The sequence below is a fragment of the Fibrella aquatica genome, assembly GCF_041321135.1.
Classification (GTDB): domain Bacteria; phylum Bacteroidota; class Bacteroidia; order Cytophagales; family Spirosomataceae; genus Fibrella; species Fibrella aquatica.
Map to the genome: position 1 here is coordinate 1 of NZ_JBGGWF010000013.1, position 115343 is coordinate 115343.

At 52.1% G+C, this 115343-nt stretch carries 103 protein-coding genes (1 of these 103 running past the window's edge); 41 read left to right on the forward strand and 62 right to left on the reverse strand.

What is annotated here, in order from left to right; all coding sequences use genetic code 11:
- Positions 1–117: 117 nt before the first annotated feature.
- Positions 118–663: a dTDP-4-dehydrorhamnose 3,5-epimerase gene (rfbC, locus tag ACAW87_RS21855; protein WP_370725777.1), complete on the reverse strand. Its 546-nt coding sequence runs from the start codon at positions 661–663 to the stop codon at positions 118–120.
- Positions 664–758: 95 nt separating this feature from the next.
- Here rfbC and pyrF point away from each other — a divergent pair, with 95 nt between their 5' ends.
- Positions 759–1580: an orotidine-5'-phosphate decarboxylase gene (gene pyrF, locus ACAW87_RS21860; RefSeq protein ID WP_370725778.1), complete on the forward strand. Its 822-nt coding sequence runs from the start codon at positions 759–761 to the stop codon at positions 1578–1580.
- Between the two features lie 98 nt (positions 1581–1678).
- Here pyrF and ACAW87_RS21865 read toward each other — a convergent pair whose 3' ends face one another.
- From ACAW87_RS21865 to ACAW87_RS21880, 4 genes are read right to left on the reverse strand one after another with little or no spacing between them, the layout of a single operon-like run.
- A complete protein-coding gene (locus ACAW87_RS21865) occupies positions 1679–2578 on the reverse strand; it encodes a hypothetical protein (RefSeq protein WP_370725779.1) in 900 nt (299 codons plus the stop codon).
- Between the two features lie 41 nt (positions 2579–2619).
- Complete coding sequence (locus tag ACAW87_RS21870; RefSeq protein WP_370725780.1) at positions 2620–4005, reverse strand: hypothetical protein; 1386 nt, start codon at positions 4003–4005, stop codon at positions 2620–2622.
- Positions 3989–4576 (reverse strand): RNA polymerase sigma factor, encoded by a 588-nt coding sequence (locus tag ACAW87_RS21875; RefSeq protein WP_370725781.1) that lies wholly within the window; start codon positions 4574–4576, stop codon positions 3989–3991. The genes ACAW87_RS21870 and ACAW87_RS21875 overlap by 17 nt, the downstream gene beginning before the upstream one ends.
- A 34-nt stretch (positions 4577–4610) precedes the next feature.
- Entirely contained in the window at positions 4611–5549 is a 939-nt protein-coding gene (locus ACAW87_RS21880) for a hypothetical protein (RefSeq protein WP_370725782.1), read from the reverse strand.
- Between the two features lie 342 nt (positions 5550–5891).
- On the opposite strand from ACAW87_RS21880, the gene ACAW87_RS21885 reads away from it, so the two are divergent.
- Positions 5892–7946 (forward strand): OPT family oligopeptide transporter, encoded by a 2055-nt coding sequence (locus tag ACAW87_RS21885; RefSeq protein WP_370725783.1) that lies wholly within the window; start codon positions 5892–5894, stop codon positions 7944–7946.
- A gap of 118 nt (positions 7947–8064) precedes the next feature.
- On the opposite strand, the gene ACAW87_RS21890 is transcribed toward ACAW87_RS21885, so the two are convergent.
- Positions 8065–8721, reverse strand: a complete 657-nt coding sequence (locus tag ACAW87_RS21890) for a methyltransferase domain-containing protein (RefSeq protein ID WP_370725784.1) — start codon at positions 8719–8721, stop codon at positions 8065–8067.
- Between the two features lie 197 nt (positions 8722–8918).
- Here ACAW87_RS21890 and ACAW87_RS21895 point away from each other — a divergent pair, with 197 nt between their 5' ends.
- From ACAW87_RS21895 to ACAW87_RS21905, 3 genes are all read left to right on the forward strand, one after another.
- Positions 8919–14621, forward strand: a complete 5703-nt coding sequence (locus ACAW87_RS21895) for a fibronectin type III domain-containing protein (RefSeq protein ID WP_370725785.1) — start codon at positions 8919–8921, stop codon at positions 14619–14621.
- 58 nt (positions 14622–14679) lie between these two features.
- Complete coding sequence (gene murQ / locus ACAW87_RS21900; protein ID WP_370725786.1) at positions 14680–15477, forward strand: N-acetylmuramic acid 6-phosphate etherase; 798 nt, start codon at positions 14680–14682, stop codon at positions 15475–15477.
- A 105-nt stretch (positions 15478–15582) separates the two neighbouring features.
- Positions 15583–16617, forward strand: coding sequence for a zinc-binding dehydrogenase (locus ACAW87_RS21905; RefSeq protein ID WP_370725787.1), 1035 nt, complete (start codon positions 15583–15585; stop codon positions 16615–16617).
- Between the two features lie 76 nt (positions 16618–16693).
- On the opposite strand, the gene ACAW87_RS21910 is transcribed toward ACAW87_RS21905, so the two are convergent.
- The 3 genes from ACAW87_RS21910 to ACAW87_RS21920 form a co-directional block, all read right to left on the reverse strand.
- Positions 16694–18118: an APC family permease gene (locus tag ACAW87_RS21910; protein WP_370725788.1), complete on the reverse strand. Its 1425-nt coding sequence runs from the start codon at positions 18116–18118 to the stop codon at positions 16694–16696.
- A gap of 133 nt (positions 18119–18251) precedes the next feature.
- Positions 18252–19316 carry an SDR family NAD(P)-dependent oxidoreductase gene (locus ACAW87_RS21915; protein ID WP_370725789.1) on the reverse strand — a complete coding sequence of 355 codons (1065 nt, stop codon included), beginning with the start codon at positions 19314–19316 and terminating at the stop codon, positions 18252–18254.
- A gap of 190 nt (positions 19317–19506) precedes the next feature.
- Positions 19507–19908 (reverse strand): HIT family protein, encoded by a 402-nt coding sequence (locus ACAW87_RS21920; RefSeq protein ID WP_370725790.1) that lies wholly within the window; start codon positions 19906–19908, stop codon positions 19507–19509.
- 152 nt (positions 19909–20060) lie between these two features.
- Here ACAW87_RS21920 and ACAW87_RS21925 point away from each other — a divergent pair, with 152 nt between their 5' ends.
- The gene (locus ACAW87_RS21925; protein ID WP_370725791.1) at positions 20061–20723 is read left to right on the forward strand and encodes a phosphatidylserine decarboxylase family protein; all 663 of its coding nucleotides are present in this window, start codon (positions 20061–20063) and stop codon (positions 20721–20723) included.
- 106 nt (positions 20724–20829) lie between these two features.
- On the opposite strand, the gene ACAW87_RS21930 is transcribed toward ACAW87_RS21925, so the two are convergent.
- The 14 genes from ACAW87_RS21930 to ACAW87_RS21995 all read right to left on the reverse strand — a co-directional run bounded on the left by ACAW87_RS21930 (position 20830) and on the right by ACAW87_RS21995 (position 33730).
- Positions 20830–22368 carry a S41 family peptidase gene (locus ACAW87_RS21930; protein WP_370725792.1) on the reverse strand — a complete coding sequence of 513 codons (1539 nt, stop codon included), beginning with the start codon at positions 22366–22368 and terminating at the stop codon, positions 20830–20832.
- Positions 22369–22419: 51 nt separating this feature from the next.
- Positions 22420–23568, reverse strand: a complete 1149-nt coding sequence (locus ACAW87_RS21935) for a helix-turn-helix transcriptional regulator (RefSeq protein ID WP_370725793.1) — start codon at positions 23566–23568, stop codon at positions 22420–22422.
- Between the two features lie 55 nt (positions 23569–23623).
- Positions 23624–24763, reverse strand: a complete 1140-nt coding sequence (locus tag ACAW87_RS21940; RefSeq protein WP_370725794.1) for a 5-(carboxyamino)imidazole ribonucleotide synthase — start codon at positions 24761–24763, stop codon at positions 23624–23626.
- A gap of 152 nt (positions 24764–24915) precedes the next feature.
- A complete protein-coding gene (gene nadB / locus ACAW87_RS21945) occupies positions 24916–26499 on the reverse strand; it encodes an L-aspartate oxidase (RefSeq protein WP_370725795.1) in 1584 nt (527 codons plus the stop codon).
- Positions 26500–26505: 6 nt separating this feature from the next.
- Entirely contained in the window at positions 26506–26835 is a 330-nt protein-coding gene (locus tag ACAW87_RS21950; protein ID WP_370725796.1) for a hypothetical protein, read from the reverse strand.
- Positions 26825–27049, reverse strand: coding sequence for a hypothetical protein (locus ACAW87_RS21955; protein ID WP_370725797.1), 225 nt, complete (start codon positions 27047–27049; stop codon positions 26825–26827). The genes ACAW87_RS21950 and ACAW87_RS21955 overlap by 11 nt, the downstream gene beginning before the upstream one ends.
- Positions 27050–27082: 33 nt before the next feature.
- Positions 27083–27295: a DUF2281 domain-containing protein gene (locus tag ACAW87_RS21960; protein WP_370725798.1), complete on the reverse strand. Its 213-nt coding sequence runs from the start codon at positions 27293–27295 to the stop codon at positions 27083–27085.
- Positions 27296–27317: 22 nt separating this feature from the next.
- Positions 27318–28319, reverse strand: a complete 1002-nt coding sequence (nadA, locus tag ACAW87_RS21965) for a quinolinate synthase NadA (RefSeq protein ID WP_370725799.1) — start codon at positions 28317–28319, stop codon at positions 27318–27320.
- A gap of 70 nt (positions 28320–28389) precedes the next feature.
- A complete protein-coding gene (locus tag ACAW87_RS21970; protein ID WP_370725800.1) occupies positions 28390–29049 on the reverse strand; it encodes a Uma2 family endonuclease in 660 nt (219 codons plus the stop codon).
- A 122-nt stretch (positions 29050–29171) separates the two neighbouring features.
- Complete coding sequence (nadC, locus tag ACAW87_RS21975) at positions 29172–30005, reverse strand: carboxylating nicotinate-nucleotide diphosphorylase (RefSeq protein WP_370725801.1); 834 nt, start codon at positions 30003–30005, stop codon at positions 29172–29174.
- Positions 30006–30128: 123 nt separating this feature from the next.
- Positions 30129–31160, reverse strand: a complete 1032-nt coding sequence (locus ACAW87_RS21980; protein ID WP_370725802.1) for a galactitol-1-phosphate 5-dehydrogenase — start codon at positions 31158–31160, stop codon at positions 30129–30131.
- Between the two features lie 231 nt (positions 31161–31391).
- Positions 31392–32984, reverse strand: coding sequence for an McrB family protein (locus ACAW87_RS21985; RefSeq protein ID WP_370725803.1), 1593 nt, complete (start codon positions 32982–32984; stop codon positions 31392–31394).
- 69 nt (positions 32985–33053) lie between these two features.
- Positions 33054–33263, reverse strand: coding sequence for a hypothetical protein (locus tag ACAW87_RS21990; RefSeq protein WP_370725804.1), 210 nt, complete (start codon positions 33261–33263; stop codon positions 33054–33056).
- 254 nt (positions 33264–33517) lie between these two features.
- The gene (locus ACAW87_RS21995; protein ID WP_370725805.1) at positions 33518–33730 is read right to left on the reverse strand and encodes a hypothetical protein; all 213 of its coding nucleotides are present in this window, start codon (positions 33728–33730) and stop codon (positions 33518–33520) included.
- A 156-nt stretch (positions 33731–33886) separates the two neighbouring features.
- Here ACAW87_RS21995 and ACAW87_RS22000 point away from each other — a divergent pair, with 156 nt between their 5' ends.
- The 3 genes from ACAW87_RS22000 (at position 33887) to ACAW87_RS22010 (ending at position 37735) form a co-directional block, all read left to right on the forward strand.
- Positions 33887–35443: a capsule assembly Wzi family protein gene (locus ACAW87_RS22000; RefSeq protein ID WP_370725806.1), complete on the forward strand. Its 1557-nt coding sequence runs from the start codon at positions 33887–33889 to the stop codon at positions 35441–35443.
- Between the two features lie 186 nt (positions 35444–35629).
- Positions 35630–37192, forward strand: coding sequence for a DUF4394 domain-containing protein (locus ACAW87_RS22005; protein ID WP_370725807.1), 1563 nt, complete (start codon positions 35630–35632; stop codon positions 37190–37192).
- Between the two features lie 315 nt (positions 37193–37507).
- A complete protein-coding gene (locus tag ACAW87_RS22010; RefSeq protein WP_370725808.1) occupies positions 37508–37735 on the forward strand; it encodes a hypothetical protein in 228 nt (75 codons plus the stop codon).
- A 58-nt stretch (positions 37736–37793) separates the two neighbouring features.
- On the opposite strand, the gene ACAW87_RS22015 is transcribed toward ACAW87_RS22010, so the two are convergent.
- Positions 37794–40271, reverse strand: coding sequence for a heavy metal translocating P-type ATPase (locus tag ACAW87_RS22015; protein WP_370725809.1), 2478 nt, complete (start codon positions 40269–40271; stop codon positions 37794–37796).
- 137 nt (positions 40272–40408) lie between these two features.
- Between ACAW87_RS22015 and hemN the strand changes: the two genes are divergently transcribed.
- Complete coding sequence (gene hemN, locus ACAW87_RS22020) at positions 40409–41773, forward strand: oxygen-independent coproporphyrinogen III oxidase (protein WP_370725810.1); 1365 nt, start codon at positions 40409–40411, stop codon at positions 41771–41773.
- A 20-nt stretch (positions 41774–41793) separates the two neighbouring features.
- Positions 41794–42324, forward strand: coding sequence for a CopD family protein (locus ACAW87_RS22025; RefSeq protein ID WP_370725811.1), 531 nt, complete (start codon positions 41794–41796; stop codon positions 42322–42324).
- 58 nt (positions 42325–42382) lie between these two features.
- On the opposite strand, the gene ACAW87_RS22030 is transcribed toward ACAW87_RS22025, so the two are convergent.
- Positions 42383–43204, reverse strand: a complete 822-nt coding sequence (locus ACAW87_RS22030; RefSeq protein ID WP_370725812.1) for a universal stress protein — start codon at positions 43202–43204, stop codon at positions 42383–42385.
- A gap of 266 nt (positions 43205–43470) precedes the next feature.
- On the opposite strand from ACAW87_RS22030, the gene ACAW87_RS22035 reads away from it, so the two are divergent.
- Both ACAW87_RS22035 and ACAW87_RS22040 read left to right on the forward strand, forming a co-directional pair.
- Positions 43471–44220, forward strand: coding sequence for a dioxygenase family protein (locus ACAW87_RS22035; RefSeq protein WP_370725813.1), 750 nt, complete (start codon positions 43471–43473; stop codon positions 44218–44220).
- Positions 44221–44229: 9 nt separating this feature from the next.
- Positions 44230–44961 carry a pirin gene (locus ACAW87_RS22040; RefSeq protein WP_370725814.1) on the forward strand — a complete coding sequence of 244 codons (732 nt, stop codon included), beginning with the start codon at positions 44230–44232 and terminating at the stop codon, positions 44959–44961.
- 8 nt (positions 44962–44969) lie between these two features.
- On the opposite strand, the gene ACAW87_RS22045 is transcribed toward ACAW87_RS22040, so the two are convergent.
- Complete coding sequence (locus ACAW87_RS22045; RefSeq protein WP_370725815.1) at positions 44970–46211, reverse strand: ABC transporter permease; 1242 nt, start codon at positions 46209–46211, stop codon at positions 44970–44972.
- A 222-nt stretch (positions 46212–46433) separates the two neighbouring features.
- Between ACAW87_RS22045 and ggt the strand changes: the two genes are divergently transcribed.
- The 4 genes from ggt (at position 46434) to ACAW87_RS22065 (ending at position 49848) form a co-directional block, all read left to right on the forward strand.
- Positions 46434–48239, forward strand: coding sequence for a gamma-glutamyltransferase (ggt, locus tag ACAW87_RS22050; protein WP_370725816.1), 1806 nt, complete (start codon positions 46434–46436; stop codon positions 48237–48239).
- A 228-nt stretch (positions 48240–48467) separates the two neighbouring features.
- Positions 48468–48929 carry an IS200/IS605 family transposase gene (gene tnpA, locus ACAW87_RS22055; RefSeq protein ID WP_370725817.1) on the forward strand — a complete coding sequence of 154 codons (462 nt, stop codon included), beginning with the start codon at positions 48468–48470 and terminating at the stop codon, positions 48927–48929.
- Positions 48926–49096, forward strand: a complete 171-nt coding sequence (locus ACAW87_RS22060; RefSeq protein WP_370725818.1) for a hypothetical protein — start codon at positions 48926–48928, stop codon at positions 49094–49096. Before tnpA ends, ACAW87_RS22060 begins: the two co-directional genes overlap by 4 nt.
- A 332-nt stretch (positions 49097–49428) precedes the next feature.
- Positions 49429–49848: a nucleoside-diphosphate kinase gene (locus ACAW87_RS22065; protein ID WP_370725819.1), complete on the forward strand. Its 420-nt coding sequence runs from the start codon at positions 49429–49431 to the stop codon at positions 49846–49848.
- Positions 49849–49918: 70 nt separating this feature from the next.
- Here the strand turns inward: ACAW87_RS22065 and nth are convergent, their stop codons facing one another.
- Positions 49919–50560 carry an endonuclease III gene (gene nth, locus ACAW87_RS22070; RefSeq protein ID WP_370725820.1) on the reverse strand — a complete coding sequence of 214 codons (642 nt, stop codon included), beginning with the start codon at positions 50558–50560 and terminating at the stop codon, positions 49919–49921.
- Positions 50561–50576: 16 nt separating this feature from the next.
- On the reverse strand, positions 50577–53696 hold the full coding sequence (locus tag ACAW87_RS22075; RefSeq protein WP_370725821.1) for a serine hydrolase domain-containing protein: 3120 nt from the start codon (positions 53694–53696) through the stop codon (positions 50577–50579).
- A 219-nt stretch (positions 53697–53915) separates the two neighbouring features.
- On the opposite strand from ACAW87_RS22075, the gene ACAW87_RS22080 reads away from it, so the two are divergent.
- Positions 53916–54428, forward strand: coding sequence for a rhodanese-like domain-containing protein (locus tag ACAW87_RS22080; protein ID WP_370725822.1), 513 nt, complete (start codon positions 53916–53918; stop codon positions 54426–54428).
- Here ACAW87_RS22080 and ACAW87_RS22085 read toward each other — a convergent pair.
- Complete coding sequence (locus ACAW87_RS22085) at positions 54374–54598, reverse strand: hypothetical protein (RefSeq protein WP_370725823.1); 225 nt, start codon at positions 54596–54598, stop codon at positions 54374–54376. The two genes, ACAW87_RS22080 and ACAW87_RS22085, sit on opposite strands and share 55 nt — an antisense overlap.
- A gap of 331 nt (positions 54599–54929) precedes the next feature.
- Here ACAW87_RS22085 and carB point away from each other — a divergent pair, with 331 nt between their 5' ends.
- Positions 54930–57803, forward strand: coding sequence for a carbamoyl-phosphate synthase large subunit (gene carB, locus ACAW87_RS22090; RefSeq protein ID WP_370725824.1), 2874 nt, complete (start codon positions 54930–54932; stop codon positions 57801–57803).
- Positions 57804–57918: 115 nt separating this feature from the next.
- Here the strand turns inward: carB and ACAW87_RS22095 are convergent, their stop codons facing one another.
- On the reverse strand, positions 57919–58392 hold the full coding sequence (locus ACAW87_RS22095) for a hypothetical protein (protein ID WP_370725825.1): 474 nt from the start codon (positions 58390–58392) through the stop codon (positions 57919–57921).
- A 426-nt stretch (positions 58393–58818) separates the two neighbouring features.
- Here ACAW87_RS22095 and ACAW87_RS22100 point away from each other — a divergent pair, with 426 nt between their 5' ends.
- The 4 genes from ACAW87_RS22100 to ACAW87_RS22115 all read left to right on the forward strand — a co-directional run bounded on the left by ACAW87_RS22100 (position 58819) and on the right by ACAW87_RS22115 (position 61016).
- Positions 58819–58998, forward strand: a complete 180-nt coding sequence (locus ACAW87_RS22100) for a hypothetical protein (protein ID WP_370725826.1) — start codon at positions 58819–58821, stop codon at positions 58996–58998.
- Positions 58985–59506 carry a DUF6169 family protein gene (locus tag ACAW87_RS22105; RefSeq protein ID WP_370725827.1) on the forward strand — a complete coding sequence of 174 codons (522 nt, stop codon included), beginning with the start codon at positions 58985–58987 and terminating at the stop codon, positions 59504–59506. Before ACAW87_RS22100 ends, ACAW87_RS22105 begins: the two co-directional genes overlap by 14 nt.
- A gap of 825 nt (positions 59507–60331) precedes the next feature.
- Positions 60332–60532 (forward strand): hypothetical protein, encoded by a 201-nt coding sequence (locus ACAW87_RS22110; protein WP_370725828.1) that lies wholly within the window; start codon positions 60332–60334, stop codon positions 60530–60532.
- A complete protein-coding gene (locus tag ACAW87_RS22115; protein WP_370725829.1) occupies positions 60498–61016 on the forward strand; it encodes a DUF6169 family protein in 519 nt (172 codons plus the stop codon). Before ACAW87_RS22110 ends, ACAW87_RS22115 begins: the two co-directional genes overlap by 35 nt.
- Positions 61017–61164: 148 nt before the next feature.
- On the opposite strand, the gene ACAW87_RS22120 is transcribed toward ACAW87_RS22115, so the two are convergent.
- From ACAW87_RS22120 to ACAW87_RS22145, 6 genes are all read right to left on the reverse strand, one after another.
- On the reverse strand, positions 61165–61548 hold the full coding sequence (locus ACAW87_RS22120; RefSeq protein WP_370725830.1) for a hypothetical protein: 384 nt from the start codon (positions 61546–61548) through the stop codon (positions 61165–61167).
- 98 nt (positions 61549–61646) lie between these two features.
- Positions 61647–62408, reverse strand: a complete 762-nt coding sequence (locus tag ACAW87_RS22125; protein WP_370725831.1) for a DUF4145 domain-containing protein — start codon at positions 62406–62408, stop codon at positions 61647–61649.
- A gap of 184 nt (positions 62409–62592) precedes the next feature.
- Positions 62593–63591, reverse strand: coding sequence for an NADP-dependent oxidoreductase (locus tag ACAW87_RS22130; protein ID WP_370725832.1), 999 nt, complete (start codon positions 63589–63591; stop codon positions 62593–62595).
- Entirely contained in the window at positions 63588–64031 is a 444-nt protein-coding gene (locus ACAW87_RS22135) for an organic hydroperoxide resistance protein (RefSeq protein WP_370725833.1), read from the reverse strand. The genes ACAW87_RS22130 and ACAW87_RS22135 overlap by 4 nt, the downstream gene beginning before the upstream one ends.
- A gap of 4 nt (positions 64032–64035) precedes the next feature.
- The gene (locus ACAW87_RS22140; protein WP_370725834.1) at positions 64036–64473 is read right to left on the reverse strand and encodes a MarR family winged helix-turn-helix transcriptional regulator; all 438 of its coding nucleotides are present in this window, start codon (positions 64471–64473) and stop codon (positions 64036–64038) included.
- 135 nt (positions 64474–64608) lie between these two features.
- The gene (locus ACAW87_RS22145; RefSeq protein WP_370725835.1) at positions 64609–64956 is read right to left on the reverse strand and encodes an ArsC family reductase; all 348 of its coding nucleotides are present in this window, start codon (positions 64954–64956) and stop codon (positions 64609–64611) included.
- Positions 64957–65086: 130 nt separating this feature from the next.
- Between ACAW87_RS22145 and ACAW87_RS22150 the strand changes: the two genes are divergently transcribed.
- Together ACAW87_RS22150 and ACAW87_RS22155 are read left to right on the forward strand one after the other, a co-directional pair.
- On the forward strand, positions 65087–66808 hold the full coding sequence (locus ACAW87_RS22150) for a GH39 family glycosyl hydrolase (RefSeq protein ID WP_370725836.1): 1722 nt from the start codon (positions 65087–65089) through the stop codon (positions 66806–66808).
- Between the two features lie 114 nt (positions 66809–66922).
- Positions 66923–68011, forward strand: a complete 1089-nt coding sequence (locus ACAW87_RS22155) for a Fic family protein (protein WP_370725837.1) — start codon at positions 66923–66925, stop codon at positions 68009–68011.
- Positions 68012–68015: 4 nt separating this feature from the next.
- Here ACAW87_RS22155 and ACAW87_RS22160 read toward each other — a convergent pair whose 3' ends face one another.
- From ACAW87_RS22160 to ACAW87_RS22175, 4 genes are all read right to left on the reverse strand, one after another.
- Entirely contained in the window at positions 68016–68936 is a 921-nt protein-coding gene (locus ACAW87_RS22160; protein WP_370725838.1) for a helix-turn-helix domain-containing protein, read from the reverse strand.
- Between the two features lie 5 nt (positions 68937–68941).
- The gene (locus ACAW87_RS22165; RefSeq protein ID WP_370725839.1) at positions 68942–69952 is read right to left on the reverse strand and encodes an aldo/keto reductase; all 1011 of its coding nucleotides are present in this window, start codon (positions 69950–69952) and stop codon (positions 68942–68944) included.
- 263 nt (positions 69953–70215) lie between these two features.
- Complete coding sequence (locus tag ACAW87_RS22170) at positions 70216–70965, reverse strand: acyl-CoA desaturase (protein ID WP_370725840.1); 750 nt, start codon at positions 70963–70965, stop codon at positions 70216–70218.
- A 20-nt stretch (positions 70966–70985) separates the two neighbouring features.
- Positions 70986–71435, reverse strand: a complete 450-nt coding sequence (locus tag ACAW87_RS22175) for a hypothetical protein (RefSeq protein ID WP_370725841.1) — start codon at positions 71433–71435, stop codon at positions 70986–70988.
- A gap of 174 nt (positions 71436–71609) precedes the next feature.
- Here ACAW87_RS22175 and ccoS point away from each other — a divergent pair, with 174 nt between their 5' ends.
- The 7 genes from ccoS to ACAW87_RS22210 all read left to right on the forward strand — a co-directional run bounded on the left by ccoS (position 71610) and on the right by ACAW87_RS22210 (position 78050).
- The gene (ccoS, locus tag ACAW87_RS22180) at positions 71610–71852 is read left to right on the forward strand and encodes a cbb3-type cytochrome oxidase assembly protein CcoS (RefSeq protein WP_370725842.1); all 243 of its coding nucleotides are present in this window, start codon (positions 71610–71612) and stop codon (positions 71850–71852) included.
- 30 nt (positions 71853–71882) lie between these two features.
- Complete coding sequence (ccoN, locus tag ACAW87_RS22185) at positions 71883–74111, forward strand: cytochrome-c oxidase, cbb3-type subunit I (RefSeq protein ID WP_370725843.1); 2229 nt, start codon at positions 71883–71885, stop codon at positions 74109–74111.
- 113 nt (positions 74112–74224) lie between these two features.
- Complete coding sequence (locus tag ACAW87_RS22190) at positions 74225–74395, forward strand: hypothetical protein (protein WP_370725844.1); 171 nt, start codon at positions 74225–74227, stop codon at positions 74393–74395.
- Between the two features lie 7 nt (positions 74396–74402).
- Positions 74403–75242, forward strand: a complete 840-nt coding sequence (locus ACAW87_RS22195) for a cbb3-type cytochrome c oxidase N-terminal domain-containing protein (RefSeq protein ID WP_370725845.1) — start codon at positions 74403–74405, stop codon at positions 75240–75242.
- 99 nt (positions 75243–75341) lie between these two features.
- Positions 75342–76808 (forward strand): cytochrome c oxidase accessory protein CcoG, encoded by a 1467-nt coding sequence (gene ccoG / locus ACAW87_RS22200; RefSeq protein WP_370725846.1) that lies wholly within the window; start codon positions 75342–75344, stop codon positions 76806–76808.
- A gap of 118 nt (positions 76809–76926) precedes the next feature.
- Entirely contained in the window at positions 76927–77349 is a 423-nt protein-coding gene (locus tag ACAW87_RS22205; protein WP_370725847.1) for a FixH family protein, read from the forward strand.
- Positions 77346–78050, forward strand: coding sequence for a sulfite exporter TauE/SafE family protein (locus ACAW87_RS22210; protein ID WP_370725848.1), 705 nt, complete (start codon positions 77346–77348; stop codon positions 78048–78050). The genes ACAW87_RS22205 and ACAW87_RS22210 overlap by 4 nt, the downstream gene beginning before the upstream one ends.
- Before the next feature lie 418 nt (positions 78051–78468).
- Here the strand turns inward: ACAW87_RS22210 and ACAW87_RS22215 are convergent, their stop codons facing one another.
- Entirely contained in the window at positions 78469–81711 is a 3243-nt protein-coding gene (locus ACAW87_RS22215) for a WD40/YVTN/BNR-like repeat-containing protein (RefSeq protein WP_370725849.1), read from the reverse strand.
- Positions 81712–81779: 68 nt separating this feature from the next.
- Positions 81780–82274 (reverse strand): heme-degrading domain-containing protein, encoded by a 495-nt coding sequence (locus tag ACAW87_RS22220; protein WP_370725850.1) that lies wholly within the window; start codon positions 82272–82274, stop codon positions 81780–81782.
- Between the two features lie 159 nt (positions 82275–82433).
- Between ACAW87_RS22220 and ACAW87_RS22225 the strand changes: the two genes are divergently transcribed.
- Together ACAW87_RS22225 and ACAW87_RS22230 are read left to right on the forward strand one after the other, a co-directional pair.
- Complete coding sequence (locus ACAW87_RS22225) at positions 82434–82664, forward strand: hypothetical protein (RefSeq protein WP_370725851.1); 231 nt, start codon at positions 82434–82436, stop codon at positions 82662–82664.
- A gap of 150 nt (positions 82665–82814) precedes the next feature.
- Complete coding sequence (locus ACAW87_RS22230; RefSeq protein ID WP_370725852.1) at positions 82815–83099, forward strand: PIN domain-containing protein; 285 nt, start codon at positions 82815–82817, stop codon at positions 83097–83099.
- Positions 83100–83208: 109 nt separating this feature from the next.
- Here the strand turns inward: ACAW87_RS22230 and ACAW87_RS22235 are convergent, their stop codons facing one another.
- On the reverse strand, positions 83209–83730 hold the full coding sequence (locus ACAW87_RS22235) for a heme-degrading domain-containing protein (RefSeq protein ID WP_370725853.1): 522 nt from the start codon (positions 83728–83730) through the stop codon (positions 83209–83211).
- 497 nt (positions 83731–84227) lie between these two features.
- Here ACAW87_RS22235 and ACAW87_RS22240 point away from each other — a divergent pair, with 497 nt between their 5' ends.
- From ACAW87_RS22240 to ACAW87_RS22250, 3 genes are all read left to right on the forward strand, one after another.
- On the forward strand, positions 84228–85634 hold the full coding sequence (locus ACAW87_RS22240) for a SulP family inorganic anion transporter (RefSeq protein ID WP_370725854.1): 1407 nt from the start codon (positions 84228–84230) through the stop codon (positions 85632–85634).
- A gap of 178 nt (positions 85635–85812) precedes the next feature.
- A complete protein-coding gene (locus tag ACAW87_RS22245) occupies positions 85813–86790 on the forward strand; it encodes a YHYH protein (RefSeq protein WP_370725855.1) in 978 nt (325 codons plus the stop codon).
- A 68-nt stretch (positions 86791–86858) separates the two neighbouring features.
- The gene (locus ACAW87_RS22250) at positions 86859–87482 is read left to right on the forward strand and encodes a hypothetical protein (RefSeq protein WP_370725856.1); all 624 of its coding nucleotides are present in this window, start codon (positions 86859–86861) and stop codon (positions 87480–87482) included.
- Positions 87483–87581: 99 nt separating this feature from the next.
- On the opposite strand, the gene ACAW87_RS22255 is transcribed toward ACAW87_RS22250, so the two are convergent.
- Complete coding sequence (locus ACAW87_RS22255; protein WP_370725857.1) at positions 87582–88355, reverse strand: sterol desaturase family protein; 774 nt, start codon at positions 88353–88355, stop codon at positions 87582–87584.
- 13 nt (positions 88356–88368) lie between these two features.
- Positions 88369–89079 carry a hypothetical protein gene (locus tag ACAW87_RS22260; RefSeq protein ID WP_370725858.1) on the reverse strand — a complete coding sequence of 237 codons (711 nt, stop codon included), beginning with the start codon at positions 89077–89079 and terminating at the stop codon, positions 88369–88371.
- A gap of 290 nt (positions 89080–89369) precedes the next feature.
- On the opposite strand from ACAW87_RS22260, the gene ACAW87_RS22265 reads away from it, so the two are divergent.
- Complete coding sequence (locus ACAW87_RS22265) at positions 89370–90353, forward strand: hypothetical protein (RefSeq protein WP_370725859.1); 984 nt, start codon at positions 89370–89372, stop codon at positions 90351–90353.
- A 306-nt stretch (positions 90354–90659) separates the two neighbouring features.
- On the forward strand, positions 90660–90998 hold the full coding sequence (locus tag ACAW87_RS22270) for an EVE domain-containing protein (protein WP_370725860.1): 339 nt from the start codon (positions 90660–90662) through the stop codon (positions 90996–90998).
- 527 nt (positions 90999–91525) lie between these two features.
- Here the strand turns inward: ACAW87_RS22270 and ACAW87_RS22275 are convergent.
- The 17 genes from ACAW87_RS22275 to ACAW87_RS22355 form a co-directional block, all read right to left on the reverse strand.
- Complete coding sequence (locus tag ACAW87_RS22275) at positions 91526–92290, reverse strand: LytR/AlgR family response regulator transcription factor (protein WP_370725861.1); 765 nt, start codon at positions 92288–92290, stop codon at positions 91526–91528.
- A complete protein-coding gene (locus ACAW87_RS22280) occupies positions 92287–93297 on the reverse strand; it encodes a sensor histidine kinase (RefSeq protein WP_370725862.1) in 1011 nt (336 codons plus the stop codon). Before ACAW87_RS22280 ends, ACAW87_RS22275 begins: the two co-directional genes overlap by 4 nt.
- Before the next feature lie 157 nt (positions 93298–93454).
- Entirely contained in the window at positions 93455–94567 is a 1113-nt protein-coding gene (locus ACAW87_RS22285; protein WP_370725863.1) for a glycoside hydrolase family 88/105 protein, read from the reverse strand.
- Between the two features lie 484 nt (positions 94568–95051).
- Positions 95052–96023 (reverse strand): glycoside hydrolase family 43 protein, encoded by a 972-nt coding sequence (locus tag ACAW87_RS22290; RefSeq protein ID WP_370725864.1) that lies wholly within the window; start codon positions 96021–96023, stop codon positions 95052–95054.
- 96 nt (positions 96024–96119) lie between these two features.
- Positions 96120–96938, reverse strand: coding sequence for a glycoside hydrolase family 16 protein (locus ACAW87_RS22295; protein ID WP_370725865.1), 819 nt, complete (start codon positions 96936–96938; stop codon positions 96120–96122).
- 221 nt (positions 96939–97159) lie between these two features.
- The gene (locus ACAW87_RS22300; RefSeq protein WP_370725866.1) at positions 97160–98878 is read right to left on the reverse strand and encodes a RagB/SusD family nutrient uptake outer membrane protein; all 1719 of its coding nucleotides are present in this window, start codon (positions 98876–98878) and stop codon (positions 97160–97162) included.
- A 131-nt stretch (positions 98879–99009) separates the two neighbouring features.
- On the reverse strand, positions 99010–102126 hold the full coding sequence (locus ACAW87_RS22305) for a SusC/RagA family TonB-linked outer membrane protein (protein WP_370725867.1): 3117 nt from the start codon (positions 102124–102126) through the stop codon (positions 99010–99012).
- A 47-nt stretch (positions 102127–102173) separates the two neighbouring features.
- Positions 102174–103868, reverse strand: coding sequence for a RagB/SusD family nutrient uptake outer membrane protein (locus ACAW87_RS22310; protein WP_370725868.1), 1695 nt, complete (start codon positions 103866–103868; stop codon positions 102174–102176).
- A 27-nt stretch (positions 103869–103895) separates the two neighbouring features.
- Entirely contained in the window at positions 103896–106934 is a 3039-nt protein-coding gene (locus ACAW87_RS22315; RefSeq protein WP_370725869.1) for a SusC/RagA family TonB-linked outer membrane protein, read from the reverse strand.
- Between the two features lie 477 nt (positions 106935–107411).
- Positions 107412–108224 carry an inositol monophosphatase family protein gene (locus tag ACAW87_RS22320; RefSeq protein ID WP_370725870.1) on the reverse strand — a complete coding sequence of 271 codons (813 nt, stop codon included), beginning with the start codon at positions 108222–108224 and terminating at the stop codon, positions 107412–107414.
- A 265-nt stretch (positions 108225–108489) separates the two neighbouring features.
- Entirely contained in the window at positions 108490–109608 is a 1119-nt protein-coding gene (locus ACAW87_RS22325) for a lipoprotein N-acyltransferase Lnb domain-containing protein (RefSeq protein ID WP_370725871.1), read from the reverse strand.
- Positions 109609–109825: 217 nt separating this feature from the next.
- Entirely contained in the window at positions 109826–110575 is a 750-nt protein-coding gene (rsmI, locus tag ACAW87_RS22330; protein WP_370725872.1) for a 16S rRNA (cytidine(1402)-2'-O)-methyltransferase, read from the reverse strand.
- A 34-nt stretch (positions 110576–110609) separates the two neighbouring features.
- Positions 110610–110837 carry a 4a-hydroxytetrahydrobiopterin dehydratase gene (locus ACAW87_RS22335; RefSeq protein WP_370725873.1) on the reverse strand — a complete coding sequence of 76 codons (228 nt, stop codon included), beginning with the start codon at positions 110835–110837 and terminating at the stop codon, positions 110610–110612.
- Between the two features lie 181 nt (positions 110838–111018).
- Complete coding sequence (locus tag ACAW87_RS22340; protein WP_370725874.1) at positions 111019–112347, reverse strand: ABC transporter permease; 1329 nt, start codon at positions 112345–112347, stop codon at positions 111019–111021.
- Entirely contained in the window at positions 112344–113255 is a 912-nt protein-coding gene (locus ACAW87_RS22345; protein ID WP_370725875.1) for an ABC transporter ATP-binding protein, read from the reverse strand. Before ACAW87_RS22345 ends, ACAW87_RS22340 begins: the two co-directional genes overlap by 4 nt.
- Positions 113256–113425: 170 nt before the next feature.
- On the reverse strand, positions 113426–113842 hold the full coding sequence (locus tag ACAW87_RS22350) for an RDD family protein (protein WP_370725876.1): 417 nt from the start codon (positions 113840–113842) through the stop codon (positions 113426–113428).
- Between the two features lie 89 nt (positions 113843–113931).
- Positions 113932–114369 (reverse strand): SRPBCC family protein, encoded by a 438-nt coding sequence (locus ACAW87_RS22355; RefSeq protein ID WP_370725877.1) that lies wholly within the window; start codon positions 114367–114369, stop codon positions 113932–113934.
- A 112-nt stretch (positions 114370–114481) separates the two neighbouring features.
- Between ACAW87_RS22355 and ACAW87_RS22360 the strand changes: the two genes are divergently transcribed.
- On the forward strand, positions 114482–114931 hold the full coding sequence (locus ACAW87_RS22360) for a DUF2147 domain-containing protein (protein WP_370725878.1): 450 nt from the start codon (positions 114482–114484) through the stop codon (positions 114929–114931).
- A 231-nt stretch (positions 114932–115162) separates the two neighbouring features.
- On the forward strand, positions 115163–115343 hold the 5' end (the start) of the coding sequence (gene treF, locus ACAW87_RS22365) for an alpha,alpha-trehalase TreF (protein WP_370725879.1). The gene runs 1322 nt beyond the window's last position; only the first 181 of its 1503 coding nucleotides appear in the window; its start codon is at positions 115163–115165; its stop codon lies off the right edge, out of view.

The following is a 115343-nucleotide window of genomic DNA, read 5'->3' on the forward strand; positions in this document are numbered from 1 at the left end:
GAAGGGGAAGAAAGGGAGGAAAGGGATTGCTTACGCAGGAGCAGTTAAGCGTGCGTAAGCAATCCCTTTCCTCCCTTTCTTCCCCTTCCGCCCTTTCCTCCTTTATTCCCTTCCTCTTTAAATAATCACATGAGGAAAAATAGCCCGGAATGTGGGGAGGATCTGATCTTTCTCTGAGACGTTCGGGTCGGTGATGCCCCAGTTGATATTCAGGTCGGGGTCGTCCCAGCGAATACCGCCTTCGGCCTGTTTGTTATAGACATTGGTGCATTTGTAGCTGAAAATGCTGTCTTCCAGCGCTACAAATCCATGGGCGAATCCTTCTGGAATCCAGGCCATGTTGGCTAGTTTAGCGTCGAGCAGGAAAGTTTCGTACTTCCCGAACGTAGGTGACTCAGGACGGCAGTCAACAGCTATGTCGAGCACCTGACCGGTAATAACCCGAACCAGTTTTCCCTGGGCAAATGGCTCATTCTGAAAGTGCAATCCGCGCAGGACTCCTTTTGTCGAGAACGACTGATTATCCTGCACGAAGTCGAATGGTAAACCCAGCGACGCAAACAGTGGCTTGTTATACGATTCGAAAAAGTGACCGCGCTCATCTTCGAACACGCGGGGGATTAACTCGATCAGGCCATCGATGGCCGTTTGGCGTACTTGCATATTACAATTTCAGGTAGACAGTGCAAAAATAGACTTCTCTACGCTACGTTCGTACTTTTGGGCGGTTCCAATTTAGGTACTGGACATAAACGAACATGAACTATCAGGCTCTGTCGGCGCAAATCCGGCATAAACAATCGTACCTCTGCGTAGGGTTAGACACCGACCTTCAGAAACTGCCGCCCCATTTGGCCAACGTACCTGACCCGGTCTTTGCATTCAATAAAGCCATCATCGACGCTACTTCACCGTATGCCGTGGCGTATAAGCCCAATATTGCTTTCTACGAAGCGCAGGGGCCACGCGGCTGGGAGAGTCTGCAAAAAACGCTGGAATACATTCCGAAAGATTGTTTCACCATTGCCGATGCAAAGCGCGGCGATATTGGCAACACGTCGGGCCTCTATGCCCGTGCCTTTTTCGACCCTGCTGCTGCCGGCCTCGACTTCGATGCCATTACGGTAGCGCCCTACATGGGCCACGATTCAGTATTGCCTTTCCTCGATTATCCCGGCAAATGGGTGATTTTGCTGGCTTTGACCAGTAACCCCGGCAGCGCCGATTTTCAACGGCAGCATGTTGACAATGAGACGCAGGAACTGTTTGAAACGGTAATTCAGAAAGCCCAAACCTGGGCTAGCCACGAGCAATTGATGTTTGTGGTTGGCGCTACCCAAGCCGATCAGATCGCCCGTATTCGAGAACTGGCTCCCGATAATTTTCTGTTGGTGCCGGGCGTTGGGGCGCAGGGTGGCTCACTGGCCGATGTGTCGAAAAATGGCCTTACGAAAGATGGAGGCCTACTGGTCAACGCCTCGCGGAGCATTCTGTATGCCTCGTCGGGAACAGACTTTGCCGAAGCCGCCGCTGCCGAAGCCAAAGCCATTCAGCAGGAAATGGCAACGTACCTGAACTAATGCTCTTTCAAGCCGTATACGTACCAGGCCGCTACTACAGTCTGACTGTTCTGAGAGCGGCTGGTACGTAGGCTGCTGTTGACGCAGGTATAATCAATTTACCTGACCTGCCTATAGCTGATCGTGTAATAAAATGTACCCATCGGCCCGGATGGACAGCTTCGCTGGATTGGGAAGCCGAACTCGTTGACGCGCTGATTTTCGTAGACGATAGTGCCCTCGCTACAGTCTAACTGACCAAACGAAACCGAGCAGCTCTTTCTCTTTTGAAAAGCCAAATTATTGCTGGTCAGTGGGTTGTCCAGAAAATACAACGGTCTGCTGTATATGCTTTGGTCAGAAGCCGCTATCAACGCCGCCAGTATCTGATATTCTTTGCTGGTTGAAAATATATTCTGGTACTGATCATATTGCTGGTCAAGCACCTGTACGTAATTAGCTGGGTTTCGTTCCTGGCTCTTTTTCGATTCGGTCAGGTAATCCAGATGGCCCTGACTGTCCAGATAAAGTCGACCCAGCGCCACATTCCTATTGACCGGATACCCCGCCTGATCGAGTGAAATACTGACCTGTTTCACGGCCTGGTTGCCAATCCGAGCCTGAGCGGTAAGCGTATTACCTGCATAGGTCAGGTCGAAACCAGACGACTGGCTGTAGCGCTGCAACGTATTGTCGAACAGTTCTGTGTTGAGGGTGATCGTGCTTAATCGATTATCGTCTGTGTAGGAAAACCTTACCCATGGGGTGGCAGGCGCGTTTCCTGATGTAAGTAACGAGTCCCGGACAGACAGAAGCTGGTTCGCGCTATTGTAGGCAAACAGCGATCGATAGACCCAATGCGCCAACGCACCTTCGGAATGCCACTCGATTGTAGTAGGCAGCAGGACTGTCTTTTCGACGGGCCGTGAATTAATTGTCGACTGATCATTGCAGGAAAGGAGACTCACGATGAGGGAGCCAAACACCAGAAACAAGAGGAAACGAAGCGAGCGAGCCATAGCTGGTAGTTAATAAGTTGAGTGTTTTCGAACGTAGTTAGTTAGTGAGTAGTGGGGCGAATGGTGAACGACGCGCCAACCAGAAACGGGTGAATATTCAATTGGCGGTCACCACTGAAGAGGCGGCTGAACCCATACTGAACCGTTGGTCCCACCTGAATTGAATAAGCCGATCTTAACGGTATGGCTGTTGTTAGTGCTGCCTGCCCCCATAAGAGGGTTTGCCCGGTGGCGGGCAGGTACGTTCCCTGACCACCCACACGAGCGGCATATTGGCCGGGGCGTTTACCCAAACCCAGTGTGTATTCCTTATCCAGACTAGCGCCCAGCAAGGTCAACGAGCTGTTTTCGGCCACCGACTGGCCCAGACGGGTAATTCGGTATTCGTTTTGTCCCGTTGCTTCGATCTGGTATTCGTTCGTTGCCAGGTCGTAGTAGGCCCAGCGCCTTAGCTGACCAGCCATGAGCTGAACGGCGAACTGCCGCCACATTACGCCACCGCTGACCTGATAGCTCCATGTTGGTGCCGAAAAAGTGGCCGGTGCATCAACCCGTTGCACGTAGGATTCAGGCCTGGCCACAATGGTCATGAACTGAAACGTACTCAACGGCGACACGCTGGCCAGCCAACGCAAAGGTGCCCGGTGGCTTTCAGCGGTTGCCTCAGTTGGTTGCTGAGGCAACTTCACCACCTGCCGCCTAATAGTGTAATCAGGCACCCGCAACGGGCGAATAGCTACGGGTTGCAGCCTTGCCAGCGCGTCTTGCCCGAAAACGCTATCGGCCCCAACTATCTCTGACACCGCATAAACGGGAGTTGGTATCGCCTGATCCGGATTTGCCGGCTTCTCGGTACGAACTATTGGCCCATGGTCTACTGGTCGACCTGCTTGGCTGATGACAGGAAACAGACGTACCTGATCCTGGACTGTCCTTGACCGGGCAAAACGCGCCGTCGGGCGAGCGTACTGGCGAGGCCGCGCTGCCTTCATGTCGATAGCCGGATTGCCTGACCGAAGCACAGGCTGCACCGTTGATCGGGTCGATGAGCCAGCTGGCGGGCTAATGGCCTGACCATTGCTGTCCTTGTCAGAGATTGTCTGATCGGTGTGAATTGTTGCCTGCGGCTGAGATTGAGGCGAATCCGTGTTGTTTAGCCTGTGAGCAAACCGCCTGGGTTGGTCAGGAGTCAACCGTTTAGGCTGAACCTGGGAAGCCATGCGTTTGGGCCCGTAAAGTGCGCCGCTGATCAGCAGGAGCACGAAAACGGCCAGCACAACGTACCTGGAACGTCCGGATGAAGCAGCGGGGAGTTGTTTCCATATCCGCTTCTTGAGCGATCTCGACGGAGATCGCTCAAAGTCGTTGAAAACCCGCTGGAAGCGCTCTTTCAGGGCTTTGTCGGTCGAATCATCCGAAGAGTTCATGACGTTTGAGGCCGTTTTGGTGACTGAATTTATTTAATAATTGCTTCGCCCGGCTGTATTGCGAGCGTACCGTTGCTTCAGGAATACCCAATAGTCCGGCAATGTCGGCGTGGGTATAATCTTCGATCAGATAGAGGTTCACCACCAGTCGATACTGGTCGGGCAACTGGTTGATGAAAGCCAGCAGGGCATCCAGGTTGAGTTGGTTGATCATTGACTCATAATCGTCGCTGGCCAGCTCGTCGGTGATTTCTTCATACGTGCCGAAACGCTCCTGTGGGCGGGTGGTTCGATTGTAATAATTGATCGCCGTGCGCACAATGATTGCCTTCACCCAACTGTCGGCCGAGTCTGGTTTATCCAATTCCCGGATATGCTGAAAGATGCGAATGAACGCTTCCTGAAAAATGTCTTCTGCTTCTGCCACCGTGCGGGCGTATCGTACGCAAACCCCAAGCATTTTGTTTTTGTAACGCTCGTAGAAGGCATGCTGCGCCTGCGCTTCCTCGCGCTGGCAACCAAGCACCAGATCGCGCAGGGTCGGGTATTTCTTACGGCCGAATAATGCCATCTGAATGAGCCGGTTAGGAGCGATTAGACAGCGGCTACACCAGATTCAGGTACGTCCGACGCACAAGCTGTCCCTGCTCATTGAAGGTCATAAACCAGGTCTGCCGGCCTTTCTGCACATTAACGGTGTAGGAGGTTACCCCGGCGTACTGGCTCTTGCTGAGCAGGCTAAACTGGCCACTATTGCTGAACCCTGCCAGTTCGGGCGTTTGTTGCAGGTACGTTTGTATCGAAGCGGGTAACTGATTGATGAAGGAATAATACTGAGCATTGGCCGACCCGGAAACGGCGATCAGCTGACCATTCTCTTCGTAGGTCAGGGTGTAATAATTGGCGTTTTGCTGCGCCGAAACGACGTACTGTTTCTTGCCCTGCGCATCAACGGTGACCAGCGCATAGCCAAAGACGGCCCCCTGCGCCGTCAGCGACTGTTGTATAGCAAGGGGAAGATCGAGCAGTGTTTCGGTGCGGAATTCTAGTTGGTTGCTGGGCAACAGCTCGGTCACGTAGGTAATGGCACCGTTTATACTGGTGACGGTCCAACGGAATGTATACTGGTTGCCCTGCCAGTTGTAGTCGGCAAAAATGAACTGGCCATTGTTGCCGCTATCTCTGAACCAGTTGTAGTTCTGTACCCGGAGGTTCGTGAACGTACCCCCGTCTAGAACGGTGTTGCGCACCGTCGAGGCCAGCGAATCGGGTACCGACTGGGTTTGCAACTGGTAGGCAATCAACAGCTTTTGCGGGTTAGTGGCGGCGCTGAATCGGGCTGATTTCTGGGTGAAATTTACCTGCCATACCCGGCCTTTTTCCAGCGTTTTAAAGAGCATATCGGTCGCTCCCGGATACTGAGCAGTAAGCGCCTGAATAGCGCTGGCCGGAACCGTTTCGGTAGGTGTGGGCTGATTATCGGTGACCCGGTTGCAGGATAACTGGAAGACGCAGAGCAGCGAGAACAGGAGTACGTTTTTCATACGTTGAGCAGGTTAGCTGCGTTTGGGCGGCCCAGGGCTACCAAAACGAACCAGCAGTGAAGTTAGTCACTGATATAGACACCGTACGCTTTCGCCGTTGTTGCACAGGCCCGCTTTATTTTTGGCGTTGGCTAGCAACTATTTCGCCCAGAACGTCCTGTTTATTTTGCAAGTATTTGATGATGAGTTTATTGTCGCTATTGTGTGTAGTGGCCTGGTACTGGTTGCTCTGACAGGAAAAAGCAGCGTTCTAGCTAAAGTTGTGGGGGTAAATGTCGACTTTAGGGATAAGCGATGCAACTTTGAGCAACATACATCGACCACTAAACCTCAGACTAGCCCTTGTCTTTCATACCTGCTTCTGAATCACCTGCCGAATTATCGGTCAAGGCCATTATTGTCGGTGCGCTGTTCGGCGTGCTGTTCGGAGCCGCCACGGTCTACCTATCGCTGAAGGCGGGCCTGTCCGTGTCGGCATCTATCCCGATTTCGGTGCTGGCCATTTCGCTGGGGCGTCGATTTCTGAACACGACCATTCTGGAAAATAACATCATCCAGACCACGGGTTCGGCGGGCGAGAGCATTGCCTCAGGCGTTGTATTTACCATGCCGGGCTTCCTCTTTCTGACCGATGGTGCCTCGGCCGATTTCTTTAACTACTGGACTATCCTGACGCTCGCAATCGTGGGCGGTTTGGTAGGTACGTTGATGATGGTGCCCCTGCGCCGGTCGCTCATTGTGCAGGAACACGACACCTTGCCCTACCCCGAAGGAACAGCCTGCGCTTCGGTGTTGATTGCCGGTGAAAAAGGGGGCGATTTTGCCAAAACGGCCTATCTGGGGCTAGGCGTGGCGTTTCTGTATGCGGCCTTGCAAAAGGTGCTGCACGTGATTGCCGAAGTGCCCGTTTGGGCGACTAACCAGGTGAATCGCTATTTCCCATCGGCGCAGGTGGCGGGCGAAATCACGCCGGAGTATCTGGGCGTGGGTTATATCATCGGGTTTCGTATTTCGGCGGTGCTGGTAGCGGGTGGTTTTCTGGCGTGGCTGGGCCTGATTCCCCTACTCGCGTCGGTTGTTCCCGGCGAAACCATTGCCTTGCAACTCCAGAAACTGGGCTACCTCGCCGATTTGGCTGTAGCGGGTGGTCCCGGCGGCTGGAACCCGGAAACGAAAACCTTCTCCGATAACGCCGCTGCCATTTACCGGGCCTACATTCGTCAGATTGGCGCCGGTGCCGTTACGGCTGGCGGATTTATGACGCTGCTGAAAACCATTCCAACCATCGTTTCGTCGTTTAAAGCATCTGTTGGAAGTGGAGCCGGTTCCAACGCTGCGTTGGCTAGCCAACCCGGTGGAATTCTGCGCACCGATCAGGAGTTGAGCGGCCGGTTTGTCATCATCGGCTGTATCGTACTGGCCGTGCTGATGGTGTTATTGCCACAGATTCCCGGCGATACGTACCTGACCAAAGGCCTGATTGCCATTCTGGTGCTGGTGTTCGGCTTCTTCTTCGTCACCGTGGCCAGTCGCATTGTAGGCCTGATCGGATCAAGTTCGTCGCCGGTTTCGGGTATGACCATCGCTACGATCATGGGCACGGCCCTGATCTTCATCGGCATCGGCCTGACGGGACGTACCTACGAACCTGCCGTGCTGGTGGTGGGAAGCCTCATCTGCGTAGCCGCCGCCAACGCCGGCGCCACCTCGCAGGATTTGAAAACGGGTTACCTCGTGGGTGCCACGCCGCGCGCGCAGCAACTGGCGCTACTGGTTGGCGTCGTGGTCTCGTCGCTGGTGGTTGGTGCCACCGTGAAACTGCTCGATACACCCACGCCCGATCTGGTGGCGCAGGGAATTACCCACGCCATTGGCACCGACAAATTTCCTGCACCGCAGGGCACACTGATGGCCACGCTCATCAAAGGCCTGTTATCATTCAACCTCGACTGGCAATTTGTGCTGGTCGGCGCGGTGCTGGCCTTCGTGTTTGAGTTGATCGGCGTGAGTGCCCTAGCCTTCGCCGTGGGGCTGTACCTGCCGCTATCAACAACGCTCCCCATTTTTGCCGGTGGCTGCGTGAAAGCGTTTACCGATTGGCGCAAGAAGAAACCAGTTCTGCACAACGAAGGCAATCCACTGGAAGCTGAAATGGAAGAAACCGACGACCTAAGCAAAGGCAATCTCTTCGCTACTGGCCTTGTCGCCGGTGGGGCGCTGGCGGGCGTACTGGTAGCCCTGCTATCGGTCAATGATGGCGTTTATACGGCCCTGTCGAAACTGTCGCTCGAACCGGCGCTCGAAGGAGCATTCGGTGATGGTGGTTATCAACTTCTCGGTGCCCTCTTCTTCGCCGCCCTGGCCGGTACGCTCGGCTGGATGGGGTTGAAGAAATAGTCATTTGCCTGCGGCGTCATTAGGTGGTCATTACGCTGCGCTGTCATTAGGTAGTCATTGATTGCTCAAACAACGAATGACTATCTAATGACAGCGCAGCGTAATGACCACCTAATGACTACTTCCTATAACCAATTGTGGCAAACAGCGGGTCGCTGCGGTGTGGATTGGGGCTGCGATCTTCGGTGTGAACATCGATGAACAGGCCCGTTTGTTCGTAGTATGTTTCAACGAGCTGGGCGTGTCCGGCATCGTCAAGGGCTTGCCAGACGGCGACAGCTTTGGTTGGAAACATTCTATTTGAGAATACTGTAATGAAGGGCGCGCCCGGTTTTAGCACCCGCGCCACTTCCCGATAAACGGCGACCGGCTGTGTCAGGTACTGCACTGACACCGTAACCACACAGCCGTCAAATTCTTCGTCTTTAAAAGGCAGCACAGGGTTTTGATTCAGGTTCTGCACGACATAATCCGTCAGTTGCGGATTCTGCTTTAACTCCGTCGCGTTCATGCCCTGTCCCGCTACGCGGCTATACATCACGTCAGTAGCGGTCCCGCGTCCGGGCAGGTGACTGCGCCAGCTACTCATCAGATCAAGAATAGCACCGCCGGACGGTAGCAATTCGCGAAAAAGAGCCGTCGTTGCCGCAATAGCCGGGTCATCGATATGTACTACTAATCGGGCCGACCGGTAAAATTCATCGTCGGGTGTTTCATCGTATTTCCGAAAATAATTCGATGGAAGATCGGGGTTAAGTTGGGTACGTTGTGCCATGTTTACCTAACCCCCGATGCGACTAATTGATTAAGAAATTAATGCTAAAAATCATAAACGAAAAGTATACACTTAATTTACTTATCAGATATTTTTGGCACATATTTTGTTGGTTATAAGCATCTTGCGAAAGTGCCTCATCGTTTGCGGAGGGTGTTTTCAAGATCTACCACTTCCTACGTGCTCACGCTTACTTCATGACTTTTCGCTACCTGCTTATCGCCCTTTTGGGCGTTATTTCTCGTTTTGGCCTCGCCCAATCTGTTTGTCAGGTACCACAGTCTACGTACACAGGTACGCCCAGTAGCCGGGCCGTATCAATTAGTTGGTCCTATTACGGGGGAGGTTCGCCTACCTATCAGGTTCAATTTCGGTTCGCGGGTCAGATAGGCTGGACAAGTAACGGGGTAAGTCGCTCCTCATCAGTAACACTGTCAAATCTCGCGCCCCGCACTGGCTATGAGTGGCGGGTGCGCAGTATCTGTGCGGCTGGCGATACATCAGCGTTTACCAACCCGCTGTCATTCAGTACAGAATGTAGAACGCCACAAGGCTTATACAACAGTACCATCTCGGCTGAATCGGCTCAGGTTAGCTGGTCATTTTATGGTGATGGCTCCCCAACGTATCAGATGCAGTATCGCGCGACAGGGGCAGCAGACTGGATCAGCAGACCTGTGCAATCATCGAGCTATGGTACTATAACCAACCTAATTAACAATACTGATTATCAATGGCGGGTGCGTAGCATATGCTCACCAGGCGATAGCTCTGCTTTCTCGGCTCCTATCTCGTTTCGAACTGTATGCTATTCGCCAGGAGGAACCTATACAAGCGATCTAACCTACCGGTCGGCCCGGTTGAACTGGTATAGTGGACCGTCAGGCGCTTCTTACGAAGTGTACTGGCGGGTGGCCGGCGCTACCGACTGGACCAGCGTCAACGCGAACCCCAATACGTCGATGACCCTGAATGGACTGGCCAACAACACAACGTATGAATGGAAAGTACGGAGCGTCTGTTCGGCGAATGCTACGTCGGCCTTTACCTCGCCGATTACCTTCCAGACGCAATGCCTGGCGCCTAACTCACTGTACACGACAGTTCCAAATACGGATATAGCCGAACTGCGCTGGACGAATCCGGCTGGTGTATTCGCCACAGACCTGCGGTGGCGCGCTATCGGGGCAACAAACTGGGTCGAAATGGCCAATCTGGCCAGCAATGACTTTGGGCTGACGGGGTTGACGCCCAATGCGAGTTACGAATGGCAGGTACGTTCATCCTGTTCGGCAACAGACAAATCGGCCTGGTCGCAGTCGGTGCAGTTTATTACCTGGTGCGATCAGCCGAATAATGTAACGTCATCGAATATTGGCAGCAGCCGGGCCGATCTGAGCTGGTCAGCGAAGACAGTGGCAACCCTGCAATATCGCCTGGCGAATGCCAGCACCTGGACAACGATCAATACAGTTAGCTCACCCTACACGCTAACTGGCCTGTCGAACAATACCGTTTACGAATGGCGCGTTGCCACAGCTTGTGCTGAGGGAGTTACTTCTGATTATAGCGCCACGCAACTTTTCACTACCCGGTGCGATAGACCTCAATATTCTTCAGCCAGCATTAATACAGATAATGCAATTAATTTCTCATGGGGTGGCCCCTCAGACGGCGTGTATGAACTGCAATGGCGAGTGGCGGGAACAACGAGCTGGACGAGTGTAGACGGTATCATAAATACGGGGTATACGCTTAATTCGCCAACGCTGAATACGACGTATGAATGGCGGGTCCGGCGGGCCTGTTCATCCACCGATTTTTCTGATTTTACGCCGACGAATCTCATTCTGGTAACCTGCCAGAGTGCTTATCTCTCGCCATACTCCTATAAACTGACATCGAATTCAGTTGGGCTAAGTTGGAGCACGTATTCGAATAGACCAACTGATACGTATGAACTACAATGGAGACCAGCCAGCACTACCGTTTGGACAACGGTAACAGGCCTGACCACCTCACCCTACACCTTAACGGGGCTTACGCCGGGCGTACCGTATCAATGGCGGGTGCGTCGGATGTGTACGCCCACAATTGGTTCTGACTATACCAGCACCATCGAGTCGTTTACCATTCCCTGTAATCAACCCACTTCTTTTTATATCACGTCAGTTGCAACAACAACGGCCTCGATCCAGTGGTATGGTAATGATTCGTATCCGCCTTATGACCTGAATTACAGGCCCGTTGGTCAGGCCAACTGGATTGCGCTAACTTCTATTAACGCCAGTGCGTTTTCGCTGACGGGCCTTACTCCTAACACCGTGTATGAGTGGCAGGTACGTTCGGCCTGCTCAACAACGGGTACGGCTCCGGCATTTGGGGCTATACAGTCGTTTGTGACCTACTGTGGAGGAACGCCCACCGATTTTTCCATTGTCTCAGTAATTGCTGGAAACGTTACCGTGCGCTGGAGTGGAGGGGCAGGTGTTGCTTCCTATGAGATTTACTATCGGGAAGTTGGCAGTACCAATTGGCTTACTAAAACAGTACCGGCCAACGAAGTTGACCAGCCGCAGGGGCAGAGTAGCATCACGAAGCAGTATACATTTTATGGCTTGCCAACTGGCAAGAATTACGAATGGCGCGTTCGGTCTATCTGCGAAGCTGGCATCAGTTCGCCATTTGCCGATGGGCCAGTAATGACCACAAACTGCCCGAGTACGGGTGGTACTGGCTATGCGTATCAGGTAGATAACACGCGTGCCAATATCGTGTGGTCTATGCTTGGTTCTACGGATACCTACGACATACAGTGGCGACAGCAGGGAGCGTCTACCTGGCTGACAGAGCAAGCTATAACGGGCTCTACATACACGCTGACCAATCTACAACCAGGCTTCACCTACGAGTATACCGTGCAACGGGTGTGTGCTCCCGGCTTGAAGAGTGATGTTGTGGGCAATAGTGTGTCCATTCGTTACCAGGTGCCTACAGACCTAAGCGTCAGATTCCGGTCAGGTAATTCAGTGAATGTTACCTGGAAATATCCGGCCGCTTCGTCGACTGAGCTAACAGCAACCGCGTTTACGATCCAATATCGGCTAGCTGGAACGACCAGTTGGACCACCGTGAATGTACCTGCTGCTACCGCTGTTGGCCAGTATCCATCGCTCTCTGTTCCGGTGTTGGGCTTAACCGTTGGCGCTGCCTACGAATTCCAGGTACGTGCCGGGGCAGTTGGCCAACCGGGGTCTGACTATACGTACGCGGCTTACTATGCCGTGTCATGTTCAGTGGTAGGTTCGGTTCAAACGGCGGTTGGGACTACCTCCGCCAATGTATCGTGGTATGCCCCGTCGACAGATATCCCATTCCAGCTTCAGTGGCGGCCAGTTGGTAGCTTCACATGGACAACCGTTGCAATACCCGGCACGACCTCTGGTACAACCGTGGTGTACTCACTAACGGGTCTGGCTAATAACAGCAGTTACGAATGGCGGGTAGCGACCAACTGCGGCGATGGCGTGCTGTCAGACTACACAGCGATTCAGTCGTTTATGACGGGATGCGTCGTAACGGCCGCATCGAGTGTGTATGCTACCGCAGCGGCAACGTCGGCCAACATAACCTGGAGCTATTATCCGGCCACGCTGGCGAAATCAATTGTCCAATATCGACTGGTGAACGCAGTCACCTGGATCGATGGCAGTCCGCAGACGAGTACCAGCTATTCGCTCACGGGTCTTACGCCGAATGCCGCCTATCAGGTACGTATTCGGAGTGTTTGTGAAGGAGGCGACATATGGGCTGTTAGCAGTGTCAGCTCGTTTCAGACCGTTTGCCGGGCGGTATCGTCATTCTCTGTATACAGTATACAGGAGCGGTTGGCTCGCATCATTTGGTCAGCGTCTGAATCGCCAACCGTCATTCAATGGCGACAGGTAGGGGGCGCTTCCTGGAGCGAAGCAATAGCAAACGGTAGCCTTGTTGATATTACAGGGTTAACCCCAGGTACTGCCTACGAGTATCGGTTTCAAACAACCTGCTCACCCGGTAGTTCACCTGTCTACAGTGCAACCGGCACATTTACCACATCAATGACAAGTCTGCCCACGGTTTCCCTTCGGGCCGATAGCACGGGTATTGATGTTGCCCGGCTGCTGATCAGTAACAATGACCAGACAGCCTACCGACTTCAGTGGCGGGGAGTAGGGACAAGTAGCTGGTTTACTACGGGTCTGTTGACCAGTACAACCTACCTGTTACAAAATCTGACGCCCGGTACCACCTACGAAGCCCGTCTGGTACAGACTTCCGGCAATAGCACAACCGTTTATAGCAATACCACCCAATTTTCCATGGATTGCCCAACGTTCACAACGTTAACCATTACGTCTCTATCAACCCAGGCGGCTTGGCTGAGCTGGTCGTTAACGAAACCAATGCCGGTAGTGGTGCAATGGCGGGTTGGCGGTAGTGCTTCCTGGAATACGGTGTCGGTTCCTGCGGGTGTGACGATTCATTCGTTGACGGGATTGTCGCCAGCTACCAGCTATGAATGGCGGGCTACGCCGACATGTAGCGCTGCGTCAGGGGCATTCACGCCGGTGGGTACGTTCCGTACGCCCGCTTCGTGCCAGGCCCCTGTCGATGGTAGTACCACTGATGTTAATCTATCGTCGGCCAAGTTGTACTGGAGTGCTTATTCGAATCCCACCCAGTTTACGGTTCGATACCGGGTAGTAGGGACAACAAACTGGACTGTACGAACAGGGATCATCAGCAGTCCGTTTACGCTGACGGGGCTCAGCGCCAACACAACATACGACTGGGCGGTAGCCGACCAATGTAGCGGAAACACAGCCCTGATGTTCAGTAGCCCGCGTCGTTTCACCACGCAGTGTTTGCCAGCCTACTACGCGACAACTCAGGCCGTGTCTACCCAGGCGCGATTGACCTGGAGCGAGGGCGGACCTGACTACGTAGTGAGGTGGCGGCGTTCAGGGGCCAGCCAGTGGAACCAGGCGACGACGTCGGCCAAATCGTTTACTCTGTCAGGCCTGGAACCCAGTACCTATTACGACTGGCAGGTACGCAGTGCGTGTACACCCGAATTCTCAGGCTTTAACTGGACTACATTCTCTACGCAATGCGGAGACAGCTTTATCTATAGCCAGACAGCCAGACCAGTCGGCACCAATGCTGTATCGTTGACCTGGACAACGAATTACGGTACCGCCGATCTGAATGTATATACGGTTGGCTGGCGCGTGAAAGGGACCACTAATTGGACTACACGCTCGGGCGTGGTGGCCCCATATATGCTTACCGGTCTGGCTGATAACACAACCTACGAATGGCAGGTACGTCCCGATTGCAGTACACAATTTAATGCCCCACTGACGTTTCAAACGACTTGTGCTCTGGTAACAAATCAGCGGGTTGATCAGCAAACCAGTTCGACGGCACAGCTAGTATGGAGCGATGCCTTTAGCGGAACACCCTATGTGTTGCAATGGCGCGAAGCAGGTGTTGACACCTGGAACACCGTGTCGGGCATTAACGGCACGTCGTACACGCTCACCGGATTGACCAATGGTACATCGTACGAGTGGCAGGTACGTGGTGCGTGTGCGGGGGTATCGTCTTACCTGACCACAACAGCATTTAAGGTGATCAGCGAACGCCAAACAAGTGTCTACACGGTAAAAACAGGTTCGTGGAATGATGCCACCGTCTGGTCATGTAACTGCATCCCGACGCCGACCGATGCTGTGTTGATCAAACATGCCGTTACGATACCTGCCAGTTATACCGGCTATACCAAACGGATTTTCTACGAAGGAGCCGGTCAACTGAAGATAAGTGGTGCCTCCGTTGTGAAACCAACGCAATAGATGAAGTCAGCCGTTTCGGTTCAAATTGGTAGCTTTGCCGTCTGCAACGTACCTGATTATGATTACTGAAACTACCTCTCATTATGACCATTTAGAGCAGATGTCGGTCCACGACCTGCTGGTGAATATCAACCGCGAAGATCAGACCGTTCCGCTGGCGGTGGAAAAGGCCATTCCGCAACTCGAAGCGCTGGCTACGCAGGTAACGGCCCGCATGCGCGAAGGCGGTCGGCTGTTCTACATCGGTGCAGGTACGAGCGGTCGGCTAGGAGTGGTGGATGCCTCGGAGTGCCCGCCTACCTACGGCGTGCCACACGATCTGGTGGTGGGACTGATTGCCGGGGGCGATGGAGCCATTCGTAAGGCCGTAGAGTTTGCCGAAGACGATTTTGGGCAAGCCTGGAAAGACCTGCTGGCCTATAAAATCGAAGCCATCGATACCGTAGTAGGCATTGCTGCGTCGGGACGTACCCCATATGTAATCGGTGGCCTGAACGCCGCCCGCGAAGCCGGTTGCCTCACGGGCTGCATTGTCTGTAACCCTGGCTCGGCGGTGGCAGCGGCGGCCGAATTTCCGGTAGAGGTAGTGACCGGTCCTGAATTTGTGACGGGCAGTACACGCATGAAAGCAGGAACGGCGCAGAAGCTGGCCCTCAATATGTTATCGACCACGGTCATGATTCAGTTGGGTCGGGTGAAGGGGAATAAAATGGTCGATATGCAATTGTCGAACATTAAACTCCAACAACGCGCCGCCTACATGGTTATGGACGAGCTAGGTGTCTCGGAAGTCGAAGCCAAAGACCTGCTAAACCGCTTCGGCAACGTTCGCGGAGCGATTGAGAATTTTAAATAGTCTAAAGTTCAATGTCTAAGGTTCAACGTCGCGTTGCTAGTCTGGAAATAGACTAGTTAGCAGAGCAACCTTGAACTTTAGACATTAAACATTGGACCACCTTCTATGAAAGCCATTCAACTACTTGCCCTGAATCAGCCGCTTGCGCTGGTCGACGTACCTGATCCTATACCGGCACATGGTGAGGTGGTTGTCGATGTAAAAGCCGCCGCTCTCAACCATCGCGATGTGTTTGTGCAACAGGGGCTGTATCCCGGCATTGTGTTGCCCGTTTTTCCTGGGTCCGATGGGGCGGGTGTGGTGTCGGCGGTGGGTGAAGGCGTTGACCGTTCGTGGCTAAACCGAGAGGTGATCATTAATCCGGCCTTGAATTGGGGAGCAAACCACGCGGTGAATAGTCCGGCGTTTACCATTCTGGGTATGCCTACCGCAGGTACGTTCGCCGAGAAAATCGTGATTGCGCAGACCAACGTGTATCAAAAGCCTACTCACCTGTCTTTTGAGGAAGCCGCTGCTTTGCCCCTGGCTGGTCTGACTGCTTGGCGTGCGCTGATGTCGCGGGCTGGCCTGAGTCGGCAGCAGCCTGAGCGGGTACTCATTACGGGCGTTGGTGGCGGGGCGGCTCAGTTTGCTCTGCAATTTGCCGTAGCGGCCGGTGCCGAAGTCTGGGTAACGTCGGGTTCCGCAGAAAAGCTGGCGAAGGCAAAAGAACTTGGCGCCAAAGGCGGGGTGAGTTATAAAGAAGCCGATTGGCACAAAACCCTGCTGAAACTGGCTACTAATGGTGATGCCGCCCAAAGCAAGGCGGGCTATTTCGACGTCATTATCGACAGCGCTGCCGGCCCCGATTTCGCCAAACTCACGCAGGTAGCGGCTCCTGCGGGGCGCATTGCTTTTTTCGGTGGAACATCAGGCAAAATCACGGATGTACAGCCGTCGGTTATCTTCTTCAAGCAACTATCTATCTACGGCACCACGATGGGCAATGACAGTGAATTTGCGGATATGTTACGGTTCGTGGAAAAACATCAGCTTCGCCCCGTCATTGATTCAATCCGGCCACTCGCTGAGGCACAGGAAGCCTACGATCGCATGATCGCTGGTCAACAACTTGGTAAGCTGGTGCTGAGAGTTAATTAATTTATTTTCGTGAACGTGCCCAGTGTGCATAACTCAGCCGAGATATGTACACTGGGTACGTTCACGAAAAAGCAGGTTAGTCAGCCTGTTTCTTGCGATTCCAAAAGAAGTAGAAAGGCACGCCTGTGGCCATTAAGCCAAGACCCACCAGGGCCTCTTCGGGGCGGTTGATCAACGTGTTGATGACCAGATAGGCACAGAAGGCGATGAAGAGAGCGGGTACAACAGGGTAGCCAATAACCCGGTAAGGCCGTTCGGCGTTGGGCATCCGGCGACGGAGTACAAAGACCCCTACGGTTGTGGCGCCATAAAAGATGAAGGCCGCGAAAATGAGCATATCGGTTAGCGTATCGAAGGAGCCCGACACGATCATGAGCGTTGTCCAGGCAGCCTGTAGCACCAGCGAACGAGATGGTGTTTGAAACGTAGGGTGCATGTAATCGACCCGGCTGAAAAACTGTCCGTCTTTGGCCATCGCGTAAAACAAGCGCGATGCCATCAGAATGGTGATGCTGCAACAGTTGAAGGTGGTAACCAGCAACAGGCACGAAATAATCAGTGAACCGGCTTTGCCGCCCATCAGGCCCGCCACCGATACCGCCGCAATACTGTTGGGCGTCATTTTCAAGGCCGCAATGTCGGCCACCGGCATCACATACAGATACACGAGGTTCATAAGCAAATACAAGCCCATGATCGATAACGTACCTATGGTCAAGGCCCAGGGTAAATTGCGGGATGGCTTTTCGATTTCGCCACCAATGTAGCCTACCGTGTTCCAGCCTTCGTAGGGCCAGAATGCACTTAAACAAGCCAGCGCCATAGCGCTAACTAGTGATTTGCCAGCCAGTCCCGTATCTACGGGTTGTAGATTTACTACACTGCCCGCGCCCGAAAACAGGCCATATACGATGAAGCCCAGCATCACCGCAATCATGATGGCGGTCAGAAACCGGCTAATAGCTTCGCCGGTACGAAGTCCCCGGATGTTGAACGCCGTTTGTCCCCAAACCAGCAGAATAGCCAGCACTTTCACGCTCAGGTTATCGAACGGGTGAAGGCCTAATACATTTACGTCGGCCCATGAGGTAGGGGTAACTGGCAGTGCTACCAGCGAGTTGACCGATTGGGCAAATACGTAGGCAATAGACGCAATAGATGCCGTGCGGATGACGGCAAAGTTGGTCCAGCCAAACAGGAACGCGAAAAAGCGATTGTAAATAACCCGGAAGTAGACGTATTCCCCACCTTCGCTCGCCAGCATACTCGCCACCTCGGCATTGCTCAACGTACCTGCCAGACTAACCAAACCGGCAATGAGCCACGCGGCCAGTACCAGCGTTGGCGAACCCAGTTCGGCCGCCATCGGGACCACTTTCTTAAAAACCCCCGTTCCGACAACAGAGCTGATTACGAAGATAATGGCCGACAATAAGCCGATTTTAGGCCGGATAGTCGAAGTAGCCGCCGGTTCAGGTGCGGGGGATGAAGAAGTCGTCATGGGTTAAAGATACATGTAGAGACGCCAGATGTTGCGTCTCCTCAGGCGTCAGCAATTTGTCTTGACATAAAAAAAGTGCTGACGCCCGAGGAGACGCAACATCTTGCGTCTCTACATATACCCTATACAGCCCCTAATTCACCGCATGCGAAACGGTTCCTTTCAGATCGTTGATGCTGCTTTTGGCTTTATCCGTCAGATTGTCAGTTAAGCTACTGGCTTTGCTGACCAGGTTATTTTTCAGGCTACTGGCTTTTTGGCGATACTTGGCTTTGGTGTACGCTTTCTCAACCGGGTTCTTCCGGTTCCAGGCCGACAGTAACACCAGACCCGCCACGGCAAGTGCTGCAATGCCCAGACTCATGGCTATGTTGTGCGACTCTTCCTCTTCGTTCCTATCCTTCATGTCGCTCCGGGCCGAACTGGTCACCGCCGAATCGGGCAACAGGTGCGCCATGGCTACTGATGCCTTGTTTGCTACGCCATGCACTACTTTGTCTTTACCGCTCATCAGGGCATCATAGCCTGTTTTGGCTACATCGGCGGCTGGAGTCTCCAGCGCCTTTTCCTGCGCCTTTGTATTCATAGCACCGGCTTTGTTGAAGAAATCGGTGTCGGTAGCGCCGGGCATCAGTACCGTCAGGGTGACGTTTGTGTCTTTGATTTCGTTGCGAAGCGCTTCTGAAAACGAATAAACAAACGATTTGGTAGCCCCGTAAACGGCCATCAGCGGGTTAGGAATAACCGAAGCTACCGAGCCCAGCATCAGGATTTTACCCTCATTACGCTGCACCATATCTTTCAAAAAGAGTTTGGTCAGTTTCACCAGCGCAATCACGTTGATGTGAATGATGTCTACTTCTTTCTGCAAATCAGTTTCGGTCGCAAACATGCCGTATTCACCCATACCGGCATTGTTTACCAGCACATCGACTTTAATGCCCTGCTGTTGTACCTCATCGTATACCTGCTGACCAGCCTGATCGTCGGCCAGGTTTTTGGTGATCAGGGTTGTTTTGATGCCGAACTGGTTTTCGTAGCTCTGAGCGAGCTGTTGCAGGCTATCGTCGCCGCGAGCGACCAGAATAAGGTTATAACCGTCTTTAGCGAAAAGGTTGGCGAGTTCACGGCCAATGCCGCTGGTGGCTCCCGTAATCAGGGCTGTTTTCCCTGAATTGATGCTGTTCTGTGTTTCCATAGTTGAGGTTTATTGATTGCTCACTTAAAACAACAGGCTACACCCGAAAGGGTTTTTTTCAATTATCAATGAACAGTTATCAGTTATCAGTTATCAATGGCGCTGCTGAGGAACGTACCTGAGCAGCGCCACTGATAACTGATAACTGATAACTGATAACTGATAACTGATAACTGTTAACTGTTAACTGTTAACTGTTAACTGATAACTGTTCTCGGATTTTTGCGGCTGTTTCAGCTAGCTCTTCCTGGCTTGGTTTGATTTTATGATTGAAATCCATGTCGGCCATTGAGTTAAGTGGAATCAGATGAACGTGGGCGTGAGGCACTTCGAGACCGATCACGGCCACGCCAATTCGCTTGCATGGCACCGCTTTCTCAATGGCCGGGGCCACTTTTTTTGCAAAGGCCATTAAACCCGCATATAGGTCATCATCGAGGTTGAAAAGATAGTCTACTTCCTGCTTGGGAATCACCAGGGTGTGGCCCAGGGTGGTGGGCATAACATCGAGAAAAGCCAGAAACTGGTCTGTTTCGGCAATTTTATGGGCGGGAATTTCGCCGGCAACAATGCGTGAGAAGATAGAGGCCATTGGGCAGCAGTTTGAGTTTGTAACTGCAAAGATGCGGCAACAATTGTTGGATTTTTGCCAGAATCCTACCGATTCAGTAAGCAACTCGATCTTATGAATTGTTCATTGTGTATTCAACTGTAGTTTTGCCTTTTCCTTTTAACAAACTGACTATGCGACTTCACCGCGAAGGCACTACCATTATGCTGACTACCGCACTGGTATTGCTGGGCCTAAACCTATCTGCTTACTATTTCCTGTTTCGTCAAAATTCTACGGCTATGTGGCTGTTAGGCTTTGTGAGCCTGATGCTGTTCATACTGGTCGTGCAGTTTTTTCGCATTCCCAAACGGGTTCACACACTTGATGAAAAACAGGTAATCGCTCCTGCCGATGGCACCGTAGTGGTTATCGAGGAAACAGTTGAAAGTGAGTATTTTAAAGATAAACGTAAACAGGTGTCGATCTTCATGTCGCCTCTGAACGTACACGTTAACCGGAATCCGCTGTCGGGGATCGTCAGCTATTTTCGCTACTATCCCGGTAAATATCTGGTAGCCTGGCACCCCAAATCGAGCACCGACAATGAGCGGACAACCGTGGTGATCAAGCAGGAAAATGGCGTTGAAGTCTTGATGCGCCAAATTGCCGGTGCCCTGGCGCGGCGTATTATCTGGTACGTAAACGAAGGCGATTCGGTGAAACAAACCGAAGAAATGGGCTTCATCAAGTTCGGCTCACGGGTAGATTTGTATTTGCCGCTGGATGCTAAAATTAACGTAACAATGGGTCAGAAAACCAAGGGCGGTGTAACCGTCGTTGCTGAATTGACGTAATACACTGCTGTAAAAGGGGGTTTAAACATAAAGCACACAGAGGAAGAAACTCTGTGTGCTTTATGTTTAAACCCCCTTTTGTGGCCTGTTCGCAGAGCTGAATAACTCATCTGAACGTTTTTTTTCTGATCAGCTCTTTCACAAAGTCCAACTGACCGTCGGTGTGTTGGAGTAAATCGTCGAGCGTGATAGGTACGTGGTGATCCGGCAAGGTGCCACGGCCCGGCTGACCAGGTTTACCAACGGCATTGGTGTAGTACACCAGCGGCGTGTTGACCAGAATGCCCGAACGAGGCAGACTGAGATTAATGAAACTGCCGCCATTGCCGCCTTCATAAACGCCACACGACTCTTCGCCAACAAACGTACCTATCCGATTGGCGTGGGCTACCGCCAGAAACTCCGACGTTGTGGATGCGCTTTTGCCATCCATCAGAATGTATACCTTACCCTTGAACTGGTTTGGCTTGGGAGCCTGCGGACGTAACTCCCAACTGTCGTCATCGGCTTTCACGGTAAATGTTCCGTCAGTTTCCGCGATAAGCTGTTGCTTGATTTTCTTCAGCTCCTGGGCAGGTACATCTGAAAATCGTAAAAAGTCGGAGCTATCCGTAACCGTATGATGGCGGGTATAGTAGCGCATGGCCGTATCGGATTTCATCAGGTACGTAAACAACTCGACACCCTGAACGTCCCACCCTCCGGGATTGCTTCTGACGTCGACGATCAGGTGCTGGATTTGTTTTTTCTGGATCTCCGCCAGGCTCTTATCCATGAACGTGCGGAAGCGTGCGGCGGCTGTTTCGGCGTCATTCGCTTTCTCGCCGCCGAAGCTATCAAATCGTAGATAAGCCGTTTGTGCGACGTCGGTTGGAAACGACAGCCGCCAGGGATGCGCCGGTTTCTTGCGGTTATACCAGGCCATCATCTGTTTGTTGACCGGGTTTTTCTCCATCATTTTCAGCGCCTGGGAAAACGGTTGCGCTGGTATGTCGATCTGTATAGTATCGTTGGTTAAGCCTTTGAAAGTGAGGCGATACGTATCTGGCTTTTCGATGAACCAATAGTAAAACAAGACAAAGAGCTGCCCCTGCAATGCCGCTTCTTTCGAGGACTGAACGTACCCATCAGTCCAATAATACCGGAACATTGTTTCCCGAATGCTGGCCATGGTGCGGCCATTGATAGCCAGCAGCTCAAAACCAGGCTTGATGGTTTGGTCAGTTGTTCCGTTGAAGAGGACATAAGAGCGGTTCTGAATCGGACACATGAAAAACGGGAGCGTTTTCCAGTTGCTGGCAAATGCCCTCTGCCAGTTTTTGGTGGGTAGTGCATAGGTATGAGCGCACCGAATATCAGCGATCAGCGCCGCTACGATCCGATAAAAATCGTAGAACGGTAGCGGCTGGGTCAGTGTTCGGTCGATGCTGTCCAGCTTGGCCTGCATATTGGCTTTGGGTACGTATCGATACAGGCCGGGGTGCGTTTCTTCGAGCAAACGGCGGAGGTATCGGAAATCATCCTGCATCTCGATTGGTTGCAGGATGCGTGTCAGCAGGGTATCAGTAGGGAGTGGTTTTTGAGCAGCCAGCCGTAGCGGGATCAGAGCCAGCAGAGCAGGTAATACCCAGTGTAGCAGTTTCATATCACGTCGATTTTTTGGGCAAATCAGCACATAATCGATTCATGAGTCTGCTCAATTCCTGATTTGAGAGGAAGTTTTACGGTGTTGACTCAGGTATTCTTTAGGCGAAAGAGACGTCATCTGCTTAAATACACGCTGAAAGGTAGCCTGTGAGTTAAATCCGCAATTGAAGGCAATGCCGGTTATGGTTAGGTGTTCGCTGCCTGGCGTGGCTAGCTGACGCTTCACCGCCTCGACCCGATAGCGATTAATGAAGCTGTTGAAATTGGTTTGTAACTGCTGATTCAGCACCGCTGAAATCAGCTTTGGTGATAGCTGAAGGTGTTTACTCAGTTTATCGACCGTGAGTTCGGGATTCAGGAAAAGCTGGTCTGTTTCCATTGCCTTTGTTAAGGCGACGACCACCTCCGCGACTAGCTCAGGAGGCATGTCTGCGTTTGTTGGTCTGGCGGGTATCGATTCATATTCGAGCCGGTTTCGCAGATAGCCTCGTAGACCCAGCCAATAAATCAGAATGGCAATTGGAATGTAGACGGGGTACCAACCCAGCCGCTCCAGCAACGGTCCTCGCCAGCCCGGAATAAGATAGGGTACCATAAACAGCAGCCAAAGTACCTGAAACACCAGCATCGCACTGACAAACTGCCGTAGCCATCGCAGATTTTGCGCCGTTGTAGAACCCTGCGCCGGTGCTGGCTGCCGGGTCAACAGCCGTTTTGTCAAAATCAGGTAGACGGTGATGGCCAGCCAGCGTGGAATATCGACGTAGGTATTGTATGCCTGCATGCTATGCCCCCACACAGGTCCGTCTTTCTGCTCAAAAAAGCCTAGTAGCTGACCAATAAGAAACGTCCAGCCAATGAGCGGCGCAACCCAGTCGAGTACCACCGGGTAAAAATGCCGCCGTTCAGCAGGTCCTAGCTGAAACGCCGGGTCGAGAACTGACCTGGTGTAGAAGTAGATGAGGGGCCCAAGAGGCATCACCATGAATAGAGGCAGCAAATCGGTGGCCAGACTGACCCAGCGGTTTGTTACCGGAATTCCCATGGCCAGACTCATCAGGGCCAGCAACCCGATCAGAACGCCCAGTAACCGATTCGACAGGCGATTGCCCCTCCGGCTGATCCAGAGCAACGTACCCAGGATGAGTCCCTGTAGTGAGCCGAGCAGCAGAATGAGGTCTAGCGGGGCAATGGTCATACGATAGGAAGCCCCTAACGGCCCAGTTCGTCAATCGGTAGCCATTCTACACATTTTAGGCCTTAGCCACAACCCGAATGCTATTTTTCGCGGTTTCGGCTTTTTCGCGGAGGGCTTCCAGTGACGAGTCCAGAATGGTGATGTGTCCCATTTTGCGGCCGGGGCGGGTTTGCGCTTTTCCGTAGAAAAACGGTGAAACACCCGGCATGGCCAGTAATGTATCAAGCCCTTCGTAATGCGCCGGACCTGTATGGCCGGTTTCGCCCAGTAGGTTCACCATCGCGGCGGGTCCATGAGCTGTTGTGTCGCCAAGCGGTAGGTTCAGGATGGCCCGCCAGTGCTGCTCGAACTGCGACGTGCGGTTAGCCCGAATGGTATGGTGACCACTGTTGTGCGGACGCGGTGCCACTTCGTTGATTAACACGTTGCCCTCTTTATCCAGAAACAATTCAACGGCTAGCAAGCCCACAATACCGTATGCATCGGCTACCTGACGGGCAATGGCCTGCGCCTGTTCTTCTACGTTGGCTGAAATGTCGGCGGGGGCAAAGAGGTACTCGACCAGGTTCAACTCGGGATGAAACACCATCTCCACCGTAGGAAAGGTACGTACCTCGCCGCTGGCGTTGCGGGCTACGATCACGGCCAGTTCTTTCTCGAAATCAACGGCTTTTTCCAGTACACCCTGCGCATCGAACGCCTTGTCGGCATCGGCGGCGGTAGCAATGCGTTGCACACCCCGACCATCGTAGCCATCACGGCCCAGTTTATGGAAAGCGGGCAATAGCTCGGGTTGTTCGGCTACGAGTCGGGCTACGTCGGCGCGATTCTCGGTAAGCACGAAGTCGGCGGTGGGGAGGTTGTGGTCGCGGTAAAACTGCTTCTGGATACGTTTATCCTGAATCTGCCGAATAACTGATGGCTGCGGATACACGCGTTTCCCTTCCCGTTCCAGCGCTTCCAGTGCCTCCACGTTCACTTTCTCAATCTCGATCGTCAGCACATCAACGCCCTGCCCAAACTGGTAAACGGTGTCGTAGTCTGTCAGTAAGCCAACGGTGAATTGTGTACAAAGATCTTTACAGGAAGCCTGCGGGTCAGGGTCAAGACAGTGGATAACGAGGTTCCAGTCAATACCCGCCTGAATGAGCATCAGGCCCAACTGTCCCCCGCCAAGAATACCAATTTTCGTCATAATAAGGGAATGGTACGCGGATTTAAGGGATTCAACGGATCTACCGCAGATTTTTGGACTAAAACAGATTTGCTCTGCTTGCTTATAAATCCGTTTTAATCATAATCCGCGCAAATCGTTTTGAATCCCTAAAATCCGCGTACCATTTTATTTCATTTCAGGTTGTCAATATTGTAATGCAGGCCACGGTTGTCGCGGCGGGCCATGGCCGCTTTGATCACCAGGTACGCTACCTCGATCATGTTGCGAAGTTCGGTAATCGGTACCGAAACCTTCGACTGCCGGTACAACTCTTCATGCTCGATGTAGAGCAGTTCCAAGCGATCCATCGCCCGTTTCAAACGCCGGTTCGAGCGCACAATGCCAACGTAGTTCGACATGATGGCCTCCAGCTCACGCTTAATTTCCGTTACCAGTACAAGCTCTTCCGGGTGTGTGGTGCCGCTATCATCCCAGGCAGGAATGTCTTCGTGAATCGTTGTCTCATCGAACTCGGTAATGGATTTTAAAAATGCGCGGTGACCGAATACAATGGCCTCAAGCAGGGAGTTCGACGCCAGCCGGTTGGCGCCGTGGAGGCCCGTACAGGCACATTCGCCTACTGCGTACAAGTGATGGATGTTTGTACGTCCGAACTCGTCGACCCGCACGCCGCCGCACATGTAATGCTGGGCGGGAACAACGGGGATAAAATCTTTCCGGATATCGAGACCGAGCTTGTCTTTGCAGTAGGCGGTGATGTTCGGGAAATGCTCGATGAACTTCTCGTAATCGCAGTGGGTGACGTCGATGTACACGTGCTGAGAACCCGATTTTTTCATCTCCGAGTCAATAGCGCGGGCCACAATATCACGCGGAGCCAGCGACAGGCGATGGTCGTAATTCTCCATAAAGGTCTCGCCCTTTACATTTTTCAGAATGCCGCCAAAGCCGCGCACCGCTTCCGAAATCAGGAAATTGGGTTTCTTGCCCGGTTCATACAGCGCCGTGGGGTGGAACTGGATAAACTCCATATCCTTACAAATTCCCTTCGACCGGTAGGTCATCGCAATGCCGTCGCCGGTGGCAATGACCGGGTTGGTCGTGTTGGCGTACACCTGCCCAATGCCACCCGTAGCCACCATGGTCGTGCGCGCCAGAAACCGGTCGACCTGCCCCGTGTTGGTGTCGAGCACGTACGCGCCGAAACACTCGTTGTTGCTGTCGTACCGATGAACGGTTTCGCCGAGGTGGTGGCGCGTGATGAGGTCAACGGCGAAGTAGTGCGTGAAAATCTCGATGCTGGTGTACTTCTTCACCGCATCGAGCAGCGCCCGTTCGATTTCGGCGCCGGTTACGTCTTTGAAGTGCAGAATCCGGAAATCGGAGTGCCCGCCTTCTTTAGCCAGATCGTAGTCGCCATCGTCTTCCTTGTCGAATCGCGTGCCGTAGTCAATCAATTCCTGAATACGTTCTGGGGCTTCGCGCACCACGATCTCCACAATTTTAGGGTCGCTCAGATAATCACCCGCCACCATCGTATCATCGATGTGTTTCTCGAACGTATCGTCTTTCGACCATACGCCGGCAATGCCGCCCTGTGCGTATTTGGTGTTGGTTTCGTCGGCCTGCACTTTCGTGATCACACCGATGCGAATAGGCTGCCCTAACTCATCATAATGACGGGCCAGTTTGGTAGCGTAGCTAAGCCCCGCAATGCCGGAGCCGATAATAAGGTAGTCGAATTGATGGGGCATAGGGCACTAGAGTCCAGCGTTTCTTAATCGTTGTTCAATTGTTTTGTCCGTGAGTGTATCAAACTCGCTTTTATCGTAAACAGCAACTAAAAAGACCTCTTCATCAATTATTTTGACACAAGTGATTACTCTGGCTCCTCCGCTTTTACCTTTTTTCTTCGCACGAATGGCAATCCGAACTTTGAAACAATCTTTTCCGAGAGGTTCTCCCTGCTGAGGGTTCTCTTCTAACGAACTGATAAGCGTCTCTAAATCCAGCTTGAACGAGGGATACTTTTTAACTAATTGTTTTACGTCTCGCTTCGCATCTGGGATAATGCTTACGTTAAAGCTCATTTAGAAAATCTCTTGCGGATTGAAGTTTCTTTTCACCTGTCAAGTGCGCTTTAATATCGTCTGCACGACGGTCAAAACTGTCCAGAAATTCACGTTCTTTCTTCTGCTTTGACGTTTCTTTCTCAACGGTCGCCTTGATATTCAATGTCTTGGCCAACTGTTTTATCAAGCGCATTTCCTGATCATTGTGCGGTTGTAAAGTGATCTGCTGCATGGCTTTTGAAATGTCCGTGTCTATTAATTCATGCTACATGTACTCCTTGAAGTCATCAAGGGGCGCGTCGAAATCGTCAGCTATGTATGTCACCAACCCTTTAAGCGTTCCAAATTGACGTGGCTTGTTCTTGGAAGGATTGGTATCTTCTTCAAGAACAGACTGGATACTTTTTCGCTGTTCGGGCAGTAATTTTCGAATCGCCTGTACGAGTTGAGAGAAGCCAATTTGAACGGTCAGTTCCATAGCCTTATTGATTTGTGGTCAGTTACTTGCTCATCTCCAGCATCCGCAGCACTGACGCTTCGGCTTTTACGCGGACGTCTTCAGGTACGTGAATTTCGGGGAGTTCGTAGTACAGCGTATTGTACAGCTTTTCGAGCGTGTTCATCTTCATGTACGGGCACTCCGAGCAGGCGCAGGTATTGTTCTCGTTGGCCGGGGCCGGAATGATCTTCTTGTTCGGAACCGCCTGCCGCATCTTGTGCAGAATACCCGCTTCGGTACCCACGATAAACTCCGTTTCGGGCTGTTCTACCACGTAGTTCAGCAGCGCGGTGGTTGACCCCACAAAGTCGGCATGGATCAGAATGTGTTCCTGACACTCGGGGTGGGCGATAAACTTGGCGTTGGGGTACTTGGCCCGCAGATCGGTCAGCTTTTCCAGCGAAATGTCGATGTGTACGATACAGGCACCGTCCCAAAGTACCATATCGCGGCCTGTTTTTTTCGACACGAAACGGCCCAGGTTAGCGTCGGGCGCGAAGATGATCTTCTGATCGGCGGGCAGGCTCTGCACAATCTTCAGCGCGTTCGACGACGTCACGATGATGTCAGACAGCGCCTTGATCTCGGCCGAACAGTTGATGTACGACAGCACGATATGGTCAGGGTACTGCGCCTTAAATGCAGCGAACTTATCGGCTGGGGCCGAGTCGGCTAGCGAGCAGCCCGCATTCATATCGGGAATAACGACTTTCTTGTGCGGCGACAGAATCTTGGCGGTTTCTCCCATGAAATGCACGCCGCAAAACACGATCATGTCGGCCTCCGTAGCGGCCGCCTGCTGACTCAGACCCAGGCTATCGCCTACAAAATCGGCTAGATCCTGAATGTCTTCGTCGACGTAGTAGTGAGCCAGGATGACGGCGTTTTTCTCCTGCTTCATCCGCCGGATACCGTCGATCAGTTCCTGTTTATCTTTTGGCGCCGACCGGCTCACGTAGCCGATCTGCTTTACTTCTTCTTCAATAGTGAGTGGCATTGTCATGGTCTGACGAGTAATGTATAATGTACAATGAACCGCAACGGCGGACCGTAATGTACAATGTCGCTGCTGCCTAGCTTAATAACGATCGTAGAGCGGCAACGTTTGCGGCATTGTCGAAAATGGCTTTTACGGGAATTGTGAAAGCGGGTAACACAAGGCTAGTTACTGATTGCCCGATTCGGAACGTACCCAGCGCGGCGTATTCCTGTGTGTCGGCATCAATACTGAACGGTTCAATGGTCTGGCGCGTGGGGTCGATGATCCAGTACTCCGTCACGCCATGGGCAGCATAATCTTCAAACTTCACGTTCCTGTCGTTCTTCTTTGTGCTTTCCGATAAGACCTCGACTATAAAGTCTGGGGCCGGATAGTATAGGAGTTCAGGCGTAAGGGTGGCCGATTTTTCAGGACCGAAAAAGCACAAATCGGGTTCGTAGCTATTACGTGTCAATTCAACCAGAGCTTTCTCTACAACGACTATGCCTGCTTCCCGTTGAGTGACAAACGCATTCATTAACGTACCCAGCAGGATCACAACGGCATTATGCCGATGTAACGCCGGTGAATGCACGACGATTTCGCCATTAATGAACTCCGTTTTCATGTCTTCATCCATCCATTCATAGAAAGCACGACGGCGATTCTGTTCTTCATTCAAAATTGCCTGCACCTGTTGGATAATCCGTGGTGCCTGTGATGATTCCAATAATTGAGCAGCGAGTTCGGTCATGGTGGTCACTTCGTTTCAATGATCAATTAACAATTATCAATTAACAATCGCTCCATCTGTCTGTAAGCAAAGGCTCCTACGAATATGCGACCGATCATTGTTAACTGTTAATTGATCATTGTCTAATACGCTTTCAAACTCAAATCCAGACTCTTCACGTGGTGCGTCAGTGCGCCTGATGAGATGTAATCGACGCCGGTTTCGGCGTAGGCGCGGAGGTTGTCCATGTTGATACCGCCGGATGCTTCGGTAATGACCCGCCCGTTGATGAGGCGGACCATATCGCGGAGATCGGCGGGGGCGAAATTGTCGAGTAACATCCGGGTGAGGTGACCAACGGCCAGGGCTTCTTCTACCTCGGCGCGGTTACGAACTTCCACTTCGATGGGCAGACTCCGGCCGGTTTCGGCCAGGTACGTTACTGCCTGCTGAACGGCTTTGGTCAGGCTACCGGCATAATCGACGTGGTTGTCTTTGATCAGGATCATGTCGTACAACCCGAACCGGTGATTGACGCCGCCGCCGATTTTTACGGCCATTTTCTCGCAGATGCGGAAGTTTGGGGTGGTTTTGCGCGTGTCGAGCAGTTTGCAGCGCGTGCCTTCCAGCACCTGTATCATTTTTCGCGTTTGGGTGGCAATGCCGCTCATTCGCTGCATACAGTTCAGCACCAGCCGCTCGGCCGTCAGGATATTACGGGCGTTACCGGCCACTGTCAGTACAATGTCGCCGGGTTTGATGGGGTCACCGTCGCGCATCAGCACATCGACCTGAAAGGCGGGGTCTACTTCGTGAAAAATCGCGAGCGCCACATCGACACCGGCGAGAATGCCGGCTTCTTTCACCAGCAATCGGGCGCGTTTCTGCGCGTCAGCCGGAATGGTACTCAACGAGGTATGGTCGCCATCGCCAACATCTTCGGCCAGTGCCAGGCGTATAAATTCGGGTAGAGTCATGGAAGAAAGTTTGTGGTTTGTCGTCTGTAGTTTGTGGTTGCTCTGCTCATTACCCTATTCGTAGATAGGCAGAGCAACCACAAACTACAGACGACAAACCACAAACTGATTTTTTCCGCCAAATTACGGTTTCAGCACGACTTTAATCAATCCTTTCTCCTTTGCCTGGAGGCGGTTAAACCAGTTTGCCCCTTCGGTCAGGGGGGCTTCGGCGCTTAAAATGGCTTCGACGTTTATTTTTCCGCTCGAAATCAAGCTCAGCGCCGCTTCGTATTCGCCGTTGATGGCGCACGAACCCTGTAGCCGCAATTGCTGCGTAACAATGGCCTGTAGAGGAATTTCTATTGTAGGGCTCAGGTTGCCAACCAGTGTAATGGTGGCTCCCTTCCGTACGCAACTAATGGCGGTTTGTACGGTTGGTGCAATGCCAACGACTTCAAACGCCACATCGGCACCGCGCCCGTGGGTGAGCGCCTGCACCTGGCCAGGTACGTTGTCAGCGTCAGCGCGGAGGGCGTGTGTAGCACCGAGTTTCTGCGCGAGGTCCAGCCGGTCGTCGTCGAGGTCGATGGCGATGATCTGTCCGCAGCCAGCCAGTTTTAGGGCCTGAATCACGAACAGACCGATCATGCCCGCGCCCACCACAACGGCCGAATCGTTCACCTGAATGGGAGTAAGGCTCAGCGCATGTAAGGCCACGGCAACCGGCTCTACCAGAGCCGCCTGTGTGAAACTAACACCTTCTGGAATGGCGTACAGAATGTGTTGTGGCACTGTAACGAACTCAGCGAATGCGCCATTCCGGTGAAATTGTGGAGTAGAAACGCCCACCACTTCGCGCCCGTCGGAGAGGTTGTACATGCCCCGGCGGCTATACCAGTCATCGAGTTTATACACAGTCGAGTCGAAGGTGACGCGGTCGCCCACAGCCCATTCGCGCACATCGTCACCGATTTCGGCAATAATACCGGATGCTTCGTGGCCCATCACAATGGGCGGAAGCCGGCGGCCAGTGCTGCCGTCCATGCCATGCACATCGGAACCGCAAATGCCCACGGCTTGTACGCGAATCAATACGTCGGTGGGGCCAGGTTTGGGGTCAGCTACGTCTTGTAGCTCGAAGTGGTTGTATTCAGTTAAAACGAGCGCTTTCATAAGTTATAGTACACGAATTTTGAGTGGAACGCGGATTAAAGAGATTAAACGGATTTACGCTGATTTTTGATTTAAGCGGATATAATTATGGGAACGCGGATCGCGCGGATTTAAAAGGATACAGGCGGATTTTTGGATTCAAATGGATTTGCTCTACTTCATTCTACGCATCCGCCTAAATCCCAAAATTCGCCTATATCCTTTTAAATCCGCGCGATCCGCGTTCCATAATCAGCCCCGCTGGTAGATGCGTAAGAAGGCATCGGGGGGTACCTGATCGAACGTACCTGAGAGCAGGTGCGGGTTCAGTTCGTAGGTCGTTACGTCGGGCTGTTCGTCGGGCGATTCGCCGAAGAGGTCGCGCTCCATCGGGGCGGAGTAGTGCTTTTTCGTCCAGACAAGGCGTTGGTCGGGTGTTTTGCCCCAGGCGCGGTTGTCGCCCAGTACAAGTTGGATTTTTCGCCAATCGTCGTAGAAATATTCCTGAAGCAGGGGAATGATTTTATCGCGGAAGACGAGGCACAGGTCGGCGTGGGTGTCGATGCCCATCAGATACGCTTGGCCGATGAGGTGATCGCGATCGAAGAGGTATTCGATGCGCTCGTTCATTATCTTTAGTAACGTACCCAGCTCAACGCCGTCTATAGCGCCAAGCAGGTCATATTGCGGACCCATTTCCTGAAAGGCAAACCGGCGGCGTAGCGCCACGTCGAGCAGGGCGATGCTGCGGTCGGCGGTGTTCATGGTGCCGAGTACATAGAGATTGGCCGGAATACCGAAGCGATCCTGCGAGTAGGGTAGGGTCAGCCAGAGTTCGTCGGGTGCGCCGAGGCGTTTGCTGGGTTCGAGTAGCGAAATCAAATCACCGAGCACCTTCGCCACGTTGGCCCGGTTGATCTCGTCAATCAGCAGCACGTGGGCGGGGGCACTGGCCATTTTGCGTTGCCGCCGGTCGGGTTGGTCGTTGAGGCAGTCGGCCATGGTGGCGTAACCGGCCTTCTGCATCGCGGCCAGACAGGCCCGGTAAAAAATGCCTTTCCTGATTTTATAGCTTACCTGATTGCCCAGCACTTCGGGACGGATGCCCTCCACAAATTCTTCGTAGCCATACGACGGATGAAACGTTACCACATCATGATCGAACGCCTGCATGAGCTGCCTGGCGCGGTAGGTTTTGCCAGTGCCGGGTGGGCCGTACAGAATCAGGTTTGTTGGAAAATCGGGCCGCGCAGGTATGTAGGCAACCTCATCTTCGGCAACGGTATCGGCGTTTTCGTTGTAGATTCGGCCGTAAGCAAGGTCTGGGTTTTCGGCAACGCGAAGCAGGTCGGTCAGGAATCCCTCGTTTTCGGCGGCGGCGTAAATGTCGGCGTTATGCCGGGCTACGTGTGGGCCACGTTTGGCGGTTTCTACCAGTTCGAGCAGGCAGTCTTCCCAACAACGGCGTAGGGTCTGGTTGTACAGCAAATGCGCGTTGCTATGCCCAACAATGACGGACACATAATCCGCTTTTTCAGTGATCGGCGCAAAATCAACTTCGGTCATTGAGCGCAACAGCTCCTGTGCATCCCGTTTGACGGTGAGCCAATATTCGGCCTCGCCGGTACGTGGTTTGTGCAGGCGAAGGGCCAGAAAGAAGTTGACGTCGGCCGAAATGGCTTTACTGTTTTTCCGGACTGAAAACGACAGACGAGGATCGCCATTGGGTAAATTGACAATATCGATCAGTTCTTTCAGCAGCCCAAAAAAGCGCCGCACGGCCTCGGGTTGGCCGATATCGCGGATACGATCAATCAGAATTTGGGACGGTTGTTCAGCAATCATGCTTGACTAAGATACGCAGTCTTGGGCGAATCTTGCGTGTTTTTCCTGATAAACCAGTAGGTACGTTCGTCAGGCGATGTATTGCTCGTAAAAGGCGCGTGGGCTTATAATCTCCGTATTGCCGATTCGTTTCAGCGGCAACAAATGCTTTTCGTCGCCGGTAATCAGGAAGTTGGCGTTGACGAACAGGGCCACTCGCAGCACGTTGTTATCGTCAGGATCAACCGAGTCGGTGGGGAGTTGATTGGCGCGCTCGTATTGTCTGGCTGATTCGCTCACGACGCTCTGCCTGGTATTTAAATTTATTCTCCATTTTTTCGTCCAACTCGCTCAGAATCCATTCGGATGTGTACAGATCGGCGTAGAGGGCACAGAAATCATAAACCCTGGCGGAGAAGCCGGGAAATACGAACGTTGAGATTAATATGTTCGTGTCAAAAACTAGTCGTGTCTCAAAGTCGATTACGGCAGGCAACAGGTAGGCAGACTAAAGTTCTTCTTATGAAAATGGACGAATCAGGTATAACGCAGGATTATGAAATTTCCCGGAAGATATCTTCTTCAGACAAAAAACCAGCCGTTTCGGCGGTGCCGCTCAGTTCTTGCCGTAATTGGTTGACTGCCTCAACATGCAGGAAATTTTTCACAATTCGGTTAACTAATTGCTCTGACGACATATTTAGTGTGCCTGACGTTTTTTCTAGATTTTTGAGAACAGTCTCTTCAAACTCAATAGTGATACTCATCGAATCAATGATCTAGTTATAAAGTAAATATCCTCCTTTCAAACGCAAATTCCAATCAAACAGTTGTAGCTGCCTTGTTGAACGTACCTGAGCATCTTTCTCAAAACCACTTGGTGCTCTTTTGCGTAGTATAGAGGCTCCATTCACTATTACTCAATGCGTTATCGTCTACTCTTTCTTTTCGTTCTGGTACAGCTTGCCGGGTCAGTATATGGTCAGGCTACAACGAGAATATTTCCGAACCGGCAGTCTCAGCCCGGTTTTAAGGCAACTCATATCCGGGGGGTGGTCGAACTAGGAGGCATGATCAGTGATGTGGCGCAGACGCCGTTCTGGTTGCGGACAAACCAATACGGTATTGCGCCGCTAGGTGGGTCGGCAGGTACGTTACGGGCCAGCGTTTTCCACGATTATCAGCCCGATTCGATAATACATTCAGTGCAGAAAAAGCCTCGGTCGCGCTTCGATTGGGGGTTCGGGTTGTCGGTTGTAGGCAATAGGGGTCCGGTCGATCTGGTCAATGAAAACCTGAATGATGCCCGTCAACTGCTTTGGCCGGAGGTCTTTGCTAAAGTCCGATTCGGGCAGTTTGAGCTGTTTGCCGGTCGGCGGCGCGAGGTGTATGGGCTGGGCGATACTACGCTGACCTCGGGGTTTGTGGCCTGGTCAGGAAACGCGTTGCCCTTTCCCAAAGTGCAACTACACACGCCTAGTTTTGTGCCGGTGAAGTGGTTGCGAAATTCGGTAGCGTTTCGGGTGGGCTATGCGCATGGCTGGTTCACGCAACCCAACATTCAGGGGGCCATGCTGCACCAGAAATACCTGTACCTCCGCTTCGGGAAACCAACTGCAAAACTGACGTTCACCACCGGCTTGAACCATCAGGCGCAGTGGGGCGGTCGGGCCGATTACCTGCGAAACACGATCTATTCGGTGGATGGTCAATTGCCCGAAAGTTTCCGGGATTATGTGTCGGTGATACTGGCCAAATACCCCGAAGCGTTTGCCAATGACCGATTTACGGAGTTCGACGGCTCGAACCGCGTGGGTAATCACGTAGGTAGCATCGATTTCGCGTTCGACTGGAAAAATGACCGGCACAGTTGGCAACTCTACCACCAGCATATCTACGAAGACGCCTCGGGCATTGCCTTTCAGAACCTACCTGACGGACTGACAGGCCTACGCTGGCTGAACCGAAAATCGACTGGCTCGGGTACATTCAAACTCAGAAGACTGCTGGTAGAATGGCTGACCACGACCAACCAATCGGGCAACACGTTCGATCTGGCGCGGACTTTTCAGGGGCGAGATAACTATTTTAACCACGGGCAGTATGTGCAGGGGTGGAGTTATCAGGGTCGAAGCATTGGCACACCGTTTATTGCTCCACGCACCACGTTTACACAAGCGGTAAATGCTAATGAAGGCGGTGGCTTTTTCCCGAATAACCGACTGGTGATGTGGTATGCCGGTGCTGAAGCGCAGGTAAAAACCGTTCAACTGACCGCGCGGGTGGCCTGGAGCCGCAATTTTGGCGGATACGATCAATCGTTCCCGGCGGTTTACCCGCAAACATCGGCGATGCTAGCAGGGCAGGGCAAGTTGCCCCGGCTACCAAACGTTTGGCTTACCGCATCATTGGCGCTGGACCGGGGAGAATTGTATCCTAACACAATAGGCGGTTTCATTAGTGTACAAAAGCGTTGGTGAGTATGACCAGTTGCTATGTATAGTTTGTCAACGTGAACAGCGGCTGGTTGAACTTACCGGGCCGTTCGTTCAGAATTTAACGCCATTTTAACCTTCCTCAAATCCAATTGGTTGAGTCTGTCGTATGAATGACAGTCAGGACATACCTGACAAGGCATTCTTAGTTCGAATCAAAACTCAATCGCTATGTTCTTCAACCGCCTACGCATCAAATCATTGGTAGCCGGATTCGCTCTGCTTTTCGCCGCTACCAGCTGCGATCACCGTACAGAGCCGGATCCAGCCACGCTGCCCGACCAGACCATTTACGCACTTAATGATGCGAACCAACTGCTTCGGTTAAACATCAGAAGCTCGAATTCGCCGCAGGCAACTACCACCATCACCGGCGTTGATGTGGCCAATGGAGAACGCATTATGTCGATCGATTTTCGGCCGGCTACGGGGCAATTGTATGGCGTAAGTAATAGAAGCCGCCTGTTTGTGATCAATCCCACCACGGCCGAAGCCCGTGCCATGACTACTACGGCGTTTTCGCCGACTGTGGATGGCTCGATCGTTTCCATCGATTTTAACCCAACTGTCGACCGGATTCGTCTGGTAACCAACACGGGTCAGGATTTGCGTCTGAACCCCGAAACGGGAATGGTTGCCTTCACGGATGGAGTGATCAACGGTGCGCCGGGGGCAGCTATTGCGGGTGTGGCCTATATCAACAACCGGGCTGGTGCAACCTCTACCACATTGTATGATATTGACCCGGCCACGGATCGTCTTTACATTCAGAATCCACCCAACAACGGTACACTGACCGATGTTGGCCCGCTTGGCCTGGACATTACCGGCGCGGCTGGTTTTGATATTGCCTTCAACGACAACACACAGGGACTGGTAGCCGTAACGTTCAACGGTGCCTCAGAATTACAGCAGATCAACCTTACATCGGGCCGCTTGCAGAAACTCGGTAACCTGCCCGGAACCATCATCGGGCTGGCCATTCCAACCGAGCCGACTGCTTACGCGGTTGATGCGGCTAATAACCTGCTTATTTTTAACCCAATGAGCCCAACAGTTACCACTAAAACCCTCACCGGTTTGCAGTCGGGCGAAACGATCGTGGGTATCGATTTCCGGCCGCTAAACGGTCAGTTGTTCATGTTGGGCAGCACGAGCCGTCTGTATCTGCTGGGTGTGAATGCAACCAATGCCTGGACCGCTACGCAGGTTGGGATGACAGGTAGTTTTACCTTGTCGGGAACAGATTTCGGTTTTGATTTCAACCCCACCGTCGACCGCATCCGTGTAGTGAGCAACACGGGTCAGAATCTGCGGCTGAACCCTACGGTTATGCCTACCGAAAGTGCGCTGGCAGCTACCGATGGTTCGTTGACTTTCGCTCCGGCGATGGGTACGCCAAACGTATCGGCTGGTGCCTACACGAACAACTTCGTGGGCGCTCCTTCTACCGTTTTGTATGACATTGATGTTCGTTCGGGTGGTGCCGTGCTGTTCCAGCAAAACCCACCCAATGCCGGTGGTCTGGTAAACGTTGGCCCACTGGGTGTTGACGTAGAAAGCATGAACGGATTCGACATTGGTGGTGCCAGCAACATGGCGTATGCTCTGCTGCGTGTGGGTGGTGTAACCAGAATTTACTCGGTTAACCTGACAACAGGAGCGGCTACGGCTGGTGCTTCACTGCCCGGCAACGCTACCGTCCGTGGCTTCGCGCTGGGACTGGGTTTCTAAGCGAAACGTTTCTTTTTTACATAAAGCGAGCGTCGATCCTACCAAGGATCGACGCTCGCTTTTTTGTGTGTATGTGAAGTCAGATGGGGACCGCTAACCCCCCTGAGGAGAGTTGAATACCCCTGAAGTAGGTAATTAGCAGCGCATCAGCCCCCTTCAGGGGGTTGGGGCTAATTACTCGAAAATAATTTAGCAAGATGCTGATTATCAAAGGTATTTCTGTAGAAAATAACGTACTAAAAACGCTGTTTTTATGCTGAAAATTGGCTGTTTTATGTTATCAATCTAGAACGTAAACAACCGAAAAGAACTGATATGGATATCATGAAACTGCTTGATCCAACTACGCATCATACGACAACAACGGCTACGATTGGCAAGCGCTCACGGACAAATGGAACGGCTACGGCAGCCATGCTGATTCGTATTGCCAGCGAGATGCTGGAGACGTCGCCCACCTTACGCAAACGAATGGGTATCACACTCAGCGATCTGGCCGCCGCCGACAAAGTCCGTAAAGAACTAGCCCGCAAAAGCCTGTAACGCGGACTTTAGTCCGCCTTTTTTAAGGTTAGTCTCTTCTTATAACTAAACCCGTCTCCTACATCTTCTTCCAGCGCATACCAACGGTAGCAATCAACACCATTGTGGCCGAGCTAAGCGGCATGAGCACGGCGGCCACCACGGGCGAAAGGTTACCCATAGCGGCAAATGACAGACCAACCAGGTTATAGAGCAGCGAAATGCCGAAGCTGAACTGAATAAGCCTCATGGCAAACCGGCTGTACCGCATAAAACGCGGTAGTTGATTTAGTGAACCCACTTCCAGAATGGCATCACTAGCGGGCGTAAACCGGAGGGTATCGTCGGTAACGGCAATACCCACGTCGGCCTGTTTCAGCGCACCGGCATCGTTGAGACCATCGCCAATCATCAGCACGCGCTGACCGGTGGTTTGTAGTTCGTTGATAAACGTAAGCTTGTCTTCGGGGCTGCAATTGAAGCGCATGGCATCGTGATCAAACCACGCGCTCATGTCGTCACGGCTGGCGTCGGTATCGCCCGAAAGCAGATAAAGCCGTTTGCCGTGGCCTACAAATGAGGTTAGCATATCAACGAGTCCATCGCGAAGCTGCGCTGCAAACTGGAACTGCCCGCGATAAATGCCGTCGATGTTGACGTGAACTGCCGAATGGATTGCGTTGGCAGGGCCACCCACAAAAGCGGCGCTACCCAGTTTAACAATGAAATCGTCGACCAGCCCGATAATGCCCTGACCGGGTAATTCGGTGAAGTTCTCCACGCGCATTGGGGCGCAATCAGAAAGGTACTGGCGCAGTTGCAGACTCAGCGGGTGGGCCGATTGGCTCACCAACGCATGCACCATTGATCGCTGAATGTTGGTCAGGGGCCGCGTAAACAATTCGGTGACGGCTTCTGAGGCGGGCGTGGTCAACGTACCTGTTTTATCGAAAACGATGGCGTCGCAGTGGGCGAGTTGCTCAATCACGTCGGCGTTTTTGAGGTAGAAACCCCGTTTGCTTAATAGCCGCAATCCATGCCCCAGCGCCACCGGATACGAGAGCGACAGCACGCAGGGGCAGGCCACAATCAGGATGGCCGTGAAGGCGTTGACTGCTGTGGTGGGTTGTCCGGTAAAATACCAGTAACCGCCAATGAGCGTAGCCAGCGTGAGCACCGTGATGGTAAAATACGTACCCACGGCGTCGGCGAAGGTTTTGGCCCGGTTCGGTTTATCCTTCCTGAAGGCGTCGTTATTCCAGAGTTGGGTCAGGTAACTCTGCGACACGTCGCGCACCAGTTCGAGGTCGATCACGCCGCCCATCTGCCGCCCACCGGCATAGAGCAACGTACCTGGCTCGCGCTGTTCCGGTTCCGATTCGCCCGTAACGAACGAATAATCGATCATGCCTTCGCCCCGGTACAGCAGCCCATCGGCTGGAATCAGATCGCCGTGACGTACCCGGATTCGGTCGCCTTTCTGCAAATCGGCTACCGGCGTTGGCTGTTCCCTATCGTTGATGAGTCGCTGTACGGCTAGTGGAAAATAAGATTTGTAATCGCGTTCGAAAGACAGGAAATCGTAGGTACGTTGCTGAAACCATTTTCCGCATAACAAGAAGAATATCAGGCCACTGACCGAGTCAAAATAGCCCGCCCCGTTTAGTGCGAACACTTCATACGTACCCCGGAAATAAGCCATCAGAATGCCCAGCAGAATCGGAAAGTCGATGTTAATAATGCCGCGCCGCAAGCTTTTCCAGACCGACTCGAAATAGCCGGAGCCCGAATAGAACACGACGGGCGTAGCCAACAATAGATTCAGTACACCAAAGAGGTGCTTAAACGCGGGATCGTCGAGGCCCAAGTATTCGGGGAAACTGAACAGCATGATGTTACCTGCGCAAAATCCCGCCACGGCCAGCTTATACAGCAACGATCGGTAGCTGGGTTTCTGCCCCTGTTTCACCACATCGTTGAGGCTGATGAGCGGTTCGTAGCCCAGCGACGTCAGTAATTCGGCTACCTGCCGCAATGATAGTTGGGCTGGATTGAAGACCAGATGCACCTGTTTTTTCAGGAAATCGACGCGGGTTTGCTGTACACCGGGATCAATACGGTACAGGTGTTCGAGCAGCCACAGGCACGACGAGCAGTGAATGGTAGGTACGTAGAAGGTAACGTGGGCCACGCTGCCATTCTGAAAATCAATTAGTTTGGCGGCAATGTCGGGATGGTCCAGAAAAGCCAGCCGGTCAGTGTCGGGTGTGCGGCCCCGGGTTGTGGTGCCGGGTGTTGGGTTAAGGTCGTAATACTGGCAGAGCTGATTATCGCTCAACACCTGGTACACGGTTCGGCAACCGGTACAGCAAAAGGGCTTATCGTCGAAAAAGATCGGTTCGGTATCGGTGGGGCAGTCGGTGCCGCAGTGGTAGCAGGCCGTGGTAGTGGGCGTAGCGGTGGTCATAATCGCCGGAGATTTGTTCAAAATTCGCCCTGCCCGCGCCGCCGTTAGCTGACATAAATCAGCCGGAAGGCTGATTATGATACGCTTCAAACCCCGCCCGTTTCGCCAATTTTGGGATAAAGGATGTCGGATTTGGGATGTTGGATATCGGATTGGCTCCGCTTAATACCGATCCAACCCTAAGCGAAGCAAATCCGATATCCAACATCCCAAATCCGACATCCTTCATGTCTTCTCTGATTGCGAAATACAACGTACCTGGCCCGCGTTACACGAGCTACCCCACCGTGCCGTTCTGGAATACGGCGGCTTTCAACCGGGCCGAGTGGCAACAGCGGCTCACCAGCGCGTTTGCGACCAGTAATTACACCGATGGTATCAGCCTCTATATTCACCTGCCCTACTGCGAAAGCCTGTGTACGTTTTGCGGTTGTAATAAACGCATTACCAAAAACCACGGTGTAGAAGAGCCGTACATCGATGCGTTGCTCAACGAATGGGAAATGTACTGCGAATGGCTTCCGGAGCGGCCCCGTATTGCCGAACTGCACCTCGGCGGCGGCACACCCAGCTTTTTTTCGCCCCACGAACTGCGTCGCCTCATGACGGGCATTTTCCGATGGGCTGATGTGGCCGATGAACCTGATTTCGGTTGGGAAGGTCACCCCAACAACACGACGGCCGAACACCTCCAAACGCTGTACGACTTCGGTTTTCGTCGGGTTAGTTTTGGGGTGCAGGATTATGATCCGGTGGTTCAGCGGGCTATTCACCGGCATCAGCCGTTTGTCCATGTGCAACGCGTGACCGAACAGGCTCGTGCCATTGGCTACACCTCCATCAGCCACGATCTGGTGTTTGGACTGCCGTTTCAACAAGTCTCGTCTATTCAGGATACCGTTGCCCAGACGCTGAGCCTGCGTCCCGACCGCATTTCGTTTTATTCCTATGCGCACGTTCCCTGGATAAAAGGCAATGGACAGCGCGGTTTTCGCGATAAAGACCTGCCGGGTGGCGATCAGAAACGCGAACTCTACGAAACGGGCCTGACTTTGTTTGAAGCCGGCGGGTATACCGAAATCGGGATGGACCACTTCGCCCTACCCCACGACTCGCTCTACAAAGCCATGCATACAGGTACGTTACACCGCAATTTTATGGGTTATACCACCACCCGAACCGATATTCTGATTGGCCTCGGCGCTTCGTCGATCAGCGATGTGGGTACGGCGTTTATGCAGAACGAAAAAGAGGTTGGCACGTACCTGAATCAGATCGCCCATGATCAACTACCCATCCTGCGCGGCCATTTGCTGACCGGTGAAGATGCCAAAATCAGGCAGTTGATTCTGGATATCATGTGCCGTTTCCAAACCAGTTGGTCCATCAGCGACTGGACAAAGGAGGAGTGGAATCAGCTAACCCCACAGCTCGACGATCTGCATGCCGACGGCCTGCTCGATTACGACGAAACAGGTTTGTGGGTACGTGCTGAAGGCCGCCCTTTTCTGCGCAATATCTGCATGGTTTTTGATCAGTACCTGACTCCGGCGGTAGTATCTGCCAAGCCCCGGTTCTCACAAACGGTCTGATCATTTTGTACCTTTGTGGCATGACATTTCTGTACGTTAAGGCGCTACACATTATTTTTATTGTTACCTGGTTTGCCGGTTTGTTTTACATGCCGCGCCTGTTCATTTATTTCACCGAAGCGGCCGATCAGCCTGAGTCGGCGCGCGGGGCATTACAAACGCAGTTAGCCCTCATGCAACGCCGATTGTGGTATGGCATTACCTGGCCCTCGGCGGTGCTAACCCTGATTTTGGGTCTTAGCACCTGGTACAATTATGGCGCAACACCCACCTGGCTGATCTACAAACTAGTGCTGGTAGCCGGGTTATATGTGTATCATATTGCCTGTCACCTGTTGTTTCTTCAGCAACAACGCGGCGAGTTACGCTATACGTCGACCCAACTACGGGTCTGGAACGAAGTGGCGACGCTGTTTCTCTTCGGCATTGTGTTTCTGGTGATCCTGAAAGATGCACTCAGTATGCTCTGGGGCCTGGCCGGTCTGCTGCTCTTTGGCATAGTGCTGATGGCCGCTATCTGGCTGTATAAGCGCGTACGAACACGCAAGTAAAAAACAACCCGCCTCTCGGTGAAGAAAGGCGGGTCAGATCAAGTAGGGTGGGATAAGTTTATACGACCGCCAGTAGCGGAATATCCGTCAGGCGGGCCATGCGTTCGGTGTCGCTTTCTACAAATAGTTTTCTGAACCAGTTGTGTTTCTGCGGCATCATCATAATGAGGTCGGCCTTATTATCGTGGGCAAACGACAGCAGCGATTCATATATTTCTTCGCCTGGTAAAATGGTCATCGTGTGGGGTATATGGCTCATCAGGCTTCGGATGTGTTCGGCGTGGGTACGTACCTGAACATCGGCGGGCTGATCGTGAATACACAGCAGGTTGACTACACAGTTGAACTGCCGGGCAAACCGGAGGGCGGTGTCCAGCACCACAGCGTCGGGCGGGGTGGTCAGGTCAATGCCCAGCACCACATTTTCCAGTGCAGAATAGCTGGCTCCGGGTGGAATCAATAGGAGCGGAACGTTGGTTTCAGTCACCATTACGGTGGCTACGCTACCCATTAGCTGCGCACTTTGTGGGGCCGAGCCTACGGTAGCCATCACTAATAGATCGGCTTTTTCGGCCTTCGCCACTTCGGTAATCACTGGCATGGCGTATCCCTCATGCACCACCGTTCGGATGGGTACGTTGGGGCTGAACCGCTCGGTGAGGTCCTGCGCCAGGTGATCGATTTCGCGCTGACAAACATTGCGAACAGCATTGCTGCCAATCACCGCATCAACGCCGGTATCGGCCGGATTGACAGGCCAGAAGTGAAAAGCATGCACCAGTATGACTCCAGCATGCTGGCTCTGGGCCAGTTGCACGGCAAAGGCCGCCGCCTGATTGGCACTGGTCGAGAAATCGGTAGCAACAACAATGGTTTTCATAAGGTGAAGTTCTTTGGGGTTGGTTTGTGCTACAAAACAACCCGACTATCGTCTCTGTCAACCTGATGCCCGTCAGCAGACGCGTTGATTTTGGGCAGTATCGACAACGACACATGTAGCCCGTTGATCGACAGACGTTGGCTTTTTGTCGAAATTTTGCGCTGAGCTGCAACGCTCCCCTATGTTGGCTGCGTCATGTGTATTAACAGCGAGTAAGTCGCGGGTTAACCTGCTGGCAGCACAAACACATTAATTACGAAAGCGATATGGAGCGTAAAGATTTTTTGAAGCGGGGATTCACTAGCCTGTTGGGCATGGTCGCTATCAATCCACTGGTTACGGCCTGCCAGAACGGAACAAATGTTGACCCGGCCGACACCACAGGGGGCAGTACCGCCAACGGGTCAACGAATGGTAGCTCGGCCAGCGATTGTGCGGTCACTTCGTCAGAAACTGCCGGTCCATTTCCAACCAAAGTGCCCGCCAACTTTGTGCGAAAAGATATTCGCGAAGACCGGACTGGCGTGATGATGACCATGAATATCACCATCAAAAATGCCAATGCAAGCTGTGCGGCACTGGCGGGTGCGATCGTTGACGTGTGGCACTGCGACAAGGACGGGTATTACTCAGAATATGGCGGAACGGGTATGCAAAGTGCCAATTTTACAGCCGTTGACTTTCTGCGTGGCCGTCAGGTAACGGACGTTAGCGGACTGGCCGCCTACACGTCTATTTTTCCCGGTTGGTATTCGGGTCGGGCACCGCACGTTCATGTTCATATTTACAACGCCGCCGGTAAATCGTTATTGGTTACGCAGATAGCTTTCCCGTATGCCATCGCCAACACCTTATACACAACCGGGCAGGCATATGGCTATACCAGAGGGACGCACGATACGCTGAACGAACGGGATAATGTATTTTCAGATGGTTTTACTACCGAACTGGCCACCGTCTCGGGCAGTCCGTCGGCCGGTTACACGCTAACGCACACTATTGTGGTCAGCGCTTAAGGAAGATGCATGGCAAAGGAAACGGAGGCGTATATTGTTCTGGCCAATCAACGACAGTACGTTCAGATAGAAGAGGGAGCCAGTTACCAGACGGTTGGTGCAAGTCAGCCGGGGGGAGACAATAATGTTCCGTCCGGGCCATTGAGTCGTCTGTCTACCAATTCGTTACCAGCGGGCAAAAGCCTGACCATGCTGACTCTGACCGATACCGTGGTGGTTCTGCTCCCCGTCACGGGTGGATTGGCCTATTACATCAACAGAAAATCGGCGGCTGACGTGGAGTGCTACTTTCTGGAACCGGGTCAGGTTGGTTATCTGACATTGCGGGCAGGTACGTCCTATACCGTATCGAATCCGTACGAAGCAGAAACCATTCAATGGACAGACTGCTGGTTGACTACTGTCGACGTACCCGGTGAAGCGGTTTTGCTGGGTACATTCGATCTGACTTTGGGAAACGTGCTATTGCCCCTCTTTAACGAAACAACGCCCACCCTGCGCCACGATCTCTTCATTGGCCGGTTTGATGGACGGAGAGAGGTGACTTATAGGGTTGAAAAAACGCCCGACGGCTTACCCAAAACGGTATTCGTGCTGGTGCTGTCGGGCGTTTTTGAAGTGGCTAATCGATTGCTTCACGAGCAGGATGGTCTGCTGCTCTGCTACGATGAAGCAGCAACCGTAGAATGCGAAGCCTTGTCGAACAACGCGATTTTGTTGCTCTTTGACCTGGCGTCTTAGCAACGCCCTTACTTCGAGCGGATGGCATCGACGGGGTTGAGGCGGGCGGCGAGGGCAGCGGGCAGGATTCCGAAGATGGTACCGATGCCGCTCGATACACCCAGGCCCAGCAGCACATTTCCCGCCGATAACTGAATGTCGAGACTTCCCAGGTCAATGAACGACATCAGGTAAACAAGTCCAATGCCAACCATACCGCCCACAACGGCCAGTAGTACCGCTTCAAACAGGAACTGCAACAGGATTACATAATTTTTGGCCCCCAGCGATTTCTGAATGCCAATGATGTTGGTGCGTTCTTTAACCGAAACAAACATGATGTTGGCAATGCCAAAGCCGCCAACCAACATGGAAAAGCCGCCGATGAACCAGCCCGCAATGGTCAATACCGCAAAAATTCCGCTGATGAATTTGGCCAGTGCTTCGGGGCGGTTAATGGCAAAACTGTCTTCCTGAGCCGGGCGCAGGCTTCGGCGAGCGCGTAGTAAGCCTTTTATTTCGCCTTCCAGGTTTTCCAGACCGGCGTCGGCTTCATAGCCTTTTATGGCAATAGTGAGGTTCGGGTTTTTAGACGCAAATAGCTTGGCAAACGTGCCGTAGGGAATAATGCAGCGCTCATCGGGGTTACCACCAATCTCCAGAATACCGGATCCTTTTTTCTCGCCAACCCCAATAACCACAAACTTCAGCCCTGCCAACTGCACCGACTGACCAATGGCGTTACCGAAAGGGAACAGGGTTTCTGCCACTTCAGAGCCAATAATCACCACATTGCGCGATGACTCCATTTCCTGCGGTGCAAAATAGCGACCCAGGGCAATGGGTACGTCCGAGATTTTGTTGTAATCGTAAGTAACCCCCGAGATACGGGCGCTGAGGCTATTGCTGCCGTTTTTAACGGTAACCCCACCGCGACCGCCCATCGCCACCACCGCCTGTGCGTTTTCGAGCCGATCGCTCAGCAGCCGATACTCATTGTATTTTGGTTCGGGCCGCTGAAAATACTTCCACCAGCGGTATTCACTGCCAAACTCAAACGGCCATTTCTGCACGTAAACAACGTTGCTTCCCAATCCGCCCAGCGTGTCTTTGATGTTTCGCTGCATGGAATCGACAATGGTAAATACGGCGATAATTGCGAAAATACCGATAGTCACACCCAACAGCGAGAGCGTGGTGCGCAGTAGGTTTGACCGAAGCGATTGCCAGGCGAAACGCAGGCTTTCAATAACTTGACGAACAATTTTCACCGGAAACGGGAGCTAGGCACTGAAGTAGGAATGACGTTAAAAGTACACGTTCAACCGCTTCGCTTCAATCTCTTTGGGACAAAATACCGTGCAGGCGGGGTATCTGGCTGATTTTGGGGTTCAGTGGCAATTTAAGGTCCGTGGCCCTTTTTAATGAGGGCGACCATAGTTCCGGTTACGCGCGAATCCGTAGTTTAGCAGGAACAACCTGATTTCGCCGCTATGTATACCCATTTTACGTTTCGCCCCGTCTGTATAACCCTCTACGCTGCCGTTTACCTGTTGGTGATCGGGTGTAAATCAACACCTTCTGTTTCGTCTAAAACGGCGATTCAAACCGGGCAGGGCGTGTATCAGTACAAAGAAGAAGATCCAACCCTGAAACCATTTTACTCAGATCGTCAGGGCGTTGTGGGGCGCAACGGCATGGTAGCCTCGGCGCACCCCGAAGCATCGCAGGTGGGACTGAACATACTGAAAGCGGGTGGTAATGCCGTAGATGCAGCGTTGGCCGTGCAGTTTGCATTGGCGGTGGTGTATCCCGGTGCCGGTAACATTGGCGGAGGCGGTTTTATGGTGTACCGCGACAAAAGCGGCAAAGCCAGCACACTCGATTACCGCGAGAAAGCACCGGGCATGGCTACGCAAAACATGTATCTCGATTCGGTTGGTAACGTGCGTGCGGGTGGACTCAGCATCAGTGGTCATCTCGCTAGTGGGGTGCCGGGTTCGGTAGCTGGTATGGTAGAGGCGCACCAGAAATTTGGCAAATTACCCTGGGCTAGGGTACTCCAACCCGCCATCGATCTGGCCGAAAAAGGATTTTCACTGACCGAACGTGACGCCACCGGCCTGAACCGGATCAAGAACGACCTGCTGAAATATAACCCCGGCAAAACCTATTTTATGCGCCCCGACGGACGGAACTGGGCCAAAGGTGATACGCTGGTGCAAACTGACCTGGGCAAAACTCTTCGCCGGATTCAGACCGGGGGACGGGCTGGTTTTTATGCTGGAGAAACCGCTCGGCTGATTGCCGCCGAAATGCAACGCGGTGGCGGGCTGATTTCTGAGACCGATCTGGCTAACTACCAGGCACTCTGGCGCGAACCCATCCGGCAGAGCTATAAAAACTATGAGGTCATTACCATGCCGCCAACCTCAAGTGGTGGTATTGCGCTGGTGCAACTGCTTCGTTACCTGGAACCGCACCCCATTCGCCGGTGGGGTTGGAACCGCGACAGTACCGTGCAGGTGATGATCGAGGCCGAACGCCGCGTGTATGCCGACCGGGCCAAATTTCTGGGCGACCCCGATTTTGTGAACGTACCCGGCGCGCAACTGATGGACCGGACGTACCTGAAAAAACAGTGGGAGACGTTCAACTTCGCCCAGGCTACTGATAGCAAAACTATTCACGGTGGTTCACTACCTGGTTACGAAAGCCTGGAAACAACCCACTTTTCGGTGGTCGACCGCGACGGTAATGCGGTAAGCATTACCACGACCCTGAACGGTGGTTATGGCAGCCGGGTTGTGGTTGACGGAGGCGGTTTTTTTCTGAACAATGAGATGGATGATTTCAGTATCAAGCCGGGTACGCCGAATATGTATGGCCTTATCGGGAATCAGGCCAACGCCATTGCCCCCAACAAACGGATGCTGTCGAGCATGACGCCCACCATTCTGGAACGCGACGGCAAGCTCTTCATGGTCGTAGGCACACCCGGTGGCTCAACCATTATGACCTCTGTTTTCCAGACGGTTATAAACGTGATTGAACACGGTATGACGATGCAGCAGGCCGTGAATGCGCTGAAATTTCACCATCAGTGGTTGCCCGACAAAACGATCTTCGAGAACGGCGCTTTCACAGAAACCACCAAACAGGCGCTCATCGGTCGTGGTTATATGCTGGAACAACTCACCAACACCATCGGCCGTATGGATTGCGTACTGGTTCGTCCCGACGGTAGCTACGAAGGTGCCTCTGACCCCCGCGCCGATAATACCGCGATGGGATTTTAGAAAATAGTCTGGAAAGTCGTGGGCAAATAGTTCTAAGTCGGGAAAGTCGTTGGCAAATGGTCCTAAGTCTGGAAAGTAGGGTTCCATCGTTGCAGTTTACAGTTGCGCAAACAAGCAGAGTCCCATCGGGACGACCGATGTTGTAGTGGTGGGTTTCAACCCGCCGAGAAACGCGCCCCAACAACGAAAGAGCCATAGGCTCGGCCCATGTAAAACAACGAATAAAAAATGGCCAACACCTATCATCAGGTATACATACAGACCATTTTCGCAGTGAAATATCGGAATGCCGTTATTGAACCTGAGTGGAAGAATACACTACACGGCGTTATTGGAAACCTAATCAATGAAACGGCTTGTAAAACGCTTATCGTCAACGGTATGTCTGATCATGTTCATTGTTTGATCGGTTTAAAACCCGTCGTCTCTGTTTCGGAATTGATGAAAACCGTGAAAGCCAAATCGTCGAAATATATAAACGATCATCATCTGACGGCTAGCCGGTTTGAATGGCAAGATGGGTACGGGGTCTTTTCGTATGGTCAATCACAGATAGATGCTGTTTATAGGTACGTTCAAAACCAGGAAGTCCATCATCGAAAGCAGTCATTCAGGGAAGAATACGTTGCGTTTCTACAGAAATTCAATGTGCCTTACGATGAGCAGTACATTTTCAGCGAGTTGCAATGATGGGCCGAGCCTACGGCTCTCTGATGATGGTTGTACGTTCTTTTCGGCGGGTTGAAACCCACCGCTACAACATGAGCCGAGCCTACGGCTCTCTGGTGATGGTTGTACGTTCTTTTCGGCGGGTTGAAACCCACCGCTACAATACGGGCCGAGCCTACGGCTCTTGAGTGATGGCTGAGCGTCCTCTTCTTGTGTAATCGTAGTCCCATCGGGACGACCGATGTTGTAGCGGTGGGTTTCAACCCGCCGAGAAACGCGCCCCAACAACGAAAGAGCCATGGGCTCGGCCCATGATTGCTATTGTAGATCTGTTCTTCGGCGGGTTGAAACCCAACGCTAAAACATCGGTCGTCCTGATGGGACTACGATTACGCAACACCAAACCGGAACGGCAAAGCTCTACCTTCCAGACTATCGATTCACGACTATCGACTAAATCTGACTTTTACCGACTTTCAATACTATTTTTGCTGCCAAATAAAATTTTGTTACCTCAGCAATGACAACGAACCGCACGTTCACCATGATTAAGCCCGATGCCGTAGCAGAAGGCAACACCGGTGCTATTACGAAGATGATTGAAGAGGCGGGTTTCCGCATCGTGGCCATCAAGAAAACCTTGTTGACCCCCGAGCGCGCCGGCGAATTTTACGCTGTTCACAGCGAGCGTCCATTCTACAACGATCTTAAAAACTACATGTCGTCGGGTGCCATTATCCCGATGATTCTGGAGAAAGAAAACGCCGTTGCTGATTTCCGCACGCTGATCGGAGCCACCAACCCCGCCCAGGCTGCCGATGGCACGATCCGTAAACTGTTTGCCAAATCAATTGAAGCCAACGCCATTCACGGATCAGATTCGGACGAGAACGCCCAGATCGAAGGCTCGTTCTTCTTCGCCGGCACAGAGCAGTATTAGTTAAGAATTAAGAATTAAGAATGGCTCTGCTAGGTACTAATAGGTGACCTAGCAGAGCCATTCTTAATTCTTAATTCATTTTCTCGTAGTACTTACACGCATCGCGCAGGGCGCACTCGCCACACTTGGGAGAACGGGCTATGCACACATAGCGGCCGTGTAAAATAAGCCAGTGGTGGGCTTTGGGGACGTACTGCTTCGGAATGTGCGCCATCAGTGCCTTTTCTACGGCCAGCGGTGTATTGGCTGTCAGCGGGGCCAGGCCTAGCCGGTGCGATACCCGAAACACATGCGTATCAACCGCCATAGTGGGTTGGTTGAACACGATAGAAAGGATGACGTGCGCCGTTTTACGGCCAACGCCGGGCAGTCGCTGTAGTTCTTCGATGGTGCCAGGTACGTTGCCGCCGAAATCGCTCATCAGCATACGCCCCATACCAACCAGGTGTTTGGCTTTGTTATTCGGGTACGAAACCGACCGGATGTAGGAAAAGACCTCATCGACCGAAGCCGCCGCCAGCGACTCTGCTTCGGGAAAGCGGGCAAACAGGGCGGGCGTAATCTGGTTGATGCGCTTGTCGGTACACTGCGCCGATAGAATGACAGCTACCAGCAATTCGTATGAATTCGAGAAGTTGAGCTCTGTTTCTGGCTCGGGAAAGTGGGTGGTGAAGTAGTCGATAAACCGGCGGAAACGCTCTTTTTTCAGCATCCACAAATTTAAGAAATTACGGCTTCAGCGAGCTGTAGATAACTTCCTGAATGCGGCGGCGAAGGCGCGTGGTATTAATGGCATTGTTGCCACCCGTAGGGAAGAGTCGGTTCGACAGGAAAATGAATACCAATTCCTGCTCGGGGTCTACCCAAACCATGTTGCCGGTGAAGCCGGTATGCCCAAACGATTGCGGCGGAGCCTTTGGCGACAGATAACTGCTCGTTGTACTCTGGGGGTTTGGCTTATCCCAACCCAACGACCGGAAACTGCGGGTGCTGATTGTCTGTGTGAAATACGGAACGGTCTGTGGCTGAAAAATGCGTTGACCGCCATACACGCCCCGCTGCAGGTTCATCTGGAGCAGCTTGGCAATATCGTGGGCGTTTCCAAACAGGCCCGCATGACCCGACACGCCACCCTGTACAGCGGCCATTTGGTCATGTACGGTGCCAACCAGTAGCTGATTCCGGTAATAGGTGTCCTGCTCGGTGGGGGCGCAATGCGGATTAGTTAACTTTTGCAACGGGGTAAAGGTCAGCGACTTCATGCCCAGTGGCTGATACACTTCGCGCTCCAGAAAACGGTCGAGGGGTTGTTTCGAGACCCGCTCCACGATCTTTTGCAGCATCAGAAAACTTAGGTCACTATAGACAAACGAGGGTTTGCCATCGGCATCGACCTTGCGCGATAGGGGCGACTGAATGACCCATTTCCAGACAGAATCTTTCAGCGCCGGTTTCGCCCAAAGTGTTGGCGCAATTTGCAGCGTATGGGCCGAATCTTTTTGCGCGCTGTAATACGCCGGATTCAAACCGCCCGAGGTGGTTCTGGTGCGGTCCCAAAGGGTTGGGTAGAACGAAATGAGGCCCGCCTGATGCCAGAGCAGATCCTGCAAAATCATGTTTTGCTTGTTGGTGCCTTTCAGTTCAGGTAGATAAACAGATGCTTTCTGGGTCAGGTCCAGCTCTTTACGGTCGTAAAGCACCATCACGGCCTGTAACGTACCCAGTACTTTGGTCAGTGAAGCCAGGTCATACAGCGTATTGTCGGTTACTTTTTCGCCGCCGCTACTATAGGTTAACCCGCCAAAATTACGGTCGTAAATAATCTTGCCTTTGCGCGCCACCAGCACCTGACAACCCGGTATAACCCGGTCGTGCACCGCCAGTTCAACTATTTTGTCGATCTTGGCCAGTTCAGATGTTTTCATGCCCACACTCTCGGGGTCGCCCGGAACAAGCCTGCCCGTTGGGTCAACGTTCAACCCTAAACCGGCCTTGAAATCGCCGGTTGAAACGGGAAGGATGCCATTGGCAGGCGTCAGGCCAAACAGGGCCTGGGCTGTTGCCTGCTGGGTTTCGGCAAATTCCTGATAGCCACAGATCAGCGCGTCGGCGTCGGTAAGCAGGTTAAGGCTGTAGGCCGACCCAAAAGCCACGGCCACCACTTTCTTGCCTTGTTGTTGCAGCCGTTTTATGAGCGATACCGAGGGCAGATTGATGCTGAACCGCCGAAACGATGATTGGCTCATGGCGTGAAAACTGACCACTACCACGCTGGCATCACCCACGCTGGCGATCAGATTGGTAACGTCGTCTTCCGTTTGCGGGCGCTCTGGTGACGCAACCTGCTTCATCGTCGCCAGCCCGGCCAGTGCTTTCTGAAATACATTTCCCGCCGGGGTTCCAATGGCTATCGATGCTAGTTTGGTGGTATCGAGCGCACTAAGGGGCAGTAGCTGAGCTTTATCGGCTACGAGTGTGATCGCATTTTCGCAAAGCTCCCGTTTCAGGTCTTTGGCTTCGGCCGAATTTAGATCACCAATCAGATTGGGTAACGCAATAGGCTTATATTCATTCAGGCCCGACCAGTACTTAGCCCGAAGAATCTTCTTCACCTTTTCGTCGATGAATGCCTGTGGTAACGTACCTGAGGTAATGGCTTCGCGAATGACGCGGGTAGCTTCGCGGATATTCTCCGGGTAAAGCAAAATGTCGTTGCCGGCAATCAGCGCTTTCAGATTCACCACTTCGGCCCGGTTCGACCGGCTAACGCCCCCCATGTTCAGGGCATCGGTGAATACCAAGCCGCGGAAGCCTAACTCTTTCTTCAACAGATCGGTAACAATTTTTTCCGACAGGGTCGCGGCTACGGCGGGCGACTGATTATCCATCACCGGCACGTGCAAATGACCCGTTACCACACCCATCAGGCTATCGGCAATGAGTTTACGGAAGGGATACAGATCGATGGTATTCATCTGTTCCGACGACCGGCTGATAACTGGCAGCGAGTGATGCGAGTCGACGTTGGCATCACCATGTCCCGGAAAATGCTTGGCCGTGGCAATGACGTGCTGCATTTGTAGCCCCTTCATATAGGCCGACGCTTTGCTGGCCACGTTTTCTTTGCCTTCGCCAAATGACCGAATCCCGATAACCGGGTTCTGTGGATTGCTGTTGATATCGGAAACCGGCGCGAAATTGATGTGAATACCTAACCGGCTGCACTGCCGACCAATTTCCAGACCCATCCGGTAAATCAGGTCATTGTCCTGGATAGCGCCGAGCGTCATTTGCCGGGGAAACTCCATCGTGCTATCGAGGCGCATACCGAGGCCCCACTCGCCGTCGATGCCAACTAACAGCGGAATCTTCGACAGGCTCTGGTATTTATTGGTCAGCAAGGCCTGCCGATGTGGCCCACCCTGAAAAAAGATAACCCCGCCAATGTGGTAATTCTGAATTAGATGTTCGATGTAAACGCGGTGGCTTTCGCTGTGGTTAGAGAAAGCGGCAACCATAAAAAACTGCCCGATTTTCTGGTCGGTCGTCATGGTCTGAAACACACTGTCGACCCAATTTTCGGCGTTGCCGGGAAGTTGAAGCACATTGACACCCTGATGGCCGGCCAACTGCTCAGACTCGAGGCGGGCCGTCGGGTATACAACGGGCGGCGCTACCGGCCGGGCAGCAACTGTCGCTCTTCTCACCGGCTTTTTCGCAACCTTTTTCGAGTGTTTCTTCGCTGCCGTACGGGCACGGGAAACCCGCCTGGGCCGTCCGGAACCAGAGTCAAACGCGGCCAGCAAGAGTACGATGGCAATCGTTAGCAGAACTAAATGCTTCCGCATGAACTCAAACATAGGTTAGTTAACGACGTACAATGGGGCGGTGGATTAGCTTCTTTACTAAGGTGTGAACCCTAAAATTAGCCAAACGACCGCTGAAACCATAACCTAAACTGAAATTAAGGCGAAATTCTAATACGGTATCGGATCTGCAATAACCTCGCCATCGTGGATGAACGTTGTCGGGGGGGGACGTTGTTCTAGCCAAAAAAGCCCCTGTTTGTGAAACTCTTCTCGATGACCTATGCGCTGTTATCGGCCCTGTTTACCACGGCTGTTCCGGCTGTTGCGCAGCGCACAATCAGCAAGCCATTTGGTGTTATGGTCGACGCGCTCATCAAGGAATCGGTACCGATTATAACGTGTAATGAGCTGAAGCAAATGCCCAGTGCAGTACTGTTGGATGCGCGCGAGAAGAAAGAATTTGCCGTTAGCCATCTGCCAAAGGCGCAATGGATTGGCTACGACGATTTTGAGCTGAGTCGGGTAGCCAACGTACCCAGAAATGCCCCAATAGTGGTCTACTGTTCAGTAGGTTATCGGAGCGAAAAAGTAGGGGAGAAGCTAAAGTCTGCCGGGTTCACCAATGTGCGAAATCTGTATGGCAGCCTGTTTGAATGGGTCAACCAGGGCAATCCGGTTGTTGATAGCACCGGTAAACCTACCCGCCGTGTACACGCTTATTCGCGGACGTGGGGCATTTGGCTGAAACAGGGCGAAAAGGTATACGAATAACGCTTCGTCAGCCGCGCTATCCGCTGCGATACCGATGGTTTAGATCGCTGCTGTTCAGCTTTCCAAACCAGCATCGCCTTCCGGGCGGCAAACAGGTTGTGGGGATGACCAATACCATATCCCGTTTGCGACAGGGCCAGTAAAACCAGAAGTGATATACCTGTTTTCATGGTTGTAATCGGGCCAAGCGGAACGTACCACTCCCGACACAACAAAGATAAGGGTTTAAGACTGTACTATGCAATGCAAAGTACCTGCTGTTGTAAAATTTAATCTTGCATTCGTCGGTTAGTGTAAACCAGTGGAGGTAATAGGGGATACGATAGCGAAGATTGACCTGTTCAGGAATCTGGTTAGCCGGAATTTAATGAACAGTATCGTTGGTTTGCCTGCCGCTAGCCCGTACTTTTGCGGGATTTTTGCCCATACCCCTCAAAGGGAAACTGGTCAGAATCGGCTCGTTGTTGTTCATCGTCCCATCTGTTCTTTTTCGGCCCAATCATGCCCAAAAATTCCTCAATACGCTCGGTACTCATCATTGGCTCCGGCCCCATCGTTATCGGTCAGGCCTGCGAATTCGATTATGCCGGGTCACAGGCGGCCCGTTCCATTCGTGAAGAAGGCATCGAAGTTTCGCTGATTAACTCCAACCCGGCCACGATCATGACCGACCCGATCAACGCCGATCATGTGTATCTGCTGCCATTGGAGAAGAAGTCGATCGTCGAGATTCTGGAAAAGCACCAGGCTATGGGTCGGCCAATCGATGCGGTGCTACCCACCATGGGTGGCCAAACGGCCCTGAACCTGGCCATCGACTGCGAAAAGGCAGGTATCTGGAAAAAATACAATGTCGATATTATTGGTGTAGACATTAAGGCTATTGAGACCACCGAAGACCGTGAGAAATTCCGGCTGCTGATGCTCGAACTGGGCGCGGGTGTCTGTAAAGGCCGCACCGCCCGTTCATTCCTGGAAGGCAAAGAAATTGCCCAGGAAATTGGCTTTCCGCTCGTTATTCGCCCGTCGTTTACGCTCGGCGGTACCGGCGGTGGCTTTGTGAACGTACCTGAAGATTTTGATAAAGCCCTCACGGCAGGCCTTCATGCCTCGCCCGTACATGAGGTACTGGTCGAGCAAAGCGTGATGGGCTGGAAAGAGTACGAACTCGAACTCCTCCGCGACGGCAACGGTAACTTCATCATTATTTGCTCGATCGAGAACTTCGATCCGATGGGCATCCACACCGGTGACTCCATCACGGTAGCCCCGGCCATGACCCTGCCCGACACGCTCTACCAGAAAATGCGCGACCTATCGATTCGGGTAATGACCGGTATCGGGCAGTTCGCGGGTGGCTGTAACATTCAGTTTTCGGTCAATCCCGAAACCGACGATATCATCGTTATCGAGGTGAACCCACGCGTGAGCCGGTCATCGGCCCTAGCATCCAAAGCAACGGGTTACCCCATTGCCAAGATTTCGGCGAAGATGGCCATTGGTTATAACCTGGATGAGCTGATCAACCCGATCACCGGTACTACGTCGGCCTTCTTTGAGCCCGCCATCGACTACGTGATCGTAAAAGTACCCCGCTGGAACTTCGACAAGTTTCCGGGAGCCGATCGGTCTCTGGGCTTGCAGATGAAATCGGTGGGTGAAGCGATGGGTATTGGCCGGAATTTCCAGGAAGCTCTGCAAAAAGCCTGTCAGTCGCTCGAAATTCGCCGTAATGGCCTTGGTGCCGACGGTCGCGAACTGTCGGACATCAACGCGCTGAAACAGAGTCTGGAGCACCCAAGTTGGAACCGCCTGTTCCACATCTACGATGCATTCAAGGCCGGTATGTCGTTCAGCACCATTCGCAAGCTGACCCGGATTGACCCCTGGTTCCTGCATCAGATCGAAGAATTGATCGAGCTGGAACGCGAGATCGAAAAGTATGACCTCGACGAGCTGCCGCCCGAACTGCTGCGTACGGCCAAGCAGAAAGGCTATGCCGACCGTCAGCTGGCTCACATTCTCCAGGTACGTGAAAGCAAAATTTACCAGTATCGGCAAGACCACAACATCCGTCGGGTGTTTAAGTGCGTAGACACTTGCGCGGCGGAGTTCGAGGCCAAAACGCCTTACTATTACTCGACGTTCAACAACCAATTACCCATCACCCTCGACCGGCCCGAACCCGTTTCGGATTTGCCCGGCAACGAGTCGATCCGGTCTAACCGGAAGAAAGTGGTGATTCTGGGTTCCGGGCCAAACCGGATTGGTCAGGGTATCGAGTTCGACTACTCGTGCGTTCACGGTGTACTGGCGGCGAAAGAGGCGGGTTACGAGACGATCATGATCAACTGTAACCCAGAAACCGTATCGACCGACCCCGATATTGCCGACAAGCTGTATTTTGAGCCGGTGTTCTGGGAGCACGTGCACGCCATCATCATGCACGAGCAGCCCGAGGGTGTAATTGTGCAATTGGGTGGTCAAACGGCGTTGAAAATGGCCGAGAAACTAACCCGCTATGGTATCAAGATCATCGGTACCAGCTGGGACGCCCTCGATCTAGCCGAAGACCGCGGCCGGTTCTCGAGCTTGCTGCACGATCTGGACATTCCATATCCGAAGTTCGGCACGGTGCGCGAGTCAGAAGCGGCTATTGAGTTGTCGCGTGAGTTGGGCTTCCCGCTGCTGGTTCGCCCCAGCTACGTGTTGGGTGGTCAGAGCATGAAGATTGTGATCAACGAAACGGAGCTGGAGCAGCACGTGATGAAGATTCTGAGCGACATTCCCGACAATAACATCCTGCTCGACCACTTCCTGGAAAACGCCATAGAAGCCGAATCCGACGCGATCTGCGACGGCGAAAACGTGTACATCATCGGTGTGATGGAGCATATTGAACCGGCAGGTATCCACTCCGGCGACTCGTATGCCCTGCTACCGACCTTCGACCTGAGTGAGAACGTGATTCGGCAGATCGAGGAATACACGCGGAAGATTGCCGTGGCCCTGCAAACGAAAGGGTTGATCAACATCCAGTTCGCCATCAAAGACGAGAAAGTGTACGTGATCGAGGCGAACCCCCGCGCCAGCCGCACGGTACCGTTCATCTGTAAAGCCTACCAAGAGCCGTATGTGAATTACGCCACGAAAGTGATGCTGGGTGCCAAGGTGACCGACTTTACGTTCAATCCCGTGAAGAAGGGCTACGCCATCAAGATCCCGGTATTCTCGTTCAGCAAATTCCCGAACGTGAACAAAGAGTTGGGCCCCGAAATGAAATCGACCGGCGAAGGCATCTACTTCATCGATGATCTCACCGACGATTTCTTCCTGAAGGTTTACGCCGAGCGCAACCTATACCTGAGCCGGTAGGGTTTTTTTTAATTGACAAACGAAATCGGCCAACGTACCTGAATAGTCTGGGTACGTTGGCCGATTTCGTTTTACTATGCCTTTACTTCCGCCGACAGCGGTACGTGTATCCCTTTTAGTTTTGCACTCTATACCTTCTATAACCCATAATCTCAACCGTTTTCAGCATCACACTGTTGACCTGTTCTCCAGAGTAGCCGATATCTTCAGGTACCAACAGCTGACCATTGTGCTCATCTCTCAAAGAGAAAGCAACCGGTAGAATGTAGTGACCAACATAGCTTGGATTTAGAGGAGGAAGCCGCTTTAGCGTTGATTCAACAACAGCATCGTAAAACTTGTGGTGTGCTTCCTCAGTGGGGTGTCTTATAATTGTGACGTTTTGTACATGGCCCCGTTCGTTGATAGAAAATCGAGCATAGACCATAAGAGCGATTTTATGCTGATCGGAAATTGAAGGATAAGTAAGCCGCCGACTTATTACTTTTCGGTATGTCGGATCCTTATCAAGAGGCGTACTATCCAATGAGAACGAGTTAGCCGTTAACAACATAAATAGCGCGAGCGGGATCGTGACAAGGTAGGGCATACTTGTATGTAATCAGGCTATGTGATGATTAAGCAGTGCATTGGCAAGGTATATAATCCGTAAAAGTCTTGAAGTCCCCGGCCCTTTTTCTAACAAATTCTTAATACGTTGTACCTGAGCCTGTAAAAGCCTGAAAAGTTGTGCAGGTTCTTATGCGCATAGCCGTTTAACAAGAAGTTGTAGCCGAATAAAGCATGAGCGACTTGTTGCTTTTTTGAAGCAGAACATCGTTTATCGATGACCTCACCGACGATTTTTTCCAGAAGATCTACGCCGAGCGTAATCTGTACTTGAGCCGGTAAGAAGTGACGTCTCAACTGCCTTACTAGTAGCCGCTTGTGATTGGTCTTGAACCGATTCGAGCGGCTACTTTGTTTTGAGGGAAATGGTTATATTTGGTCAACAAACAGTTTGTCAGCAAAGAGGATGGAAACGGTTCAACACGAATTAACGGCCGAAGAACGCCACGCACGGCTTGTAGCTTTCTTGAAGCGGCATATGGAAGAGAAGCGTCGTGAAGAGCGGGAGATGCAAGAACGATACCGGTCAGACCCCGCTTATAAGGCAAAATTTGATGAATTGAAGCACATCAATGCAGACAAATAACCCTGAGCTATCTAGCTACCCCTATCTCTTTATAGGTGGCAGGGATTTCGCCTACATTTTTGAGACAACAAACGGATTTCGATATGAAGTCAAGTTTAAGCCTAGTCCCTATGCATTAGGCGACGACTTCGCCTTTGGCGAACATATTTACGAGTTGGTGCTGAAAGTGGTCGATTCGCCAACTGGCAAAAACCCACCGTTCGATGCGCAGACTGCCCCTACTGTGGCAACGATTATCAAGGATTTCTACGATAGTAGTGCGCTAACTATTACCATCTATATCTGTGATACGTCTGACCGGCGGGAGAAAGCGCGATGGTACAAATTCAACCGCTGGTACGACCATTTCAACGCTAACAATTATTTCCGTGCCGATCAGTCTGTACTCGATGATAAGGATGGTGTATTGTATCACTGTGCTTTTATCATCAAAGCCAACAACCCCAACAAAATGGCCGTTATTACTGCTTTCAATCGGTTAATGGACGGCTATAACGTCGTGAAATGAAGTGAACCAGCAAAGTATGTGCTGTCTCACCAGCTTTGTAACCAACGGTTTCTTCCAGAAAATCTACGCCAAGCGCAACCTATATCTGAGCCGATAAGGCTTTCCAACGAAAGAATAAAACTGGCCAACATACCTGAATTATCTGGGTACGTTGGCCAGTTTTGTTTCCAGCTGAATTGCCCGATACTAGTAGTGCTATTCCAGCGCTGCTTGTTTGGATAATCAAATCTGTAGAACAACAGTAGCGCTGAAAGTACGCTAGCTTACAATTACACTTGTGACCTTTTATAAATATCGATGAGTAAACGAGCGAAGTTCATTAACGATGTGTATCAGGGGCTATATTATTATTGTGTAAAGTATGAGTCTGCGGAAACAGCTAAAAGTCTCCTGAATTTACGGTTAGCTGTAACTTTTTACCTCTATTACGTCAGCTTCATAACGCTGCTAATTACCCTGAAAGTCAGGATTTATGGGCCGTTCAAGCCTACTTACTTAGAGGCTTTTGTTATGACGTCTGGATTATACTTTCTCCTGTACCAGTATGTTATAAAGCCGTCTGTTGTCGTCTCTTCCTTTGACGATTTGCCCGACGAAAGGAAGCGGAAAGTCAGGCTATGCCTTTGGACATTTAGGGGGAGTATAGCCTTCTTTATGGCTACTATCTAATTGATCTATTTTGTCAGCAAAAAATAGGCATGTCAATTACCTACGTGTCAAAGTTGCTGAATATGACTGACTAGTGAAGAGTCTACTAATGCGTCAGGCTGGGCACGAAAACGAATCAGAATTGTTTACCTTGCAGACAGACAACCAGTTACCATCATGGAAGCAGTTGAAAGCGTATTGACCCCTGAAGAGGAGAACATCCGGATCGTTGAGCGGTATAAAGCATTTTTGAAACGACGGGCTGAAGAGCATGCTAAGGATGATGCTGACCCTGAAAGGCAGCGACGAATTGCCGAAGCTACAGAAACCCTAAAACGAAGAAATGCAGAACGAGGAACGCCCGTTATCGAAATATGACGTTGAGTTCATTGAAACTGACAATCTGTTTAAGTTTATAACAGATGCAGTTGTCACTTACGAGGTAGCATTCAAGCCGACTCCTTATCTTTTCGATGAGGAGTCGGCTTTTTCACAACATGTAGTCGAGTTAGTCATTCGGATAAGTAAAGAATCAGTCAATCAGCGGCCGGGACTTGACAGGCTCGTTGCTCCTACAATTGCATCCGTAGTTGCCGATTATTACCAACATCAGAATGAGGCTATTACCCTGTACGTCTGCGATAGCGCTGATGGGAAACAGGTAGCCCGCAAACGAAAATTCGATGATTGGTTTCGCTATTTTAACCAGACCAAGTTCGTAAAACACGACTTTCCTGTTACGGATGATAGGGATGGAATAACCTATTACAACACCGTCATTCTAAAAGCAGATAACCCAAGCAGAGGGCAAATTATCCGTGCTTTTGAAAATGTATTCGGGCGATACAACGACTCAAAGTGAACTACCAACGATTTCTGCCAGAAAATCTACGCCGAGCGTAATCTTTAGCTAATTCGAAGGCGATTTTTACTATAGATAGCGTGAATCAAATCGGTGCAACGTACCAGGAAGTTGAGGTACGTTGCGCCGATTTGATTTTAACAGACACCTAATTCTTCTTCTTCAGAAAGAGGTCGATATTGGGTTTTATCCGGTTCAGCGAGTCTCCCACAACCTGATCCAGCACCCCTTCTGGTAGCTGCGTTACCCTGGCGCTTTGCAAAGGCATCGGTGTGGAGCGATTGGGCATAGGTAAAGCATTCCCCCTTCCGTTTCGCGTTGGCATAAGCGATGCATTTCCATGCCCTTTGAGAATAGGCATATTGTCGATGTCTCCCTGCCCGTTATGATTGAGCCTATCTAATTCCTGCTCATTAAGCATAGGCACAGCACCCATGTACTGTAATGTGTCGCTTTCCCCTTTTACCGGACTTTGCTGAGCAAAACTTACCGTTACGGCCAGTAAGCACACCAAGGTTGCCAATGTCTTCATAGTCAGCTATTGATAAGTTTATCAATAGACTCCTTTAACGTCTAAAGAGTTGCTTTACAGCGCAAATCTTTTACTGATGGCCGTTATTTTTAACTGTCTTATTCAGTCTTCACCGATTTACTGGCCCCGTTCAACGTAATACCAGCATGAGGGGACAAAACCGGCTTTGTCTCCGATAGCTTTTCCATTTTGTCGTGTAACTGCTGAATGCGGCCGGGGAGAATGAAGATGTATTCGATGAGGTCATCGAGCAAATCGACCATCAGCGAGGCTGTTTCCTGATTGGGTTCTTTCTCCAGTTCAAAATGCGCGCCAATATTGCCCCCTTTCCTGATCGCATCGGCTAGGGTTGAGATGGGCTTTGATAGGTCGAGTTGGGTCAGCAGCGCCCTGATCTGCGTGGGCAAATTCTTGTTCTTATGCTCTTCGGCCACGATCGATTGCGTAATGCCCTCCAGCACCCGTCGGCTCAGAATGGTGGTGGCTGTCCACTCCTGCGCGTTCAGCACGTTGATGGTTGAGAAATAGGCCCGTTTCAGTCCATCTTCAATCTTGTTGGTTTCGGCTACGCCCGTCAATGGCTGCCTCACATCATCATTGGGCGTGATGAATAATTGACCGGTTCTGATACCCTTGTCGGTAGTGGCGTCGGTCATCAAAATGAGCGTTGCCGATTGCTGACAGGCGGGACAATGGGCGCTGCAATGTTCAACAACGTATGTTTTGGGGTTGTCCCACGGGAGTGAGAGGTTGACGCGCCGCCGGCAATGGGGGCAGGTCGTATCAATAGAGACAGGCAGGTTGTAGTTGTCCTTAACTACCTGAACAACATAACACTGAGACGGTATATGTCTTAACATTCGACGGAAGAGGCTGTAGTAACAGGGCTGATTACGGTAAGCAGAAGCAATTTAGTATATTTAAATCTATTTGCTCCATAGCTTAGGTAGCTAAAATCATGCCTGTTTACAAAAAGAGGTACACAAAAAAGGCCAGTCTGCTTCCGCAAACTGACCTTTTATTAATGTCTTGCTAAACTGTGCGTTACACTTCAACAATCATTTTGCCGGTGTTTTGGCCAGAAAACAGGCCAAGCATCGCCTCTGGTAACTTGTCGAAACCGGTTAGCGTAGTTTCTTTATAGTGCAGCTTTCCTTCGTTAATCCAGGCGGCTAGTTGCTTCACGCCTTCGCCAAAGCGAGCCTGATAGTTACCCACAATGAAGCCTTTCATCAACACGCTACGGGTCAGCAGCATGGGCTGAATACGCGGGCCCATAGGTACGTCGGTGGTGTTATACAGTGAAATCTGACCGCATAGCGGAATACGGGCGTGGAAGTTGAGGTTTTTGACAACCGCATCCGATACCTCGCCACCTACATTGTCGAAATACACATCGACACCGTCAGGGCAGGCTTCGGCAATCGCATCGGTCAGGTTCTCCGCCGTTTTGTAGTTTACTACCGCATCGAATCCAAACTCATCTTTGAGAAGCGCTATCTTATCGTCAGACCCGGCAATGCCTACTACGCGGCAGCCTTTGATTTTGGCGATTTGCCCCACAACAATGCCCACCGCACCCGCCGCGCCCGACACTACCACGGTTTCACCAGGTTGTGGATTCCCAATGTCGAGCAATCCGAAATAGGCTGTCAGGCCGGGCATACCCAAAATGCCAAGATAATAACTGGGCGGGGCCAGCTTGGCGTCGACCTTTTTCAGCCCCTCGCCCGGAACCACCGAACGGGTGGCCCACGGCAAGTTGCCCGTTATCAGATCGCCGGTAGTCAGTCCCTCAAATTTGCTGTCGATTACCTTGGCAATGCCACCGCCCGCCAGCGGTTGCCCAACCTGATAGGGGGGCACATACGATTTGGCGTCGTTCATCCGGCCCCGCATATACGGGTCAACGGAGAAATAAGTGGCTTCCAGCAAGACCTCGCCCTCTTTCAGTTCCGGTAGCGTTACCTCTTCAGACCTGAACGTGGCGGCATCGGGCATCCCCTTGGGACGTGATGCCAATACTATTTGTTGAGCGCTCATACTGTTACAGATCCCGAATGGTTCGTTACGGTTAGCGATACATCAATATTTCCGCGTGTGGCGTTCGAATACGGACACACCTGATGCGCTTTCTGCACCAGTTCTTCGGCAACCGATTGCTCCACCTCAGGTACGTTCACGTTAAGCACAACGGCCAGGCCAAATCCGCCCGATTCCAGTTTGCCAATGCTTACATCGGCCGTAACGGTGGTTGTTCCGGTTTTTACTTTCGTCATCCGGGTAATCATGTTCAGGGCGCTGTCGAAACAGGCCGCATATCCGGCTGCAAATAACTGTTCGGGATTGGTGTAGGCACCGCCTGCGCCGCCCATTTCGCGGGGCACACGCACGTCGAGGTCGAGAACCTGATCGGATGAGGTGACGTGGCCGTCGCGTCCGCCGGTGGCCGTTGCCTGGGCGGTATAGATGGATTGAAACATAGGTTTATTGTTTATTAATCGTTGAGATTTGATCCAGAAGCGTAACTAATTGCTGATGAAGAATAACCGCCTGCTGATCGTCCATGTGCAGATTTTCCTGTAACTGAGCTGGAATATCGGTGGCTAGTTCCTTCAGGTTCCGGCCTGCTTCGGTAAGCAGAATGGTTACCTGCCGTTCGTCGGCCGGGTTGCGCTGCCGGGTAATCAAACTTTTCTGCTCCAGGCGTTTCAGCAGAGGCGTCAACGTACCTGAATCCAGCTGTAGTTTGTCGCCCAATTCGCCAACCGTTCGAGCATCGGCTTCCCACAGTACCAGCATCACCAGATACTGTGGGTACGTCAGGTCCAGCTTTTCGAGCATAGGCCGGTACAAAGCCGTTACCTGCCGCGATAGCGCATACAGCGGAAAACAGAGTTGATTTTGCAGCAGAAGCTTATTCATTTTTCACAATTATATTGTGCACAATATAATAAACCGAAAAGGCGGTAAAAGGTTTCGTTCAGATTCGGTGGATAGCTTTAGGTACGTTGGATTGGTACCGTGTCCAGGCCTACAGCGCGAAGCTACGCGAGTACACTACACAGCAAACGTGGCGGCATAGTCCTCGGCTTTAAAGCCTAACGCAACAATCTGCCCATCGGCTTCGATGATCGGGCGACGAATGACCGAGGTTTTCTCCATCATCAGGGCAATGGCTCCTTCGGCATCGGTTGGCTTATCGGCGTCGGGTAGTTTTTTCCAGGTAGCCCCGGCGCGGTTCACCAGTTCTTCCCAGCTTTTCTGTGTCAGCCAACGCTCAATGGTAGCGCGGTCGATACCCTGCTTTTTGTAATCGTGAAACTGGTAGGTCACGCCGTTTTCGGCCAGCCAGACGCGGGCTTTTTTCACGGTGTCGCAATTCGGAATGGCGTAGAGCGTATACATGCTTTTGAGAGTAATCCCACAAAAATACCGGTTTCTTGGCCATCACCTATGAGAAACATCAGACCCCGGTCTTTCCTGTTCACTTCGCCGTTTTAGCAATCACTGAGCGAAGTCTAACTCCCTGTTCCTGATGTACCAACGTAAAACGAAGTTCGGTTTGCTGTGCTCGCTGCTTGTCGGTGGCGCCGTTAGCCTGTTTACCAGCACGAGCAGTCTGGCCCAACCCAGTCCCGGACAACCGGTCCAGATTAATGTCGACCTGACCAAAAGCAACGGTCCACTAACGCCGATCTGGGCCTGGTTTGGCTACGACGAGCCGAACTATACCTACATGAAAGACGGTAAAAAGCTGTTGACTGAAATCTCGAAGCTGAGCAAGGTGCCCGTGAATGTGCGGGTACATAGCTTGCTGGTGACGGGCGATGGCGAAGCGGCGCTGAAATGGGGATCTACCAACGCCTACACCGAAGACGCTCAGGGTAACCCAATCTACGACTGGACGATTATCGACCGTATTTTCGACACATTTATCCAACGCGGTATGAAGCCGATTGCCCAGATTGGTTTCATGCCCGAAGCCATGTCGACCAAACCGCAACCGTATCGCCACCACTGGAAACCCGGCGACAACTACAACGACATTTACCTGGGCTGGACGTACCCACCCAAAGATTATAACAAATGGGCCGAACTGGTGTATCAGTGGGTGAACCACTCGGTGAAGAAATACGGTAAAAAGGAAGTGGAAAGCTGGTACTGGGAGCTCTGGAACGAACCGAACATCAGCTATTGGAAAGGTACCACCGAAGAATACATCAAGCTGTATGACTATACCGCCGACGCTGTGAAACGGGCGTTACCAACGGCTAAAATAGGTGGTCCTGAAGTAACCGGCCCCGGCGGCAAAGGCGCGTACACGTTCTTCAAAACCTTCATGGACCATATCGTGAATGGCACCAACGCCGTAACCGGCAAGACCGGCGCACCGCTCGATTTCATCACCTTCCACGCCAAAGGAGCGCCCAAACTCGTTGACGGTCACGTACAGATGAACATGGGCACGCAACTCCGCGACATTGACAAAGGATTTGAACTGGTGGCGTCGTACCCGAGCCTGAAAAACCTCCCGATCATCATCGGGGAGTCGGACCCGGAAGGTTGCGCGGCCTGCTCGGAAGATATGAGCCCACAGAATGCGTACCGGAATGGCACCATGTATTCGAGCTACACCGCCGCGTCGTTTGCCCGAAAATACGATTTGGCGAAGGCGCGCGGCGTGAATCTGGCGGGAGCGGTTACCTGGGCCTTCGAGTTTGAAGATCAGGCCTGGTTCCGCGGCTTCCGCGATTTGGCCACCAACGGTGTCGACAAGCCGGTGCTGAATGTGTTCCGTATGTTCGGGATGATGCCCACCAACCGGGTCGAGGTGACCAGCAAACTGGCTTACGATTATACCCGCGTACGTGATGAAAGCGTGCGGGCCGAAGCCGATATCAACGCCCTGGCCAGTAAAGATGCCAAATCGGCGGCGGTGATGGTCTGGCACTACCACGACGACAACGTACCTGGCCCCGATGCACCCGTTTCGGTGCAGCTGACAGGCATTCCCGGCAAAACCGCCATCGTGCAGCACTACCGCATCGATCAGCAGCACAGCAACTCCTACGAAGCCTGGAAAAAAATGGGCTCGCCCAAAGCGCCAACGACTAGCCAAATCGCCGAACTCGAAAAAGCGGGTCAGCTTCAGACACTATCAGCCCCCCAACAGGTACGTGTCACCAACGGCGAAACAACCCTCTCCTTCGCGCTACCCCGCCAAGGCGTGTCGCTATTGAAAGTGACGTGGAAATAGGGTTTGATGTTAAGTTTTTGGCTATAATTGTACATGAAGCTATTCGTCATGTATAACCGTTGCACATGACGAATAGCTTCATGTACAATTATAGCCAAAAACTTAACATCAGAAATGGCTTACGATCCCACCGTTCCCTACAACGATTTACCCGATCTTCCGCCGCTGATTGACTTCAACAGTCTTGGTATTAGCCAGATTCTTGTTCAAGCAGCCCGTTATCTAGCTGAATTAAAAGGCCTGTGCACCTCATTGCCCGATCCAAACATTTTAATAAATACACTGGTCGTACAAGAAAGTCGTGACAGTTCAGCCATTGAAAACATTGTGACTACGCAAGATGAGCTATATCGAGCTATTGCCGATGACAACGGGCAGAACTCGACCGCTAAAGAGGTACTAAATTACCTCGAAGCCCTTTACACAGGACTGGATCATATGCAGAACCGCTCTAATTTGCTGACAACGAACACGTTTGTAGACATTGTGCAAACGCTGAAGAAGAATAGCGCTGGCGTGCGTACTATGCCGGGCACCGCGCTTAAGAATGCCAACAGCGGATCGGTTGTCTATACACCTCCTTGCTGTGAAGATGTCTTGCGTCAGAAACTGAGTGCACTCGAACAGTTCATCAATGAAGACCTCCCCAATGGCCCCGACCCGCTCATCAAACTAGCTTTGCTTCACCACCAATTTGAAGCCATTCATCCGTTTCTGGATGGTAACGGGCGTACAGGCCGGATTTTGATGGCCTTGTATCTTGTTCAGCAAGACTTGCTTCCTCAACCAGTGCTTTACCTCAGTCGCTATGTAAATTCATACAAGCAGGATTATTATAGGTTGCTACGACAGGTAACTGAACAGGAAGCCTGGACTGAATGGATTGTATTTATATTAACAGGAATCAGTGAAACGGCCCGACTTACTGCCAGTAAAATCAGGCGGATGCTACAGCTAATGGCTGACATGGAAAGTCCGGTACGGCAGGCGTTAGGTACCCGATACGACTACTCGATTCTACAACTGATGTTTACGCTACCCTACCTGAAAATTGAACTACTGGAACGCCGTGGCTCTATGTCGCGCCAAACAGCCACAACGTACCTGAAGCTTTTGGCTCAGGGGGGCGTACTCACGCCAACCAAAACAGGCCGAACAACCTACTACGTAAACCAGCGCCTAATTGACTTGTTGGCTGACTAACCCCCTAATTAAACGAGTGCTTAAATTCCAGCGGGGAGACGTTGGTCTTGCTTTTGAACAGCTTACTGAATGATTGCGGGTACTCGAAACCGAGGCGGTAGGCGATTTCACTGACCGATAACGAGGTCGTTGTCAGGCTCTCTTTAGCCTTCTCGATTAGCTTGTTATGAATGTGTTGCTGCGTACTTTGCCCGGTCAGCGAGCGAAGCATGTCGCTCAGGTACGTTGGCGAAACCGACAACTGATCGGCCAGATACTGAACCGTGGGTAACCCCATTTCGGGCACCTTATCGCCGTTGAAATAGTCCGTAAGAATCGCTTCCAGCTTCGACAATAAATCGTTGTTGACGTGTTTGCGGGTGATAAACTGCCGGTTGTAAAACCGGTTTGCGTAGTTGAGTAGCAGGTCGATGTGCGACAACATCACGTCCTGACTAAAGCCATCGATCGATGTATGATATTCCTGCGCGATGTTCAGCATGATCGACTTGATCATCGCTTCTTCTTTATCTGAAACGTGCAGGGCTTCGTTGACGGCGTACGAGAAAAATCCGTAGGCCTTAATGCCCTTCGCCAGCGCATGGTTCAGCAGGAAATCAGGATGCACCGTCAGCCACCAGCCCGACATGGTCATATCGTCGGGCGTTACGGTCGAGATTACCTGACCGGGCGAAAAGAAAGTCATCACCCCTTCGTCGAAATCGTAATAGTTCTGTCCGTACTTCAGCTTGCCGGTGAAGCCTTTCTTGATGCAGATCGAATAGAAATTATAGACAAAACTCTGGGTCGGCACATCGATGTGGCATTTGATGTCGCTCATATCAATGACGCTTACCAACGGATGGGCTGGTCTCGGCAATTTCATGAGCCGATGCAACTCCGAAACAGACTCGATGACGTAGGGGTGATTGGCTTCTTTTTTCATACCGTTTATTTGTCAATCATATTCATGCTCATGGCATCGTAGCGGTCGCCCGTTGATAGGCCTAACGGAACAATGGCCTCCAGGCGTTCCAGTTCAGCGGCAGTCAGCGTAATGCTGGCGGCGGCGATGTTTTGCTCGACGTACCTGACGCGCTTGGTGCCCGGAATCGGTAACGCTCCTTTGGCCAGCACCCAGGCAATTGCCAGTTGCGATGGCGTGACTTCTTTCTCGTGGGCGATGGCTGTGATAGCCGCTACCAGTTCGATGTTCTTCTGAAACTGCTCACCCTGGAAACGGGGAATGCCACGCCGGAAATCGTCGGCCGGAAAATCGTCCGGACTGGTGATATCACCCGACAGAAAGCCACGACCCAGCGGCGAATACGCTACGAAGCCGATGCCCAGTTCGGCCAGTCCGGGCAACGTACCCAGCTCTTCAGGGCTACGCTCGAATAACGAATATTCGGTTTGTATAGCTGTGATGGGGTGAATCTGATGCGCCCGTCTCACCGTTTCCATCGCCACTTCCGACAAACCGATGTAGCCAATCTTACCTTCCTTAACCAGATCAGCCATAGCGCCAACGGTATCTTCAATCGGCGTGCTGGTGTCTAACCGGTGCAGGTAATACAGGTCGATGTAGTCGGTGCCAAGGTTTTTCAGCGACCGTTCGATGGCTTTCCTGACGTAGTCGGGCTTGCCGTTGATTTGCCAGGTGAGGTCACCGGCATCGTCGATCTCGAAGCCGAATTTACTGGCGATAATGTACTGATCGCGGTTGCCTTTAATGGCTTTGGCAATCAGCCGTTCGTTGTGAAGCGGGCCATATAAATCGGCCGTGTCGAGGAAATTGCCGCCCAGTTCGAGCGAGCGGTGAATGGTGGCAATCGACTCTGTTTCGTCGGACTTACCGTAAACATCGGCACCGGCAATCTGGGTCATGCCCATGCAGCCAAGTCCGATGGCTGGCACCACTAATCCCTGATTACCCAGGGTTACTTTTGGAATACTGTTCATTTTCTTTTTGGTCTGTGCGTCTGATTTTGACAAGGCAAAGGTCAGCTAGCGCACAGGCCAAAAAGTAGCCAAATCACGTATCGTTGTGTTCAGAATTAGGCTTCGCTGTCATTATGCTTCGCGTCATTAAGTGGTCATTACGCTGCGCTGTCATTCGCTTCGCGTCATTGAATAGTCATTCGTTGTTTGGCAAAAAATGACCATCTAAGGACAGCGCAGCGTAATGACCACTTAATGACGCGTAGTATAATGACATTTCCCCCTTACATATACGCTTCGTCGCGGCCCAATCTCAATTTTAGCACACCTACTTTATTCAGCAGGAGAATAAGCGGGTAGGCGGGGTCGAACTCGTGCCAGCGGAAGCCGCCGAAATTAGGGCGTCCACCAAATTTATGGTGGTTGTTGTGATATGATTCACCCATCATCAGAAAATCGAACGGCAGCAGATTCTTGGCGGTGTCTTCCAGCTTGAAGTTGGTGTAGCCGTACCGGTGCGCGTACCAGTTGATGATCGCGCCATGTACCGGACCCATCAGGAAATGAATCGGCAGTAGCAGAAACAGCCAGGGCGAGGTGGCAAACTGAATGTAGAACAGCGTATAGGCAGTGCCCCAGGCCAGCCGAACGGGCCAACGGTCGCCGAGCCATTCCATGAACGGCCAGTTAGGAACGCCTTTTTTGAATTTGGCCGGTACTGAGTCGTGACCGTTCAGAATGTCGTTGTAAATGATCCGCGTTTTCCACATCATATCGACCAGATTCTTCGAGTATTCCGGCGAATGCGGGTCGTTCTCAGTATCGGCATGGGCGTGGTGCAGGCGGTGCATGATGCCATACGCGCGCGGGCTGAGGAATGAAGAACCCTGCCCGATGAAGGTCAGCGTGTAGAAGAATTTTTCCCAGCCTTTGCTCATGGTGAACATCTGATGGGCGGCATAACGGTGAAGAAAAAAGGTCTGCATCAGCACCGACAGGTACCAGTGCGCCACAAAAAAGGCAAGAATAATCATGATACGTAATTGGCAGTCAATTAGATAAGGTTGAGCAGCATCAGTTCGCCCAGGAATGACTGGCAACGATCTTTCATGCGGTCATACTCGGCCGAAACCGCCGAAATCAGACTGGTGCTGTTGGTGGTGGTAGGCTGGCTAAAATGAGGGTCGGGGCAAGAGGTTGCCGGTGCAGGTGTTGAACAGCCTGTGCCCGTACAAACTACATCGACCCGCAGGTTATGAATCCGGGATTTCAGGCGGCTGAGCGATTGGGTGTAGCCTATAACCGGATGATTCAGGCTCCGGTAGCTATCGTTGGGCAAATCGGCCAGCAAGGTTAGCAACTGATCAATTTCTTCTTCGCTTTGCTCAAGGCTAACGGCCCATGCCTGATGCTGTGTGCGGCAGGTCTGTAGTGGCGTCTGAATGGGGGCTGAAGGGGTAGTCTGAAGCATTTGAATGGCGTTATCCATGTGTATTGGAGTCATTGATGCTGTAAAAGTGGCGCATTCGTTATGGCTCGTCCCTGACCGGCATCAGGCCGTTGATTGATAAAAATCAGCCCGGAACGTACCTGAATTTTATCACCCTCCACCCTGATGAACCTCATCGGGAAGCCACCAATCGAGCCGCACTTTTGACGCATTAAAACCGTCAACGACATGTCTATCATCTACTTTATGATTGGAGTAAGTCTGCTAATGGCGCTAGGGTTTTTGGCGGCATTTATCTGGTCGATGCGCACCGGTCAGCAAGATGATCTGTACACGCCATCGATGCGGATGCTGCTCGACGATACAACGCCCTACACAACCGCCAATCAGGCAGGCGATCCGATTAATTCAACCACGCCACGTCCTACGGGACTGTCAGCGAATACAACAATCAGCTCACCAACTGCTTAATCGACTCATTAAAACTTCCTCTATTGCTCTATGAACTCAGTTACCAATAATCCTCCACCGGTAATTATTTCTCCCCGCCTGGATGGGCCTGACCGGGAGGCAATCGGGCAACCACCGAAAGGGCCGCTACCCATTGCCGAGAAGTTTGCCTACGATAACACGATCGTGCGCAACTTCGCCATTGCCACTATCGCTTTCGGCATCATTGGCATGCTGGTGGGCGTTATTGCGGCTACTCAGTTGTTTGCACCCGCTGCCAACCTGGGTAATCAGTACACCACATTCGGGCGAATTCGTCCGTTACACACCAACGCGGTCATTTTCGCTTTCGTGGGTAACGCCATTTTTATGGGCGTTTATTACTCGTTACAGCGGCTTTGCAAGGCGCGTATGTTTTCTGATTTACTCAGCAAAATTCACTTCTGGGGCTGGCAACTCATCATTCTGTCGGCCGTAGCAACCCTTCCCCTGGGCCTGACTACCTCGAAAGAATACGCTGAACTCGAATGGCCCATCGACATTGCTATCACGCTGATCTGGGTGGTGTTCGGCATCAATATGTTTGGCACTATTTACAAACGGCGCGAACGGCATATCTACGTAGCCATCTGGTTCTACATTGCCACGTTTGTGACCATTGCCGTGCTGCACATCGTGAATTCAATGGCTATTCCGGTTTCTTTCCTGAAAAGTTACTCGATGTATGCCGGGGTGCAGGATGCGCTGGTGCAGTGGTGGTATGGTCACAATGCCGTGGCTTTCTTCCTGACCACGCCGTATCTGGGCATGATGTATTACTTCCTGCCTAAAATGGCCAACCGGCCGGTGTATTCGTATAAACTGTCGATTCTACACTTCTGGGCCCTGATCTTTATCTACATCTGGGCGGGTCCTCACCATTTACTCTACAGCTCACTGCCCGATTGGGCGCAATCGCTGGGCGTTGTGTTCTCGATTATGCTCATTGCACCCTCGTGGGGCGGTATGATTAACGGACTGCTTACTCTGCGCGGTGCCTGGGATAAAGTGCGCGAAGATGCCATTCTGAAGTTCATGGTTGTGGGCCTGACCGCTTACGGTATGGCCACGTTTGAAGGGCCGTTGCTGTCGCTGAAGAATGTGAACGCCATTGCTCACTTTACCGACTGGATCGTGGCCCACGTACACGTTGGCGCCCTGGGCTGGAATGGCTTCCTGACCTTCGCTATGCTGTACTGGCTCATTCCACGCATGTACAAAACGCCGCTGTATTCGAAAAAACTGTTGAATACGCACTTCTGGCTGGGTACGTTGGGCATTCTGTTCTATGCGGTTCCGATGTATATCTCGGGTTTCACACAGGGTATGATGTGGAAAGAATTCACGCCCGAAGGCATGATGAAGTACCCCAATTTTCTGGAAACCACGCTCCGGTTGCTGCCGATGCACATGATGCGGGCCACCGGCGGAGCAATCTATCTGATTGGCGCTATTTTGATGGCCTATAACCTGGTGAAAACCATGGCCGCAGGTACGCTGACTGCCGATGAACCCGCCGAGGCACCTGCCCTTCAGAAAGATTACGTACCTACCGGAAACGATACCTACTGGCACCGCTGGTTCGAGCGCAAGCCCATGCCCCTGCTGGTTGGTTCGCTGGTCGTGATTCTGATTGGCTCGCTGATCGAACTCGTGCCCACATTCATGGTCGAAAGCAACGTACCTACCATCACGGCCGTGCTACCCTATACCGCGCTGGAAGTACACGGCCGCGATCTGTACATCCGCGAAGGTTGCGTAGGTTGCCACACCCAGATGGTTCGTCCATTCCGTTCAGAAACAGAACGTTACGGTGAATATTCGAAAGCTGGTGAATACGTGTATGACCACCCGTTTTTGTGGGGTAGTAAACGTACCGGACCCGATCTGCAACGCGAAGGCGGCCGTTACCCTAACTCGTGGCACTACTACCACATGGACAATCCGCGCTCGATGTCGCCCGGTTCAATCATGCCGGCTTACCCCTGGCTGGTGACGCAACAGCTCGATGCATCGTCGACAGCCGATAAGCTGACTGCCCTGCGCAGCGTGGGTGTCCCCTACGAAGATGTAGCGATTGCCAGCGCCAACGACGATGTAAAAAAACAGGCCGACGAGATTGCGGCTAACCTCGCCAAAGAGGGCATCAAGGTGCAATCAGACCGCGAAATCGTAGCGCTTATCGCCTACCTGCAACGGCTGGGGACGGATATTAAGAAGATGGAGACGGTACAGAATTAGTCGTTATGCTTCGCTGTCATCAAGTGGTCATTGATAGTCATTCTTTGCCTTTCTCATAATGACCATCTAATGACTACCAATGACCACTTAATGACCATAAATGACAAAAAATAATGTTCAAGCAATTCATATCCCACATTCCAGGTGCTGATGTCTACATGGTCGGCTCGTTTCTGACCTTTCTCACCTTTTTTGTTCTGATTGGCATATACCTGCTGATGGCTGATAAAAACGAGCTCAATCAGATCAGCCGACTGCCGTTAGACGAATCTCAAGACGCCTGATTTCTCCATGAACGCACTCTTTTTAACCGCAACCGCCCCCAGCTCGATCTGGAATCTGACGTCGGGCGAAGACCTGATTTGGGTCGTTATGCTGTCGATCGTTACCATTGGTATGATCATGATTCTGGGGGTTACGATCTACTTAGCCATTGTGCTGAGGCAGATGCTCAACCCGGAAGAGGCCGCCGCCGAAGCCGCTAGGCCAAAGCAATCGTTCTGGCAACATTTCATCGGCCTGCGCCCGCTGAGCCAGGAGAAAGACCTGGTGATGGAACACTCGTATGACGGTATTGTGGAGCTCGACAACCCGCCGCCACCCTGGTTCATGTACCTGTTCTACGGTACCATTGGCTTTGCCGTCGTTTACCTGTTTTTGTTTCACGTTATCGGTACCAGCGACCTGCAAATTGCCGAATACGACAAGGAAGTAGCCATGGCCGAGATTCAGCAGGAGGCTTATATCAAGAAAACCGCCGGCTCGATCAACGAAAACACGGTAACGTTCGTCACTGATGCCAAATCGATTGGCGACGGTAAAACCTTATATACCCAATACTGCGTGGCCTGCCACGGAGCCGAGGGACAAGGCGGCGTTGGCCCCAACCTGACCGACGAATACTGGCTGCACGGCGGTTCGGCCAAAGCTATTTTCCACACCCTTACTGAAGGCGTTGTGGAGAAAGGCATGATGTCGTGGAAGAAGCAGCTTAACCCGCTCCAGCTGCAGCACGTAGCCAGCTTCATTAAATCATTGGAGGGCACTAAACCCGCTGGTGGCAAAGAACCGCAGGGCGAAAAAGAAGCCCCGAACGTACCTGCGCAAAGCGAGAAAGTAGCGGCGAACTAATGGGTATAGTGCTGTCAGGTCCCCCGACCTGACAGCACTAGGGTCCCCGACCAAGCGATAGACTGCTGAACCCAGTAACGTACCCAACTCCCCCCAAAAATGACTACTACCGATACCCCCGTTGACGATTATTTCCGGTCGCATTTGCCAAACCAGACAGAGGCGGGCGGGCGTAAGTGGTTGTACCCAAAGGCAACAAATGGCCGGTATACCAACTGGCGCATGGTGGTATCGTGGGTGCTGTTGGCTTGCCTGTTCGCCGGGCCGATGATCTGGATCGACGGGCATCCGCTGTTTCTGTTCAACGTGCTCGAACGGCGATTTATCTTTTTTGGAGTCACCTTTTGGCCGCAGGATTTTTACCTCGTTGCCATTGGTCTCATCACGTTCATTGTCTTTGTGGTGTTGTTTACCGTTGTGTTTGGCCGCGTGTTTTGTGGCTGGGCCTGTCCGCAAACGATCTTCATGGAAATGGTTTTCCGGAAAGTCGAAGGCTGGATCGAAGGCGACTTCAGAGCCCAACAACGCCTCGATGCGTCGCCCTGGACCACCGAAAAAGTGGTGAAGAAAACGGCCAAGCACACCGTTTTCTTTCTCATCTCGTTTCTCATCAGCAATACCTTTCTGGCCTACCTAATCGGCCGCGATCAGCTACTGACCATCATCACCGATTCGCCCGGCAACCACCTTGTCGGCCTGTTCGCGATTTTGATCTTCACGGGCGTTTTTTACCTCGTCTTTGCCCGGCTCCGCGAAATTGTTTGCACCACCATCTGCCCCTACGGCCGTTTGCAGGGTGTGATGCTCGACAAAAACTCGCTTACCGTCGCCTACGACTTCATCCGCGGCGAACCAAGGGGGAAGAAAGTGAGGGATGACGGGCGAGGGGTGACGGGCGAAGGGGTACATGCTGAGTTCCTTCATCCTTCACCTCTTGCCCTTCACCCCTCGCCCAAAGGTGATTGCATCGACTGCAAGCTGTGCGTGCATGTTTGTCCGACGGGGATTGATATTCGCGATGGCATTCAGTTGGAGTGTATCAACTGCACCGCCTGTATGGATGCCTGCGATGAGGTGATGGACAAAATTGAACGTCCCCGTGGGCTGATCCGCATCGATTCGCTGAACAACATCGAACAGTCGGTGCCGTTCCGGGTAACGGGCCGCATTATGGCGTATAGCTCCGTTTTGCTGGTTCTGCTGGGGCTGATTGGCTACTTGCTCGCCAGCCGTGAACCCCTCGATCTCACGGTGTTGCGGGCTCCCGGTCAGTTGTATCAGCGGGGCGAAGGACAGGTTATTTCGAACCTCTACAGCCTGGAAGTTATCAACAAGACTTACAAGCCTATGAAGCTCGATATCCACGCCAGCCGCGCCGATGCTAAACTTCGTTTTGTGCAACCGCTGGGTACGTTAGCCCCCGGTACGCTTACTAAAGTGATGTTCTTCATTGACCTGCCCGAACAGACCATCAAGCAGAACAGCACCCCGCTTACCCTCGACGTAGCCACCAACGGCGAAGTCCTTCACAACATCAAAACAACCTTCCTGGGGCCGGTGAGGTGAGGGGTGAAGAGTGAGGGGCGAAGGGTGTTGCTTTCGCGTCAGCAATAAGCTCGCTAAAGCAACGCCCCTCACCCATCATCCTTCACCCATCAATCCTCACCCATCACTCTTCACAATTATGAACTGGGGTAAATCAATTGTACTTGTATTCATTGTCTTTGCCGGGTTCATCGGTAGCCTTGTTTACCTGATGACGCGCGAGCGGATCGATCTGGTACGTAAAGACTATTATCAGGACGAAATCACGTATCAGAAACAGATCGACCGGGTGGCACGTACAGCGCGCACGGGCAACGACTCTGCCCTGACCCTCGACCCTGAGCGGCAGCAAATTGCCCTTAATCTGCCCGCGGGCTGGGAGAAGGGTACGCTAACGTTCTACCGCCCCAGCGATAGCCTGAAAGACCGAACTATTCGGCTGGTTTCTAATCAGCGGGCTGTATCAACGGCGGGATTGGTGCCGGGTATATGGCGGGCTCAGTTGAGCTGGTCGGTGGGTGGCGAAGAGTATTATTACGAAGAAACCTTCACACAACCATGAATACCGTCTGGCTGCTAACCGCCCTTACAACGGGGCTTGTTGGTAGCCTTCATTGCGTAGGTATGTGCGGTCCGCTGGCGATGGCCCTGCCCGTCGGGCGGTTGCCGCCATCGCAACGGGCGTTCAGCATAGGTCTGTATCATCTGGCCCGCCTCACGGCTTACGCCACGCTTGGGGCTTCTTTCGGTCTGGTTGGGCAGGGGCTTTTGCTGATGGGCTTGCAACGTCCGCTCTCGATTGGAGCCGGGCTTTTTCTGCTTGTGTGGACGTTGGTAGCCCGCGGTAAATTCGGCAGCATCACCTCGGCCAAGCCCACCCGCTGGATCGTTGGACCCATGAGCCGATTCCTGCAACAACCGTCTTGGCGCTCATTCGTGGTGCTGGGTTTCCTAAATGGGCTGCTTCCCTGCGGGTTTGTCTATGTAGCGCTGGCGGGTGCCATTGCCACCGGTAGCGCCGCCAACAGTGCGCTCTATATGGCTCTTTTCGGTGCCGGAACGGTGCCTGCGTTACTGTTGGTCCGCTCTGTTCCGTCGCTGTTTCCCGCCACCATCCGTCGGCATTTCACGCGGCTGATGCCCGTTATGGCTGTGTGTGTTGGCTTGCTACTGCTGGCCCGTGGCCTCTACCAGTCAGGTACGTCTTCTGACTCTAGCCAGCCCATTCCCGTTTGCCATGGTCCATTGATCGTTGGGAAATAACAAAACAAGCGCCCCCGAATAGAGAGCACAAGGCTGTTCAGGATTTAAAATCCTGAACCCTGCTAACCACGCGTTTGTAACGCGGATGACGTAAAAACTGTCAGTGTCAGACTGTATGATTTTTACACCATAATCAGTAAGGGTGTTTATTGCTCGCCAAAGCAATAATTTAGTCGGCCATGCGCGTTGCAAACGCGCGGTTAATAGGGTTCAGGATTTTAAATCCTGAACAGCTTTGCCTAACGACCTTGCCCCGTATGACCAGAAAAGCACTCCCGGTTAGAGAGCGCTTTTCTGGTTATACGGGGCAAGGTCGTTCAAAAGGAGTAAGGTGATTTGTTAACTTCCTTTTGGTCGGTCCCCTTGCGGGGAGAAACCAATTACCAATTTACCCCATAACTAATTACCCTTTTTGGCTCTACTGCTTCGGAACAATAGTGACCACGTCGGGTACGGTAATTTTTTCGATCTGTAGCTGACGACACTGGGTATTGAACCGGGTAATGTCGTTCTGAATCAGCGCGTTCATCTGTGCCTGAAGCGGTTGCCAGAGCGCGTTCAACTCCGACAGCCGTTCCTGCTGACCAGCGGTGACGTAGGGTGTATTTACGTCCATTTCGCCTTTCAGGAAAATGTAATCAGCGCTTAGCTTGTTCTCGAAATTGATCACGTCGTCATTCGACTGTGACTTGGGCTGAATCACTTTCTCTTCCCAAACTTTAATCTTTTTCGCAACCACCCGACCCGAATCGGCCAACGATTTCAGGTTTGGATTGTCGTCGATCAAATCAACCAGGTCGTTGATTTGCTTCTGGGCCTTGCGCATCCGGTTTACGCCCTGATGAATCGCTTTTACGCCTTCTTCAATGCCAATCAGTGTTTTTTGCTGTTGCTCATACTCGGCCAGGGTATAGCTGAGTCGCGGGTCGGCCAGAATGGTAAACGCTACCGTTTTCGACTGCTTACCAAGTCTTAGTTTTGCCTGATAGGTGCCGGGAGCCATTTTACGACCTTTGTAATTTCCCTCGATAAACACCTTCTCAATGGCTGGTAGCGTTTCGGCGCGCATGTCCCACACAAACCGGTTCAGGCCCGGCCGCATGGTCAGCGTTGGCTCGGCCGATGGCCCACCGGGGAAGGAGACAAAATTTCTGTCTTTTTTGCTACTGAAGCTACGGATGAGCGTGCCCTGTTCGGTCATTACCTCCATCGTCAACGTAGCACTCGTATCTACTTTAGCGGGCAACTGATAATAGATCACCACACCGGTGGCGGGGTTGGTACCCGCAAAACCATTACGACCCGGGGTGGGCTCGTCATCGTCATCATCCTCAGCAACTTTGTCGAGCGCACTACTGCCCGATACGCGGTATGTATTGTCGGGTTTATAGACCAGCAAACTGTCTTTGCTAGTGGATGGGTTATACTGCCGGATAGGCTCCAGATCGTCGAGAATCCAGAACGAACGTCCGCCCGTGGCGGCAATCAGATCGCCCTGATGCACTTTCAGATCGGTAACCGGGCTTATGGGCAGGTTGAGCTGCATAGCCCGCCAGTTGGTGCCGCCGTTATACGACACGTATACCCCGGTTTCAGTACCGGCATACAGCAATCCTTTCCGTTCGGGGTCTTCGCGAACCGTGCGTGTGAAGGCACCGTAGGGAATGCCCGTTACGATTTTGGTCCAGGTTTTGCCATAATCGGTTGTTTTGTAGATAGCCGGGGCGAAGTCGTTGACCTTGTAGCGGGTGGTGGCGATGTAGGCCGTTGCTTTGTCGTGGGGCGATACCTCGATGGAGTTGATCAGCGTTTCGGGCAAACCGGCCGGGGTTACGTTGGTCCAGGTAGCGCCACCATCGCGGGTGAGGTACACGAGTCCGTCGTCGCTGCCGGTCCAGATAACACCCTTCTCGGCGGGCGATTCGAGCACATAGGCAATGGTGGCGTAGTTTTCGCCGCCTGCCCCTTCGTTGGTATAAGGTGCACCACCCCAACCCAGTTTGGTTGAGTCTTTCCGGGTGAGGTCGGGCGAAACGGTCGTCCAGCTTTTGCCCAAGTCAGTAGTTTTGAAGAGTCGGTTCCCGGCGTGGTAAAAGGCGTTGGGTTCGTGTTTCGACCAGATGATCGGCGCGTTCCAGTTGAAGCGGTACTTCATGGTTTTGGCCTGTAACGCCTGATACTGAATGGGCGATACCATGATAGGTTTGCCCTCGTGCGTTTGCTGGTCTAGCACTTCAATGGTGCCCTGGTAACTGCCCCCCATCACATAACGCGGATTGTCGGGATTGAACGCCAGAAAAGCACTTTCGCCCCCCGCCGACGCTTCCCAGTCTTTCTCGGTAATGCCGCCGCCCGTGGTCGACCGGCTGCTGATCATCACCGACGAATTGTCTTGCTGCCCACCGTAGATGCGGTACGGAAACTGATTATCGACGTTGATGCGGTAGAATTGGGCCGTGGGCTGGTTATTTTCCGCCGACCAGGATTGGCCTCCGTTGAACGAAACAGCCCCGCCGCCATCGTTACTCAGAAACAGGTTTTTGTTGTTCTTTGAACTGATCCAGAGGTTGTGATGGTCGCCGTGTGAACCGGAAATGGTGGAGAACGTCTTGCCGCCATCGATGGATTTCAGCACCGACGTATTAAGCACGTACACCGTGTTTTCGTCGACGGGATCGGCGTAGATTTCTATGTAGTACCAGGCTCGTTGCGTGGTCCGGTGGTCTTTGCTGATCCGATTCCAGCTTTTACCGGCATCGTCTGAACGGAAAACGCCTCCTTTATCGGCCTGCGTATCTGATTCGATCACGGCATACACTCGGTTTGGGTTAGCCGTAGAAACAGAGATACCCATTTTGCCCAGTTCTTTAGGCAGACCCTTTTCCAATTTGGTCCAGGTTTCGCCCCCATCTGTCGATTTGTAAAGGCCGCTGCCTTTGCCGCCACTCTGCACCTGCCAGGGCAACCGGCGATGTTCCCACATCGAGGCGTAGAGAATGCGCGGGTTGGTCATATCCATGCTCAGGTCGTTGCAGCCCGTGTTTTCATCCACAAACAGCACGTTCTTCCACGTCTTACCGCCGTCGGTGGTTTTGTAAATGCCCCGCTCGGCCGACGGACCGTGCAATGCGCCCTGCGCGGCCACAAAAACCACATCGGGATTTTGCGGATGTATCCGAACGGCGGCGATGTGGCGGGTAAGCTCAAGGCCGAGGTGTTGCCAGGTTTTCCCTGCATCGGTCGATTTATAAACGCCGTCGCCGTAGGAAGTCATGACGCCACGGGGGGCGTGTTCGCCCATGCCGACGTAGACAACCGCCGGGTCGGATTCGCAAATGCCAATGGCTCCCACCGACGAGGTTTTCAACTGGCCATCAGACACGTTTTTCCAGGTCATGCCCGCATCGTCTGTTTTCCAGATGCCGCCGCCTACGGTGCCCATGTAATAGAGTTGCGGGTTGCTGGTAACGCCCGACCCCGCCACTGACCGCCCCCCGCGAAACGGCCCGATGTTCCGCCATTTTACCGGTTTGAAATATGGGTCGGTGCCGGTTGGAACCGCAGCCACTGTCGCCGATGCCGGTTTCGCCAATTTGGGCGACTGAGCCAGCAACGGTCCGGAAAGTAGGATGGCACAAAGAATAAGTAGGTGTTTTTGCATGGGTCAGCCGCTGATAAATTGGTTTGGGCTAAGATAGACAAAATCAGGCCGCACTGAGAGTCAAGTGCCTACTCTAATGTCAGGTCGCCCACTTGCCGATCGAGCCACTTCGCCAACACCTGCACAATGACGCTGTGATCGTCGCGTTGGGGGAGGCCCGAGATCGTGATGGTGCCGATGAACGTTCCTCGCAACCGAATGGGGAAACAGCCGCCGTGCGTAGCGTAATCGCGTAGGGAGAGGCCCGCCTTTTCCTGAAGCGTTGTCTGCTTTTGCTTTAGTTCAAGCCCGATGGCGTAGGAACTGCGCTGAAAATGCAGCACGGCGTTCCGCTTCCGACGTACCCAGTCAAGGTTGTCGGGCGTGGTGCCCGGCATGGCGCAAAAAAACAGCGGCTGACCAACCAGTTGAATGTCGATCGCCACGGCTTTGCCCCGTGCTTCTACAGTTTCTTTCAGCAACGTACCCAATTGCCAGGCGGTATCGGCGGTGAAGGTGTCGAATTGGAGTTGTTCTTCCTGCAACGCAATCCGCGCCAGGTCCTGATCGATTGATGCATCCATGCTGTAAACTTAAGCAAGGCCGGACGTTGATGAAGTCCGATTGGTTGGTCGTTCCGACTTTTGTGGTCAGAATTGTCATTACACTGATCACGTTCGGGAAATAGGCCTTAGCGCAATCGCTTTTTGTATATTTGATCTACATCATTAACCCTCATACATATGGTCGCCGTTGTTGGAACTTATCAGAATGGGTACGTAAAACTCGATAAGGAGTATCCTACTAAAGACCCGGTGAAGGTGATTGTCACGTTTTTGGAAGAGGTTGAGGAAACGGCCGGGGAAAGGATCTCACTAACGGATTTTTCGTTCTCGAAAAGCCAGAAAAACTTGGAACATATTAAAGGGTCTTTCAGTGACGCTATCACAGAGGAACGCCGATCAGCGTTATGAAGCTGTTTTTAGATACATCATCGCTCATCAAGCTCTACCATAGAGAAGCAGGAACAGAAGAACTTGAGTCCATTTTTGCCACCGCTCGCATAACTACGCTTTTCCTCTGAACTGTCGAAAGTAGAGTTCACGTCGACCATCTGGAAAAAGGTGAGAACAAGAGAGCTTACAGCGTTAGAAGCCCAGACAACACTGGACCTATTTCAATCATACTTTGAAAAGTACACGTTTTTGGTCACAGATAGTCTGATCATCGAACAGGCCAGACTGCTAATGGCAATCTATGGTGAACAGGGCTTAAGAACATTAGACAGTATTCAATTGGCTACCGCCGTTTCATTAGCTCAACAAGCCGATTTGTTTCTTACCGCTGATAAACTCCTGCAAACGTTTTTGGAAGCAGAGCACTTGCCTACAACAATTTCGCTGAGCTAACAATCTGTCATTTGTAGTCATTGGTCATTTATTGCATGTTGACCAATGACTACAAATAGTTGTTTAATGACCGGTACACCGAAGCGGGTGAAGCCTAATGACCCCAATTTCAATCGTCCATATCGTCAGCCGGGGGGAGGGCCAGTTCGCTGATCGGCTGATTGAGCCACTTGGCCAGCACCTCCACAATAATGCCGTGATCTTCGCGCATGGGTACGCCCGAAATGGTGATTGCCCCGATGCAGGCCGACCCGCGCAGCCGGATGGGAAAACCGCCACCCGCCGCCGCATGATCACGGAGTGACAGCCCTGCCTGATCAGTCAGGGTTGTTTGTTTTTTCTTCAAGGTCAGCCGTACCGCGTACGAGCTTTGCTGAAACCGCTCTACCACGTTCCGCTTCCGACGTATCCAGTCGATGTTGTCGGGCGTGGTGCCGGGCATGGCGTAGAAAAATAGCGGCTGACCAAACAACTGAATGTCGATGGCTACGGCCTTTCCCCGCGCTTCTACGGTTTCTTTCAGCAACGTACCCAACTGCCAGGCGGTATCGGCGGTGAAAGTGTCGAATTGAAGTCGCTCTTCCTGCAACGCAATCTGCGTCAGGTCCTGATCAATGGATGAATCATTCATTCGGCAAACTTAAGCAAGGTGCTGTTAATGAAAGGCCAACTGGCCAACTGACTTGTCTTTCGAAGGCGGGTGATCAATTTCCTTACTCTGTCCCGTTCACGCGCTTTTTTCGACAATGTACATGAAAGGTGTCTGCCAAAAACAGCGGCTGATGCGCCTTTTTGCAGTTCTTACTTATAGGATGAGTAGAAACGAGCACTACAAACAAAAAGATAAGTACATATAACTTAGTTTTAATTTTTTTTTAATGTGCTTTTAATAGCGATTTTTGTGCTAAGGACATGACTTCAGCCACTAAGTAGTCCTTGTTTATGAGTCAATTAACGATTGCCCGTCGTGATTATTGACTTCTCATCGGAGATAATGACTGTATAAGTATTCTTGACAAACAGTTGGCCATCCATTGACAATGTACCTGACAATCTGATCAACTGACTGATTACCAAATAGCTAAGCCGATAAATTATCTTTTCAAGTTGATTAACGAACCAATCCCAATGAATACCGCTCAGAGTACCTCCTCAGTAGGTCAACGTTTGAAACTGTTCTTCACCCTGTTCGACAGTCGGTGGGAAGACCTCGAAAAAAGCAATTGGAAAGTAACGGTTTACCGCGATTTCAGTGCGGGGCTGATTGTGGCCATGACTGCCATTCCCATGGCCATGGGCTTTGCCATGGCCATGGGCTTGCGACCCGAGCAAGGCATTATTGCAGGTGCCTTGGCGTGCATCATTGGTCGCACATTTGGTGGCTCAAAATATCAGGTATACGGCCCAACGGCGGCTTTCATTCCGCTTATTGCCGCGCTGATTACCAAATACGGAGTGGCTTCGGGCGGCACAGCCGAGCAGGCGCATGGTTTTCTGATTTTCGTCTCCATCATCGCCGGTATTCTGCTCATGATCATGGGAATATTGGGTTTCGGGAAGTACGCCAAACTGGTGCCTAACTCCATTATTGTAGGCTTCACTATCGGTATTGCCTTCGCTATTGCCTTCACCAACCTGGAAGATATTCTGGGCATCGAAAGCTTCAAGGATATCCTCGGTCAGGATGAAGATATTCAGGGCGGACTCATTCATAATATCATCGCCACCTTCGGTAACCTGAATAAAATCAACGTCTGGTCACTTCTGATCGGGTTGCTGACATTTGTGATCACCAAGTACGTTCTGAAAATATCCATTTTTATTCCCGCCCCGCTGATTTCCATCGCCGTGTCTACGTTGCTGGTTGCCACGGTATTGGCCGATAAAAACATCCTGCTGGTTAAAGACATTTACGGCAGTATTCCCAATAATTTCTTTGTTTTCACCGCGCCACAACTGCCGGGAATGACGGCGGGTGTCTTCTTCGATATTCTCTACTTCGTCTTCGCCATTGTGTTTGTTTCCGGGGTTGAAAGCGTACTGTGTTCATCAATGGCCGACCGGTTGGCCAACAACAAACGCACGCCCTTCAATGCCGATAAAGAGTTCTGGGGTCAGGGTCTGGTACAGATCATTACGCCGCTGGTGAATGGTTTCCCTTGCACGGGTGCGTTGGCCCGTACGGCAACCAGCATTAAAGCAGGTGCGGTAACGCCCTTGGCTGGCTATTTCAAAGGCGTGTTGAAACTAACGATGGCCTATTACCTGGCTCCTTATCTGGAGTTAATTCCAATGGCATGCATCGGCGGTATTCTGATCTGGGTAGCGTCTAACATGATCAAACCGTCGGAAATTCGGGAGATCAAATCGTTGGGTAAGTTTGAATTTGCGATCATGGTCTACACCGCCGTTATGGTGCCTATGACTGATTTTCTGACCGGCGTATTGTCGGCTCTGATCATCTATTTCATCGTCCGCCGATTCTTCATCAAGCAGGAAGTGAAGGAAAACGAAGAAACGCTTGTCGATGCGTAAATCGACGGTGCAGCCGTCAGGCTCAACCGGTAAAGTAGCCTAAAACGCCCGGATGAAGTGAGTAACGACTCGCTTTGTTCGGGCGTTTGTTTTGGTTGCCCGTAGGAATCTCCGTGTGTATATCGTCTAATGGGCATAGCCTTCAGAAGCAAGGCGCCCACCTGTTAAAGAGCAAGATATGCACAGAATGAGATCGAGATTGGCCGCCGTTGCCGTGGCTGGTATAATGGCCTGGAGTGTAACCGGTTGCAGCACCGAAGGAGACCCGACAACGGTCATCGATAATGAGGTCATAGTGGCGGTAGACCCCTCCTTATTTATTACCGCCGGTCTGAGCGAACCCATTACTAAAGTTACCAAAACCCTAAGCAATGGGTCGTCGGTGGAGTGCTACAAAATTGTTACCACCAATACCCCAACCGACCACACGATGGGGCCATGGTGCCCAACCAACATTGCCGATGACGCCAGTAAAGGAGGCGTGTGGTTTGAAGGTGGTAAATTGTATGATGTAGATGGCGCTTTTGTCAAGAATCTGGCCACGTTCTACAACGATGCCGTCTGGAAACTATACAATACCGATGGTAGCATTAAGGTAACCAACACAAAGGCGGCTTGTGAAGCCGCGGCCCGGCCAAACGTAGATCCGGCCTACAATAATTACTGTGTCGAATGCCAGCCATCGTATAGTGCGGGCATTAAAAAGACCTATTACATACCGGTGAAACCAGTGCAGTTGAGCACTTCGGCGCGTATTGGCGGTATGGGCGTAATCGTGGGTATTGCCTTCAACGGCGTCAATTTCGACCCGCCAGCGCCTACGTCAGCGATTCTTGGTGCGCATACGCTGGCACCGATGGATGATGCGGGTGGACATGTGAACACAGCCGCCGGGTATCACTATCACGCCGCCACCGGAAAAAGCAAAAAAGTAACCCAAAGCGATGGCCATGCGCCTATGATTGGCTACGCCATGGATGGCTACGGCCTCTACGAAAGGCTGGACGCCACCGGTGCCGAACCCACGGATCTGGATGCCAATAGGGGGCATTATGATGTTATGAGGGGCTACCACTACCACGTTGCCGCACCGGGGACAAACAGCTTTATTGCTGGTTTCAGAGGGGCACAAGGCTCTTTCGCCGTTAGTCTGTAATGAGTTTATGTACCTCATTTTCTGACCTTTCGCCGTTGGTGGGAGGTCAGAAAATAGCCTTAGTCAGCATGATCAACCGGTTCGTAATTACCCTTTTACTACTTGTATTACATTCGTTGGTTGGCCTGGCCCATAGTCCGCTGCTTTCTACGGTGGCAGTAACTAAAAGCAAGGACAATACATGGAGTTTACACATCAGCGCCAGCCTGTCGGCCTTTCAGTTTGAACTGAAAAACAGATACCCCGCCCTGCAAATTGACAGTTTGACCGGCGATGATTTTCAGCGGCTGGTGTTGCAGCACCTGAAAGAAACGGTTACCATCGGGGCGAACAGCAACGATGCGATTGAGCTGAAAAACGGAATGATCAAACTAGGTCATCAAACCGATATTCGATTCGAGATCGTAGGAATGCCGGCTCAACTTCAACAACTGGAAGTGCGGCATCTGGGCTTTGGCACACTCACAGGCCACTATTGCGTGTTCACGATGGTGATGCCCGAAACAGGCCGTACAAATTTCATACTACAGCAAGACAATCAGTTTACGGTAGACCTGGCGGTTGATAACACCGCTATTGTTGAGACCAAACCGGAAAAAGCGATCAAGGGATGGTTCCCGATGCTGCTTGTTCTAATGTGCGTTCTGTTCTTGTTGGGTATCTGGTACGCCAGAAAACCACAACTTGCCTAACAAACCCGACCACCCCAACTGGCGTTGCACGCTGGGTACGTTAGAATCGTTTCCAGGTTTAAATTCATGAAAATAGCCCTTTCACGGTCGTGAAATCGATCAGCCTTTGTAGTGCATCTTTCCCCGGAAGAAATCGATGAAGCCCTGGAAGACCAGTTTAAACGGGTTTTGCCCCATGAAGCCTGTCGTGATGCCGTAGTTGACCTTCTCCGTTTCGGGCTCGTAGGTGCCGAACAGCTTGTCCCAGATGATGAGCGTGCCGCCGAAATTCTTGTCGATGTACCGATCATTGGAGCCATGATGCACGCGATGGTTGGATGGCGTGTCGATGATGTTTTCCAGAAAACCCAGCTTGCCCACGGCTTCGGTATGCAGGAAGAACTGGTAAAACAGGTTGGCGGCGTATACGGTCACGACCATGTCGGGCGGGAAACCGAGCAGAATAGCGGGCAGGTAAAACCACGGGCTAATGAGCGCGCCCAGCCAGTTGAGCCGGTACGAGGTGGTCAGGTTCATCCAGGGGCTGGAATGGTGTACCAGGTGAAACGCCCAGAAAAACTTGACCTGATGCGAAGCCCGGTGAAACCAGTAATACAGAAAATCGACCATCAGGAACGTACCCAGCCAGAGCCAGACAGAAGGCTCGAACGTGAACAGCCGGAACTGGTATACGAACGCAAAAATGGTTAGCTGGTAGCCCGCAAATACGAATTTCGACAGCTGAAAACCGGCGAAAATAGCGAGGTTGGCCGCCGTTTCTTTCACGTCGTACACGTGCTTTTCTTCTTTCCAGCTCCAGATGATCTCGGCCAGAATCAGCCCGAAGACCAACACGATGATATGGCCTTTGTAGGCACCAAATGCAAACTCCATAACTGTGAATGAGTTAGTTGACGCGTTGGTAGGTGTTCATCAGATCGTCCTGCGTGACGTGGGCTTCACCGCCTTCTACCGTACGTAGAACCAGATCGTTAGTCAACACGCGGGTTTGGTACCGCCAGCCGGTGGGTAGTTTCAGGCGCGTTTGCAGCGTAGTGAGGCCTTTCTCGGTCAGGTTGGGGTCAACGAGCTGGGCGTAGCTCTGCATGATGTAGGTGTGGTCGGGGCTGATCAGTTCATATACGCGACTACCCTTGTTGAAGACATACTCGGTGCTCCGTTTTACGGTCGTTTCGGTATATGGTTTGGTCTTACCCATCGTCGCCATCTTCAGCGAGACAGGTACCGTGGCCCGTTTCTTCATCGCCAGCCCACCCAGCACAACCGTCGGCGGGGCCGCGTTTGACTGCCCGACTTTATCCATCAGGAAGTAGCGGGGACCATTCATGGAAATCGATTTGGCCCCGAACTCTTTCTTTAGCTTTTTCGCATCAATCGCGTTCCACTGATCGGCCGGACAGCTGTTGCAGCCCAGCGTGTTATAGACCGTGGCGGTCAGGTCGGTGAGTTTGCCGCTCACAACCAAAATTTCGCAATAGCGTGCTCCACGAACGTTGTTAGCGCCGCGCATGACAGGCTGCGCCGTTGCCTGAGCCATCGCCAGCGAACCCGACAGGGCGATCGCCAGCGCAAGAAATACAGATGATTTGAGTGACATGGTCGTCTATCTTGGTAACCGAACAAAGATGGACGTACCTGGCAGACCATCCATTGAAAAAGAAGGCGAACTGAACAAACAGCCGGGCGAATTGATCAGGTATTGGTAGAGGTGGTAACAGTGGATGGAATAGGCTCACCTAGTTGGCCTGTAAAAGCCTGCCTGCAACTAATCCCTTTAGTTCCGCGATAAGTATATAGGGTCATCGATTGGAGAGTCTATAAAATTTCAGCAAAGACAAAGAAGTACTGAAAATATTTCATATATTTAAATGTTATGTTTAATAAGATATGATAAAGCTAACTGGGATTTTTAAAATTATTGAAGAACATACTTTTACACCAGATAAATGTTTCTTGTGTGGTTGTCTGCTGACTGACGAAACAAAAACAGAAGAGCATGTAATACCTAAATGGTTGCAAAATCGATTTAATCTATGGGATCAAAAAATATTCTTGCTAAATGGAACTCTACTTCCTTATAGACAGATAACTATTCCGTGTTGTTTTAATTGTAATAATATTCATTTAAAACCCTTTGAAGATAAAGTTCACGAAGCATTTAAGATTGGTTATGAGGCATTTCGAGAATTAGACAAGAATATACTCTTTCTGTGGTTAGGTAAAATTTATTTTGGAATAATTTATCGTGAGCTTTTTTTGCGTATAGATAGATCAAATCCAGAGAAGGGGACTATTACTAGTACAGGATATTTAAAATCTTTTTACTCTCATTTTTTATTCCTACAAGGAATCCGCAAGAAACATTCATTCCAAAACTTTTTTCCTGCTTCTATATTTCTATTTAAAACTCAGAAACCTAAAAGAATCGAAGAGCAATGGGATTTTATTGATAACCAACAATCACTATTCATTTCAATCAGAATGGGTGAAATTGGAATAATAGCTATTTTACAGGATTGCGGAGCAACAAAGCAATTGGAAGGCTTATTAGATCATCATAGAGATATTGAATTGCATCCTTTGCAATTTCGCGAGATAACCGCAAAAATTTTATACAAGAGTTTTTTGATAAATAGAACACCAAAATTTACAAATATCCAAACAGATGATAGAATTGAAACTTACTCCATGCCGTTACAAGGATTCAATAATACTCCCGTATTCGAAGATTGGGACAACGATATTTACTCAATGTTATTATCCAAGTACCTAGAATTACCATTAGAGATTTGTCAACCTGAAAAAGGCAAGGTTTTCACTTGGCTGATGGATAAAAATGGCGAATCAATATTCATACCTGTTGATAAATGACAATCGCGTACAACACCAGTGCCGAAAGTGCAGCTTGGGACAGGGCAAACTCGGCTTTACTCTTTTTCATCTTTATTATGCAAAAGCGCCAATGTCTGGCTTCATTCATTACATTCAACTTTCGTAATTCATATTAAACTCTGGTCACCTGCAGACGAAATAACCTCACCATACATAGTTGTAATACCTTTTCATTAGTAATAAGGGCTAAACAATAAAAAATAACTAATGAAAACATATCTCTTTGTATAGAATCCTAGACGGTGGATTTGGGAAACACTTGAACAAGACATTGGACACGTAGACTTGACCGGAAAATGTTCCCAAAGTTGGAGTTGTGGAAATGCAAAATCAATTCAACTAGGCGACAGAATCTTTTTAGTTAAACTTGGTACAGAACCAAAGGGAGTTATCGGTGCAGGTTTTGCGACAACTGAAGCATTTTTCGATAGACACAGGAGTGGCGAAAATAAAGAGGCTTACTGTATCAATATTGATTTTGAAGTTTTATTAAATTCAGATAAGGAACAGATTCTAACACTAGAAAGATTAAAGACGGGTAGTTTATCTCAACAAAATTGGATACCTCAAACATCAGGAATTTCAATAAGATCTGAACTTGTAGACGAACTTGAAGCAGTTTGATTCTATTTTATAATAACTAAATATGTTAAGCACAATCCTTTCGTCAATGCAGGCAATAAAATTCAAGAGATTTATTCAGAAGGAATACCAAAACAAGTTACGCTTACAAAATACGAGAGAAATCCTTACGCAAGAAAAAAGTGCATAGGATATTTCGGATTTTCTTGCGTTGTGTGTGACTTTAACTTTGAAAAAACTTATGGACAAATTGGCAAACGTTTTATTCATGTTCATCATTTACGTCAAATTGCTTCAGTGGGGGAAACCTATAGTATTGACCCTATAAAAGACTTAGACCTGTATGTCCAAACTGCCATTCAATAATTCACAAACGTAAAATAGCGTTTACCATTGACAAAGTAACTGAAATGATTAATCAAAATAAAAATGGACAAAACAATATTCACTAACATGAGTTTGGCAAAAGTATGTCTGGTGTAATAGGCTGAACATTGAAAATCTAATGAACGTTTGTACTTCGATTTCCCCCACTTCACCAAGCCAACGCACCGTTAACCAACACCATTCTACACCCTTTCCACCCAACTCAAAAACGGCGTCACTTTTAGGCGGCTGACGATGGGGGCTTCGGCGGGGGTGCAGGCGAGGGTTAGGGTTACCTTCCGGTTGAAGTAAGGCTCGATGGCGACAATGGCGTGGCGGTTGACGATCATCTGCCGGTTGATGCGGAAGAACTGGGCGGGGTCCAGGCTGGCTTCTACCTCGTCCATCGTTTTGAACAGCGGGTGCTTTTCGTTCGTCCTCGTGTAGAGGTAACACACCTCGTGCTCGAACGATACAGCGGCAATGTCGGCCACGGCAACCGGCGTCATCTTTTCGCGGAAACGTACCAGAAACGAACTGTTGTAGCGATTCACCAGCTGGGCCGTAACCAGCAGACGGGTCAGCGCCGATACGTCGGGCGTGAGGGCTTTGGTGATCGTATCCAGCTTGGCAAAAGCCGCCCGTACGTGCTGTTCCTCAACGGGTTTCAGCAGGTAGTCGATGCCGTTGGCCCGGAACGCGTCGAGCATATACGCATCGTAGGCCGTGCAGAAAATAACGGGCGACGTTACGGCGACCTGCTTGAAAATTTCGAAGCTGTTGCCGTCGGCCAGTTCGATGTCCATAAACAGCAGATCGGGCGCTTTGGGCAGGTCGCGGAGAAACTGAACCGTTTCGTCAATACTGCCGCAGCTGCCGAGTACCTGCGCGTCGGGACGGACCGACTCAATCAGCCGCTGGAGCGTTCGGGCCAGCCGGGGTTCATCTTCAATGATCAGAATGGTCATGCGTCGAGCAAGGCTACGGTGATGGTAAAGCGTTCATCTGTTTCGTGGATGGTCACGGCGTTGGACAGGCCCAGCAGGGCATAGCGTTTGCGCAGGTTGGCCAGCCCGATCCCCGTCGACTCAACGCCGGTCTGTTTGGGCTGTCTGTTGTTAGCCACCGTGACCGTCCGGGGGTTTTCCTGATAGATACGAATCGATAACGGTCTGGCCATCGACAGGCTGTTGTGTTTGATGCAGTTCTCGACCAGCAGTTGTAGGCAAAAAGCCGGGAGACGTACCTGAGCGGCCACCTGCGGGTCCACCTCGATCACCAGTTTCAGGCCCTCTTCGTACCGAAACCGGAGCATAAACAGGTAATGGTTCAGAAAAGCCAGCTCTTCGCTTAGGCTGGTGGTGGTTTCGTTGCGCTTGCTCAGGAACTGACGGTACACGGTCGACAGTCGGAGCACAAACTGCTCGGCATTCTCGTCTTTTTCGTGGATCATGGCGCGCAACGTACCCAGCGAATTGAACAGAAAATGCGGGTTTATCTGCTGCTTCAGCCCTTCGAGTTCGGCCACCAGATTTTCGGTACGCAGCTGCTCATTCTGCCGTTTCAGGCCCTCCTGCCTGATGGTGCTCAGAAACGCGTACTGGATGGTTGTCAGCAGCAGCGTGGCCGCACACAGGCGGGCTAACAGCTGGTAGGGGTGCTGGCTGTAGTCGGCAAACGCGATCGGAAACCAGCCGCCAGATTCCAGTCCGAAGATCAGCGAGATGACCAGCCCATCACATACGGCCATAACCCCCACCCTCACCAACGGCGCCACCTGAGGGCGGTTGCTGAAGTACATGTTGAGTCCGTAATTCAGCGTCCAGATAACAAACAGGAACAGTGACATGGTCAGCCATACCGTCATCAGTTTTTCGACCGATAAGGGGGGTAGGCTGCTGTCACGGTTCAGTACGCCCAGCGCGGGGATCAGCAGGGCGCAGGCAATACCCAGCCAGTTTATTCTGTTTCGCATAGTATTCGTACGATACTTACGCGAATGTAGGCGTTCGTGGCCAGTAAGTTGACTTGAATACCAGACAGAATCTGGATAGTGTTGCCCGGCTCGCGAAGCATTACACTAACATGGCTAACGTGCGAAGCCTACATGCCCACGAAAGCATCCACCCTTTTTACTTCAGAAACCGGTACAGTTCACTGCCGGCCAGCAGGAACGCGCCGACGCCGAAGTTGGTGGTTGAATTGGCATTGACGACCTGACCGGGAATGGCCTTTTCGCCGATGGGCTGCACGTAGCCAATCTTTCCGTTGGGTTGTAAGGCCACCGTTGATAGGTACGTCCAGCCTTTCAGGGCGGCGGGCAGGTACGTTCGTTTTTTCAGGTAGCCGTTATTAATGCCCCACAGCAGTCCATAGGTGAAGAACGCGGTGCCACTGGTTTCGGGGCCGGGCGCAAAGGCGGGGTCGAGGAGGCTGCGGGTCCAGTAGCCGTCGGGTTGCTGCGCGCTGATGATGGCGTCGGCCATGCGTTTGTATTTATCGATGTATTCGGCGCGGTGCGGGTCGTTCTTCGGCAGATCTTTCAGCACTTTAGCCAGTCCGGCAAAGACCCAGCCATCGCCGCGCGACCAGAAATCTTTACCGCCGTTGCCGCTTTTATGCTTTGGATAAATGTACTTGGCATCGCGGTAATACAGCCCAACCTCCTGATCGTACATGATGCTGTTGGCGTAGGTGAAATACTCGTGCAGCTTGTCGAGGTATTGTTTGTTGCCGGTTAGTTTATAGAGTTTCGTCATCACGGGCATCACCATGTACAGCCCGTCGGCCCACCACCAGTAATCGTTTTTCGACGTGCTCATCTGGTATTCCATCACCTCGCGGGCTCGGGCAATCTTCTTCGGATCAGGGTTGAGGTTGTAAAGGTCGATGTAGGTCTGGAAGCAGATTTGGTAGTCGCCGAAGAGGACGTACTCATCTGTTTCGCCATACGAATATTTCCACTTGGCTTTATCGGTTTCTTTAGCCCCCATCCACTGATTGCGCTCGGCCCAGGCTTCGGAATAGCGGCGGTAGGCCTCGTTTTTGGTCAGGAAATACAGTTCCATGTTGCCGGTATGGTAGGCGGCATTATCCCAGAAAGCGCGGCCGTGGGTTGGGTACGTTGTTTGCCAGTAGTCGTTGGCTCGTTGAACGGCGCTCAGCACATCGGCCGCCACCGGTTTTTTCTGCGCAATGAGCGCGGTGCTAATCAGGAGAAGGAGGAAGGTGGTGTATAGTTTCATATGGGTGGGTGGGGTTTGGGTGGGGCCTAGGACCCCGATACGTTGTCGCTTTCCTGTGGCGAGTGATTTTTATGGGTAGGGCCACGCTGATTTTTTGCAAATCAACTGACCAATATATCTCCGATTGCTGGCAAAATGAAGGAGAGCAACCGCATGCTACGCCCCGCTGGGGCTGAGTGAGGAACGCCACTGCCCCCGGGCTACCGACGCTGCGGCCCGCTGGGCCTACTCAGTACTTGCTTTTTACCTAGCTCCATAAAACCAGACCCGTTTCGCCATCCAGGCCCAGCGGGCCGTAGCATCGGTAGAATGGGGGTTGTGACGTTCCTCAACTCAGCCCCAACGGGGCGTAGCATGCGGTTTAGGCAGGTTGAACATCCAAATTACGCCAACTAAATGGCCCGCTTAATTTGTGGAAATCAATCTGCCCCGTTGGTCGAAAGCAACCTGTCACGTGTCAGCAATAAACCAGCATGTGCCGTTTCTACTTCTTCCAGAATGCCAGATTCCACTCGTCTATCCATTCAACAACGGGTTGGTTGTTTTCGAATTTGATCGGGAGCCAGAGGTACCGGCTATCTTTCAGGTCTTTCGGATTCCAGCGGTCGGCCATGAAAATGAAGGCATCTTTTTTACCCTGTACCGGCAGAATATAGGTCGACTGCCCGTCGAAGGTTTTGTCGGCCATTGGTCCGCGCATGGGGTCGCCCACCAGTTGCCACGGGCCAAAGAGCGACGTGGACACGTGTAGATTGGCTTTGTTGGGCGCCCAGCCGGTGCAACCGCTCGTGATGAGATAATACTTGTTGTCTTTCTTGAAAACGGCTGGTGCCTCGCGGTGATTGCTGAACATAAGTGTGTCCTGCGTGGTGGCGCTGAGGTAATCGTCGGTCAGCTTGCTGATACGCAGGTCGTAGTTTTCGCGGGCCGAATAAATGTGGTAGGCAGATCCGTCATCATCCACGTACAGAGTCATGTCGCGCGACATGTGGCCGTTGGGTCTGAAGCTGTTCAGGTACGTATACGGGCCTGTTGGGTTGTCGCTTGTTGCCACGCCGGCGCGGGCCGCTTTGTAGCCTTGTCGGGGTAGTTCGAGGTGAAACCACATCACGTACTTATTCGTCTTGGGGTTGTAAATCACCTTGGGCCGCTCCATGAGGCCACCCACGGCAATTTCGCTCTGCGGATCGGTCGATTTGGCGAGCGCCATGCCTTCAGCTTTCCAGGTATGCAGGTCTTTCGACGAATACACCGAAATACCCTGTGACGCTGACTGCCCCCGGTTTTCGCCAAACCAGTAATACGTGCCTTTGTCGAACAGTAACCCGCCGCCGTGGGCGTTGATGAGTTCACCCTTATCGTCATACCAGCGTTCGCCGGGTTTAAACTGTGCTTGTGCCGCGCAAAAGTTTGCCCAGAGAGTTAGCGCGATGATGATGAGTTGGATGTGTTTCATAAACGTGTGTTTTTGATGGCTTTAGAGGCGATGATGTATAGTTGGGTACGTTAAGGGCCAGGCGAAAGCAACCTACAGCGCGAAGCCAAAACATGCTTATTTCTGGTAAACCCGTACATAATCGACTTCGTATCGATTTGGAAACGTCGTTGTTGCTGGGTCGCCGCCGTTATCGCCGCCGATGGCCAGGTTTAGCAGCATGTAATGCGGCTGATGAAACGGGTTCTTTCCGGTTCCGTCCTGGTTAATCGTTTCGGTGAGCATCACTTCGTTCAGTAACTCATCATCCACGTATAAACGAATGGCTGTTTGGTCCCAATCCATACGCCAGATGTGAAATTTACTCGACCAGTTCGGGTCGTTGAAGGAGGCCATCGGCTTTTTGGTGGTGCTCCATTTGGCCGTAAACTTTTTCGACGTCCCCCAGGCTACGTTGGCCAGCAGCATATTCCGGTAATACTCCATGATGTCGATTTCGCCGTTAGATGGCCATTCACCCGACACGCCGAGGGTCCAGAAGGCGGGCCAGAGTCCGGGGCTGGTATCAATGCGGCCTCGCATCTCGAACCGGCCGTATTGCCAGGTACGTAGTCCGCTCGTTTTCAGACTTGAGGCCGAATAGTCGATGGTAGGGCGGTTGGTTTTCCAGTTGCGGCTGTCGGGCTGGTAGTTCGGGTTTGGTCGATTCTCTTTCCGGGCTTCGATGATCAGAAACCCGTTTTCACAGCGTGCATTATCTGGCTGATACCACTGCAATTCGTGGTTCCTGACGAATCCCTGCTCGAACGTCCAGTTTTTAGGGTCGGGTGGGCCGGCGATGTTAAACTCGTCTGACCAGACCAGTTTCCAGTCGGTTGACTGGCAGTAACTGATCTGGCTAAACAGCAATAAAGTGAAGAAAAGAAGGTGTTTCACGAGAGTTGCGTAAGGTGTTTGGTAAGTTGGCCGATGCTGGCGCGAGGATTTCCTCGTGCCTATAATTTGCAAGCATTCGCTTGCACAGCGCGAAAGCGCAATACGGTAGGGCCTAATTTTACTTACCAATTAATGTGCTCTACCCTTGCGCTTTCGCGCTGTGCAAGCGAATGCTTGCGATATAAAAGGCACGAGGAAATCCTCGCGCCAGCTACGCAACCCTACCAACCCGGATTTTGCCGCATGGCCGGGGCTTTGCGAACTTCTGAATCAGGGATGGGTAGCAGGTACATTTCGGGGCGGAAGTTATGCTGCCGAATCGAATTAACGACCGAGTACGTGTACGTCGTTCCTGATCTAACGATCCGAATCCGTTTGTTGAAACCGTTGTTGACCACCATGGCCGTTTTCCAGCGGCGGATGTCGTTCCAGCGGTGATCTTCAAAGGCCAGTTCAATACGCCGCTCATTACGAACTACTTCGCGCATTTCGTCTTTGGTCATGTTCGCTTTCAGACCGTACAGGTTATCGGCTCCCGGCAAAATACCGGCCCGGCTCCGCAGTTCGATTAGCTTGGGATAGGCCAGGGCTGTTTGTCCGGTTTCGTTGATAGCCTCGGCGTAGTTCAGCAACACTTCGGCGTAGCGGAGCAGGGGCCAGCCCCGGTTGGTATTGAAGCTGCTGTTGGCCGAAATATTCACGTCGCACATCTTCCGGCTGTAGTACCCCGTTGTCTGACCAGCCGACGTAAAGCCATCGGTTGGTGCGTTTTCGTAGGTAAACACCGGAGCCAGCGCATTGGCCGACGGCAGGTAATACAGCGATTCGTTGTAGACGATACTGTAGCCAAAACGCGGGTCGCGGTTGACGTACGGATTGGCCGGATTATAGCCCGATGTGGGGTCAGTGATTGGCTTACCATTGTTCATCGGAAAAGCCTCGGCCAGGTTGTGCGATGGCATGGCGTTGTTGGCTCCCCCACGCGACGGCATGTTGTAGAAACCCTCCATATCGCGGTTAGCTCCCCGGTTCTGAAACACGATGTACTCAGAGTTTACCCGCTTCAGAAACAATTGCGAAAAGCCGTAGCCGGGAGCCGTAGTGTTGTCTACGTTCAATGAATAGGTACCGGTGTTGATCACCGCCTGCGCGGCATCGGCCGCTTTTTGCCAGTGAGCTACATCATAGGTTGGGTTGCTGACAATTTTGGCCAGTTCGGCATCCGTCGTTTCGGCACCGCCGTTGAAGAGTGGGCTGGCCGCCTGCAGCAGCACCCGCGATTTCAGGGCCAGGCAGGCTCCCCGCGTAATGCGGCCGTAATTTTGCTCCGAATATTCGTTGGCCGTTGGTAGCAGCGGCGCAATGGCGTCGAGTTCGGTGGTCAGGTACGTTACACATTCGGCGTAGCTGTTTCGGGGCTGGTTGATAAAGTCGTTGATCGTAAACACCTTATCGCCAATGAGCGGAACCCCGCCAAACGTGATGAGCAGCCAATGATAATACCAGGCGCGTAAAAAGCGGGCTTCGGCGGCTACCCGCGCCTGCAACGGAGCCGACAGGGGCGTAGTGGGCAGCTTTTCCAAGAAAAGGTTTACCCGACGGATGTTGTTGTAGGGCGTCGACCAGAACTCGAAGAACGGGAAGTTGGTCGGGCTGACGGTACCGCTGTAGAGCACCACGGCTTTCTGACCGGTACCCGAAAACTTGTACTCGGCATCGTCGGTGGCTTCTTCGGTATTGCCGTGCGAATCCCAGCGACCTTTCGTGAAACTGAAGCCGAGGTCGCCGTAAATACGCGACAGAAAGGCCATCGTGCGGGTGCTGTCGGTGAAAACGAGTTCTTCGGTCAAAGCACTCGTTTTGGGCTCCAGAAAGTCATCAGACTGCTGGCAGGCCACCGAAGCCGTGAGGAGGAAAAGTATGAATAGTATCTTTTTCATGACATGTATTGTCATTAAGTGGTCATTAGATGGTCATTACGCTACGCTGTCATTAAATGGTCATTACTCGCAAAGGACAATCAATGACTACTTAATGAATACTTAATGACAGCGTAGCGTAATGACATTTTTCAAAAGGTAGCGCTGACGCCAAAGTTGAGCAGGCGTTGCGGCGGATAACTGGCCCGGTCGGTAGCCGTTGTGATTTCGGGGTCGAGCTGATATAGTTTGCTCAGCTTGGTAATGGTGAACAGGTTAGACCCGTTGACGTACACGCGGGCATCCTTCAGGCCCAGCCGTTTGGTGAAGCCGCCTGGAATATCGAAGTTGATTTGGGCGGTCCGTAGCCGCAGGTAGTCGCCGGGAATCAGCCAGAACGTAGACGGGAACGCCGATGGATCGCTGATGCCGCCCAACAGGGTCAGGCGTGGGTATTTGGCGGCGTCGCCCAGTTCGGGGGTCCAGGCCTGTTCGTGAATAGCGGTCAGGTTCGACGAGAACGCCCGGATCGATTCGGCTACGCCACGCACGCTGAAATTGCGGGCTCCCTGCAAGAGGGCGCTGAAACTGATTCCCTTGTAACGCAGGCCCAGGTTAATGCCGTATACGGTGTTGGGCGCATTTGGAAAACCGTTGACCGACGCATCGAAGCCATCGATTTTACCATCGTTATTCAGGTCGGCATACTTCAGGTCGCCGGGTTGTACCGGAACGGCTGTTTTGGGGCTGGCGGCAATATCGGCGGCATCTTTGTAGAAGCCAACAAACGTGTAGACCCGTTGCTGCCCGATGCTGTTGCCGGTAAACGTCTGGTACGGATATAAAGCCGTGGGTTCGTCCTGGAATACGATCTTGTTCTTGGCAAACGAGTAGTTACCCTTCACCGAATACGAAAACCCATTCTTCACGGGGCTTTGGTAACCCAGTTCCAGTTCATACCCCCGGTTGTTTACTTTACCCAGATTGACCGGTGGTAAACCCTGACCGAAAATGGCCGATACGGTGCCCCGCGTGGTCAGAATGTCGTATCGGTTGTTGTCGAAATAGTCGATGCTACCCGTTACTTTGCTGTTGAACAAGCCAAATTCAAGCGCTATGTCGAGCTTGTTTTCCTTTTCCCAGGTCACGTCATTATTGGCCAGGGTGCCTTCCACAATACCGGTGTAGTTGTTGTTGGAGTAGCCAAAATCAGCCACGGTGGCCCCATTTCCGTTGGCGTAGTTCTGCTGGTAATAGTAGCTGAACGACGACCCGATGGCATCGTTACCCACCACCCCATACGACCCGCGCACCTTCAGGAAATCGACGGTAGTGACGTTGTTCTTGAAAAACGGTTCTTCCGAAATGTTCCAGCCTGCCGACACTGCCGGGAAGAAACCAAACCGTTTGTCGCTTACGAACCGGTCAGAGCCATTGTAGGCTGCATTGAACTGGAACAGGTACTTGTCGCGGTAGTCGTAGCCAATCCGTCCCGAATAGCCCTGGAAATTGCTCGGAATGAAATTGTAAATCGCGTTGCTGTTAAACGCCGTGTTCGAGGTTCGGTTGAAAAGGCCCAGACCATACAGGTGATGGAAACCAAACGTGCGGTCGTAGTTCAGAATGGCCTGCACATTCAGCACCCGCGATGTGCTATTGGGGCTGTAGCCGAGGAAGAACCGACGTACCCGGTACACGTTCGGGTCGCGGGGTTCATAGGTGTCGGCGGCCGAATTGTAGATGAACGACGGGAACTGGTCGCGGGTCATGCTGCGGCCATAGGCGTAGTTGCTCGTATATGAAGCCCGCCCCTGTATGTCGAGCCCTTTGGTCAGGAAATTTAGTTTTTGCTTGGCCGACGCAATGAAGTTGATGTTGCTCTCATTACTCCGGTTGTAGCCATAATACGACAGGCGGCCAATGACGTTGTTGACGTTGTAGTTCGGGTTTTCATTCCGAATCCAGGTGCTATAGCCCAGCGATCCATCCGGGTTGTAGAGCGGATAGGCGAAAGGAGCCAGGGTCAGGAAGCTGCTGTAATCGTAGAAGAGGTCGTTATAGCCAAACGGACTGCCTACCTGTGGCGTGTTCACCTGGCCGAAGTTGCCGTACAGATCCAGGCGCAGATCCAGGGTTTTGGTCACGTTCATATCCAGGTTCGAGCGGTAGTTGTAGCGTTCGTAGGAGTAGTTGCTGTTCACGCCCTGCCCTTCACCGTAGTTTTTCAACATACCACCCTGATTCAGGTAGCCCACCGACACAAAGTATTTCACCCGTTGCGTACCGCCCGACAGATCGAGGTTGGCGCGGTACTGCTGGCTGAATTTCTTGAACAGTACATCTTTCCAGTTGATGTTCGGGTGCCCGTAGGGGTCGCTGCCGTTGCGGAACAGCTCCAGATCTTCGGCCGTAAAACGGGGGCGGAACGTCGAGCTAGGGTTGGCCGTGTTGTCGTTGATCTGCGCCTGGTTATACAGGCTGGCACTTTTGTAGGCGTCCAGGTACGTTGGTATGATCGTTGGCTGTGACAGCGCCGATTCCAGACGCATGGTGATTTGCGGAGGGCCTTCTTTACCCCGGCGGGTGGTCACCACAATAACACCGTTGGCACCCCGAACCCCGTAAATAGCCGTTGTCGAGGCATCTTTCAGAATCGACAGGCTTTCGATTTCGTTAGGATCGAGGCGGGCAAACTGCTCATAGGAGAACTGAATATCGTCCACAATGATCAGTGGCTGATTGTTGCCGTTATATGAGCTGAGACCCCGGATGTAGAAGTTGGCCCCGTCGGCACCGGGCCGGCCCGATGGCTGCTGCGAGAAGAAACCCGGCAGCCGACCGGCGAGTGTGTTCTGTAAGCTGGCGGCGGGGTTTTCCCGAATATCGGCGCCGCTCACCGAGCTGATGGCCCCGGTCAGGGTCAGTTTTTTCTGCTGACCGTAGCCAACCACCACTACTTCGTTCAGGCTGTTTTCGTCGGCCTCGAGCGTTATGTTGGCGGTGTTGCGATTGCCCAGGGCCACTTCCTGCAACTTAAAACCAATCGAACTCACAACCAGTATGTTGCTTTGCCCACGCAGCGTAATGCGGTACTGTCCGTTGGCGTCGGTGGTGGTTCCGTTGGTGGGAACGCCCTTTTCAACAACCGTAACGCCCGGCAGCGATTCTTTGGCGTCGGAAACGACCCCGCTCACCACCCGACCCTGCGCATAGGCCGCCTGACTGGCAAGCACCGCGAAGAGGGAGAGAATAAATAGTAATTTTTTCATAGTTCAGAAGGAAACAGAGAGAAAGAGAATGGAACGAACAGTGGTTCTTACCAGCCTTCGTTCTGCACCAGGTTGAGGTTCTTTGTTGTTTCGTCGTACGGTAATGGCATATAATAGAGTCGGTTAGAGAACAGGGCGGTGCTCACCTGAACCCGGTTATACGTGAAGGTGCCATCGGTGTTGCGGGTAATCTGCTGGCCAAAGAGTGGTGTGTTCAGCGCGGTTTCGGCAATTTTCCAGCGGCGCACATCCCAGAACCGGTGCTCTTCAAAGGCCAGTTCAACCCGGCGTTCGTTCTGAATCAGGGCGCGTAGTTCGGACTGGGTGATGCCAGTTTTAATGCCGTAGCGGCTGTTGGTTCCCGCTTTAATGCCCGCCCGCTTTCTGATGTCGGTGATCTGTTTCACGGCGTCTTCCGTGCGGCCCACTTCGTTGAGCGCTTCGGCATAATTCAGCAAGACCTCGGCGTAGCGGAAAATTGGGAAGTTGTGGCTCTGGTTGGTGTAGGTCGTGTTGTTCGAGAAATCGGCCATGAATTTGCGCAGGTAATAGCCAGTGCGGGTCTGCACAATGCTGCCCCCCGGCCGGTCACGTCCGCCCGTAAAGGTTTCTACGTTTCGTTGCAGCCACCGTTGCCCGTTGAAAAACACCGTCACAGACAGGCGTGGGTCGCGGGCTGTGTAGGGTGCCTGTGGGTTGTAGCCCGAAGCCGGGTCGGTGATGGGCAGGCCGGTGTCGGTTGTAAAGGCATCGACCAGATTCTGGGTGGGGCTGGTCAGTCCCTGGCTGGCGGTAGGAGCACCATAGCCAACCGGTGCGTTCAGACTCTCGATGGAGGTGTTGTTGCCCGATTGTTTCGCCAGAATGATCTCCGTGTTTTTCTTCACCACAAACACGTTGTTGAACACCGGTTGCAGCGCGTAGTAGTTCAGAGCAATCAGTTCGGCGGCTGCATCAACGGCTTTCTGCCAGCGGGTTGGGTCGCTGGTGGGGTAGCCCGTCAGCGCTCTTTTCGTAGCGTCGTTGCTGATACCACCGCCGTTGAACAACGGACTGGCGGCGTACAGGAGCGTGCGTGCTTTCAGAGCAATAGCAGCCCCCCGGGGCACCCGCCCCCATTCGTTGTCAGAAACGGGTTCTTTGCGCAGGGTTGTTTTCACCTCGTCGCACTCGGCAACAATGTAGTTGATGCTTTGCTCGAAGGTGTTTCGGGGTAACGAGAGGTCATCATTAAGGGTGAAAATCTTATCGCCGATCAGGGGAACACCACCGTAGCGTTTTACCAGTTCAAAATAGAGCAGGGCGCGAATAAACCGGGCCTCGGCCTTCCAGGTAGTGATGCTCGCGGCCGTTGCGGGCACCTTGTCGATGTTGGCCAGGAAGATGTTTACCCGCCGAATACCGGCATAGCTGTTTCCCCAGTACGGATCCGGGTTGTTGACCACGCTGATGAACCCATTGGTGTAATACTCGACCGGCCGGTTCGTGCGAGAGGGAATGGCATCGCCGGAGGCAGCATCCAGAAAATCGCCATTGTTAGCGCCAATCCGGTTGAAGCCGCCGGGAATGTAGTTGTAGATATCATTGAGGAAAAAGACAGCCAGGGTGGCGTTGCGGTCCTGTTCGTCCCAGACCAGATCTTCTTTGATCCAGTCGCGGGGTTCGGTTTCTACCCGCTCGCAGGCGGAGCCAATCATGGACAGAGCCACGATCAATACGCTGATATATAATTTCTTACACATGGTTTTCACAAGTTTGTTCGGGTTGCCCTAGAGTTTCAGGTTGAGACCGACGTTGAGTAAGCGCTGTACCGGGTAGGTGCTCAGGTAGCTTTCCGGGTCGATGGTCCGGTCTTTATTCGCCGTCAGCAGGTTGGTGCCGTTGGCAAACACCCGGATCGATTGCACCCGAATGCGGCTCAGAATCTGCACCGGAATGGTGTAGCCTACCTCCACGTTTTTCAACCGGATGTAATCGCCCGACCGCATCCAGTACGATGAGGTGGCCTGATTGTTCACGTTGTTGCCAATCCAGACGCGTGGGTACGTTCCCTCGGTGTTGGTGGGTGTCCAGCGGTCGAGATGCTGCTCATACGCCTGCCCGAAACCGTTGTTCTGGAAAGCCCACATCGAGGGTCCCTGTAGGTAAATCTGGCGGTTAGCAACACCCTGCACCAGCGCCGAGAGGTCGAATCCCCTCCAGCGGAAACCGAGGCTGGCACCAAACGGAATCGAAGGTTTGGTGTTGCCAATAACCGCCTGATCGAACTGGTCGATGACACCATCGGCGTTCAGATCTTTGTACTTGATGTCGCCGGGTTGTGGCGTGTAGCCAACCACGGTGGCGCTGTTTCTAATCTCTTCGGCGGTCTGGAACAGGCCATCGGCGAGGTAGCCAAATGCCTGCCCAACGCGCTGACCGGTGCGGCGCATCCAGTCGTAGGGCCGAAACACTTCATCCATAAACAGCACTTCCGACGACTGGAAACCCGCATTGACGGTGGCGTAGTAGCCAAAACCCTTTGTCTCCTGCTGGAAACTCAGTTGCAGGTCGACGCCCGAGAACCGGTTTTGCCCGATGTTCTCGTCCGGGAAGGTGTTGCCCAGTAGCGTTGAGTTACGGCCGCGCTGCATCAGCAGGTCGTAATACTTCATGTTGTAGTATTCGACCGTGAAGCCCAGGTGGTTGTTGAAAACCGCGCCCTGAAGTCCGAGATTCAGCTTGTTGGCCTTTTCCCAGGTGATGTTGCTGTTGGCAATGGGCTGTTCGGTTATGGAGGTGTTGCCCCCCGCACCCGTTCCGAACACCGCGCTTGGGCTGTCGAAATAGCGCTGTATGTAGCTGAAGTAGCCGGGGTTATCGAAGCCGGTTTTGCCGTATGAGCCAAACAGTTTCAGGTACGAGAGCCAGTTGTATGATTTCAGGAAATCTTCCTGATTGATATTCCAGGCCAGACCCACCGCCGGGAAGAAGCCGTATTGGGTACGTCCTCCGTCGGGGTAACGGTTCGAGCCGTTCAGCCCGAAGGAGACTTCGGCCACGTATTTCTGATTGTAGTTATACGACGCTCGGCCCGAGGTGCCGGTGATGGTGTAGGGCAGGTCTGAGCCCGTCACCGAGTTTTGCCGGTTGGCCAGCAACAGCGCGTTGAACCCGTGCGCCCCGAAGGTGCGGTCGTATCCCAGGGTGAACTCTAAATAATCGGACCGGCCCTGATATTCGATGCCATTTGCGTTGCCCTGATCACCATTGAGCCCAAACTGCTGATAGGTTTCGGTGCCCGTGGGCGAGATGTTGCGCTGGAAAACGGCGAAGGTCTTGGCCCGGAAGATGTTTTCCGACAGGGTGGCGTAATACGAACCCATGGCACGTACCCAGAGACCCGGCGTCAGTTCATCCAGCGTACGTTTCAGGTAGAAATCGGCGAGCATATCGCGCTTGAAATTCTGCTGGTAGCCCGATCCAATGGTCTGCGCCCAGATGTTGGTCTGGTATTGCTGGCTGCCGCCGTATGAACCGTTGGGGTTGAACACCGGATAGGCGTTGTTGGGCGTCAGTAGTACGTTGTTCAGAATAGAGCCCGTTCCGAAACCGGCGTCGTTGCCGTTCAGAATGCGGCCCAGCAGGTAAATGCCGCCTGTCAGCTTGCTGTTTAGCTGCAAGTCAACGTTGGAGCGGACGGTAAACGCCTTGAAATTATTGTTGGTGTTGTAGGCGTTGGCGTCGCTCTCGCGCAACAGCCCCGTTTGGTTGATGTGGTCGAGCGAGACAAAGTATTTCGAGAAATTGTTGCCGCCACTAGCGCTGAACGTGTAGCGGTCGAATCGCGACGAAGGCTTGGTCACCTGCTCGCGCCAGTTTACGTTGGGGTACCGAAAAGGGTCAGAGCCGGTGTCGTAGGCCTGAATGGCCGCATCGGTATATACGGGAGCCTGTCCGTCGTTTTGCAACGCTTCGTTATACAGCCGGGCATATTGACCGGCATTGAGTGGTGTTGGAAAGCGGAGTGGTTCCTGAATGGCCGTTTGTGCCGTAAACGAAATGCGCTGCCGGGCCGGCGACCCTTTGCGCGTCGTAATCACCAACGCCCCGTTCGACGCTCGAACGCCCAGCATGGCTGTAGAAATGGCGTCTTTAAGCACCGTGATCGATTCGATCTCTTCCAGATCGAAAACGGTAAGCTGACGCGGAATGCCGTCAATAATCACCAGCGGATTCTGGTTGCGGAGCGACACGGCGGTGCCATCACTGCCGGGTTGCCCAAGTGTCTGGTTTGTGAATAAACCCGCCAATCGGCCCGATAAAGCGCTAAGCACCGAGGTAACCGGCATTTTTTGCAAGTCGTTGTTATACACCGCCTGTGTCGATGCCGACGTGAGGTCGGCGCGAGTGCTGGTGTTGAACAGCATGCGTACCGGTTTCAGGCGGGCAACGGCGGGGTTCTTAGTGCTGAGCACAATGACGGGAGCCATGTTGGTGCCCACGGTATAGGTGGTCACCACCGACCCGGCAACCAACACGTCGAGCACATCGCCTTTTTTGGCGCTGCTCATGTCTAGTGCGCTCAAGCCGTCGGTTACCATCGATAGCCCGTTGGTGCGGTTGGTAACGGTTACGCCCACTAGTGGCTCTTCATTCTCATCAATGATCAACGGCCTGAACGTAGGGGCTACCACCGTTGTCGAATCTGCTCCTTTCTGCTGCGCGAAAGCCCCGATTGGCCCTGCATGTAACAGCACTGCACCAACTAGAGTCAGTAGCCATTTAGAAGGTCGAGGGCGTCTGTGTTTGAGTAGTAAGTCGGCCATATAGTCTGGTTTCGATTAAATCAATCATTTGAATAATGCAAAACTATATGGACGGCTGTTGACCGTTAGGGGGTGTTTTATCCAATAAAAGGGGGGTATTTCGTCTCAGAGAGAATTCTGCCAACGGATGGGTATTGCCAGAGGCATTCAGTCCTCTGTTGCGCTGCTACATTACGTTGCTTGCTCAGTAGGAGCGCAGCAGAGGACTGAGGACAGAAGACAGAAGATTTGCGCTGGGCAACAAAGCGATTCAGTACTTCGTGACGAGTAATACTAACGGCTTTCGCATGACAGACCAAAGCCAGTTGCCCGTGCTAACACCCGCCGATATGGTCCGCCAACTGAGCTAACATTGTTTGGTTTTCGTGAACTAGTAGCGCTTTTGTCATCCCGACCGGGACGCGTAGTCGGCAGGAGGGATGACAAAAGCGCTGCTAGTTCAGCCTATTCGAGTACTGGTCAGATCTATTTTCTGAGTCATTTTCCCCAATACTCGCCGATAACGCCCAGCAGTTCGGGCTGAACGGCACAACCGGCTACTACGTCGCCGCCGAAGAGGGTTGAATCACCGCCCTCGAAATCAGTGACGATGCCGCCTGCTTCGCGCACAAGGCAGATGCCCGCTGCCATATCCCACGATTTCAGGTTGTATTCGAAAAATGCTTCGAATCGACCCGCCGCTACGTAGGCGAGGTCAATGGCGGCCGAACCCATGCGGCGCAGGCCGTGGGTACGTTGCATGAGTTGCTCCAGAATGTGCAGGTACGGCTGCATCTGCTCGAATCGGTAATAGGGAAAACCTGTCGCAATCAGGCCATCGGCCAGCTTCTGTGCACCCGACACACGCATGGGTTGCTCGTCGCCACCGCCTACGCTGAGCCACGCCCCTTGCCCTTCAGCGGCCGAGAAACACTCGTCACGGTTTGGGTCGTACACTACTCCCGCAATGGGGCTGTTACCCTGCGCGAGGCCAATGCTGACGGCGAAAATGGGTAGTCCGTGAATGAAGTTTGTCGTTCCGTCAAGGGGGTCGATGATCCAGTTCAGCCCTGATTTGTCGGCCTGATCGGTGGTGCCTTCTTCGGTGATGAAACCGGCTTCGGGCAACAGCGCGCGGAGCTTCGGCACCAGCATTTTCTCGCACTCTTTATCGACATACGATACCAGGTCATTCAGCCCTTTGTATTCAATAGCGTCGAGGCTGAATTTCTGGCGTTCGGCCAGCAGGAACGTACCTGCGTCGCGCGCAATAGCGTTGAGATCAGCGCGAAAGTTATCTGAAAAAGTCATGATGTAATGGTACGCGGATCGCGCGGATTTAAAGGGATTTACACAGATGCTTTTGGTACGCAGATTAGAATGGTACGCGGATTAAAGGGATTTAAAATGATTGACCGCAGCGGCGGACCGTGCAGATTTTTAGATTAAAACAGATTGGCTGCGCATCCGCTTAAATCCAAAAACCTGCACGGTCCGCCGCTGCGGTGAATCTGTTTAATCCTTTTAAATCCGTGTTCTATTAAAAATCCGTTTAATCCGCCAAATCCGCGTACCATCATCCGCGTACTAACTCGGTTACAGGGCGTTCGGTTTTTACCCATGAGCGGAAGAGCGCCCGCACCAGCAACGTACCTACGAAGAGGGTGTCGGCAAAACCGGGGGCGTTCAGTATGAACAGCGAAACGATTAACAGCAGGGCTGTAATACGGAAATATGTGCCGCGCTCGAATGGGTGTCGTTTGGGCGAGGTAGCCCAGAAAACGCCTGGCAGGTGCAGTGGCATCAGCCAAAGCAACGTGGGGTTCCAGGTCGTTACGCCGTGATCGGTGGCAAACCAGAGCAGGAACAAAAACCAGCCCCATGCCCCCGCAAAGCCGAACAGCACTCTATCCAGCCAGAAACCTGCCCGCTCACCCCGATTCCAGTGTATCCATGTCAGCAAAGCGACGATGATCAGCAGTACCAGAAACACGAAATCGGGATAAGCCACAATAGGCAGCGTATTTTTGAAAAAGGGTTGCCCCTCAAAGATCGTTTGCGTTTGGGCAACCAGCGGTACTAACTGCCCGTTGGGCAAACGTACCTGCGCTTTAGTCAATTGATCGAACACGTTGTTGGGCAGATACATCGCCTCCCAACCCGACGTGACCTTATCGGCCGGGCGACCAATAGCCAGGTTCATACCCAACCGTTCCCAGGGTTTTGCCCCCAGATAATCGTTCATCCAGCCGCGGTACGATTTGGTGGGTTGCTTCACCTGCGGCGACCAGAGCAGGCTGTCGCCCATCGCTGCCGTGATCATGTCGCGGGGGCGGGTCGAGCAGTTGTCGTAGTAGAATTTGTAGCTGTATTCCCGGTTTTGTGGCAACAGGTTTGTTTCCAGTGCCGTATATAATCGTTGCCGCTGTGGGGCCGACATATTCAGCACCTGCTCGCGAATACTCCGGTTGTTCTGCTGGTAATAATAGGCGACCTGAAACAGGTTGTGCGATGAGATATGATAAGGCAACGTACCCCGCAGAAACTTAAGCTCGAAATAATCGGCCCGGTAATCGAATCCGCCGTAGCTATAGTTGACATCAATACCCGTTGCAGGGTCGGTGATGCGAATCTCGGTATGCCCGAATACCGACGAAATATCATCGTTGCCGGGTCCGTATGTAATCAAGCTCACGCGTGCCGACGGCGAAAGCTGCTGGGCTGATGCGTCGATGAACAGTGAAGAATGAAGAAAGAACAGGACTGTCAGAACATACCTCAGTAGCTGGTCAGGATTTGCCATCCTGACCCTACTACCCGCGCGTTTGCAACGCGCATTTATTTCTAGTAAAGCCACAAATGCGCGTTGCAAACGCGCGGGTAGTAGGGTCAGGATGGCAAATCCTGACCAGCTACTCATCATCTTCGTCCTCGTCGGTTGCCCGTTGTTTGTAATAGTCATCGCCTTTTTTGTTGCGTTTCTGTTCAGTTGCCTCTGCTTTACCACCCACGCACAACACGATTTCGCCTTTGATGGGTTTCGCCGCAAAATACGCCTGAATCTCGGTCAACGTACCCCGCACCGTTTCTTCAAACAGCTTGGTCAACTCGCGCGATACACTCGCGGGGCGGTCGGCGCCAAACACCTCGGCCAGTTGCTCCAGCGTTTTTAGCAGCCGGTGCGGTGATTCGTAGAAAATCATGGTCCGGGTTTCATCGGCCAGGGCTTGTATCCGGGTTTGTTTGCCTTTTTTGTGGGGCAGGAAGCCTTCAAACGTGAAGCGGTCTGTTGGCAGGCCCGAATTGACCAGTGCTGGCACAAAGGCTGTGGCCCCCGGCAAACACTCCACCGGAATATCGGCCTCAATACAGGCGCGTACCAGCATAAAACCGGGGTCCGACACGGCGGGTGTACCGGCATCAGACACCAGCGCCAGCGTTTTTCCGCTTTTCAATTGGGCAATAATCTTCTGAATGGTCCCGTGCTCGTTGAAGATATGGTAGCTGTGCAGCGGCTTACTGATGCTGAGGTGTTTCAGCAAAAAACCCGACGTGCGGGTATCTTCGGCTAGAATGCCATCAACGCTTTGCAGCACCTTAACCGCCCGCAGCGTAATATCATCAAGGTTGCCAATGGGCGTAGGAACGAGGTAAAGTTTCATGGGCAGTAAGTCGATAGCACTTAGCACTGACGACTTAAATTTTATCAATCGCTGCCGCCAGCGTGCGGTCTTTTTCGGTCACGATATCACCCGCGTCGTGGGTCGTGAGTTCGATGGTTACCTTGTTGTAGACGTTGGTCCAGAACGGATGATGATCCATTTTTTCGGCGATCAGCGCCACGCGGGTCATAAAGGCAAACGCCTCTGTGAAGTCAGCAAAGGTAAAGTGCCGAACAAGCTTATTGTCTGTTTCCTGCCACATAAAGTAACGTTGATGTGTAGGGGCGGCCCATCGTGGCCGCCCGCTTTCGGGCGCGATAGCGACCGCCTGTAGTGAAAAAATATTTCAGTTGATATAACGTATTCGCTCTATAGGCGGTCGCTACCGCGCCCGAAAGCGGGTAGCCACGATGGGCTACCCCTACACATCTACCATCTGGGGATTATGCTTTATAAAAAATCCACTTCGATAACTCGCGGTAGGTTGGCTTTTTGCCGTACATCAGAATACCCACGCGGTAAATGCGGGCGGCCAGCCAGGTGGTGCCAATAAAACCGGCTATCAACAGGCTCATGCTCAGCGCAATTTGCCAGACCGGTACGCCGAACGGAATACGGATCATCATAATAATGGGCGACGTCAGCGGTACCATCGACATCCAGAAGGCGAGCGGTCCGTCGGGGTCGCGGATGATCAACTGCGATAGGGCAATGGAGGCGATGATGGGAATGGTGATGGGCAGCATAAATTGCTGCGTCTCCGTTTCACTGTCAACGGCAGCGCCAATGGCCCCGAAGAGGGAACTGTAGAGCAGGTAACCACCCAGGAAGAAGAACAGAAAACAACCCGCAATCAGAGGGACGTTCAGGGTTTTAAGAGCGGCTGTCATTTCGGCCACCGGATTTTTCGAGTCTTCCATCTTCTTCTGCACGTCGCTTTGCCCCGGTACAGCGCTCATCTGCGTAGATCGGGCATTGGCGGCTGTTTTGGCGTACTTCGCCCCGAAAATGGCCGAACCGGCCGACACAACGCCGATCGTAAGCAAAATCCAGAGCGTAAACTGCGTGAGGCCTACCAAACCAACCCCTACAATTTTGCCCATCATCAACTGAAAGGGCTTTACCGACGAAATAATAACTTCGATAATCCGATTGGTTTTCTCTTCTAATACTCCCCGCATTACCTGCGCTCCGTAGATGAACACCGACATGTAGATCAGGAAACCGCAGATGCCACCAATAACCGTAGTAATGATGGAGTTGGTGCTTTTTTCGCCTTCATCACTCAGGTTAATTGTTTTGGCCGACACCCTCGTTTTGGCGTCTTTAATCACCTGTTGCGTAATACCCGACCGGCTCAGCTTGATCGTTTCAATCTCCTTGGCAATTGCTGATTCAATGTTGCTTTGCAGGTTGAGGCTCACACTCTTATTCGAGTAAATCTGCACCGTTCTGGGCTGCTCAATAACGTCTTTCGGAATGATGGCCAATGCATCGTAACTCTTGGCGACCAACTGTTTTTTAGCCTTTTCCGGCGAGTCGTTCACATACACAAACGCCGTTTCATCGTCGCCTTTCAGCTTATTTACAAACTGACCGTTCTGGTCGATAACGGCTATTTTCTTCAACGATACCGACCCAATGGTAGCCCAGATAATGGCCCCGTAAAAGGCAGCCAACAGTAGTGGTGCCAGAAGGGTCATAACGATAAACGACTTTTTCCGGACCCTTACCAGATACTCCCGTTTGATGATAATAAGTATAGTGTTCATAAGGCAGCGGTACCGATGGCTTTGATAAAGATGTCGTTCATACTCGGAATATTCTCACCAAACAGCCGAACCGAAACCCGGTCGATCAGCAGGCGAATCAGGTCGTTTACGGCGGCGTCGGCCGGAATTTTAATGTCGGCGCGGTTGAAACCATCCTCACTTTTACCGGCATCGGTAACGGTGAACGCAGTAGGTAGCTGACTCAGATCGCCCTGGTATTCAACCCGGTAGGTATGGGTCTTAAACTGCTCCTTGATGGTGAGTTTGGGTCCGTCGAGGATTTTTTTCGAGCGGTGAATCAAGGCTATATGGTCGCAAAGTTCTTCCACAGTTTCCATGCGGTGCGTCGAAAAAATGATCGTCGTTCCTTTCTGGCGCAGTTCCAGAATCTCGTCGCGGATGAGGTTGGCGTTGATTGGGTCGAAGCCGGAAAAAGGTTCGTCGAGAATGAGCAGGTCGGGCTGATGCAGCACCGTGGCTACAAACTGAACCTTTTGCTGCATGCCTTTCGAGAGGTCTTCCACGTTTTTGCTCCACCAGGTCTTGATCTCGAATTTCTCGAACCAGATCTTGAGCTTGTCCATCGCCTGCTTTTCGGTAAGCCCTTTGAGCTGAGCCAGATACAGCAGTTGTTCGCCCACCTTCATCTTCTTGTACAGGCCCCGCTCTTCGGGCAGGTAGCCAATACGCCGGATATGTTCGGGGCCAAGCGGTTTCCCTTCAAAAAGTACATCACCCCCATCGGGACCGGTAATCTGGTTAATGATACGGATGAGCGATGTTTTGCCGGCTCCGTTTGGGCCCAGTAAACCGAATATACTTCCCTTCGGAATACTCAGGCTGACGTCGTCGAGCGCCCGGTGTTGGGCGTATTGTTTGGTAATGTGGCGGGTTTCCAGAATAGCCATTTGCGTGTTCCAATAATAAATAGCCTTACTGATGGCAGATAGTCAAAGATAGCCGAAGCCCTTATACCCCGGCGACGTCATTGGTAGAGAGCGGTTGAATTCATACAGGAAAGGCAAAAAAACAGCCCCCATCTGTGAAGAAGAGGGCTGTTTTTGCTCGAAAACAGAAATTAGGCTTTAACAACCGTTGTTTTAGCCCATTTATCGCCAAATCGTTTTCCATCACTGCTGAACACCATCAGCGCATCCACGATGTTGAAAAGCGGTATGATCTGGCTGATATAACGAATCACGCCGGCTCCATAATCGCCCATAATTCCCGTTCCGGTAACTCCACTGACAACCTTGATGTTCATGGCTTTTTTACCGAAACTCTGGCCGTTGAAATAAGGCAATGTGTCTCGTGTAGCCATATATACTATAGCCAGTAATTGCGCCAGCACACGCAGGCCAGGCGATATGGCAACGAGCAATGCAACTGGGATAGCTACAACGATGACGTCGATCAGGAGGGCGACAAAGCGTTGGCCGGGCGTTGCTTTTACAAATGTAGAAGGGCTAAACGACGAATAAGGTGTTGGTTCCATGGCGGTTAAGAGTAGGTATGTGTTTAAGGATGAGCGGTCAATTTAGAAAAACAGGAACAGGCAAAATAGATTTCGGCTCATTTCTTTTTCTACCGGCTAAAAACGCGCTTGTAAATCGGTTTTCTGTACGCGAACTGTGCCCACATCAACGGATACATGACATAGTCGAGCAGGCGGTTGGGTGTTTGAAAGGTGATTTCATCGGCGATTACCGTGCCCGCTCCCTGCCTGATGAGCCGGTGTTTGTGGTGCCAAGCTTTCAGGAAGAAAGGAAGTTTGGTACCCTGATCGATGAAGTAAATTTCATCGTCGGTCGTTTGCTGATCAATAATATCGCTGTTCCACACCTGTTTGAAGAAAATGAAGTTCAGTTCGAGCGAAACCACATCACCGGTCATACAGCCGTCGAACCGTAACACGTTTACGGGTGGAAACGGGGGACTCAACCGATTGAAGAGGGCTCGGTCGAAACCCGCCCAAACGGTGGGCAGCGGGGCGTTTACAAGGGTGCGGATCGTTAATTTCATGTGTGTAAGTTAAACGAAATGCCACAGGATGGTTCTAAGGGTGAAAGATTGGCGAATCACTTATCTTTGCCTACTTCGTTTAATTACATTCTAACCTTATTTAACACAACGTATGCGCATTTCACGCTTCATCCTTCCGTTAGTACTCGTTACTTTTCTGGCCACCGCCTTCCGCTCATCCGATAACCCCGATGCCGTGGTGGGTACGTGGCTGAATGGCACCAAGAAAGGTCGTGTCCAGATTTATAAGCAGGGTAACAAATACTTCGGCAAACTAATCTGGCTAATCGAACCCAACGACCCGGCCACCGGAAAACCCAAACTCGATTTCAGAAACCCGGACGATAAACTGAAAAGCCGCCCCATGATGAACCTCAACATTATGACCGGTTTCACCTACGACGGCGATAATGTGTGGGACGATGGCAAGATTTACAACCCCGAAGACGGCAAAACGTATAGTTGCAAAATGACGTTGAAAAACCCGAACACGCTCGACGTGCGCGGCTACATGGGTATCTCCCTTATCGGCAAAACCCAAACCTGGACCCGGGTTAATTAATCCCAGGCGGTGGTTCCGACGGGAATCGAACTTAAGTCCATCCAGAGAAACCTCAGACCGCCCAAAATCCCTGCTCAGCCGAGTGGGGATTTTTGCTTTCTCCTCCAGTCTGGCAGTAATTCAATGGGCAATAACCAGGCAGAAAATGCAAAAAGTCTGTAATTCTCAGCGCACTTTATAGTAACCCTATCTTCTTTTCAGTTAAGAAGATGATACTCAATGATTCTTTCTATGACTTCTCCTGATTTACTATTCGGCGAATTGTTCCGGGATGTGCAGTTAAGCGGCCATTTCGCCGACTCGAAAACGTTTGTCGATTGCACACCTAAACAAGAACCGAAAGCCATCCTGGCCGCCTATCGGGCCGAACGTACCCAACCCGGTTTTAACCTCGGTGCCTTCGTCGACGCGC

Coding starts and splice junctions, on each gene's coding strand:
- rfbC (WP_370725777.1), bottom strand. CDS start 663: ATGCAAGTACGCCAAACGGCCATCGATGGCCTGATCGAGTTAATCCCC.
- pyrF (WP_370725778.1), top strand. CDS start 759: ATGAACTATCAGGCTCTGTCGGCGCAAATCCGGCATAAACAATCGTAC.
- ACAW87_RS21865 (WP_370725779.1), bottom strand. CDS start 2,578: ATGGCTCGCTCGCTTCGTTTCCTCTTGTTTCTGGTGTTTGGCTCCCTC.
- ACAW87_RS21870 (WP_370725780.1), bottom strand. CDS start 4,005: ATGAACTCTTCGGATGATTCGACCGACAAAGCCCTGAAAGAGCGCTTC.
- ACAW87_RS21875 (WP_370725781.1), bottom strand. CDS start 4,576: ATGGCATTATTCGGCCGTAAGAAATACCCGACCCTGCGCGATCTGGTG.
- ACAW87_RS21880 (WP_370725782.1), bottom strand. CDS start 5,549: ATGAAAAACGTACTCCTGTTCTCGCTGCTCTGCGTCTTCCAGTTATCC.
- ACAW87_RS21890 (WP_370725784.1), bottom strand. CDS start 8,721: ATGGCACAACGTACCCAACTTAACCCCGATCTTCCATCGAATTATTTT.
- ACAW87_RS21895 (WP_370725785.1), top strand. CDS start 8,919: ATGACTTTTCGCTACCTGCTTATCGCCCTTTTGGGCGTTATTTCTCGT.
- murQ (WP_370725786.1), top strand. CDS start 14,680: ATGATTACTGAAACTACCTCTCATTATGACCATTTAGAGCAGATGTCG.
- ACAW87_RS21905 (WP_370725787.1), top strand. CDS start 15,583: ATGAAAGCCATTCAACTACTTGCCCTGAATCAGCCGCTTGCGCTGGTC.
- ACAW87_RS21910 (WP_370725788.1), bottom strand. CDS start 18,118: ATGACGACTTCTTCATCCCCCGCACCTGAACCGGCGGCTACTTCGACT.
- ACAW87_RS21915 (WP_370725789.1), bottom strand. CDS start 19,316: ATGGAAACACAGAACAGCATCAATTCAGGGAAAACAGCCCTGATTACG.
- ACAW87_RS21920 (WP_370725790.1), bottom strand. CDS start 19,908: ATGGCCTCTATCTTCTCACGCATTGTTGCCGGCGAAATTCCCGCCCAT.
- ACAW87_RS21925 (WP_370725791.1), top strand. CDS start 20,061: ATGCGACTTCACCGCGAAGGCACTACCATTATGCTGACTACCGCACTG.
- ACAW87_RS21930 (WP_370725792.1), bottom strand. CDS start 22,368: ATGAAACTGCTACACTGGGTATTACCTGCTCTGCTGGCTCTGATCCCG.
- ACAW87_RS21935 (WP_370725793.1), bottom strand. CDS start 23,568: ATGACCATTGCCCCGCTAGACCTCATTCTGCTGCTCGGCTCACTACAG.
- ACAW87_RS21940 (WP_370725794.1), bottom strand. CDS start 24,763: ATGACGAAAATTGGTATTCTTGGCGGGGGACAGTTGGGCCTGATGCTC.
- nadB (WP_370725795.1), bottom strand. CDS start 26,499: ATGCCCCATCAATTCGACTACCTTATTATCGGCTCCGGCATTGCGGGG.
- ACAW87_RS21950 (WP_370725796.1), bottom strand. CDS start 26,835: ATGAGCTTTAACGTAAGCATTATCCCAGATGCGAAGCGAGACGTAAAA.
- ACAW87_RS21955 (WP_370725797.1), bottom strand. CDS start 27,049: ATGCAGCAGATCACTTTACAACCGCACAATGATCAGGAAATGCGCTTG.
- ACAW87_RS21960 (WP_370725798.1), bottom strand. CDS start 27,295: ATGGAACTGACCGTTCAAATTGGCTTCTCTCAACTCGTACAGGCGATT.
- nadA (WP_370725799.1), bottom strand. CDS start 28,319: ATGACAATGCCACTCACTATTGAAGAAGAAGTAAAGCAGATCGGCTAC.
- ACAW87_RS21970 (WP_370725800.1), bottom strand. CDS start 29,049: ATGACCGAACTCGCTGCTCAATTATTGGAATCATCACAGGCACCACGG.
- nadC (WP_370725801.1), bottom strand. CDS start 30,005: ATGACTCTACCCGAATTTATACGCCTGGCACTGGCCGAAGATGTTGGC.
- ACAW87_RS21980 (WP_370725802.1), bottom strand. CDS start 31,160: ATGAAAGCGCTCGTTTTAACTGAATACAACCACTTCGAGCTACAAGAC.
- ACAW87_RS21985 (WP_370725803.1), bottom strand. CDS start 32,984: ATGATTGCTGAACAACCGTCCCAAATTCTGATTGATCGTATCCGCGAT.
- ACAW87_RS21995 (WP_370725805.1), bottom strand. CDS start 33,730: ATGAGTATCACTATTGAGTTTGAAGAGACTGTTCTCAAAAATCTAGAA.
- ACAW87_RS22000 (WP_370725806.1), top strand. CDS start 33,887: ATGCGTTATCGTCTACTCTTTCTTTTCGTTCTGGTACAGCTTGCCGGG.
- ACAW87_RS22005 (WP_370725807.1), top strand. CDS start 35,630: ATGTTCTTCAACCGCCTACGCATCAAATCATTGGTAGCCGGATTCGCT.
- ACAW87_RS22010 (WP_370725808.1), top strand. CDS start 37,508: ATGGATATCATGAAACTGCTTGATCCAACTACGCATCATACGACAACA.
- hemN (WP_370725810.1), top strand. CDS start 40,409: ATGTCTTCTCTGATTGCGAAATACAACGTACCTGGCCCGCGTTACACG.
- ACAW87_RS22025 (WP_370725811.1), top strand. CDS start 41,794: ATGACATTTCTGTACGTTAAGGCGCTACACATTATTTTTATTGTTACC.
- ACAW87_RS22030 (WP_370725812.1), bottom strand. CDS start 43,204: ATGAAAACCATTGTTGTTGCTACCGATTTCTCGACCAGTGCCAATCAG.
- ACAW87_RS22035 (WP_370725813.1), top strand. CDS start 43,471: ATGGAGCGTAAAGATTTTTTGAAGCGGGGATTCACTAGCCTGTTGGGC.
- ACAW87_RS22040 (WP_370725814.1), top strand. CDS start 44,230: ATGGCAAAGGAAACGGAGGCGTATATTGTTCTGGCCAATCAACGACAG.
- ggt (WP_370725816.1), top strand. CDS start 46,434: ATGTATACCCATTTTACGTTTCGCCCCGTCTGTATAACCCTCTACGCT.
- tnpA (WP_370725817.1), top strand. CDS start 48,468: ATGGCCAACACCTATCATCAGGTATACATACAGACCATTTTCGCAGTG.
- ACAW87_RS22060 (WP_370725818.1), top strand. CDS start 48,926: ATGATGGGCCGAGCCTACGGCTCTCTGATGATGGTTGTACGTTCTTTT.
- ACAW87_RS22065 (WP_370725819.1), top strand. CDS start 49,429: ATGACAACGAACCGCACGTTCACCATGATTAAGCCCGATGCCGTAGCA.
- nth (WP_370725820.1), bottom strand. CDS start 50,560: ATGCTGAAAAAAGAGCGTTTCCGCCGGTTTATCGACTACTTCACCACC.
- ACAW87_RS22075 (WP_370725821.1), bottom strand. CDS start 53,696: ATGCGGAAGCATTTAGTTCTGCTAACGATTGCCATCGTACTCTTGCTG.
- ACAW87_RS22085 (WP_370725823.1), bottom strand. CDS start 54,598: ATGAAAACAGGTATATCACTTCTGGTTTTACTGGCCCTGTCGCAAACG.
- carB (WP_370725824.1), top strand. CDS start 54,930: ATGCCCAAAAATTCCTCAATACGCTCGGTACTCATCATTGGCTCCGGC.
- ACAW87_RS22095 (WP_370725825.1), bottom strand. CDS start 58,392: ATGCCCTACCTTGTCACGATCCCGCTCGCGCTATTTATGTTGTTAACG.
- ACAW87_RS22100 (WP_370725826.1), top strand. CDS start 58,819: ATGGAAACGGTTCAACACGAATTAACGGCCGAAGAACGCCACGCACGG.
- ACAW87_RS22105 (WP_370725827.1), top strand. CDS start 58,985: ATGCAGACAAATAACCCTGAGCTATCTAGCTACCCCTATCTCTTTATA.
- ACAW87_RS22110 (WP_370725828.1), top strand. CDS start 60,332: ATGGAAGCAGTTGAAAGCGTATTGACCCCTGAAGAGGAGAACATCCGG.
- ACAW87_RS22115 (WP_370725829.1), top strand. CDS start 60,498: ATGCAGAACGAGGAACGCCCGTTATCGAAATATGACGTTGAGTTCATT.
- ACAW87_RS22120 (WP_370725830.1), bottom strand. CDS start 61,548: ATGAAGACATTGGCAACCTTGGTGTGCTTACTGGCCGTAACGGTAAGT.
- ACAW87_RS22125 (WP_370725831.1), bottom strand. CDS start 62,408: ATGTTAAGACATATACCGTCTCAGTGTTATGTTGTTCAGGTAGTTAAG.
- ACAW87_RS22130 (WP_370725832.1), bottom strand. CDS start 63,591: ATGAGCGCTCAACAAATAGTATTGGCATCACGTCCCAAGGGGATGCCC.
- ACAW87_RS22135 (WP_370725833.1), bottom strand. CDS start 64,031: ATGTTTCAATCCATCTATACCGCCCAGGCAACGGCCACCGGCGGACGC.
- ACAW87_RS22140 (WP_370725834.1), bottom strand. CDS start 64,473: ATGAATAAGCTTCTGCTGCAAAATCAACTCTGTTTTCCGCTGTATGCG.
- ACAW87_RS22145 (WP_370725835.1), bottom strand. CDS start 64,956: ATGTATACGCTCTACGCCATTCCGAATTGCGACACCGTGAAAAAAGCC.
- ACAW87_RS22150 (WP_370725836.1), top strand. CDS start 65,087: ATGTACCAACGTAAAACGAAGTTCGGTTTGCTGTGCTCGCTGCTTGTC.
- ACAW87_RS22155 (WP_370725837.1), top strand. CDS start 66,923: ATGGCTTACGATCCCACCGTTCCCTACAACGATTTACCCGATCTTCCG.
- ACAW87_RS22160 (WP_370725838.1), bottom strand. CDS start 68,936: ATGAAAAAAGAAGCCAATCACCCCTACGTCATCGAGTCTGTTTCGGAG.
- ACAW87_RS22165 (WP_370725839.1), bottom strand. CDS start 69,952: ATGAACAGTATTCCAAAAGTAACCCTGGGTAATCAGGGATTAGTGGTG.
- ACAW87_RS22170 (WP_370725840.1), bottom strand. CDS start 70,965: ATGATTATTCTTGCCTTTTTTGTGGCGCACTGGTACCTGTCGGTGCTG.
- ACAW87_RS22175 (WP_370725841.1), bottom strand. CDS start 71,435: ATGACTCCAATACACATGGATAACGCCATTCAAATGCTTCAGACTACC.
- ccoS (WP_370725842.1), top strand. CDS start 71,610: ATGTCTATCATCTACTTTATGATTGGAGTAAGTCTGCTAATGGCGCTA.
- ccoN (WP_370725843.1), top strand. CDS start 71,883: ATGAACTCAGTTACCAATAATCCTCCACCGGTAATTATTTCTCCCCGC.
- ACAW87_RS22190 (WP_370725844.1), top strand. CDS start 74,225: ATGTTCAAGCAATTCATATCCCACATTCCAGGTGCTGATGTCTACATG.
- ACAW87_RS22195 (WP_370725845.1), top strand. CDS start 74,403: ATGAACGCACTCTTTTTAACCGCAACCGCCCCCAGCTCGATCTGGAAT.
- ccoG (WP_370725846.1), top strand. CDS start 75,342: ATGACTACTACCGATACCCCCGTTGACGATTATTTCCGGTCGCATTTG.
- ACAW87_RS22205 (WP_370725847.1), top strand. CDS start 76,927: ATGAACTGGGGTAAATCAATTGTACTTGTATTCATTGTCTTTGCCGGG.
- ACAW87_RS22210 (WP_370725848.1), top strand. CDS start 77,346: ATGAATACCGTCTGGCTGCTAACCGCCCTTACAACGGGGCTTGTTGGT.
- ACAW87_RS22215 (WP_370725849.1), bottom strand. CDS start 81,711: ATGCAAAAACACCTACTTATTCTTTGTGCCATCCTACTTTCCGGACCG.
- ACAW87_RS22220 (WP_370725850.1), bottom strand. CDS start 82,274: ATGGATGCATCAATCGATCAGGACCTGGCGCGGATTGCGTTGCAGGAA.
- ACAW87_RS22225 (WP_370725851.1), top strand. CDS start 82,434: ATGGTCGCCGTTGTTGGAACTTATCAGAATGGGTACGTAAAACTCGAT.
- ACAW87_RS22235 (WP_370725853.1), bottom strand. CDS start 83,730: ATGAATGATTCATCCATTGATCAGGACCTGACGCAGATTGCGTTGCAG.
- ACAW87_RS22240 (WP_370725854.1), top strand. CDS start 84,228: ATGAATACCGCTCAGAGTACCTCCTCAGTAGGTCAACGTTTGAAACTG.
- ACAW87_RS22245 (WP_370725855.1), top strand. CDS start 85,813: ATGCACAGAATGAGATCGAGATTGGCCGCCGTTGCCGTGGCTGGTATA.
- ACAW87_RS22250 (WP_370725856.1), top strand. CDS start 86,859: ATGATCAACCGGTTCGTAATTACCCTTTTACTACTTGTATTACATTCG.
- ACAW87_RS22255 (WP_370725857.1), bottom strand. CDS start 88,355: ATGGAGTTTGCATTTGGTGCCTACAAAGGCCATATCATCGTGTTGGTC.
- ACAW87_RS22260 (WP_370725858.1), bottom strand. CDS start 89,079: ATGTCACTCAAATCATCTGTATTTCTTGCGCTGGCGATCGCCCTGTCG.
- ACAW87_RS22265 (WP_370725859.1), top strand. CDS start 89,370: ATGATAAAGCTAACTGGGATTTTTAAAATTATTGAAGAACATACTTTT.
- ACAW87_RS22275 (WP_370725861.1), bottom strand. CDS start 92,290: ATGACCATTCTGATCATTGAAGATGAACCCCGGCTGGCCCGAACGCTC.
- ACAW87_RS22280 (WP_370725862.1), bottom strand. CDS start 93,297: ATGCGAAACAGAATAAACTGGCTGGGTATTGCCTGCGCCCTGCTGATC.
- ACAW87_RS22285 (WP_370725863.1), bottom strand. CDS start 94,567: ATGAAACTATACACCACCTTCCTCCTTCTCCTGATTAGCACCGCGCTC.
- ACAW87_RS22290 (WP_370725864.1), bottom strand. CDS start 96,023: ATGAAACACATCCAACTCATCATCATCGCGCTAACTCTCTGGGCAAAC.
- ACAW87_RS22300 (WP_370725866.1), bottom strand. CDS start 98,878: ATGAAAAAGATACTATTCATACTTTTCCTCCTCACGGCTTCGGTGGCC.
- ACAW87_RS22305 (WP_370725867.1), bottom strand. CDS start 102,126: ATGAAAAAATTACTATTTATTCTCTCCCTCTTCGCGGTGCTTGCCAGT.
- ACAW87_RS22310 (WP_370725868.1), bottom strand. CDS start 103,868: ATGTGTAAGAAATTATATATCAGCGTATTGATCGTGGCTCTGTCCATG.
- ACAW87_RS22315 (WP_370725869.1), bottom strand. CDS start 106,934: ATGGCCGACTTACTACTCAAACACAGACGCCCTCGACCTTCTAAATGG.
- ACAW87_RS22320 (WP_370725870.1), bottom strand. CDS start 108,224: ATGACTTTTTCAGATAACTTTCGCGCTGATCTCAACGCTATTGCGCGC.
- rsmI (WP_370725872.1), bottom strand. CDS start 110,575: ATGAAACTTTACCTCGTTCCTACGCCCATTGGCAACCTTGATGATATT.
- ACAW87_RS22335 (WP_370725873.1), bottom strand. CDS start 110,837: ATGTGGCAGGAAACAGACAATAAGCTTGTTCGGCACTTTACCTTTGCT.
- ACAW87_RS22340 (WP_370725874.1), bottom strand. CDS start 112,347: ATGAACACTATACTTATTATCATCAAACGGGAGTATCTGGTAAGGGTC.
- ACAW87_RS22345 (WP_370725875.1), bottom strand. CDS start 113,255: ATGGCTATTCTGGAAACCCGCCACATTACCAAACAATACGCCCAACAC.
- ACAW87_RS22350 (WP_370725876.1), bottom strand. CDS start 113,842: ATGGAACCAACACCTTATTCGTCGTTTAGCCCTTCTACATTTGTAAAA.
- ACAW87_RS22355 (WP_370725877.1), bottom strand. CDS start 114,369: ATGAAATTAACGATCCGCACCCTTGTAAACGCCCCGCTGCCCACCGTT.
- ACAW87_RS22360 (WP_370725878.1), top strand. CDS start 114,482: ATGCGCATTTCACGCTTCATCCTTCCGTTAGTACTCGTTACTTTTCTG.